Source organism: Streptomyces sp. NPDC040610, assembly GCF_055594065.1.
Map to the genome: position 1 here is coordinate 950,742 of NZ_JBVIXA010000001.1, position 113,486 is coordinate 1,064,227.

At 71.7% G+C, this 113,486-nt stretch carries 103 protein-coding genes, 1 tRNA gene and 1 pseudogene (2 of these 105 cut by a window edge); 52 read left to right on the forward strand and 53 right to left on the reverse strand.

From position 1 onward, the window contains the following. On the reverse strand, positions 1-129 hold the 5' end (the start) of the coding sequence (locus ACZ6AA_RS04255; protein WP_405660972.1) for a diacylglycerol/lipid kinase family protein. Its footprint begins 840 nt before the window's first position; 129 of the gene's 969 nt are visible here — the first part of the coding sequence; it begins with the start codon at positions 127-129; its stop codon lies off the left edge, out of view. 102 nt (positions 130-231) lie between these two features. Here ACZ6AA_RS04255 and ACZ6AA_RS04260 point away from each other — a divergent pair, with 102 nt between their 5' ends. Beyond that, positions 232-684: a hypothetical protein gene (locus tag ACZ6AA_RS04260; protein WP_468451650.1), complete on the forward strand. Its 453-nt coding sequence runs from the start codon at positions 232-234 to the stop codon at positions 682-684. 97 nt (positions 685-781) lie between these two features. Here ACZ6AA_RS04260 and ACZ6AA_RS04265 read toward each other — a convergent pair whose 3' ends face one another. From ACZ6AA_RS04265 to ACZ6AA_RS04275, 3 genes are all read right to left on the reverse strand, one after another. Continuing rightward, positions 782-1,945, reverse strand: a complete 1,164-nt coding sequence (locus ACZ6AA_RS04265) for an RNA polymerase sigma factor SigF (RefSeq protein WP_468451652.1) — start codon at positions 1,943-1,945, stop codon at positions 782-784. Next, entirely contained in the window at positions 1,942-2,355 is a 414-nt protein-coding gene (locus ACZ6AA_RS04270) for an ATP-binding protein (protein ID WP_030359877.1), read from the reverse strand. Before ACZ6AA_RS04270 ends, ACZ6AA_RS04265 begins: the two co-directional genes overlap by 4 nt. Positions 2,356-2,599: 244 nt before the next feature. Further along, entirely contained in the window at positions 2,600-2,860 is a 261-nt protein-coding gene (locus ACZ6AA_RS04275) for a UBP-type zinc finger domain-containing protein (protein WP_468451654.1), read from the reverse strand. 46 nt (positions 2,861-2,906) lie between these two features. On the opposite strand from ACZ6AA_RS04275, the gene ACZ6AA_RS04280 reads away from it, so the two are divergent. Beyond that, a complete protein-coding gene (locus ACZ6AA_RS04280; protein WP_471456164.1) occupies positions 2,907-4,505 on the forward strand; it encodes a Na+/H+ antiporter in 1,599 nt (532 codons plus the stop codon). Positions 4,506-4,553: 48 nt separating this feature from the next. On the opposite strand, the gene ACZ6AA_RS04285 is transcribed toward ACZ6AA_RS04280, so the two are convergent. From ACZ6AA_RS04285 to ACZ6AA_RS04295, 3 genes are all read right to left on the reverse strand, one after another. Then, a complete protein-coding gene (locus tag ACZ6AA_RS04285) occupies positions 4,554-5,465 on the reverse strand; it encodes a 1-aminocyclopropane-1-carboxylate deaminase/D-cysteine desulfhydrase (protein ID WP_468451658.1) in 912 nt (303 codons plus the stop codon). A gap of 97 nt (positions 5,466-5,562) precedes the next feature. Further along, entirely contained in the window at positions 5,563-6,153 is a 591-nt protein-coding gene (locus tag ACZ6AA_RS04290; protein ID WP_468451660.1) for an N-acetylmuramoyl-L-alanine amidase, read from the reverse strand. Between the two features lie 145 nt (positions 6,154-6,298). After that, entirely contained in the window at positions 6,299-6,532 is a 234-nt protein-coding gene (locus ACZ6AA_RS04295) for a hypothetical protein (RefSeq protein WP_385721078.1), read from the reverse strand. Between the two features lie 369 nt (positions 6,533-6,901). Between ACZ6AA_RS04295 and ACZ6AA_RS04300 the strand changes: the two genes are divergently transcribed. From ACZ6AA_RS04300 to ACZ6AA_RS04335, 8 genes are all read left to right on the forward strand, one after another. After that, positions 6,902-8,308 carry a family 2B encapsulin nanocompartment shell protein gene (locus ACZ6AA_RS04300; RefSeq protein WP_471456166.1) on the forward strand — a complete coding sequence of 469 codons (1,407 nt, stop codon included), beginning with the start codon at positions 6,902-6,904 and terminating at the stop codon, positions 8,306-8,308. 148 nt (positions 8,309-8,456) lie between these two features. Next, positions 8,457-9,548: a family 2 encapsulin nanocompartment cargo protein polyprenyl transferase gene (locus ACZ6AA_RS04305; RefSeq protein ID WP_468451747.1), complete on the forward strand. Its 1,092-nt coding sequence runs from the start codon at positions 8,457-8,459 to the stop codon at positions 9,546-9,548. A 405-nt stretch (positions 9,549-9,953) separates the two neighbouring features. Then, positions 9,954-10,553: a GNAT family N-acetyltransferase gene (locus ACZ6AA_RS04310; protein ID WP_471456168.1), complete on the forward strand. Its 600-nt coding sequence runs from the start codon at positions 9,954-9,956 to the stop codon at positions 10,551-10,553. A gap of 202 nt (positions 10,554-10,755) precedes the next feature. Next, entirely contained in the window at positions 10,756-11,355 is a 600-nt protein-coding gene (locus ACZ6AA_RS04315) for a dihydrofolate reductase family protein (protein WP_468452599.1), read from the forward strand. Between the two features lie 44 nt (positions 11,356-11,399). Next, on the forward strand, positions 11,400-11,777 hold the full coding sequence (locus ACZ6AA_RS04320; RefSeq protein ID WP_471456170.1) for a hypothetical protein: 378 nt from the start codon (positions 11,400-11,402) through the stop codon (positions 11,775-11,777). A 54-nt stretch (positions 11,778-11,831) separates the two neighbouring features. Further along, the gene (locus ACZ6AA_RS04325) at positions 11,832-12,767 is read left to right on the forward strand and encodes a hypothetical protein (RefSeq protein WP_468452595.1); all 936 of its coding nucleotides are present in this window, start codon (positions 11,832-11,834) and stop codon (positions 12,765-12,767) included. 14 nt (positions 12,768-12,781) lie between these two features. Next, positions 12,782-13,417 (forward strand): HAD-IA family hydrolase, encoded by a 636-nt coding sequence (locus tag ACZ6AA_RS04330; RefSeq protein WP_471456172.1) that lies wholly within the window; start codon positions 12,782-12,784, stop codon positions 13,415-13,417. A gap of 254 nt (positions 13,418-13,671) precedes the next feature. Further along, a complete protein-coding gene (locus ACZ6AA_RS04335) occupies positions 13,672-14,622 on the forward strand; it encodes a sigma-70 family RNA polymerase sigma factor (RefSeq protein ID WP_468452591.1) in 951 nt (316 codons plus the stop codon). A 3-nt stretch (positions 14,623-14,625) separates the two neighbouring features. On the opposite strand, the gene ACZ6AA_RS04340 is transcribed toward ACZ6AA_RS04335, so the two are convergent. After that, complete coding sequence (locus tag ACZ6AA_RS04340; RefSeq protein ID WP_471456175.1) at positions 14,626-16,683, reverse strand: GTP-binding protein; 2,058 nt, start codon at positions 16,681-16,683, stop codon at positions 14,626-14,628. A 281-nt stretch (positions 16,684-16,964) separates the two neighbouring features. Beyond that, a complete protein-coding gene (gene sodN / locus ACZ6AA_RS04345) occupies positions 16,965-17,360 on the reverse strand; it encodes a superoxide dismutase, Ni (RefSeq protein WP_468452587.1) in 396 nt (131 codons plus the stop codon). 166 nt (positions 17,361-17,526) lie between these two features. On the opposite strand from sodN, the gene sodX reads away from it, so the two are divergent. Then, positions 17,527-17,988 carry a nickel-type superoxide dismutase maturation protease gene (sodX, locus tag ACZ6AA_RS04350; protein ID WP_190114389.1) on the forward strand — a complete coding sequence of 154 codons (462 nt, stop codon included), beginning with the start codon at positions 17,527-17,529 and terminating at the stop codon, positions 17,986-17,988. Here the strand turns inward: sodX and ACZ6AA_RS04355 are convergent. Next, positions 17,892-18,521 (reverse strand): CGNR zinc finger domain-containing protein, encoded by a 630-nt coding sequence (locus ACZ6AA_RS04355; RefSeq protein WP_468452585.1) that lies wholly within the window; start codon positions 18,519-18,521, stop codon positions 17,892-17,894. The genes sodX and ACZ6AA_RS04355 overlap by 97 nt on opposite strands. Positions 18,522-18,638: 117 nt before the next feature. Here ACZ6AA_RS04355 and ACZ6AA_RS04360 point away from each other — a divergent pair, with 117 nt between their 5' ends. Further along, positions 18,639-19,412, forward strand: coding sequence for a class I SAM-dependent methyltransferase (locus ACZ6AA_RS04360; RefSeq protein WP_468483976.1), 774 nt, complete (start codon positions 18,639-18,641; stop codon positions 19,410-19,412). Positions 19,413-19,518: 106 nt separating this feature from the next. On the opposite strand, the gene ACZ6AA_RS04365 is transcribed toward ACZ6AA_RS04360, so the two are convergent. Genes ACZ6AA_RS04365 through ACZ6AA_RS04375 form a run of 3 tightly spaced genes read right to left on the reverse strand, consistent with a single transcriptional unit; the run spans position 19,519 to position 22,224 of the window. Next, the gene (locus tag ACZ6AA_RS04365; RefSeq protein ID WP_289945932.1) at positions 19,519-20,280 is read right to left on the reverse strand and encodes an amino acid ABC transporter ATP-binding protein; all 762 of its coding nucleotides are present in this window, start codon (positions 20,278-20,280) and stop codon (positions 19,519-19,521) included. Further along, positions 20,280-21,227, reverse strand: coding sequence for an amino acid ABC transporter permease (locus ACZ6AA_RS04370; RefSeq protein ID WP_471456180.1), 948 nt, complete (start codon positions 21,225-21,227; stop codon positions 20,280-20,282). The genes ACZ6AA_RS04365 and ACZ6AA_RS04370 overlap by 1 nt, the downstream gene beginning before the upstream one ends. A 37-nt stretch (positions 21,228-21,264) precedes the next feature. After that, entirely contained in the window at positions 21,265-22,224 is a 960-nt protein-coding gene (locus ACZ6AA_RS04375; protein WP_468452577.1) for an ABC transporter substrate-binding protein, read from the reverse strand. Positions 22,225-22,788: 564 nt separating this feature from the next. Here ACZ6AA_RS04375 and ACZ6AA_RS04380 point away from each other — a divergent pair. The 4 genes from ACZ6AA_RS04380 to ACZ6AA_RS04395 all read left to right on the forward strand — a co-directional run bounded on the left by ACZ6AA_RS04380 (position 22,789) and on the right by ACZ6AA_RS04395 (position 26,235). Further along, positions 22,789-24,003, forward strand: a complete 1,215-nt coding sequence (locus ACZ6AA_RS04380; RefSeq protein ID WP_380847990.1) for an NAD(P)-dependent malic enzyme — start codon at positions 22,789-22,791, stop codon at positions 24,001-24,003. 369 nt (positions 24,004-24,372) lie between these two features. After that, on the forward strand, positions 24,373-25,335 hold the full coding sequence (locus tag ACZ6AA_RS04385) for a zinc-binding dehydrogenase (protein WP_471456183.1): 963 nt from the start codon (positions 24,373-24,375) through the stop codon (positions 25,333-25,335). 130 nt (positions 25,336-25,465) lie between these two features. Continuing rightward, positions 25,466-25,675 carry a helix-turn-helix domain-containing protein gene (locus tag ACZ6AA_RS04390; protein ID WP_030687611.1) on the forward strand — a complete coding sequence of 70 codons (210 nt, stop codon included), beginning with the start codon at positions 25,466-25,468 and terminating at the stop codon, positions 25,673-25,675. Beyond that, positions 25,675-26,235, forward strand: a complete 561-nt coding sequence (locus ACZ6AA_RS04395; RefSeq protein ID WP_471456186.1) for a Clp protease N-terminal domain-containing protein — start codon at positions 25,675-25,677, stop codon at positions 26,233-26,235. The genes ACZ6AA_RS04390 and ACZ6AA_RS04395 overlap by 1 nt, the downstream gene beginning before the upstream one ends. 405 nt (positions 26,236-26,640) lie before the next feature. Here ACZ6AA_RS04395 and ACZ6AA_RS04400 read toward each other — a convergent pair whose 3' ends face one another. Together ACZ6AA_RS04400 and ACZ6AA_RS04405 are read right to left on the reverse strand one after the other, a co-directional pair. Next, entirely contained in the window at positions 26,641-27,744 is a 1,104-nt protein-coding gene (locus ACZ6AA_RS04400; RefSeq protein WP_468452571.1) for a PadR family transcriptional regulator, read from the reverse strand. 1 nt (position 27,745) lies between these two features. After that, entirely contained in the window at positions 27,746-28,744 is a 999-nt protein-coding gene (locus tag ACZ6AA_RS04405; RefSeq protein WP_468452569.1) for a DUF4097 family beta strand repeat-containing protein, read from the reverse strand. 161 nt (positions 28,745-28,905) lie between these two features. Between ACZ6AA_RS04405 and ACZ6AA_RS04410 the strand changes: the two genes are divergently transcribed. Then, the gene (locus ACZ6AA_RS04410; protein ID WP_468483974.1) at positions 28,906-29,781 is read left to right on the forward strand and encodes a hypothetical protein; all 876 of its coding nucleotides are present in this window, start codon (positions 28,906-28,908) and stop codon (positions 29,779-29,781) included. A 28-nt stretch (positions 29,782-29,809) separates the two neighbouring features. Here the strand turns inward: ACZ6AA_RS04410 and ACZ6AA_RS04415 are convergent, their stop codons facing one another. After that, positions 29,810-30,442, reverse strand: coding sequence for a TetR/AcrR family transcriptional regulator (locus ACZ6AA_RS04415; protein WP_468483973.1), 633 nt, complete (start codon positions 30,440-30,442; stop codon positions 29,810-29,812). Between the two features lie 191 nt (positions 30,443-30,633). On the opposite strand from ACZ6AA_RS04415, the gene ACZ6AA_RS04420 reads away from it, so the two are divergent. Further along, positions 30,634-31,590, forward strand: coding sequence for a TIGR03620 family F420-dependent LLM class oxidoreductase (locus ACZ6AA_RS04420; RefSeq protein WP_471456190.1), 957 nt, complete (start codon positions 30,634-30,636; stop codon positions 31,588-31,590). Positions 31,591-31,606: 16 nt separating this feature from the next. Here the strand turns inward: ACZ6AA_RS04420 and erm are convergent, their stop codons facing one another. From erm to ACZ6AA_RS04450, 6 genes are all read right to left on the reverse strand, one after another. Next, positions 31,607-32,377: a 23S ribosomal RNA methyltransferase Erm gene (gene erm / locus ACZ6AA_RS04425; RefSeq protein ID WP_471456192.1), complete on the reverse strand. Its 771-nt coding sequence runs from the start codon at positions 32,375-32,377 to the stop codon at positions 31,607-31,609. Positions 32,378-32,656: 279 nt separating this feature from the next. Then, positions 32,657-32,839 carry a DUF6104 family protein gene (locus tag ACZ6AA_RS04430; RefSeq protein ID WP_003961784.1) on the reverse strand — a complete coding sequence of 61 codons (183 nt, stop codon included), beginning with the start codon at positions 32,837-32,839 and terminating at the stop codon, positions 32,657-32,659. 153 nt (positions 32,840-32,992) lie between these two features. After that, complete coding sequence (locus ACZ6AA_RS04435; protein WP_468452559.1) at positions 32,993-36,802, reverse strand: multifunctional oxoglutarate decarboxylase/oxoglutarate dehydrogenase thiamine pyrophosphate-binding subunit/dihydrolipoyllysine-residue succinyltransferase subunit; 3,810 nt, start codon at positions 36,800-36,802, stop codon at positions 32,993-32,995. Between the two features lie 298 nt (positions 36,803-37,100). Continuing rightward, positions 37,101-38,150, reverse strand: a complete 1,050-nt coding sequence (locus tag ACZ6AA_RS04440; RefSeq protein ID WP_468452655.1) for a HAMP domain-containing sensor histidine kinase — start codon at positions 38,148-38,150, stop codon at positions 37,101-37,103. Between the two features lie 179 nt (positions 38,151-38,329). Next, the gene (locus ACZ6AA_RS04445; RefSeq protein WP_016641312.1) at positions 38,330-39,070 is read right to left on the reverse strand and encodes a response regulator transcription factor; all 741 of its coding nucleotides are present in this window, start codon (positions 39,068-39,070) and stop codon (positions 38,330-38,332) included. A gap of 66 nt (positions 39,071-39,136) precedes the next feature. Further along, on the reverse strand, positions 39,137-39,841 hold the full coding sequence (locus tag ACZ6AA_RS04450; RefSeq protein ID WP_471456195.1) for a spermidine synthase family protein: 705 nt from the start codon (positions 39,839-39,841) through the stop codon (positions 39,137-39,139). Positions 39,842-40,259: 418 nt separating this feature from the next. On the opposite strand from ACZ6AA_RS04450, the gene ACZ6AA_RS04455 reads away from it, so the two are divergent. The 3 genes from ACZ6AA_RS04455 to ACZ6AA_RS04465 all read left to right on the forward strand — a co-directional run bounded on the left by ACZ6AA_RS04455 (position 40,260) and on the right by ACZ6AA_RS04465 (position 42,310). After that, positions 40,260-41,042 carry a rhomboid-like protein gene (locus tag ACZ6AA_RS04455; RefSeq protein ID WP_471456618.1) on the forward strand — a complete coding sequence of 261 codons (783 nt, stop codon included), beginning with the start codon at positions 40,260-40,262 and terminating at the stop codon, positions 41,040-41,042. Positions 41,043-41,274: 232 nt separating this feature from the next. Continuing rightward, positions 41,275-41,691 carry a PadR family transcriptional regulator gene (locus tag ACZ6AA_RS04460; RefSeq protein WP_468452555.1) on the forward strand — a complete coding sequence of 139 codons (417 nt, stop codon included), beginning with the start codon at positions 41,275-41,277 and terminating at the stop codon, positions 41,689-41,691. Further along, complete coding sequence (locus ACZ6AA_RS04465) at positions 41,669-42,310, forward strand: hypothetical protein (protein ID WP_471456198.1); 642 nt, start codon at positions 41,669-41,671, stop codon at positions 42,308-42,310. The genes ACZ6AA_RS04460 and ACZ6AA_RS04465 overlap by 23 nt, the downstream gene beginning before the upstream one ends. Positions 42,311-42,421: 111 nt before the next feature. Here ACZ6AA_RS04465 and ACZ6AA_RS04470 read toward each other — a convergent pair whose 3' ends face one another. Next, entirely contained in the window at positions 42,422-43,120 is a 699-nt protein-coding gene (locus ACZ6AA_RS04470; protein WP_471456200.1) for a GNAT family N-acetyltransferase, read from the reverse strand. Between the two features lie 179 nt (positions 43,121-43,299). Between ACZ6AA_RS04470 and lon the strand changes: the two genes are divergently transcribed. Further along, a complete protein-coding gene (lon, locus tag ACZ6AA_RS04475; RefSeq protein WP_468452549.1) occupies positions 43,300-45,726 on the forward strand; it encodes an endopeptidase La in 2,427 nt (808 codons plus the stop codon). 178 nt (positions 45,727-45,904) lie between these two features. Here the strand turns inward: lon and ACZ6AA_RS04480 are convergent, their stop codons facing one another. Continuing rightward, entirely contained in the window at positions 45,905-46,744 is an 840-nt protein-coding gene (locus ACZ6AA_RS04480) for a lysozyme (protein ID WP_468452547.1), read from the reverse strand. A gap of 301 nt (positions 46,745-47,045) precedes the next feature. On the opposite strand from ACZ6AA_RS04480, the gene ACZ6AA_RS04485 reads away from it, so the two are divergent. After that, the gene (locus tag ACZ6AA_RS04485) at positions 47,046-47,540 is read left to right on the forward strand and encodes a MarR family winged helix-turn-helix transcriptional regulator (RefSeq protein ID WP_468452651.1); all 495 of its coding nucleotides are present in this window, start codon (positions 47,046-47,048) and stop codon (positions 47,538-47,540) included. 27 nt (positions 47,541-47,567) lie between these two features. Here ACZ6AA_RS04485 and ACZ6AA_RS04490 read toward each other — a convergent pair whose 3' ends face one another. Both ACZ6AA_RS04490 and ACZ6AA_RS04495 read right to left on the reverse strand, forming a co-directional pair. Further along, positions 47,568-48,923, reverse strand: a complete 1,356-nt coding sequence (locus tag ACZ6AA_RS04490; protein ID WP_468483970.1) for a hypothetical protein — start codon at positions 48,921-48,923, stop codon at positions 47,568-47,570. A 267-nt stretch (positions 48,924-49,190) separates the two neighbouring features. Beyond that, positions 49,191-50,036, reverse strand: a complete 846-nt coding sequence (locus ACZ6AA_RS04495; protein WP_471456204.1) for a protein phosphatase 2C domain-containing protein — start codon at positions 50,034-50,036, stop codon at positions 49,191-49,193. 385 nt (positions 50,037-50,421) lie between these two features. Here ACZ6AA_RS04495 and ACZ6AA_RS04500 point away from each other — a divergent pair, with 385 nt between their 5' ends. The 5 genes from ACZ6AA_RS04500 to ACZ6AA_RS04520 are packed head-to-tail and all read left to right on the forward strand — an operon-like array spanning position 50,422 to position 56,425. Then, positions 50,422-53,523: a sensor histidine kinase gene (locus tag ACZ6AA_RS04500; protein ID WP_471456206.1), complete on the forward strand. Its 3,102-nt coding sequence runs from the start codon at positions 50,422-50,424 to the stop codon at positions 53,521-53,523. Positions 53,524-53,531: 8 nt separating this feature from the next. After that, positions 53,532-54,077, forward strand: a complete 546-nt coding sequence (locus ACZ6AA_RS04505) for a roadblock/LC7 domain-containing protein (protein ID WP_468483967.1) — start codon at positions 53,532-53,534, stop codon at positions 54,075-54,077. After that, the gene (locus ACZ6AA_RS04510; RefSeq protein ID WP_468452537.1) at positions 54,077-54,490 is read left to right on the forward strand and encodes a DUF742 domain-containing protein; all 414 of its coding nucleotides are present in this window, start codon (positions 54,077-54,079) and stop codon (positions 54,488-54,490) included. Before ACZ6AA_RS04505 ends, ACZ6AA_RS04510 begins: the two co-directional genes overlap by 1 nt. 52 nt (positions 54,491-54,542) lie before the next feature. Then, on the forward strand, positions 54,543-55,163 hold the full coding sequence (locus tag ACZ6AA_RS04515) for a GTP-binding protein (RefSeq protein ID WP_468452649.1): 621 nt from the start codon (positions 54,543-54,545) through the stop codon (positions 55,161-55,163). A gap of 26 nt (positions 55,164-55,189) precedes the next feature. After that, positions 55,190-56,425, forward strand: a complete 1,236-nt coding sequence (locus tag ACZ6AA_RS04520) for a styrene monooxygenase/indole monooxygenase family protein (protein ID WP_468452535.1) — start codon at positions 55,190-55,192, stop codon at positions 56,423-56,425. Between the two features lie 197 nt (positions 56,426-56,622). Here the strand turns inward: ACZ6AA_RS04520 and ACZ6AA_RS04525 are convergent, their stop codons facing one another. The 4 genes from ACZ6AA_RS04525 to ACZ6AA_RS04540 form a co-directional block, all read right to left on the reverse strand. After that, the gene (locus ACZ6AA_RS04525) at positions 56,623-57,768 is read right to left on the reverse strand and encodes a C40 family peptidase (protein WP_468452533.1); all 1,146 of its coding nucleotides are present in this window, start codon (positions 57,766-57,768) and stop codon (positions 56,623-56,625) included. A 290-nt stretch (positions 57,769-58,058) separates the two neighbouring features. Continuing rightward, positions 58,059-58,379: a hypothetical protein gene (locus ACZ6AA_RS04530; protein ID WP_468452531.1), complete on the reverse strand. Its 321-nt coding sequence runs from the start codon at positions 58,377-58,379 to the stop codon at positions 58,059-58,061. Between the two features lie 95 nt (positions 58,380-58,474). Continuing rightward, positions 58,475-59,206, reverse strand: coding sequence for a TetR/AcrR family transcriptional regulator (locus tag ACZ6AA_RS04535; protein WP_468452529.1), 732 nt, complete (start codon positions 59,204-59,206; stop codon positions 58,475-58,477). A 95-nt stretch (positions 59,207-59,301) separates the two neighbouring features. Continuing rightward, positions 59,302-60,240 (reverse strand): AurF N-oxygenase family protein, encoded by a 939-nt coding sequence (locus tag ACZ6AA_RS04540; RefSeq protein WP_468452527.1) that lies wholly within the window; start codon positions 60,238-60,240, stop codon positions 59,302-59,304. 201 nt (positions 60,241-60,441) lie between these two features. On the opposite strand from ACZ6AA_RS04540, the gene ACZ6AA_RS04545 reads away from it, so the two are divergent. Continuing rightward, complete coding sequence (locus ACZ6AA_RS04545; protein ID WP_471456213.1) at positions 60,442-61,593, forward strand: ferritin-like domain-containing protein; 1,152 nt, start codon at positions 60,442-60,444, stop codon at positions 61,591-61,593. A gap of 37 nt (positions 61,594-61,630) precedes the next feature. Next, positions 61,631-62,125 carry a DinB family protein gene (locus ACZ6AA_RS04550; RefSeq protein ID WP_468452523.1) on the forward strand — a complete coding sequence of 165 codons (495 nt, stop codon included), beginning with the start codon at positions 61,631-61,633 and terminating at the stop codon, positions 62,123-62,125. Between the two features lie 18 nt (positions 62,126-62,143). Here ACZ6AA_RS04550 and ACZ6AA_RS04555 read toward each other — a convergent pair whose 3' ends face one another. The 7 genes from ACZ6AA_RS04555 to ACZ6AA_RS04585 all read right to left on the reverse strand — a co-directional run bounded on the left by ACZ6AA_RS04555 (position 62,144) and on the right by ACZ6AA_RS04585 (position 68,886). Then, positions 62,144-63,598 carry a penicillin-binding transpeptidase domain-containing protein gene (locus tag ACZ6AA_RS04555; protein WP_468452521.1) on the reverse strand — a complete coding sequence of 485 codons (1,455 nt, stop codon included), beginning with the start codon at positions 63,596-63,598 and terminating at the stop codon, positions 62,144-62,146. Next, positions 63,595-64,962, reverse strand: coding sequence for an FtsW/RodA/SpoVE family cell cycle protein (locus ACZ6AA_RS04560; protein ID WP_471456216.1), 1,368 nt, complete (start codon positions 64,960-64,962; stop codon positions 63,595-63,597). Before ACZ6AA_RS04560 ends, ACZ6AA_RS04555 begins: the two co-directional genes overlap by 4 nt. 56 nt (positions 64,963-65,018) lie before the next feature. After that, a complete protein-coding gene (locus ACZ6AA_RS04565) occupies positions 65,019-65,381 on the reverse strand; it encodes an SH3 domain-containing protein (RefSeq protein WP_468452518.1) in 363 nt (120 codons plus the stop codon). A gap of 173 nt (positions 65,382-65,554) precedes the next feature. After that, the gene (locus tag ACZ6AA_RS04570) at positions 65,555-66,763 is read right to left on the reverse strand and encodes an ATP-binding protein (protein WP_471456620.1); all 1,209 of its coding nucleotides are present in this window, start codon (positions 66,761-66,763) and stop codon (positions 65,555-65,557) included. A 131-nt stretch (positions 66,764-66,894) separates the two neighbouring features. Then, positions 66,895-67,758 carry a hypothetical protein gene (locus ACZ6AA_RS04575; protein ID WP_468452516.1) on the reverse strand — a complete coding sequence of 288 codons (864 nt, stop codon included), beginning with the start codon at positions 67,756-67,758 and terminating at the stop codon, positions 66,895-66,897. A 57-nt stretch (positions 67,759-67,815) separates the two neighbouring features. Beyond that, positions 67,816-68,379 carry a class F sortase gene (locus ACZ6AA_RS04580; protein ID WP_468452645.1) on the reverse strand — a complete coding sequence of 188 codons (564 nt, stop codon included), beginning with the start codon at positions 68,377-68,379 and terminating at the stop codon, positions 67,816-67,818. Between the two features lie 174 nt (positions 68,380-68,553). Continuing rightward, positions 68,554-68,886: a hypothetical protein gene (locus ACZ6AA_RS04585; RefSeq protein ID WP_471456219.1), complete on the reverse strand. Its 333-nt coding sequence runs from the start codon at positions 68,884-68,886 to the stop codon at positions 68,554-68,556. A 256-nt stretch (positions 68,887-69,142) separates the two neighbouring features. On the opposite strand from ACZ6AA_RS04585, the gene ACZ6AA_RS04590 reads away from it, so the two are divergent. Beyond that, positions 69,143-69,946, forward strand: coding sequence for a nuclease-related domain-containing protein (locus ACZ6AA_RS04590; protein ID WP_468452512.1), 804 nt, complete (start codon positions 69,143-69,145; stop codon positions 69,944-69,946). Between the two features lie 18 nt (positions 69,947-69,964). Here the strand turns inward: ACZ6AA_RS04590 and ligD are convergent, their stop codons facing one another. Further along, complete coding sequence (gene ligD, locus ACZ6AA_RS04595) at positions 69,965-70,864, reverse strand: non-homologous end-joining DNA ligase (protein ID WP_471456222.1); 900 nt, start codon at positions 70,862-70,864, stop codon at positions 69,965-69,967. Positions 70,865-70,935: 71 nt separating this feature from the next. On the opposite strand from ligD, the gene ku reads away from it, so the two are divergent. Beyond that, positions 70,936-72,027: a non-homologous end joining protein Ku gene (gene ku / locus ACZ6AA_RS04600; protein WP_471456224.1), complete on the forward strand. Its 1,092-nt coding sequence runs from the start codon at positions 70,936-70,938 to the stop codon at positions 72,025-72,027. Positions 72,028-72,108: 81 nt separating this feature from the next. Here the strand turns inward: ku and ACZ6AA_RS04605 are convergent, their stop codons facing one another. Next, on the reverse strand, positions 72,109-72,906 hold the full coding sequence (locus ACZ6AA_RS04605; protein WP_471456226.1) for a class I SAM-dependent methyltransferase family protein: 798 nt from the start codon (positions 72,904-72,906) through the stop codon (positions 72,109-72,111). 179 nt (positions 72,907-73,085) lie between these two features. Here ACZ6AA_RS04605 and ACZ6AA_RS04610 point away from each other — a divergent pair, with 179 nt between their 5' ends. Both ACZ6AA_RS04610 and ACZ6AA_RS04615 read left to right on the forward strand, forming a co-directional pair. Then, a complete protein-coding gene (locus tag ACZ6AA_RS04610) occupies positions 73,086-73,904 on the forward strand; it encodes an SAM-dependent methyltransferase (protein WP_468452505.1) in 819 nt (272 codons plus the stop codon). 160 nt (positions 73,905-74,064) lie between these two features. Beyond that, positions 74,065-74,136: transfer RNA gene (locus tag ACZ6AA_RS04615), tRNA-Arg, on the forward strand. 90 nt (positions 74,137-74,226) lie between these two features. On the opposite strand, the gene ACZ6AA_RS04620 is transcribed toward ACZ6AA_RS04615, so the two are convergent. Beyond that, positions 74,227-74,397: a hypothetical protein gene (locus ACZ6AA_RS04620; protein ID WP_468452503.1), complete on the reverse strand. Its 171-nt coding sequence runs from the start codon at positions 74,395-74,397 to the stop codon at positions 74,227-74,229. Positions 74,398-74,673: 276 nt separating this feature from the next. Here ACZ6AA_RS04620 and ACZ6AA_RS04625 point away from each other — a divergent pair. The 6 genes and pseudogenes from ACZ6AA_RS04625 to ACZ6AA_RS04650 form a co-directional block, all read left to right on the forward strand. Then, positions 74,674-74,781 (forward strand): annotated as a pseudogene (locus ACZ6AA_RS04625) (hypothetical protein); the annotation flags it as partial. Positions 74,782-74,908: 127 nt separating this feature from the next. Further along, positions 74,909-75,514: a DUF1152 domain-containing protein gene (locus tag ACZ6AA_RS04630; RefSeq protein ID WP_471456622.1), complete on the forward strand. Its 606-nt coding sequence runs from the start codon at positions 74,909-74,911 to the stop codon at positions 75,512-75,514. Positions 75,515-75,938: 424 nt separating this feature from the next. Beyond that, a complete protein-coding gene (locus ACZ6AA_RS04635; protein WP_471456229.1) occupies positions 75,939-76,739 on the forward strand; it encodes an HpcH/HpaI aldolase/citrate lyase family protein in 801 nt (266 codons plus the stop codon). Between the two features lie 582 nt (positions 76,740-77,321). After that, complete coding sequence (locus ACZ6AA_RS04640; protein ID WP_468452497.1) at positions 77,322-78,785, forward strand: aminopeptidase P family protein; 1,464 nt, start codon at positions 77,322-77,324, stop codon at positions 78,783-78,785. Between the two features lie 113 nt (positions 78,786-78,898). Beyond that, complete coding sequence (locus ACZ6AA_RS04645; RefSeq protein ID WP_468452495.1) at positions 78,899-80,341, forward strand: aminopeptidase P family protein; 1,443 nt, start codon at positions 78,899-78,901, stop codon at positions 80,339-80,341. Continuing rightward, on the forward strand, positions 80,338-83,034 hold the full coding sequence (locus tag ACZ6AA_RS04650; protein WP_471456232.1) for a LuxR C-terminal-related transcriptional regulator: 2,697 nt from the start codon (positions 80,338-80,340) through the stop codon (positions 83,032-83,034). The genes ACZ6AA_RS04645 and ACZ6AA_RS04650 overlap by 4 nt, the downstream gene beginning before the upstream one ends. A gap of 102 nt (positions 83,035-83,136) precedes the next feature. Here ACZ6AA_RS04650 and ACZ6AA_RS04655 read toward each other — a convergent pair whose 3' ends face one another. Genes ACZ6AA_RS04655 through ACZ6AA_RS04705 form a run of 11 tightly spaced genes read right to left on the reverse strand, consistent with a single transcriptional unit; the run spans position 83,137 to position 94,067 of the window. Continuing rightward, positions 83,137-84,489, reverse strand: coding sequence for a hypothetical protein (locus ACZ6AA_RS04655; protein ID WP_471456235.1), 1,353 nt, complete (start codon positions 84,487-84,489; stop codon positions 83,137-83,139). A 40-nt stretch (positions 84,490-84,529) separates the two neighbouring features. Beyond that, complete coding sequence (locus tag ACZ6AA_RS04660) at positions 84,530-85,996, reverse strand: amidase (protein ID WP_471456237.1); 1,467 nt, start codon at positions 85,994-85,996, stop codon at positions 84,530-84,532. Next, a complete protein-coding gene (locus ACZ6AA_RS04665; protein WP_468452487.1) occupies positions 85,989-86,195 on the reverse strand; it encodes a hypothetical protein in 207 nt (68 codons plus the stop codon). The genes ACZ6AA_RS04660 and ACZ6AA_RS04665 overlap by 8 nt, the downstream gene beginning before the upstream one ends. 32 nt (positions 86,196-86,227) lie before the next feature. Next, positions 86,228-87,121 carry an ornithine cyclodeaminase family protein gene (locus tag ACZ6AA_RS04670; protein WP_471456239.1) on the reverse strand — a complete coding sequence of 298 codons (894 nt, stop codon included), beginning with the start codon at positions 87,119-87,121 and terminating at the stop codon, positions 86,228-86,230. Beyond that, on the reverse strand, positions 87,118-88,344 hold the full coding sequence (locus tag ACZ6AA_RS04675) for an aminotransferase class I/II-fold pyridoxal phosphate-dependent enzyme (protein ID WP_468481194.1): 1,227 nt from the start codon (positions 88,342-88,344) through the stop codon (positions 87,118-87,120). Before ACZ6AA_RS04675 ends, ACZ6AA_RS04670 begins: the two co-directional genes overlap by 4 nt. Beyond that, complete coding sequence (locus ACZ6AA_RS04680) at positions 88,341-89,246, reverse strand: alpha/beta hydrolase (protein WP_471456241.1); 906 nt, start codon at positions 89,244-89,246, stop codon at positions 88,341-88,343. Before ACZ6AA_RS04680 ends, ACZ6AA_RS04675 begins: the two co-directional genes overlap by 4 nt. Before the next feature lie 8 nt (positions 89,247-89,254). Beyond that, on the reverse strand, positions 89,255-90,145 hold the full coding sequence (locus tag ACZ6AA_RS04685) for a hypothetical protein (RefSeq protein ID WP_468452479.1): 891 nt from the start codon (positions 90,143-90,145) through the stop codon (positions 89,255-89,257). Positions 90,146-90,158: 13 nt separating this feature from the next. After that, entirely contained in the window at positions 90,159-91,022 is an 864-nt protein-coding gene (locus ACZ6AA_RS04690; protein ID WP_468452477.1) for an HpcH/HpaI aldolase/citrate lyase family protein, read from the reverse strand. Next, positions 91,019-91,966 carry an isopenicillin N synthase family dioxygenase gene (locus ACZ6AA_RS04695; protein WP_468452475.1) on the reverse strand — a complete coding sequence of 316 codons (948 nt, stop codon included), beginning with the start codon at positions 91,964-91,966 and terminating at the stop codon, positions 91,019-91,021. Before ACZ6AA_RS04695 ends, ACZ6AA_RS04690 begins: the two co-directional genes overlap by 4 nt. Continuing rightward, positions 91,963-92,466 (reverse strand): MaoC family dehydratase, encoded by a 504-nt coding sequence (locus ACZ6AA_RS04700; protein WP_468452473.1) that lies wholly within the window; start codon positions 92,464-92,466, stop codon positions 91,963-91,965. Before ACZ6AA_RS04700 ends, ACZ6AA_RS04695 begins: the two co-directional genes overlap by 4 nt. Beyond that, complete coding sequence (locus ACZ6AA_RS04705) at positions 92,463-94,067, reverse strand: 2-isopropylmalate synthase (protein WP_471456624.1); 1,605 nt, start codon at positions 94,065-94,067, stop codon at positions 92,463-92,465. Before ACZ6AA_RS04705 ends, ACZ6AA_RS04700 begins: the two co-directional genes overlap by 4 nt. A 284-nt stretch (positions 94,068-94,351) precedes the next feature. On the opposite strand from ACZ6AA_RS04705, the gene ACZ6AA_RS04710 reads away from it, so the two are divergent. Next, on the forward strand, positions 94,352-95,743 hold the full coding sequence (locus tag ACZ6AA_RS04710; protein WP_468481192.1) for an MFS transporter: 1,392 nt from the start codon (positions 94,352-94,354) through the stop codon (positions 95,741-95,743). A gap of 140 nt (positions 95,744-95,883) precedes the next feature. Beyond that, positions 95,884-99,429: a carboxylic acid reductase gene (gene car, locus ACZ6AA_RS04715; protein WP_471456246.1), complete on the forward strand. Its 3,546-nt coding sequence runs from the start codon at positions 95,884-95,886 to the stop codon at positions 99,427-99,429. Between the two features lie 120 nt (positions 99,430-99,549). On the opposite strand, the gene ACZ6AA_RS04720 is transcribed toward car, so the two are convergent. Both ACZ6AA_RS04720 and ACZ6AA_RS04725 read right to left on the reverse strand, forming a co-directional pair. After that, on the reverse strand, positions 99,550-100,473 hold the full coding sequence (locus ACZ6AA_RS04720; protein ID WP_468481190.1) for an LLM class flavin-dependent oxidoreductase: 924 nt from the start codon (positions 100,471-100,473) through the stop codon (positions 99,550-99,552). Between the two features lie 162 nt (positions 100,474-100,635). Beyond that, positions 100,636-101,229, reverse strand: a complete 594-nt coding sequence (locus ACZ6AA_RS04725; RefSeq protein WP_471456248.1) for an exonuclease domain-containing protein — start codon at positions 101,227-101,229, stop codon at positions 100,636-100,638. Between the two features lie 220 nt (positions 101,230-101,449). Between ACZ6AA_RS04725 and ACZ6AA_RS04730 the strand changes: the two genes are divergently transcribed. The 10 genes from ACZ6AA_RS04730 to prfA all read left to right on the forward strand — a co-directional run. Further along, entirely contained in the window at positions 101,450-101,935 is a 486-nt protein-coding gene (locus tag ACZ6AA_RS04730; protein ID WP_468452464.1) for a response regulator, read from the forward strand. Positions 101,936-102,081: 146 nt separating this feature from the next. Then, positions 102,082-103,131, forward strand: a complete 1,050-nt coding sequence (gene nrtL / locus ACZ6AA_RS04735; protein ID WP_471456251.1) for an ArgS-related anticodon-binding protein NrtL — start codon at positions 102,082-102,084, stop codon at positions 103,129-103,131. A 22-nt stretch (positions 103,132-103,153) separates the two neighbouring features. After that, the gene (gene lysA / locus ACZ6AA_RS04740) at positions 103,154-104,554 is read left to right on the forward strand and encodes a diaminopimelate decarboxylase (RefSeq protein ID WP_468452460.1); all 1,401 of its coding nucleotides are present in this window, start codon (positions 103,154-103,156) and stop codon (positions 104,552-104,554) included. A gap of 171 nt (positions 104,555-104,725) precedes the next feature. Next, positions 104,726-106,015, forward strand: coding sequence for a homoserine dehydrogenase (locus ACZ6AA_RS04745; protein ID WP_468452639.1), 1,290 nt, complete (start codon positions 104,726-104,728; stop codon positions 106,013-106,015). A 6-nt stretch (positions 106,016-106,021) separates the two neighbouring features. Next, entirely contained in the window at positions 106,022-107,080 is a 1,059-nt protein-coding gene (gene thrC, locus ACZ6AA_RS04750; protein WP_468452458.1) for a threonine synthase, read from the forward strand. Positions 107,081-107,335: 255 nt separating this feature from the next. Continuing rightward, entirely contained in the window at positions 107,336-108,253 is a 918-nt protein-coding gene (thrB, locus tag ACZ6AA_RS04755) for a homoserine kinase (protein WP_468452456.1), read from the forward strand. A 388-nt stretch (positions 108,254-108,641) separates the two neighbouring features. Continuing rightward, a complete protein-coding gene (rho, locus tag ACZ6AA_RS04760; protein ID WP_471456257.1) occupies positions 108,642-110,672 on the forward strand; it encodes a transcription termination factor Rho in 2,031 nt (676 codons plus the stop codon). 330 nt (positions 110,673-111,002) lie between these two features. After that, entirely contained in the window at positions 111,003-112,127 is a 1,125-nt protein-coding gene (locus ACZ6AA_RS04765) for an LCP family protein (protein WP_468452452.1), read from the forward strand. 172 nt (positions 112,128-112,299) lie between these two features. Beyond that, positions 112,300-112,524, forward strand: a complete 225-nt coding sequence (rpmE, locus tag ACZ6AA_RS04770; protein WP_138961823.1) for a 50S ribosomal protein L31 — start codon at positions 112,300-112,302, stop codon at positions 112,522-112,524. A 100-nt stretch (positions 112,525-112,624) separates the two neighbouring features. Then, positions 112,625-113,486, forward strand: the 5' portion of a protein-coding gene (prfA, locus tag ACZ6AA_RS04775; RefSeq protein ID WP_030361198.1) for a peptide chain release factor 1. The gene runs 215 nt beyond the window's last position; the window shows 862 of its 1,077 coding nt (coding positions 1-862); its start codon is at positions 112,625-112,627; its stop codon lies beyond the right edge, outside the window.

Here is a 113,486-nt window from a genome sequence, read left to right on the forward strand (position 1 = left end):
GGCGTGACCGCGGTACTCCGTAGTGACCGCTTCCAGCTTCATCTCGCTCGCGAGCGCGTGGATCAGTACGTCACGTGTGCGCGCACTGGTGGTAGTAGCCGCCGGGTTGACCACGAGAAGTGCACGCATGCGCAGCAGACTACCTAGGGGTCTTTACCTGGCCCAGACCGAGGTCTGGCCCGAACCGCACCGACGTGCCGCTCCCCAGACGCCCGGGGCTACCCTCGATGCGTGAGCACTGAGCCGAAGACCACCCCCGAAGCCCCCGCGTCGGGCCCCCGCCCCGGGCGCCTCACGGCCGCCGCGGCGCTCGCCGCGCTGGAGGGCCTTGCCCTCGTCGTCGGCGGTGCCTACATGCTCGTCATGGGGCTCGCGGGCGACCCCGACAATCCGCGCCAGGCGACGACGGGCGGCGTCACGCTGATCGTCCTCGCGCTGCTGCCGCTGCTCGCCGCGCGCGGTCTGCTGCGGCTGCGCCGCTGGGCGCGCGGGCCCGCGATCATCACGCAGATCATGGCGCTGCCCGTGGCCTGGCAGCTGCTCCAGGCGGACAGCGCGATGATCCCCGGCGGTATCGCGCTCGCGGCGATCGCGGTGGCGACGCTGGTGCTTCTGATCCACCCCGCCACGACCGAGGCGCTCGGCATCGGCGGGCCCGGCAACGTACAAGAAGGCAGCAAGTAGCCGCACGGACCGGCACGCGGTCGCAGTGACGCCTCTGGGGGCGGCGAGGACATCCTCGCCGCCCCCAGAGGCGTCACTGTGGGGCTGTGCGGCCCGCTCACTCCTCCACGAGGAGCTTCTCGCGGAGTTGCGCCAGGGTGCGCGCGAGCAGCCGGGAGACGTGCATCTGGGAGATGCCGACCTCCTGGGCGATCTGCGACTGCGTCATGTTCCCGAAGAACCGCAGCAGCAGGATGCGCTTCTCGCGCGGCGGCAGGTCCTCCAGGAGCGGCTTGAGGGATTCGCGGTACTCGACGCCCTCCAGGGCCTCGTCCTCGGCGCCCAGGGTGTCCGCCACGGCCGGTGACTCGTCGTCCGTGTCCGGGACGTCCAGGGACAGCGTGGAGTAGGCGTTCGCCGACTCCAGGCCCTCCAGGACCTCCTCTTCGGAGATCGCCAGTTTCTCGGCCAGCTCGTGCACGGTCGGGGAGCGGCCGTGCAGCTGCGACAGCTCGGCCGTGGCTGTCGTCAGCGCGAGCCGCAGTTCCTGCAGGCGCCGCGGCACCCGCACCGCCCAGCCCTTGTCACGGAAGTGGCGCTTGATCTCGCCGACGACCGTCGGGGTGGCGTACGTGGAGAACTCGACGCCGCGGTCCGGGTCGAACCGGTCCACCGACTTGATGAGGCCGATCGTGGCGACCTGGGTCAGGTCGTCCAGGGGCTCGCCGCGGTTGCGGAAGCGGCGGGCCAGGTGCTCCACGAGCGGCAGGTGCATGCGGACCAGCTGATTGCGCAGCTCCGCGTACTCCGGGCTGCCGTTCTGCAGGGCGCGCAGCTCGATGAACTTCGCCCGCGCGCCGCTGCGGTCCTGTGGATCGTGCCGGCTGTGCTGCTCGTGCTCGCTCATCGTCCCGCCCGTCACCCGCCGCCGCCCTTCTGGGGACTGGCCCCCAGTGCTGGACGCCCGGGGGGACCCCCTGCGTGCGGCGCCTGCTTGGTCCTGTCGACCACCCGGGCCGGACAGCTCGTCGGTCCCGTCCCCGGCGGTCGGCTCTGCCTGCTCTCGCGCGGCGGCCGTCCCGGCCGCCGACTGACCCTGCTGCTCCGGGTCCTGTGGGTGCGGCCTGGCCTGCTGCTCGGGGATGCTGCCAGGGGCAGGCCCCGGCTCCACCGGACCGCGCCCGGAGGCCGGCCGTGTGCCGCCCCTGCCGCGGGCGGGCAGACCGTGTGTGCCACGTGTGCCGCGCTCTTCGTCCCGCACCGGCCCGTCCCCGTTCCTCACGCCGGCCCGGGTCCCGCGCCGCGCTGTTTGTAGAGGCTGATCGAAACGGTTTTGTCGTCGGCCACCGAGGAGTTGACCTTGCCCGCGAGGGCCGAGAGGACGGTCCACGCGAAGGTGTCGCGCTCCGGGGCGCGGCCGTCCGTGGTGGGCGCCGAGACGGTCACCTCCAGGGAGTCGTCGACGAGCCGGAAGACGCAGCTGAGCACGGAACCGGGCACGGCCTGCTGGAGCAGGATCGCGCACGCCTCGTCGACAGCGATGCGGAGGTCCTCGATCTCGTCCAGGGTGAAGTCCAAGCGTGCCGCGAGGCCGGCCGTGGCCGTACGCAGCACCGACAGGTAGGCACCCGCAGCCGGAAGGCGGACCTCCACGAAGTCCTGATTCCCGGGCTCGCCTGCGATCTGGGACACCCTCACCTCCAAGGTGGTACAAGCACTTTCGGGGCTCCGGCCGTCGCGCCGCGGCGGTCCGGACTGCGTCACACGGGTGACGCACCACGTTTTTCAGCGGTGACGCTACCGCGCTGCCCAGTTCCGTGTCCCGGGGCCCCACCCCGTTGCTGTCACTCATAGTAAGCCTACGGGTACGGACAGTGGCTAGGGGTTTCGCGGACCCAATTGGAAAGAACGAGCGTCGGGTTGACGTACCCAGGCCTCAGACGATCGAACCGTCGACAAAGCACCAACGCCAGTCCTCGCCCGGCTCGAAGGTCCGCATCACCGGATGGCCGGTCTCCTTGAAGTGCGCCGTCGCGTGCTGGAAGGGCGAGGAGTCGCAGCAGCCCACGTGCCCGCAGAGCAGACACAGCCGCAGCTGCACGGGGTGGCTGCCGGCCGCGAGGCATTCCAGACACGTTTCGCTCAGGGCGGCCGGTTCGGGGTGGGGCAGCGCGCTGACGTGCGAGCACTCGTTCATGATGGCCAGGTTACGACGGGAGAGCGGACCGCGGAGGGCCTTGCCGATGGACGTACTGCCCCTGGTGGCGCTGATCGCCGCGAGTGCCGCGGTCGCGGGTGCCGCCCGCAGGACCCCCGTCCCCGCGCCGCTGCTCCTGGTGGGCGTGGGCCTGATCGCGGCGTACGTCCCCGGGGTGCCGGAATACCACCTCGACCCGCACGTGGTGCTGCCGCTGATCCTGCCGCCGCTGCTCCACACGGCCGCCCTGGAGAGCTCGTATCTGGACCTGCGGGCCAACGTGCGACCCGTCGCGCTCCTCTCCGTTGGTTACGTTCTGTTCGCAACGCTGGTCGTCGGCTGGCTCGCGTATCTGCTGATCCCCGACCTCCCGCTGACCGCCGCGCTCGTCCTGGGGGCGGTGATCGCGCCGCCGGACGCCGTCGCGGCCACCGCCATCGCACGCCGTGTGGGACTGCCCTCGCGCATCACGACGATCCTCCAGGGCGAGTCCCTGGTGAACGACGCCACCGCGATCACCGCCTACAAGGTGGCGCTCGCGGCGGCCGTCGGCGAGGGCGCGAGCTGGGGCGGCGGCATCCGGGAGTTCCTGGTGGCCGCGGTCGGCGGGATCGGTGTGGGGCTGATCCTGATGGTGCCGATCCACTGGCTGCGCACCCACCTGAAGGAATCGCTGCTGCAGAACACGCTGTCGCTGCTCATCCCCTTCGTCGCGTACGCCGCCGCGGAGCAGTTCCACGCCTCCGGAGTGCTCGCCGTGGTCGTGGTGGCCCTCTACTTGGGGCACCGTTCCTGGCAGGTCGACTTCGAGACGCGACTCCAGGAGGCCGCGGTCTGGAAGGTCGTGGGCTTCCTCCTGGAGTCGGCGGTCTTCGCGCTCATCGGGCTGCAGCTGCCCGTGGTGCTCGGGGAACTCGGCGAGTACAGCGTCGGGCAGGCGATCTGGTACGCCGTCGCGGTGTTCGTGTGCGTCGTGGTGGTGCGCTTCGTGTGGTCGTATCCGGCGACGTATCTGCCGCGCGCGCTGTCGGCACGGATCCGCGAGCGCGAGGGGGACATGGACTGGCGGCGGCCGCTGATCGTCAGCTGGGCCGGGATGCGGGGTGTGGTGTCGCTGGCGATCGCGTTCTCCATTCCGTTGATGACGGACGACGACGAGCCGTTCCCGGGCCGCAACCTCGTGCTCTTCCTGACCTTCACGACGGTCATCGGGACGCTGGTCGTCCAGGGACTCTCGCTGCCGTGGCTGATCCGGGTCCTGAAGGTGCCCGGGCGGGACACGCAGGCGCAGACGCTGGCCGAGGCGCAGGCCCAGAACGCCGCCTCGCAGGCCGCGGAGGCCCGCCTGGGGGAGCTGATGGAGGACGAGCGCAACCGGCTGCCAGGGCCCCTTGAGGACCGTCTGCGCACCGTTCTCGAACGGCGCCGCAACTCGGTGTGGGAGCGGCTCGGCCAGTCCAACCCCGTCACGGGGGAGTCCGCGGACGACACCTACCGCAGGCTCACGCGCGAGGCGATCGCCGCGGAGCGCGAGGTGTTCGTACGGATGCGGGACGAGCGGCGCATCGACGACGAGCTGCTGCGGACCCTGCTGCGCAAGCTGGACCTGGAGGAGGCGGCGGCCCACCGGGAGATCGAGGAGTGAGCGGAGGCCGCCGCGCGAGGCCGGTGCGGGCCGGGCGAACCACGGGGGTCAGCCGGGCGGCGTGCCCGTGACGACGGCCGTGACCGTCGTCCCCGGGGCGAACGCGCCCTCTTCGGAGAGTGCGGTCAGCGCGTACAGGAGCTTGGCCACGTACACGCGCTCCACGGGGAGCCCGTGGCGCTGCTCGAAGTCGTCGGCGAAGGCGGTGAGTTCGCCGGTGGTGCGGGCGTAGCCGCCGCAGTGGAAGCGCTCGTCCAGGGTCCAGTTGGTGCCGGGGGCGCCGAAGGCGGCGCGCTGCAGGCCCGCTATCTCGGGCCCCAGGAAGCCGCCCTTGAGGACGGGTATGCCGAGCGCGCGCTGGCCGGGTGCGAGGCCCGCGGCGAGGCCCGCGAGGGTGCCGCCGGTGCCGCAGGCGACGGCCGCGACGTCGGTGCGGTCGCGCAGCTCCGCGCCCAGGGCCGTGCAGCCCTGGACGGCGAGGGAGTTGCTGCCCCCTTCAGGGATGACGTACGCGTCCTCGGTGGCCGTCCGCCGCTGGAGCGCGGCCAGGACCGCGGGATCCGCCTTCTGCCGGTACGTCGATCTGTCGGTGAAGTGCAGCCGCATGCCGTCCGCCGCGCACTGGGCGAGGGACGGGTTCAGCGGGCGGTCGGCCAGTTCGTCGCCGCGCACTACGCCGACGGTGGCGAAGCCCAGCAGGCGGCCCGCGGCGGCGGTGGCGCGCAGATGGTTGGAGTAGGCGCCGCCGAAGGTGAGCAGCGTCCGGTGGCCCGCCGCGCGCGCCCGCTCCAGGTTGAGGGCGAGCTTGCGGTACTTGTTGCCGGGCAGGTCCGGGTGTATTCGGTCGTCGCGCTTGAGGAGAAGGCGGACGTCGCGGGCCTCGAAACGAGGGTCTGAGACCGGCTGGAGCGGGGTGGGGAGCCGGGGCCGCAGGGCGGAGGCGGGCGGGGTGGGGCGCACCCCGCCATTCTCCCTCGTGGTGGGCGGGCCGGGTCCGGTGGAGCATGGAGAAGCGGAGGTGGGGGGTTGGGGGAGTGCTTGGCCGGGGCCTCGCGGGCTACTTCAGTCGCTCTCCGATCCGCTCCCGCATCGCGTCCATCGTGAACCCCTTGGGGTCGATCTTGCCGGGCTGCCACTCCAGGTGACCGATGACGGAGCGCTCGGTCCACCCGTGGTGGCGGCAGACGGCGGCCGAGACCTTCTCGATGGCGTCCAGCTGCTCATCGGTCCAGGGGTCCTCGCCGTCGCCCAGGTTCTCGCACTCGAAGCCGTAGAAGTGGCGGTTGCCGTCGGTGTTGGCCTCGTTGTCCGGAGGGAGGCGCTTCTCCGCGATGACGGCTCGCAGGACGTCGTCGTCGCCGAGTCCGGCGTGGTTGGAGCGGCCGTAGCCGACTAGGTGGACACGGCCGTCCTTGGTGATGACGCCGTGGCAGAGCGGGCCGGGCAGGGTGGAGTGGCCGTCGCGACAGATGCGCACGGTCTGCTCGGTGCCGGACGTGACCGTGTGGTGGATCATCACGCCGTGCACCGGGCCCCAGGGGCCCACATGGTTGCGGTTGTGCTCGCGCCAGTTGCCGACTTCGACGACCGTGACGCCTTCTTCTCTCAGTAGATCCAGGAACCTGTTCGCGGACATGGGTGGGGCCATGACCGCCTCCTTTGCGGGCGCGACGGTCGCCTGTCGCGCACCGCCTCGTACGCAGCTTGTACCGGAACCGCCGGTGCCCGAACCATTTGTTCGGGCACCGTGCGAGTCGATCCGGTCAGCCGGAGGGCTGGTCGGCGCGGGTCGGTCAGGCGCGCAGGAAGCCGTCGCCGTGCGTCGCGATGTGCGTCTCCAGGGCGGAGAGCGCCTGCTGGGTGGCGTCCGGAGTGCCGCTGCCGCGCCGCTCCGCGTAGTACGCCGCGCCGAGCTGCTTGAGCAGGTCGTTGCCCGCTCGCTGCGCCTGCACGTCGTCCAGCTTCTGCTTGCCCTGGGTGAGACCCTGCTGCACCTGTTCTCTGGCGCGGTCCAGGAAGCCTGCCATGTCGCTTCTCCCGATGGTTCGGTGCTGATGGTGCGTACGCTGCGCTCGCCCTTGTGAACGAACGCACGGATCTTGGAGTTCCCCTTCGTCCCGTCGCCGTACCCGGTGGGCGCCCGCGTCAGCCGGTCGGCCCGCACCTCAGGGGTTGGCCGGAATCATTCGGCTTGGCGGCTGATATTCCGCTTCTGGGCATGCGTGGAGCGCCGCCGTCGAGGGTCCTGGACGGACGTACGAGGGATCGGGCCTGGTTAGCGGCAACGTGCCCCGTCCGCCTCGATCCATTCCCGCTCTTTTGTGTAATGGCGCCCGTACTCACCGTGCTGGAAGGGTTGCGATCCAGGTCAGCGCATCATTGGGAGGGCATCGTCCATGTCGGTAGGCGAAGAGATCCGTTCGGAGCAGGACCAGCCGCAGCAGAGCCTCGGCACATCCGCCGCGCGGAATCTGGCCACCACCACCAAGTCCGCGCCGCAGATGCAGGAGATCAGCTCCCGCTGGCTGCTGCGGATGCTGCCCTGGGTGCAGGTGCAAGGCGGTACGTACCGCGTCAACCGCAGGACGAGCTACTCGGTCGGGGACGGCCGTGTCACGTTCGTCAAGACGGGGGACCGCGTCGAGGTCATCCCCGCCGAGCTCGGCGAACTGCCGGTGCTGCGGGACTTCGAGGACCAGGAGGTGCTCACCGAGCTGGCGCGCCGCTGCCAGCAGCGCGAGTTCGAGGCCGGCGGGGTGCTCACGTCGTTCGGCAGCCAGGCGGACGAGGTGTTCCTGCTGGCGCACGGCCGCGCCGAGAAGGTGGGCACGGGGCCCTACGGAGACGACACGGTCCTCGGCACGCTCGCCGACGGCGCGTACTTCGGCGAGCAGGCCCTCGTCGACCCGGAGACCATCTGGGAGTACACGGTCCGCGCGGTGACGGCCTGCACGGTCCTCACGCTCCCGCGCCAGGACCTGGAACAGGTCGCGGAGCGCTCCGAGTCCCTGCGCGCCCACCTCGACCGGCTGCGGTCCATTCCGGCCCAGCGGACCAACAACTACGGAGAGGCCCCCATCGACCTCTCCGCCGGCCACGTGGGCGAAGCGGTCCTGCCGGGCACCTACGTGGACTACGAGGCGCGGCCGCGTGAGTACGAACTGAGCGTCGCCCAGACCGTGCTGCGCATCCACACGCGCGTGGCCGACCTCTACAACCAGCCGATGAACCAGACCGAGCAGCAACTGCGGCTGACCGTGGAGGCCCTGAAGGAGCGCCAGGAGCACGAGCTCATCAACAACCGCGAGTTCGGACTGCTCAACAACTGCGAGTACGACCAGCGTCTGCAGCCGCACGACGGCGTGCCGAGCCCCGACGACATGGACGAACTGCTCACGCGCAGGCGCGGATCGAAGCTGTTCCTCGCGCATCCGCGCGCGATCGCCGCGTTCGGCCGCGAGTGCAACAAGCGCGGCCTCGTCCCCGAGACCATCGATGTGTCCGGCAACCGCATCCCCACCTGGCGCGGCGTGCCGATCTTCCCGTGCAACAAGATCCCGGTGACCGAGGAGCGCACCACCTCGATCATCTGCATGCGTACGGGCGAGGAGGAGCAGGGCGTCATCGGACTGCACCAGACGGGCATCCCGGACGAGATCGAGCCCAGCCTGTCCGTGCGCTTCATGGGCATCAGCGACCAGGCGATCATCTCCTACCTGGTGTCGACGTACTACTCCGCGGCGGTCCTCGTGCCGGACGCCCTCGGCATCCTGGAGAACGTCGAGATCGGCCGGTGGAGGTGAGACCACGCCCTGTCGGGACGGGCGGCGGGCCGCCGCCCGTGTCCACGGGGACGCCAGCGGGTACACCCCTGGCGTACGCGCCCGCAGGCCCAGGATCCGCCACCGTCCGCCGCCCCTCCGGAGTGAGTCCATGACGGACACCACGGACATGACGGAATGCGCGCCCCGCCCGCGCGGGCAGGTCCTCGGGGAGGGGTACGAGGCCGCGGACATCCTCACGTCGACGCGGCTGTGCGTCGACCCGGAGCTGCGCGCCGCGGTCGAGTCGCTGCCGGGTTCGCTGCGCCGCATCGCCCTGTACCACTTCGGGTGGGAACACGCCGACGGCACGCCCGCGGCAGGGAACGCGGGCAAGGCCATCAGGCCCGCCCTCGTCCTGGCCGCGGTGCGGGCCCTCGGCGGGGACCCGCAGAGCGCGGTCAGGGCGGCCGCGGCCGTGGAGCTGACCCACAACTTCACACTGCTCCACGACGACGTCATGGACCGCGACACGACCCGCAGGCACCGCCCCACCGCGTGGACCGTGTTCGGCGACTCCGACGCGATCCTCGCCGGGGACGCGCTGCAGGCCCTTGGACAGCGGCTGCTCGCCGAGGACCCCCACCCCGGGGCCCGGGAGGCGGCCGCCCGCCTGGCCGAGTGCGTCGTCGAACTGTGCGCCGGGCAGTACGCCGACTGCGCCCTGGAGAGCCGGGCCCCGGACGAGGTCTCGCTGGCGGAGTGCCTGGCCATGGTCGAGGCCAAGACCGGCGCGCTCCTCGGCTGCGCCTGCGCGATCGGCGCGGTGTACGCGGGCGCGGGGGCCGACACGGTGGAGGCGCTCGACGGGTTCGGGCGGCAGGCCGGGCTCGCCTTCCAGCTCATCGACGACGTGATCGGCATCTGGGGGGATCCCGCGCGCACCGGCAAGCCCGCGCGGGCGGACCTCGCCGCCCGCAAGAAGTCGCTGCCGGTGGTCGCCGCGCTGGCCTCCGGCACGCCCGAGGGGGCGGAGCTCGCCGGAGCGTACGGCCGGAAGCCGGACCAGGGCGACGGGGCGTGCGGCCGGAAGCCGGACCAGGGCGACCTGGAACGGATGGCCCGTGCCGTGGAGGGGGCCGGGGGCCGGGACTGGGCGCAGCTCCAGGCGGCGGACCGGATGTCGCGGGCGCTCGGGGAACTCGCCCGCGCGGTCCCCGACCCGGAGCGTGCGGGTGGCCTGCTGGCGCTCGCGGAGTTCGTCACACGCCGGTCGCACTGACCGTCCGGGGGCATCCCGGCGGGGCGTGAGAGGGGGCGCTCCGCCGGGAGTTCGACGGTCGTCCTGGGCAGCCGGTGATGCGGGAGGGGGTGGGGGCGGTGCCGGTCGGCGTGCGGTCAGGGGTCGTACGCCGACCGGCTCGCCGTGTGTTGCGGGGCGGGTGAGCCGAGAGGCGGGCAGCCCGGTGGCCGCCCCCGAAGCAGTGTCCGCGTGACCGTCGTCGTGCGTGAAATGAACACTTAGGCTGCAACCGGCGGCGCTAGGACTGGGGTTGGTGGGTCGGGAGTGGGCGTGGCCCTGGGCTGGCGGGTCTGGAGTGGGGGGTGGCCCGGGGCCGGTGGGGCTGGAGTGGACGGGCCCGGGGCGAGTTCGGCGAGGCGAGGACGAGGCGAAGGGGGAGACGTCGTGGGCGTGCCGATCCGGCGAGCCGAGGAGAGCGACCGGGCCGAGGTGGTCGGGCTGCTCGACGAGGCGTTCATGCGGGATCCGGTGAGCAGTTGGCTGTTCCCGGACGAGCGGTGGCGGCGGAAGCGGCACGGTGGGCTGATGGCGGCCTTCCTCGACATGGCCTTCGCCGAGGGGTACGTGGACATCGCCGAGGACGGCTCGGGCGTCGCCCTGTGGTGGTCGGTGCCCGCGGGTCCGGCACCCGAGGAAGCCGCCGACGGGCCCGCGCGACTGCGGCAGGCCGTCGACCCGGACAACGAGCGCGTCGAGACGATCGGCCGGCTGACGTCGGGCATCCACCCGTCCGACCGGCCGCACCAGTACCTGCACATGATCGGCGTGAAGCCGGAACGGCAGGGCGAGGGCATCGGTTCGGCGCTGGTCGCGCCGGTGCTCGCGCGATGCGACCGCGAGGGGCTGCACGCCTACCTGGAGGCGAGCAGCGCGCGAGGCCGGGAGCTGTATCTGCGGCTCGGCTTCACCGACCTCGGCGACGCACTCGACCTGCCGGACGGGCCGCGGATGTGGCCCATGTGGCGTGAGCCGCAGGTGGTGTGAACCGGCCCCGGTTCGGCCCCGGAGTCGGTCCTGGCGCAGGGCGTCAGGACCCCGGGGCCGATTTTTTGTGCCTGCTTCCAAGAGATTCCAAGAAACACTTGAAACCACTGCGGATGAAGCACTATAAATGCAGTTGTTCGAGTCGAGGTGGCCCCGGTCACCCCGCCTCACCCCTACTGTCATCTGCGGAAAGAGAATCAGCTTGCGAAAGCTCACCTACTTCGTCGCCGTCTCGATCGACGGGTTCATCGGTGACCCGAGTGGCGACGCCAACTCCTTCATGTCGTTCGTCGACGAGGAGTTTCTGGGGTTCCTCAAGTCCGAGTACCCGGAGACCGTCTCCGCCACCGGACGCAGGATCCTCGGCTTCGGCGACGACGTGCCGAACCAGAAGTTCGACACCGTCGTCCAGGGCATGGGCAGCTACCAGCTCGGCCTGGACGAGGGCGAGCCGAGCCCGTACGGCCACCTGCGCGAGTACGTCGCCTCGCGCAGCCTCGGGACGTCGCCCGCCGCGAACGTCGAGATCATCGCCGACGACCTGCTCGGCAAGGTCCGCGAGCTCAAGGCCGAGGACAGCGAACTCGGCATCTGGCTGTGCGGCGGCGCGCAGATCGCCGGTCAGCTGGTCGACGAGGTCGACGAGCTGGTGCTCAAGACCTATCCGGTGCTGCTCGGCTCGGGCATGCCCATGTTCGCGGGCGTGGAGTCCGCGGTCAGCGAGTTCGAGCTGACCTCCTCCCGGGTCTTCGGCAACGGCGTCGTCGTCCGTACGTACTCCCGCAAGCGCGGGAAGGACTGACCGCTGGACTGTCCGACCTCGGGGAATCGCCCTACCCTGAGGTCATGGGCAGCGATGGACGCCGGTCCGGCCCCCGTCCGCAGAGCGACCCCGTGTGCAAGCACTGCGGACGGCCCGTCGGTACGGCCATCAAGCGGCGCAAGGTTCTCGGGGCGTACGTCCCGGTGTGGGGCCCGGCTCCTTGCCGCAACCAGGAGTGCGACGCGTGCGTCGTCGACGAGCCGGACGCGAAGTCACGGGCGAGCCGCGGACACAAGAGCAAGCGCAAGTACGGACATCTGCCGAGGCATACCCCGGAGGCCGACACCAAGGCCGCTCCGGGGCCCGGCGAGAAGCCCGCGCCGACGATCGACCTGGAGGCAGGCGCGACCGCGGCCGACCCCCAGGCCGAACCACGAGCGGAGCCGCGGTCCGGCCCCTAGCCCGGCCCTCCGTGGCACCCCCGACTGTCAGTGGGCGCGGTTAGGGTTCTGCGCATGAAGGTGACGTGGGGGGTGCGAGGGTCGCGTCGTGTGGCCGTCGCGGTGGCCGTCGTGGCACTGGCGGCACTCGTGGGGTGCGGATCCGTGACGGGCGGCTCCGGCGGGGACGCCGCGCGTGACTCGGGAGTGCCCGAGGTCGACGACGAGAAGGACCTGTCCGGACTGCCCCTGGAGCGGTACGAGTTCAGCGCGCGTGACGACGAACTCCGGGAGCAGGCGACCGCCCGCTTCACCCAGCGGTGCATGCGCTCCCGCGGCTTCGCCGACTTCCCCCTGCACTGGCGCGAGCAGGACATCGAGATGTCCCACCGCCTGCTGGCGGTGGCCATCTCGACGACTCTGTACGGCTCCCTGGACCTCGACGCCGCACGCACCCGGGGCTATGGCATCGACCGCGACGCGCTCAAGAAGTTCCAGAAGAAGCGCGAGCCGAAGGGACGCCTGGTCACACGGGACGAGTACGGCGCGCTGAACGACGGCAAGGACGGCTGCGCCCAGGTCGGGGCGCGGCGCGTGCTGGCGGGCGTCAAGGACGAGACCCGCATGACGGCGTACGTCGTCGGCAGGCGCGAGGCGATAGACAAGGCCGTCGCCAAGGACCCGCGGATGCGCCGCGCCCTCGCCACCTGGGCGGACTGCGTCGTCGACAAGGGCTTCAGGCGGTACGCGAGCCCGGAAGCGGCCTTCCGCGACAAGGCATGGCATCGCGGCGACAACGGCGACACCCGGCACACCGGGCGCGAGCGGGACACGGCGGTCGCCGACATCGAGTGCAAGCGCGAGCACAACACCGCCGGGGTGTGGCGGACCGTCGCGGCCGAACGGCAGCGACGCGACATATCCCGGCACAGATCCGCGTACGAAGCCGTGCGCGCCGACCAGGAAAGGGTGCGGTCGACCGTGCGGAGCGTGCTCGGAGCCGGTGGATGAACGACCACAGGCGTATGTCCCCCCTTCCGTTCGACGCGGTCCTCACCGACCTCGACGGCGTCATCCGCTTCTACGACATGTCGGACGTCGCCGAGCTCGAACGCGCCGCCGGACTGCCCGAAGGCGCCACCGCGGAGGTCGCGTTCGCGCCGGAGACCGATCTGCCGCTGATGCTCGGGCGGATCGGCAAGGCGGAGTGGGCCGAGTCGATCGCCGCCGGACTCACGCGCGGGCACGGGCTCGCCCCGGCGCGCGGGCGCGAACTCGGCATCGCCCTGGCCGAATCCAAGTTCTGGGCCGACCAGACGGTCGTCGGCCTGCTGCGGCGGGCCCGCGCGCACGTACGGGTGTCGATCGTCACCAACGCCACCCCCTGGCTGGACGACGACCTGGCACTGCTCGGCCTCAACACCCTTGTGGACGACGTGGTTTCCAGCGCCGTCCTCGGCGTGGTCAAGCCCGACCGTCGCATCTACGAAGTCGCCGCCGAGCGCGTGGGCGCCGAGCTCACCCGCTGTCTGTTCGTGGACGACCGCCAGGAGAACGTGGACGCGGCCGTCGCACTGGGCATGACGGGCGTGCTGTACCGGGGACCGGACGACCTCAGGGCCGCCCTGGAGCCCGTGTTGGGCCGACAGCTGCTCCGGTAGCCGCTCCGGGGGTGTGCGCATCGCCGGGCGTGCGGGGACGGGGCGTTCCCGGCCCCGGGCCCCACCCGGTGTCGCCCGCCCGTACGGGGGCGTCGACGTCCTTCATGGCAATGTCCTCCATGTCACATCGGCGAGATCACTGCTGTCGCATCGCTTCATGGTCTGCTGGTCAGCACCCGCTGTGTCGACCCGCGGCGCACCGTCGTCGTCGGTACGTCACTGCTACGACGGATCACGGCAAAGGAATGTGACGGATGGACGGAAGAGATCTTCTGGCACAGCGCTTCGAGGAGCACAGGCCGCGCCTGAAGGCGGTCGCGTACCGCATGCTCGGCTCCCTGAGCGAGGCCGAGGACGCCGTCCAGGAGACCTGGTTGAAGCTCAGCCGCGCCGACGACGAACGCGTGGAGAACCTGGGCGGCTGGCTCACCACGGTGATCGGCCGCGTCTGCCTCGACCTGCTGCGGTCACGCAAGCAGCGCGGCGAGCAGCCCCTGGACGTCCCGGGGACCGAAACGCACGTGCCCGACCCGGAGGTCAGCCCGCTGCCGGGCGGCCGGGACGTCGTCGACCCCGAGCAGGAGGCCCTGCTCGCGGACTCGGTGGGGCTCGCGCTGCTGGTCGTCCTGGACACGCTGAGCCCCGCCGAGCGCCTCGCGTTCGTGCTGCACGACATGTTCGCCGTGCCGTTCGAGGACATCGCGCCCATCGTCGAGCGGGCCCCGGCCGCGACCCGGCAGCTCGCCAGCCGGGCCCGCCGCCGGGTGCGCGACGCGGACCGCAGGCCCGGCCCGGACTCGGACCGCACGCGCCAACGCCAGGTCGTCGAGGCCTTCCTCGCGGCCGCCCGCAAGGGCGACTTCGACGCGCTGCTCGAACTCCTCGATCCGGGCGTGGTGCTGCGGGCCGACGGCGGCGGGGCCGAGGGGCTCTCCCGGCTCGTGCGCGGTGCGACCGCGGTGGTCGCCGGGGCGCGCTCGTTCGCCACGCTGGCGCCGACCACGTATCTGGCGCTGGTCAACGGCAAGGTGGGGCAGATCGCCGTCCACAACGGAAAGCCGTTCTCCGTCGGGGAGTTCACCGTCAGGGACGGCCGGATCGTCGAGATCAACATCCTGGCGGACCAGGAACGGTTGCAGGACCTGGTGGACGAGCGGACGGTGGCAGCGGTCACGTCGGCGGGGCCCGCGGGCGGCGCCGACTGACCCTCACCCCACCCGGGTCCGCCGCGTGACCCGCTGCACGTACTCCTTCCGGTCCAGCGGATTGTGGTCCGTGCGCGGGCGCGCCGGCGGCGTCCCGGTCACCGGCGCGTAGTGGTCGAAGGCGGACTCCAACTCGCCCTCGCCGCGTGTCAGTCCGGGCAGCGCCTGCTCGAGCCCGTGCACGCGCGCGGCGGGGATCACGCCGTCGATGACGTACACCGACCCGTGCGCCGTCGGCGCGTGCGGCACCGCGCGCAGCCGCCCGAGCGCGGGCAGCAGCGTGCCGAACACATCGGCGGGCGCGGTGAGCCGGAACCGGTGCATCGGCTCGTGCACCCGTGTCCCCGCCCGCCGCAGCGCGTCCATCAGGACGAGCGGCGTGAGCTGGCGGAAGTCACCGGCCGTGCTCGACATGCTCTTGTCGAAGACGGCGTGGGCGTGGCTCTGCCGCGGCCAGTACCCGGAGTGCGTCATCGTGACGAGGCAGTCGGGCACCTCCCATCCGTGCAGGCCCTGCGTCAGCGTCTCCTCGACTGTCTCCTCCACCGCTTTGAAGAACGCGTAGGGCATGGAGCCGAGTTCCACCCCGAGCCGGAATTCCACACCCGTCCCGGCCGGGGCGGGCTCCACCCGCAGCCCCACCGTGGCGAGGAACGGATTGGGGTCGGTGTCGATGAACTCCGCGTGCGCGCCGGTGCCGACGACCCGCTCCACGCACAGGGTCGTACTCTCGCGGAAGTCGACGCCGATGCCGAACTCGTCGGCGAGCGTGGCCTCGATGACCTCCTTCTGCACCTCGCCGTACAGGGACACGGAGATCTCCTGCCGCAGCGCGTCCTGCCGCAGGTCGATCAGCGGGTCCTGCTCGGCGAGCTGGGTCAGCGCGGCGTGCAGGGCGCCCCGGTCGGCGGCGTGCCGGGGCGCGACGACGGTTTCGAGGGTCGGCGGGGCGAAGTGGTGCGCGGCGGTGTGCCGTTCGGGTACGTGGCGCGGGTCGCCGAGCACGTCCCCGATGCGTACACGGTGCAGCCCCCACAGCTTCGCGATCTGCCCGGCGGCCACGGCGTCGCGCCGCACGGCCGCGCCCCGCTCGAAGACGCTGACGGCGGTGACCTTGCCGTCGAGACCGGGAAGCGCCACCCGGTCGCGCACGCGCACCGTGCCCGAGAAGAGCCGCGCGTACGCGACCTTCTCGCCCGAGGGGCCGCGTTCGACCTTGAAGACGGTGCCCGCGACGGGCCCGTCCGCCGCCCCGGCCGCCGCGGGCAGCAGCTCCTTGACGGCGTCGGTCAGCGCGCCCAGGCCGGTGCCGGTCATGGCCGAGCCGAAGAACACCGGGTGGACCTGGGCCCGTCGGGTCTGGTCCGCGAGGGCCGCGCGCAGCCCGCCGGGCGTGAGGGTGGCGGCGTCTCCCTCGACGTACGCGGACAGCAGCGTGTCGTCGCGCTCGGCGAGGACTTCGGTCAGGCGGGCGGTGAAGAGGGGGTCGTCGGGGGCGTACGGGACGTAGTGCGCCGCGTGGGAGCCGGGGGCGCGCACCGTGCCCATAGGGATGACGACGGGCGTCAACTTCCGCGCCAGTTCGGCGAGTACGCGCTCGGGGTCCGCGCTGCGGCGGTCCACCTTGTTGACGAACACGAGCGTGGGGATGGCGAGTCTGCGCAGCGTACGCATCAGGACGCGGGTCTGCGCCTGGACGCCCTCGACGGCGGACACGACGAGCACGGCACCGTCGAGGACGCTCAGGACCCGCTCCACCTCGGCGATGAAGTCCGGGTGGCCGGGGGTGTCGATGAGGTTGACGGTGACGTCGTCGATCGCGAAGGACACGACCGCCGACTTGATGGTGATGCCGCGCTGCCGCTCCAGCGCGAGGGAGTCGGTCTGGGTGCTGCCGGCGTCGACGCTGCCGATCTCGTCGATGACTCCGGCGGAGTGCAGCAGCCGCTCGGTCAGGCTGGTCTTACCGGCGTCTACGTGCGCCAGAATGCCCAGGTTAAGGGTGTGTTGGTGCTTCTCGTGCTTCTCGTGCTTCTCGTGCTGATGCGTGTGCGATTGCACTAGGCGTCATGTCCTCGTATCGGGGGGTGATTCCTTCCTGGTGGGACATGGACGTCTGCCGCATCTGGGGGCTCCTGGTTCCTTCGGCCGGTGGTGTGGTGACGGGGTTACTGCAACAGGCGGGCCGGGGGGGCGGGCAACCGATTTACGTCCGCCGTGACGGCGACGGCGGAGAAGGCGGCGGCGGAGAAAACGACCGCACCCGGCCCGTCGGGCCCGCCGAAAACGGCGACCCCGGGGACCGGGTGCGGTCAGGTGGGCGCAAGGCCCGGGTGCCTGGATCAGGCCTTCTTGGTCTCCCAGAAGATGCGGTCGATCTCGGCGATCAGCTCAAGGGCCTTCTCACCGGTCTTCGGGTCCGCCGACCCCTTCGCGGCCGACAGGGCCTTGAGGGTGTCGTTGACCAGCGTGTGCAGCTCCGGGTACTTCTCGAAGTGCGGGGGCTTGAAGTAGTCGCTCCAGAGCACCGACACGTGGTGCTTGGCGAGCTCGGCGCGCTGCTCCTTGATGACGGTGGCGCGAGCCTGGTAGTGCGCGTCGTCGTTGGCGGCCATCTTCTCCTGCACGGCCTTGACCGACTCCGCCTCGATGCGGGCCTGGGCCGGGTCGTACACGCCGCAGGGCAGGTCGCAGTGTGCGCTGGCCTTCACCTTGGGGGCAAACAGGCGGGAGAGCATTGAGCTGTCCTTCCTCGTGATCGTCTTCTCAGGTGGGACATTACTCCGTGAGAGACCTGTTTTCGCGAGTGCCCCCATGGGCTTAGGACAAAAGTCCAGGGTCACACTGGAGACGGTGGAGGATGGGACCGGGAGGCCGGTGGAGGATGGGACCGGAGGTTGTCTGATGCCGGAGACGACGGCAGACGGGCGGGAGACACGCGTGCCGTTCCAGCTGATCGAGGTCGACGGGCCGTCCATGGTGCCCACGCTGAATCCGGGGGACTGGATGCTGGTGCGGCACGGCGCCCGGGTGCGCCCCGGTGACGTGGTGATCCTGCGTCATCCGCTGCAGCAGGATCTGCTGGTGGTCAAGCGTGCCGTCGAACGGCGCGACGGCGGCTGGTGGGTGCTCGGCGACAATCCGTACAACGCGGGGGGCGACAGCACGGTCTACGGAGTCGTGCCGGAGGAGCTGGTCCTCGCGCGCGTGCGGGCGCGGTTCCGGCCGCTGAGCAGGTTCCGCGAGGAGCGTGAGGCGCGCGGGCGGCGTCAGCTCTCGCTCGCCGCGCTGGTCTCCTGGACCTTCTTGGCAGTGCGTCCCGTGCTCGCCGACCGCTCGCTCTCCAGGCGCTTGCGCGCGCGGTAGGCCGCGACGTTCGCGCGCGTGGCGCAGCGGTCCGAGCAGTAGCGCCGGGAGCGGTTGGTCGAGGTGTCCAGGTAGGCGTTGCGGCACGGCGCCGCCTCGCACAGGCCGAGCCGGTCCACGCCGTACTCCGTGAGGTGGAAGGCGAGGCCCATCGCGGCGATCGCCGCGTACCCGGCGGTGACGTTCGACGGGTGGTCCGCCAGGTGCATGTGCCACAGGGGGCGGCCGTCGTCGTCCCTGTAGTCGTGGCCGGAGATCTGGGGGCTCACCGGGAACTCCAGGAGCAGTGAGTTCAGCAGGTCCACGGCCAGCGTCTCGTCCCCGCCGTCGGCCGCCTCGAAGACGCCCCGCAGCCGTGCCCGCACCGAGCGGAAGCGCGTCACGTCGGAGTCCGTGGCGCGCCGCGCGGCCTGCTGGTTCTCGCCGAACAGCTCGCGGATCGTGTCCACGGAGGTCAGCGAGTCCTTGTGACGAGCCGGTTCCTCGGTGTTGACCAGGCGCACGGCGTAGTCCGAGTAATAGGCCAGTTCCACTTGTAGTCCTTACGGGGGCGGGCTATCTTCGTTCTCGTGCGAGGTAACAGTCGCTTTTCGTTCGCGGGTGTTACTCGACGAGATTAGTCGAGCGTAGTACGGGACGGAGGTCTTCCGGTGACGGAAACGACTAGCGGTACGGGGTTCGGAACCGACTGGCGTGCCTGGCAGGAGAGTTGGGATCGGCAGCAGGAGTGGTACATGCCGGACCGCGAGGAGCGGTTCCGCGTCATGCTCGACATGGTCGAGGCCCTCGTCGGCCCGGAGCCGCGTGTCCTGGACCTCGCGTGCGGTACGGGAAGTATTACGGACAGACTCCTCCAAAGGTTCCCGAAGGCCACCAGCACGGGCGTCGACCTCGACCCGGCACTCCTCGCCATCGCCGAGGGCACCTTCGCGGACGATGACCGCGTCACCTTTGTGACCGCCGACCTGAAGGACCCGGGCTGGACGTCCCAGCTGCCCCACGACTCGTACGACGCCGTCCTCACCGCGACCGCCCTGCACTGGCTGTTCAGCGAACCGCTGGCCGCGCTCTACGAACAGCTCGGCGGGATCGTGGCCGACGGCGGCGTCTTCATGAACGCCGACCACATGCCCGACCCCACCACCCCGCGCATCAACGCCGCCGACCGCGAGCAGCGGCACGCCCGCCAGTCCGCCGCGAAGGCCGCCGGTGTCCTGGACTGGGCGGACTGGTGGGGGCTCGCCGCCAACGACCCGGTGCTCGCCGAGCCCACCGCCAAGCGGTTCGAGATCTACGGAGAGCACGCCGACGGCGACACCCCGCCCGCCGAGTGGCACATCCGCACCCTCCGGGAGGCGGGTTTCGCCGAGGCGCGCACGGTGTGGTCGTCGCCTTCGGACGCCCTGGTCCTAGGCCTCAAGTAGGGAATCCAACTCTCCTACGTAGAGGGGCGGTACGGGTCATCACCCGTACCGCCCCTCTACGTAGGCAACGATTTCCGTCCCTGAGGCCTCTGCCGGTGCTTACGCCCTACAGGACCTTCGACAGGAACGACTTCGTCCGGTCGTGCTGCGGGTTCGTCAGGACGTCCCGCGGGTTGCCGGACTCGACCACCACACCGCCGTCCATGAAGACCAGGCTGTCGCCGACCTCGCGGGCGAAGCCCATCTCGTGGGTGACGACGACCATCGTCATGCCGGACTCGGCGAGGTCGCGCATGACGTCGAGGACGTCGCCGACCAGCTCAGGGTCGAGCGCCGACGTCGGCTCGTCGAAGAGCATCAGCTTCGGGTCCATCGCGAGCGCGCGGGCGATGGCCACGCGCTGCTGCTGGCCGCCGGAGAGCTGCGAGGGGTAGTTCTTCGCCTTGTCGGCGAGCCCGACCCGCTCCAGGAGCTGCCCGGCCCGCTCCCGCGCGGCCGCCTTCGGCTGGCCCTTGACCTGGACCGGAGCCTCCATGACGTTCTCAAGGGCCGTCATGTGCGGGAACAGGTTGAAGCGCTGGAAGACCATGCCGATGTCCCGGCGCTTCATGGCGACTTCGCTGTCCTTGAGCTCGTACAGCTTGTCGCCCTTCTGCCGGTAGCCGACCAGTTCTCCGTCGACGTACAACCGCCCGGCGTTGACCTTCTCCAGGTGGTTGATGCAGCGCAGGAACGTCGACTTGCCGGAGCCCGACGGGCCGATGAGGCAGAAGACCTCGCCGGACTTCACCTCCAGGTCGATGCCCTTGAGGACCTCGACGTGGCCGAACGACTTGTGGACGCCCTCGGCCTTGACCATGGCGGTCATCAGCGGACACCTCCCGCGCGGTTACTCAAGGACAGCATGTTGGCCTTGATCTTCATCCAAGGGGTGTCGGGCAGGGCGCGCGAGGAGCCGCGCGCGTAGTACCGCTCCAGGTAGAACTGACCGACGCTGAGGATCGACGTCATGATCAGGTACCAGGTGGCGGCCAGGAGCAGGGTCTCCACCGTCGCGCCGGACGAGGTGCCGATGTCCTGGGCGTACCGGAGGAGCTCGTAGTACTGCACCGCCGCGACCAGCGATGTCGTCTTGAGCATGTTGATGACTTCGTTGCCCGTCGGCGGCACGATCACGCGCATCGCCTGCGGGATGACGACGCGGCGCAGCGTCTTGTTGTGGCTCATGCCGAGCGCCTGCGAGGCCTCCGTCTGGCCCTCGTCGACCGACAGCAGGCCCGCGCGGCAGATCTCCGCCATGTACGCGGCCTCGTTCAGACCGAGACCCAGGAGCGCCGTCAGGAACGGCGTCATGAAGTCCGACCACTCGTCCTTGTAGATCGGACCGAGGTTGATGTACTCGAAGACGAAGCCGAGGTTGAACCAGATGAAGAGCTGGACCAGGACCGGCGTACCGCGGAAGAACCAGATGTAGAACCACGCGATCGACGAGGTCACCGGGTTCTTCGACAGCCGCATCACCGAAAGGACGATGCCGCCGACGACGCCGATGAGCATCGAGAGGACCGTGAGGATCAGGGTCTCCCGGACGCCCTTCATGATGCGTTCGTCGAAGAAGTTGTCCGGGATCGCGTTCCAGTTGATGTCGCCATTGGCGAACGCCATGACGAGCGCGGCGAGGACGCCGATGGCGAGGACGGCGGCGACGTACCGGCCGTAGTGGCGCACCGGAATCGCCCGGATCGCCTCGGGGGCGGAGCGCGGTGGCTCATCCTTGGGCGCGGAATCGCCCGACTTGCTGATGTCCGTTGTCACGGGTGTGGCCTTTCAGCGACGAGATGACGAGACGCGGTCACTTGCCGCCGTTGATCTTGGCTTCCTTGACTGCGCCTGCGTCGACGCCCCACTTCTTGATGATCTTCTCGTACTGGCCGTTCGCGACGATCGCGTCCAGCGCCATCTTGATCGCGTCACGCAGCTTGGGGTTGTTCTTGGCGATCGCGATGCCGTACGGAGCGGCCTCGACCTGCTCGCCCACGAGCTGGAAGTCCTTGCCGCCGCCGGAGGTCTTGACCGCGTACGCCGCGACCGGGAAGTCCGAGGAGCCGGCGTCCGCGCCACCGGAGCGCAGCCGGGTCTGGGCCTGCTGGTCGTTGTCGAAGGACTCGATCGAGATCTTGCCGCTCTTGCACTTCTTCGACTCGGCCTTGGCCATGTCGTGCGAGACGGTGCCGCGCTGGACCACGATCTTCTTGCCGCAGAGGTCCCCCCAGGTCTTGATGCCCTGGTCGTCGCCCTTCTTGGTGTAGATCGAGACACCCGCCGTGAAGTAGTCGACGAAGTCGACACCGGTGCCGACCTTCTTGCCGGTCTCCTCGTCGATGCCTTCCTGGCGGTTCTTGGTGTCGGTCATGGCCGACATGGCGATGTCGTAGCGCTTGGAGCGCAGACCGCCGAGGAGCGTGTCGAAGGTGCCGTTGTCGAACTCGAACGTCACACCGAGCTGCTTGCCGAGCGCGTCGGCGATGTCCGGGTCGATACCGACCGTCTTGCCGTCCTTGTCCTTGAACTCGACCGGCGGGTAGGCGATGTCGGAGCCCACCTTGATGACGCCCTTGTTGCGGATGTTCGCGGGCAGCTCGTCGGAGAGCGGAGCGCTGACGACCTTCTTGCCGCCCTCGTCCTTCTTGTCCGTCTGGTCGCCGCAGCCGGTGAGCAGCAGCGTGCCGGCGACCGCGATCGCGCCGACAGCGACGATCCGGGACTTCGCGGACTTCGCGGCGGTCGTGCGACGAATGGTGCCTGCGGTCATAGGGGTTCCTCCGGCGGATGGGGGAGCAGCCATGCGGTCGTGCACACACCTTCGGGTGTCGCGACCTCGTGTGATGAGGCATCTTGCCATTCGGACAGCCCGATTCTGGGGGCTGGAGATGTCAAAATCGGATAACGGGCGATCGGCAAACCCCAACAGCCCGGTGCGTGACGGTCATTGCCGTGCGGGTGCGAACGGTCGCCAACCATTTGATAACCACCCAATCTCGCCATGCGGACTTCGGGGGTGGAGATTTCTTAACAATACGGACATTTTACCTCTGTGGTCCAGGGGATACCTGCCGTTCACATCGATCTGACACAGATATGGCTCGTCGGCGGTCGGAGGCATCCGGTAGAAAAGACGGTTACACCCCTCATCCGGGGCCCAGGGCACGTGTGCGGCGTGCCCGCGCGTTCGTACGTACCTCCCGTACCGCTCCGCCGACAGGCGGGGAGCCAACGGCCGCAAGGCCCGCGGGCTCAGCACGGACGCGGTTCCCGCCCCACTTCTCCACCAGGAAGTGGTTCACCCTCAACCTGAAGAATTAAGGGGTCAGACACAGTGGCAGCGGAGATCGTCAATCCTCGCAGCGACAGCACAGCCGGGCACGAAGGCGCGGAGGAGCCCTTCGATCCGGCCTTCGCGCTGCACCGCGGCGGCAAAATGGCCGTTCAGGCGACCGTGCCGGTGCGCGACAAGGACGACCTGTCCCTGGCGTACACGCCGGGCGTCGCGAAGGTGTGCAGCGCCATCGCCGAGAAGCCGGAGCTCGTCCACGACTACACGTGGAAGTCGAACGTCGTCGCCGTCGTCACCGACGGCACCGCCGTGCTCGGCCTCGGCGACATCGGCCCGGAGGCCTCGCTCCCCGTCATGGAGGGCAAGGCCATCCTCTTCAAGCAGTTCGGCGGGGTCGACGCGGTGCCCATCGCGCTCGCCACGACCGACGTCGACGAGATCATCGACACGGTGGTGCGGCTCGCGCCGTCCTTCGGCGGCGTCAACCTGGAGGACATCTCCGCGCCGCGCTGCTTCGAGATCGAGCGGCGGCTCCAGGAGCGGCTCGACATTCCCGTCTTCCACGACGACCAGCACGGCACGGCCGTCGTCACCCTGGCCGCGCTGCGCAACGCCGCGCGGCTGACCGGGCGCACCCTCGGCGACCTGCGGGCCGTCATCTCCGGCGCGGGCGCGGCCGGCGTGGCCATCGCGAAGTTCCTGCTCGAGGCGGGGCTCGGCGATGTCGCGGTCGCGGACCGCAAGGGTGTCGTGTCCCGGGACCGGGACGACCTCACCCCGGTCAAGCGGGAGCTCGCGGAGCTCACCAACAAGGCCGGGCTCAGCGGCTCGCTCGAATCCGCCCTGGCCGGCGCGGACGTCTTCATCGGCGTCTCCGGCGGTACGGTGCCGGAGCCCGCGGTGGCCTCCATGGCCCCGAACTCGTTCGTGTTCGCCATGGCCAACCCGAACCCCGAGGTGCACCCCGACATCGCCCACAAGTACGCCGCCGTGGTGGCGACCGGGCGCTCGGACTACCCGAACCAGATCAACAACGTGCTCGCGTTCCCGGGGATCTTCGCGGGCGCGCTGCAGGTGCGGGCGTCCCGGATCACCGAGGGCATGAAGATCGCGGCCGCCGACGCGCTGGCCGACGTCGTCGGCGACGAGTTGTCCGCCGACTACGTCATCCCCTCGCCGTTCGACGAGCGGGTGGCTCCCGCGGTCACCGCGGCTGTTGCGGCGGCCGCGAGGGCTGAGGGCGTGGCCCGCCGCTGAGCCTCTTCAGGGCCCCGCCGTGAATTCGTTTGATCTGGCGGGATGCCGGGGGCACCCGGCATCCCGCCCCCTCGCTGTGGGCAATCGTCCCGCTGGGCGGGACGGGTGGGCACAGCGGCGGTGCCATGGGTACGGCCGCAAACGGGACTGCCCGTGCTGTGCCGGGGGCATGGGGCTGCTGCCCGGGCGGGGCGGCCAGGGTCGTGGGGCGCTGTCCGTGCCCGAAGGCCGGTTGGCGGGGCCCGAGGGTCCGTCGACGGGCCGAGGCGTGGTGCGGGGCGGGCAGGGCCCCGGCGGTGTGGGGACGCGGTGTGGGTCACACCCGTGGGACGTTCCGAAGGCCCAGGGGCCAGGCATATCGTCGGCGCCATGTTCGCTGCCTACGCCGCCCGCATCAACCGCGATCACCCCCTCACCGGCCTGGAACTGGGGGAGCGCCCGGCCCCCACCCCACGCCCCGGCTGGTCGACCGTGAACGTCAAGGCCGCCTCCCTCAACCACCACGACCTGTGGTCCCTGCGCGGGGTCGGCCTGGACGAGGACAAGCTCCCGATGATCCTCGGCTGCGACGCGGCCGGCCTCGACGAGGACGGCAACGAAGTCGTCCTGCACTCCGTCATCGGCCAGTCCGGCCACGGCGTCGGCCCGCGCGAACGCCGCTCCATCCTCACGGAGAAGTACCAGGGCACCTTCGCCGAGCAAGTCGCCGTCCCCACCTGGAACGTCCTCCCCAAGCCCAAGGAACTCTCCTTCGCGGAGGCTGCCTGCCTCCCCACCGCCTGGCTCACCGCGTACCGCATGCTCTTCACCAACGCGGGCGTACGTCCCGGCGACGCGATCCTCGTCCAGGGCGCCGGCGGCGGCGTGGCGACCGCCGCCATCGTGCTCGCCAAGGCCGCGGGCCTGAAGGTCTTCGCCACCAGTCGCGACGAGGCCAAGCGCAAGCGTGCCCTCGAACTGGGCGCGGTGGAGGCCCTGCCGGCCGGCGCCCGGCTGCCCCAGCGGGTCGACGCGGTCATCGAGACGGTCGGCGCCGCCACCTGGTCGCACTCCATCAAGTCGCTCCGCCCCGGCGGCACACTGGTCATCTCCGGCGCCACCAGCGGCGACCGCCCCTCCCACGCCGAACTGACCCGCGTCTACTTCCTGGAACTGCGCGTCATCGGCTCCACCATGGGCTCCAAGGACGAACTGGAAGACCTCCTGTCCTTCTGCGCGACCACCGGCGTACGCCCCGTCATCGACGAAGTCCTGCCCCTCGACCGCGCCCGCGAGGGCTTCGAACGCCTGGAGGCGGGTGACCAGTTCGGCAAGATCGTGCTGACCGTCTGAGGTACGGACCATCCGGGGTGCTGGCTGTCTGGGCGCTGGCCGTCCGGAGGGGCCGACCGGCTGAGGTCGTCGAGTCCGCCCACTGTCAACCATGGTTGACAGTGCGGGCTTGTCAACCTAAGTTGACAACATGACCGAAGCAACGGATCTCGCCGAGCGCGCGGGCGACCGCGATCCACGAGTCGGGCTGCGAGCCGTCACCGCCCTGCGGCGCCTTGTGGAGCAGCTCGAGGCCGTGCAGGTGCGCAGCGCGCGCCAGCAGGGCTGGTCGTGGCAGGAGATCGCCGCGGAACTGGGCGTGAGCAGGCAGGCCGTGCACAAGAAGTACGGGAGGCAGTGATGTTCGAACGCTTCACCAAGGGTGCCCGGGACGTGGTCACGGGCGCGGTCGAGGAGTCCGAGCGGGAGGGCGCCGACTCCATCGACGACGGACACCTGCTCCTCGCCCTCCTGGACCGCGAGGGTACCCGCGCTTCCTTCGCCCTGGCCGCCCTCGGCGCCGACCGGCGCCGTGCGGACATCACCCGGGCCCTGGCCGAGGCGCGCCGCCGCGGCGGCCTCACCCAGGCGGACACCGACGCCCTCGCCGGGCTCGGCATCGACGTCGAGGAGATCGTCTCCCGCGTCGAACAGGCCCATGGCGCCGGAGCGTTGGCAGGCGTGGGTGCCCGCCGCGAACGCCGCGGCATCGGCTCCTGGATCGGCCACCGCGGCTTCACCCATGACGCCAAGGACACCCTGGAACGGGCCCTGCGCATCGCCACCGCCCGCCGCGACCGCAGCATCGGCGACGAACACATCCTCCTCGCCCTGACGACCCGCCCCGGCATCGTCGCCGAGGCCCTGGCGGACCACGGGGTGACGCGGGCCGCTGTGGAACGCGTGCTGTATCAGGCCTAGGGCCCTGGGGGACCGGGGTAGGGCGGGGGCGCCGTGAGTCCAGCCGCCCGCCCCGGGCCGACACTCCGCCCGCCTGCCGCCTGCCGCCTGCCGCCTGCCGCCTGCCGCCTGCCGACGGCAGACGTCCGCCCTCCGCCGTCCGCCCACGGTCCACGTGTCCCGGCCCGGTCCGGCCAGCTGCGCGTCCCACGCTGACGCCAGTGGCACATCCCAGGCGGACGCGGCGCGCGGGCGGGCGTCGGCGCCCCTCTCCCGTCGTGGGGTGTCAGCGCCTCGCTGCCGCCCCACGACCTCCGGGCCCCACGGCCTCCGGCTCCACGGTCTCCGGGCCCACGGCCGATGCGTCCCACGGCCCGGGCTCGCCCACGGCCGACGTGCCGCGGTCGGGCGCCGGTGTACGTCGAGTCAGGACTTGGGTGACTCCGGAGCCTGGGGAGCCCGCAGGGCCACGCTGATGTGGGCCGCCGCCTCCGACAGATGGCGGCGGGCCTCGCGGAGCTGGTCCTCGGACACCCCGTGGTCGCGGGCCGCGTCGCGGATGTCGTCGCGGAAGCGGTCCAGGAGTCGCTCCAGGTCGCGCGCGGGCTCGCCGCTGGACTCCTCGTGCGCCCAGTCCGGGACGTACTCCACGGGCACCTCGTCCCGCTCGACCGTGAACACGGGCCCCGGCTCGGACGTCTTGCCGCCCGACGCCTTCTCCGACGTCCCGAAGCCGAAGTCCTTGCCGAAGTCGACCCCGAAGTCCTTGCCGAACTCCTTCCCGAAGTCGCCGAACTCCTTGGCCAGCTCGGACAGGCCCTCGCGGACGCCCGTCGGCCAGTCGCCCCGCGCGAAGTGGTCCTGCACCTGCTCCTGCACCCGCCTGGCCATGCGCTGCAGCTCCTCCTGGGCCTCCGCCCGCACCCGCTCCTGGGCGTCCTTCGCCTGTCGACGGGCCCGCTGGGCCTCCTCGCGAGCCCGGCGGCTCTCGTCCTTCGCCCGCCGCGCCTGCTCCTTCCACTCCTGCCGGGCGCGCCGGAACTCCTCCTTCGCCTGCCGCCAGCCGTCGCTGTCCGCCCAGGAGCTGTCGAAGAAGTCCGAGGGGTTCGGAAAGCCCGTGCCCGTGCCGGACGTGCTGCCGGCCCGCGCTTCCTGGGCGGCCGCCCGCATCTCCCGCCGCAACTCGCCCGCCGCCCCCTGCGCGCCGTCGCGGATCTCGGCGGCGAGCCCCGCCACCGACTCGCGGATCTCCAGCTCCAGGTCGGCCAGCTCGCCGCTGCGGTCGGCCAGCTCGGCGCGGCCCGCGTCGGTGATCGCGTACACCTTCCGGCCGCCCTCGGTGGTGTGGGTGACCAGACCCTCCGCCTCGAGCTTGGCCAGGCGGGGGTACACGGTGCCCGCCGAGGGGGCGTACAGCCCCTGGAAGCGCTCCTCGAGGAGACGGATCACCTCATAGCCGTGGCGCGGGGCCTCGTCCAGGAGCTTGAGCAGATACAGGCGCAGGCGGCCGTGGGCGAACACGGGAGGCATCTCAGAGCACCTTCTTGTCGGTCGGGCCGTCGGCGGCGTCCGTCTTCGGGGCATCGGCGGGGGTGTCCGCGTCCGGGCCGCCGGTCGGGGTGGCGGCCGGAGGGGGCGGGGTCGGGAGCGGGGAGTCCGAGGGGGGTGCGTCCCGCGAGGGCTCATCCGCCTTGTGCAGATCGTGCTGGTACAGATCTTCCTCCACCGAGGGTTTGCGCAGAAGCGCGATCGAGCCCGAGACCGTCTTCGCCCGCAGCTGGCCGCTGCCCGACCCGAGCCTGCCGCTGAGCTTCTTCGCGCCCCACTGGCCGCTGACCCGGAGGTCGTCGAAGTCGCTGGACACCGAGCCGCTCGCCGTATTGGCGCGCACCTCCGCGTGGGCCGGATGCGGGAGGCGGACCGCTATCTCGCCGGAGATACTCGTGAGCCCCACATCGGCCGAGCCGGTGGCCGGGTCCAGGTCCACGATCATCGAGCCGCTCACGGATTCGGCCCGAACGGAGGACCCGGAGCCGTCGAAGACGGTCAGGTCGCCGGAGATCGAGTCGAACCGCAGGTCACCGGTGACGCCCTGCGCCGCGACGTTGCCGGAGAACGTCTCGGCCCGGACCGGGCCGGTGAGACCCACGAGTGTTGTGTCGCCCGTGATGCCCCGCACCTCGGTGCGGCCCTCGATTCCGGTGACCACGGCGCCCGCACCGATCGCGCCCACCTCGACGCGGATCCCGGCCGGCACCGTCAGCGAGATCACCGTGTGGCGGCGGGTGCCCTGGGGGTCGAGCCACTCCAGGAAGCCCTTCCACGGCAGGTCGTCGTATGCGACGGACAAGGTGCCGTCGTGCTGCGTCACGGTGAGCGGAGGGCCCGATATCTCGGAGACCTCCAGCCTGGCCGAGTCCTCGTCTGTGCCGACGACATTCACCGTGCCGTTCACCACGCGCACGCGCAGTGTCCTCACGGGCTCGTCGAACGTCAGCTTCCTGGGCTCGGCGACGGACCACTCTGGCATGGTGGCGGACCTCCTTGAGCGGGACGGACGCGACGCGCCATATCGCGTCTCTAGTACACACGATATATCGCGGATACGGAAAGTCAAGACCTATCTCTTCTCCGCGGTCACCCGCCGTCGGCCCTGGGGCCGGAAATCATGAAATGTCCTAGCGTGGTGCCATGCCATCCGAGCCGTGGCCTCCCTCTCGGCCCTCTGACCCCGCCACCCCCTCTGACCCCGCCACTCCCGCCATCCCTGCCACCCCCGCTGATCCGACCGGTTCCGCAGGCGCGCTGCTGCTCTGTCGGGCCGGAGTGGACGCCGTCGAGACGGCCGCGCAACTGCTGCGGGAGCGGATGCTGCTCGCGCCCGCGGGGGACGACTGGAGCGTTCTCGTGCCCGAGGGCAAGCCGTGGCTGCACGGGGACGAGCAGGTCGACCGGGTGCTCACCGGCTGGGCCACCGCACTCGCCGTCGCCTCGCCGGGTCCGGTGCTCGCGCTGTGGTGGGACGCCGACCGCTCCGGCTATACGCTCGCGGCGGGCTTCCGGCGGACGGTCGGGTACGTGTGGCTGGCCAACGGCACGCCGGTCGGCGAGGACGAGGCGATGCGGTCGTTCGCCGCGCGCCTGGGCCTGGACCCGGTGCTCGACATGCAGGCCCTGGACGCGCTGTCCCGGCCGGACTCGGCGGCCGACGCGCGCGCCCGGATGCGAGGACTGCTGGCCGTCCTCACCCGGGCGGGCGTCGACCTGCCGCCCGGCCTGGGCCCCGGCGAGCCCGCCGACCGCCTCCGGGAAGTGGCCCGGGTGCTGGACGGCGTCCGCCACGTCGAGTGGTCCGGCTGGCGCGATGCCGTACGGGCGGAACTCGACGCCGTCGAGAGCGGGCCGCTGTCCCGCGCCCTGGCCGGGGCCCAGCTCGCGGTCGGCATCCTCCTCCTGCTCTGGTCCCCGCGCCGCCGCGGCGGCTGGGCGGTGGCCGGAGCGGTCCTGGTGGTGCACGGCGTACTGGGGCTCGTCCGCGAGCGGAGGAAGGCCCGGGACGGGGAGTGACGTGCGGGGTCGTCCGGACGGGAGCGGCTCAGCGAGGCTTCGTCGCGTCGAGGATCAGGGCGAGCAGTCGCTCCGGCTGCTCCGGATCGCCCGCCGGTGACGTCTGCTTGTGCGTGGTGGAGAGGGCGACCCCGACGACCAGTTGAAGCAGGTCGGCCGGGGACAGGTCGTGGCGGGCGGCGCCGGAGTCCTGGGCCCGGGTGAGCAGTGCGCCCGCCGCGTCGTGGATGCGCTGATGGCAGTCGGAGCCCAGCGCGCCGGTCGCTTCCAGTTCTTCCAGCATCAGCGCGCCGCCAAGGCCCTGGTTCACGCGCGCGTGGTCGAGGAACGCGCGCAGCCACTCCGCCAGCGCGGCGCCCGCCGAGTCGGCAGCCAGCAGCTCCTGCGCACGGGTGCACAGCGTGTCGATGCGTTCCTTCAGGACGGCTGCGAGCAGTTCGGCGCGACCGGAGAAATGCCGGTAGAGCGTGCCGGGGCCCACGCCCGCGCGGCGGGCGATCTCGTTCAGCGACGCCTCCGGGCCCGCCTCGGCGAAGGCCTCCCGCGCGGCGGTGACGATGCGTTCGCGGTTGCGGACGGCATCGGCGCGGGCGGGGCGGCCGGTCGCTATCGGGCCGGTCGCGAGGGTGGTCGACGGCGCTTGGGGCTGGGGCTGGTTCATCTCTGCGTCCCGTGGGCGTGAGTTTCCCGAGAGCGGGGCGGGATCCGGGAATCCGGGATCACGGCCGAGGGTCGGGATGGTCGAGGGGAAGGGTGAGGAGGGAGGGGGGGCTGGTCTTGCGGAGAGGTTCTCCGTATCGTACTCCGCAAGTATCCGGAGAAGTTCTCCGGTAATGGATCAGGGGTGCCGGAATGAGTGACCTCCAAGGAGACGGCGGGTTCGGCCAGGGAGCCGACGGGCGCGGCCACGTCGGCGACGGGCCCGGGCGCGCGGGCATCTGGACCTTCGCCTTCGAGGGACAGCCCGCGGGGCGGGTGCGCGAAGCGGCCGCGGAGATCGAGGAGCTGGGGTACGGGGCGATCTGGTACGGGGAGGCGTTCGGGCGCGACACGGTCGGGCAGGCCTGGCTGCTGCTGTCCGCCACCCGGCGGATCGCCGTCGCGTCCGGCATCGCCAACATCGCCTACCGAGAACCACTCGCGATGGCCAACGCCGAGCGGACCCTCGGCGAGGCGTTCCCCGGCCGCTACGTCCTGGGCCTCGGCGGGCACCGGGTCGACGACACCGCCATGGACGTGGACGGCTACAAGGTGCCCGCGCGCGGGAGGGCGGTCACGACGATGCGGGGCTACCTGGACGCCATGGACGCGGCGCCCGCGTACGGCCCCGTGCCGGACTCCGCCCCGCGTCGCCTCCTGGCGGCGCTCGGGCCGAAGATGCTGGCTCTCGCGGCCGAGCGCACCTGGGGCGCGCACCCGTACTTCGTGCCGGTGGAGCACACCGCACGGGCGCGGGACATCCTGGGGCCCGAGTCGTTCCTCGGGGTCGAGCAGGCCGTCGTCCTCGACACGGACCGCGCACGGGCCCGCGAGGTGGCCAGGGAGCACGTCGTCGGGTACCTGCGAGCGCCCCACCAGCTCGCGAGTCTGCGCCGGCTCGGCTTCCAGGAAGAGGCCGACAGCGGTGAGCCGAGCCGACGCCTGGTGGACGCGATCGTCGCCTACGGAGACGTCGACGACGTCCACGCGCGCGTGGCGGAGCATTTCGCGGCCGGGGCGGACCACGTCTGCGTACAGGTGCTGACGGCCGACCCCGGCGAACTGCCCCTGCGGCAGTGGCGGGAGCTGGCACCGGCGCTCACCCGCTGACCGGTGCCGCACCCGACTACCGCACCCGCATCCCGAACAGCTCCGCCCACTCCTCCACGCCGAGGTCCTTGGGCAGCCGTACGGCGCTGTGGCCGCCTCGCCGCGCCCACTCCTGGATCCTGTGCCGGGGCAGGTCGGGAGCCGCTGAGGCGAGGATCTGGGGCAGTCCTCGGCCCCGTCCTGTGAACACCCGGCGTACGAACTCCTGGTACTCCTGCCGCCGTGCGGACGCGACCAGCGGCCGGTCCCGACGGGTGATCGTCATCAGCCCGCCGTCGACGTTGGGGCGCGGCCGGAACGCCGCCGCGGGAACGCGGCCCTCGAGACCGAACGCGTACCAGGGCCACCACTGGGCCGTCATCAGGGTCGCCCCGCCGACCCCGGCGCGACGGCGTGCGACCTCCCACTGCACGAGCAGGACGGCGTCGGTCCAGCCCGTCGAGCGCAGGATGCGGCGCAGCATGGGAGTCGTCTCGTGGAAGGGGAGGTTGCCGACCAGGACGTGCGGCTCCGATGGGGTCCGGTAGCGCAGGAAGTCGGCGGTGACGATCGTCGTCGAGGGGGCGGTGCGCCGCCGCAGCCGTTCGGCCCGGCGGCGGTCGATCTCGATGCCCGTGAGGCGTCGGCCCAGGCGTTGCAGGGGGAGGGTCAAGGCCCCGTCCCCGGTGCCGATTTCGACGATCGGCCCATGGGTGCGGCCCACGAGGTCGACGAACGTGCTGATGGTGGAGCGGTCGGTGAGGAAGTTCTGGCCGAACTCGTGACGGCCATGGTGGTGCGTGCGCACAGGGGTCTCCGCGGCTTCGAGGTAAGCCGGGCAGCACGAAGTGCCGCTCGGCGATTACGCGTTGAAGCGGCGGGGCGTTCCAGAGTGGGATGAGGTCGGCCCGCCGCTAGGCGCGGCGGATCCTCGTGATGGCAGCGGCTGCGAATGCGCACATGGGAGGCAGCGTACGGGGCTGCCGGGTCCCCCAGGCAAGTGATTTTCGCCCAGGAGCCGTACCGACATCTCCGTAGGAGGCGCCTACTCGTCCACAGGAGGCGCCTGCTCGTCCGAACGACGCGGTTACTCGTCCTCGTCCTCGTCGTCCAGGCGCGCCAGCCACGTGGCGAGGCGCTCCACCGGGACCTCGAAGTCCGGGTTGAGGTCCACGAAGGTGCGGAGCTGCTCGGCGAGCCACTCGAAGGTGACCTCCTCCTCGCCGCGCCGCTTCTCCAGCTCCTCGATGCCACGGTCGGTGAAGTACAACGCTTGCTCCTGGTGCGGGCCGGGCCCGGGCCGGTGGCCGGGCTTCGTTCCGATTCATCGTACGGCCGTACGCCGGTGGGCCCGGCCCCCAGTCCCGTACAGGACTCGGAGCCGGGCCCACCCGACGTACCGAACGGCGGTGACCGCCGCGGACTAGGCCTCGAAGACCTCGTTCAGGAGCTGCTCCTGCTCCTGCTCGTGGCGCTTCTTGGAGCCGACCGCCGGGGACGAGCCGTGCGGCCGCGAGATGCGGCGCAGACGCTCGTCGTGCGGGATGTCGGCGCCGACCGCCAGGTCCAGGTGGTCGATCAGGTTGAGGGCGATGAAGGGCCACGCGCCCTGGTTCGCCGGCTCCTCCTGGGCCCACAGGTACTTCTCGGCGTTCGGGAACTTGGCGATCTCGGCCTGGAGCTCGGCACCCGGCAGCGGGTACAGCCGCTCGATGCGGATGATCGCCGTGTCCGTGACCCCGCGCTTCTTCCGCTCGGCCTCCAGCTCGTAGTAGAGCTTGCCGGCGCAGAAGACGACCTTGCGGACCGCGTTCACGTCCACCGAGTCGTCGCCGATGACCGGGCGGAAGCCGCCCGTCGTGAACTCCTCCGTCTTGGAGGCCGCGGCCTTGAGGCGCAGCATCCACTTCGGGGTGAAGACCACCAGCGGCTTGTGGTGCGGGTTGTGCACCTGCCACCGCAGGAGGTGGAAGTAGTTCGACGGGAGGGTCGGCATCGCGACCGTCATGTTGTTCTGGGCGCAGAGCTGCAGGAAGCGCTCCGGGCGGGCCGACGAGTGGTCGGGGCCCTGGCCTTCGTAGCCGTGCGGCAGCAGCAGGGTGACGCCGGACGTCTGGCCCCACTTCTGCTCGGCCGACGAGATGAACTCGTCGACGACCGTCTGCGCGCCGTTGACGAAGTCGCCGAACTGCGCCTCCCACATCACGAGGGACTCGGGACGCGCGAGGGAGTAGCCGTACTCGAAGCCCATGGCCGCGTACTCGGAGAGCAGCGAGTCGTAGGCGTTGAAGCGGGCCTGGTCCTCGGAGAGGTACAGCAGCGGCGTGTAGTCGTCGCCCGTGTTGCGGTCGATGAGGACCGCGTGGCGCTGACCGAACGTGCCGCGGCGGGAGTCCTGGCCCGCCAGGCGCACCGGGGTGCCCTCCAGGAGGAGGGAGCCGATGGCCAGGGTCTCGCCCATGCCCCAGTCGATCGTGCCGTCCTCGACCATGGCCGCGCGGCGCTGCAGCTGGGGCAGCAGACGCGGGTGAACGGTGACGTGGTCGGGGATGTTGACCTGGGACTCGGCGATGCGCTTGACGACCTCCTGGGAGATCGCCGTGTTGACCGCCACCGGGAACTCGGCCTGCGGCTCGGGGACCTCCGCCGGGGTGGGCTGCGAGGTGGCCTCACGGACCTCCGTGAAGACCTTCTCCAGCTGGCCCTGGTAGTCCTGGAGGGCCTGCTCGGCCTCTTCCAGGGTGATGTCGCCGCGGCCGATCAGGGACTCGGTGTACAGCTTGCGGACCGAGCGCTTCTTGTCGATCAGGTCGTACATCAGCGGCTGCGTGAACGCCGGGTTGTCGGACTCGTTGTGTCCGCGGCGGCGGTAGCAGATCAGGTCGATGACGACGTCCTTGTTGAACGCCTGGCGGAACTCGAAGGCGAGCCGCGCGACGCGGACGACGGCCTCCGGGTCGTCGCCGTTCACGTGGAAGATCGGCGCTTCGATCATCCGGGCCACGTCCGTGGAGTACATCGACGAACGCGATGACTCCGGAGCGGCCGTGAAGCCGACCTGGTTGTTGATGACGACGTGGACCGTGCCGCCGGTGCGGTAGCCCCGCAGCTGCGACATGTTCAGGGTCTCCGCGACGACGCCCTGGCCCGCGAAGGCCGCGTCTCCGTGGAGGGCGACCGGCAGAACCGTGAAGTCCGTGCCGCCCTTGTTGATGATGTCCTGCTTGGCGCGGGCGATCCCCTCAAGGACCGGGTCGACCGCCTCCAGGTGGGAGGGGTTGGCGGCCAGGGAGACCTTGATCTGCTCGCCGTCGAGGCCCGTGAAGGTGCCCTCGGCGCCCAGGTGGTACTTGACGTCTCCGGAGCCGTGCATCGACTTCGGGTCGAGGTTGCCCTCGAACTCGCGGAAGATCTGGGCGTACGACTTGCCCACGATGTTGGCGAGGACGTTCAGGCGGCCGCGGTGGGCCATGCCGATGACGACCTCGTCCAGGCGGGACTCGGCCGCGCTGTCGATGACCGCGTCCAGGAGCGGGATGACGGACTCGCCGCCCTCCAGGGAGAAGCGCTTCTGGCCGACGTACTTCGTCTGCAGGAAGGTCTCGAAGGCCTCGGCGGCGTTCAGCCGGCGCAGGATGCGCAGCTGCTCCTCGCGCTCCGGCTTGGACGCGTGCTGGCGCTCGATGCGGTCCTGCAGCCACTTGCGCTGCTTGGGGTCCTGGATGTGCATGAACTCGACGCCGGTGGTGCGGCAGTACGAGTCGCGCAGGACGCCGAGGACGTCGCGCAGCTTCATCATCGACTTGCCGGCGAAGCCGCCGACGGCGAACTCGCGCTCCAGGTCCCAGAGCGTCAGGCCGTGCTCGGTGATGTCCAGGTCGGGGTGCTTGCGCTGCTTGTACTCCAGCGGGTCCGTGTCGGCCATGACATGGCCGCGGACGCGGTAGGAGTGGATCAGCTCGAAGACCCGGGCGGCCTTGGTGACGTCGTCGTCGTGGCTGGCGTCGATGTCCTTGAGCCAGCGGACCGGCTCGTAGGGGATGCGCAGCGCCTCGAAGATCTCGTCGAAGAAGCCGTTCTCCCCGAGGAGGAGGTTCGCGACGATGCGCAGGAACTCGCCGGACGCCGCACCTTGGATCACGCGGTGGTCGTACGTCGAGGTCAGCGTCATGACCTTGGAGATGCCCAGCTTGTTCAGGGTGTCCTGGGACGTGCCCTGGAACTCCGCCGGGTAGTCCATCGAGCCGACGCCCATGATGACCGACTGGCCGGGCATCAGACGCGGCACGGAGTGGACGGTGCCGAGGCCACCGGGGTTGGTCAGGGAGACCGTGACGCCGGTGAAGTCGTCCATGCCGAGCTTGCCGTCGCGGGCGCGCCGGACGATGTCCTCGTAGGCCTGCCAGAACTCGAAGAAGTTCAGGGTCTCGGCCTTCTTGATGCCCGCTACAACCAGTTGGCGGTCGCCGTTGGGCTTCACCAGGTCGATGGCGAGGCCGAAGTTGATGTGCTCCGGCTTGACCAGCGTCGGCTTGCCGTCCTTCTCCACGAAGGAGTAGTTCATCGACGGCATGGCCTTGATGGCCTGCACCATCGCGTACCCGATGAGGTGCGTGAAGGAGATCTTCCCGCCGCGGGCACGCTTCAGGTGGTTGTTGATGACGATGCGGTTGTCGAACAGCAGCTTCACCGGGACCGCGCGCACGGACGTGGCCGTGGGCACCTCCAGGGAGGCGTTCATGTTCTTCGCCACGGCCGCGGACGGGCCGCGCAGCGGGACGTACTCGGGACCCGCCTTCTCCTTGGCGTCCGCGGCGCCCTTGGCGGGCTCCGCCTTCGCGGGCGCGGCCTTGGCGGCTGCGGGCTTCGCGGGGGCGGGAGCCGGGGCCTGCGCCGCGGGAGCGGCTGCGGGCTGCGCTGCGGGAGCGGCCGGGGCTGCGGGCTTCGCGGCGGCCGGGGCCGGGGCCGGGGCGGGGGACGTGGTGGACGCGGCCCCCGCGGCCGCGTCACCCGCCGGCTTGGCCGGTGTGGCGGCGACGGAGGCGCCCACGCCCGGCTTGTAGTCGGCGAAGAAGTCCCACCAGGCACGGTCGACCGAATTCGGGTCCTGGAGGTACTGCTGATAGATCTCGTCGACGAGCCACTCATTGGGACCGAACGCGGCAGCAGGGTTCTTGCCCTGCGCTTCTTGGTCGGTCGAAGTGCTCGAGTTACTGGGGGACTGTGGCGACACGGCGGCAACCGCCCTCTTCCGCTTCACAAGGTGATGGACAGCGGAAATAAAGGCTACGCCTCCAACGACGCGCAGTGCAGACCGGGCCGGTCATCCGTCGCGTAAGTCACACCGGGAAGCTGGTTTCGGGGCTGTAAATGGCGGGAAACAAGCGAAGTTCGGCTACGGCGAGGCGCCGCGTGGAGCCCTTGTGGGGACGTCTGTGCACGTCCTGGGTACGTCGACACGCGGCTGCGACCCGTTCTGCGCACCGTGCGCGCGCCCAGAGGTCGCTTCCGCTTCGAACCTTACGTCAACTTCAGTCTTCGGGCAGGCCCGGAAGGGTGACCTGAATTCGGCAACCCCGAGCGGATTCGGCCACGCCGATGTGCCCGCCGTGCAGATCGACCGCCCAGCGCGCGATCGCGAGCCCGAGGCCGGTGCCGCCGTCGCTGCCCGGCGGGACACCGACGTGCGCGCCCCGGTTGAAGCGCTCGAAGACGCGGTGCCACTCCGACTCGGGGATGCCAGGACCCTCGTCGAGGACCTCCAGGTCCAGGGACTCCGGGTGGCGCCCGCGCCGGGCGAGCACCGTCACCCGGCCGTGCGGCGGGCTGTGCTTGACCGCGTTGTCGATGAGGTTGGCGACGACCTGGTGAAGCCGCTCGGCGTCCGCGTGGGCGGTCAGCTCCGGAGGCGACACGTCCAGGTGCAGATGCACGTCCGTACGGGTGTGACTGCCGGAGCCCGACGTCATCCCTTTGCGCGCGGAGGCCACCATGTTGGCCTCCTTCAGGACACCCGACAGATAGGGCCACACTTCGAAGCGCCGCGCCTTGAGCGGTACGACGCCGTTGTCCAGGCGCGACAGGTCGAGCAGGGTCTCCACCAGGCGGCCCAGGCGCTCGGTCTGCTTCAGGGCCGTACGCATCGTCTCCGGGTCGGCCGCAGAGACGCCGTCGACGACGTTCTCCAGGACGGCGCGCAACGCGGCGATGGGGGTGCGCAGCTCGTGCGAGACGTTGGCGACGAGCTCCTTGCGCTGCTGGTCCTGCGCCTCCAGATCGTCCGCCATGCGGTTGATCGTCATCGCCACGTCGCCCAGCTCGTCGCGGCGGTCGGCCCCCTGCACGCGGCGCGTGTAGTCGCCGTGCGAGACCGCGCGGGCCACCGAGTTCATCTCGTCGAGGGGCGCGGTGAGGCTGTGGGCGACGAACTGCGTGATCAGCAGGGTCGCGATCACGGAGAAGACCGTGATGAAGCGGAGCTCGGTCTCCGTCTCCATGGCCACCATCAGCAGCCCGGTGGTGATGAAGACCGAGACGACCACCAGAGTGCCGAGCTTGGTCTTGATGGAGAACGGCCGCACACCCGCGAACGGGCCGTTCAGGCCGATGCTCCCGCCCCGGTCGCAGCGCCACTTCCGGACCGTGCCCCGCTCGGCGTCCGCCGTACCGCCGGGGGTGCCGCCCGGGGTGCCGTGCGCACTGCCCGGGGTACCGCTCAGGGCGCCGCGAGCCGTGCCGCCGGCGGCGCCCGGGTCCGCCGTCATGGCGTCGGGGTCTCCAGGGCGTACCCGACCCCGTGCACCGTACGGATGCGTTCCGCCCCGATCTTGCGGCGCAGGGCCTTGATGTGGCTGTCGACGGTGCGGGTGCCGGACGCGTCGGCCCAGTCCCACACCTCGGCGAGCAGTTGCTCGCGGGAAAGCACCGCGCGCGGGGTGTTGGCGAGGCACACCAGGAGGTCGAACTCCGTGGGCGTCAGATGGACGTCCTCGCTGCGCACTCGCACACGCCGCTGCGCGTGGTCGATCTCCAGCTCGCCCAGGCGCAGGATGCCGCTGCGCGGCGTCGTGGCGGCCAGCGCGGCCCGCTCGACCCGGCGCAGCAGCACGTGCACGCGCGCGGCGAGCTCGCGCATCGAGAACGGCTTGGTCATGTAGTCGTCGGCGCCGACGCCGAGCCCGACCAGCATGTCCGTCTCGTCGTCCCGCGCGGTGAGCATCAGCACCGGCACGGGCCGCTGGGCCTGCACGCGTCGGCAGACCTCCAGACCGTCGAATCCCGGCAGCATGATGTCGAGGATCAGTAGATCCGGCTGCCAGGCCTGCGCGGTGTCCACCGCTGCCGGGCCGTCCGCCGCCGTTTGCACGACGAAACCCTCGGCGCGCAGCCGGGCGGCGATGGCGTCGACGATCGTCGGGTCGTCCTCGACCACCAGAACCCGGCGCTGGGCGCCGGGCATCGCTGCCGTGGCGCTGTTGTGGGAGGTGTGTGTCTGCTCCATCGCCCCGCCCCTGACGTGATCGCTTGGTGTCCGGTCAGCAGAGTACGGGGCGTAACGGCACCTCGGCTACGCAGCCCTTGTCGCGAGATGAACCACGTCCGGTACGCCCCGGGCAACGGGGATCTCTTCCGTACGTACGTGTTGGAACCCGGCATTCCGTAGAGCGGAGTCGAAAGCGGGTGAGGGCTGCGCGGACCACACGGCGAGAACTCCGCCGGGGTTCAGACGGGCCTGGCAGGCGGCGAGGCCGGCGGGGGAGTAGAGGCTCTCGTTGCCCTCGGTGACGGTCCAGTCGGGGCCGTTGTCGATGTCGAGGCACAGGGCGTCGTATGCGCCGGAAGGGGTGTTGGCGCCTGCGAATGAGCCGTTGACATATGCGATCAGGTCGGTGTGCAGGATCTCCGTGCGCGGGTCGGCGAGCGCCTCCCTGGACAGCTCCGACAGCGGTCCTTCGAGGTGCCAGTCGATGATGGCCCGCTCGCGCTCGACCACGGAAATACGGCCCCAGCGCGGGTCCTTGGCGGCGTGGGAGAGGGAGAAGCCGACGCCCAGACCGCCGATGAGAACGCTCGGCCGGGGCCGTCCGTCCAGGGCGTCGTACGCCGCGTCGACGAGGAGCCGCTCGGAGCGGCCGTCCGAGGTGTCCATCAGGAACATGCCGTTGGCAATGATCTGCAACAGGCCTCCGTGGCGGCGCAGCACGACTTCGCCGTAGGGGCCTTCGTGCCGGTCGAGAACCACGGGGGGATCGGGTCGGTACGGGGTGTGCATCGGCCCATTTTGCTGCTGTCCCGCAGGCGTGTGCTGCGGGACGCCGGGGAATGGTGTGAGGTTGCTGTGAGTTCCTGTGAGTCGCGTCTCACGTGGCGTCGGTCATAGACAGCAGGGGAAAGATCGGTGAAGCGTGATCCCGTGATCTTTCTGTGATGGAAGATCAGTGAAGCCGTGATGGAAGGAGCGCCTCAGCGTGGACCGGTCTGTGCGGGTTTCGGGCGGGGGCGCCGCCGTGGGTGAGGGTGGCGGCGGCGGAACGGCGGCCGAGGTTTCTGCGGGTGCTGCGGGTGCTGCGGGTGCTGCGGGTGCTGCGGGTGCCGGGGGCGCCGGGGGTGCCGGGGGCGCCGGGGGCGCCGCGGGTCTGCCGGGGGTCGTGGGTGCGGAGGCGCTGCTCGGGGCCGCGGGGCTCGTGACGCTGGACGCGGTGCCGAGCCAGGCCGGCGGGTCGAGCCGTGCGGGCGCGGCGGGGCTTGTCGCTGGGCCGGTGTCGGGGGTGCCCGAGGAGGCGGCCCACGGTGCGGGTGCCGGGGCGAGAGCCGGGGCCTGCCGGGCGCGGGCGGGGCTTCGGGGGCTGCGCGGGCTGCGGCCGTGGCGGCTGCTGCCGTCGCCGACCGGTACGCCCTTCACCTTCGGATACGCCGCCGTCCTCCTCCTGACCTCACTCTTCGCCGAATACGGCGACCCCTCCCTCGTCTCCTCCCTGCATCAGGGTTCGAGCACGGACGTGGCGCACCTCGCGGACCGGCCGATGTTCGTCCTCGTCGCCAGCGCGCTGTGGATCGCGGGCGGAATCACTTCGCCGTACGCCATCGTGTTCCTGCTGGTCCTCACCGCGCTGGAGCGCCGCGTCGGCGGACTGCGCACCGCGGGCGTCTTCCTGCTCGGGCACGCCGTCGCCACGCTGGCCACCGAGGTCCCGGTCGGGCTCTCGGTCCTGGCCGGCCATCTGCCCGGCAGCTCCGCGTACCGCCTCGACTACGGCATCAGCTTCGGCGTCGCCGCCAGCGTCGGCGCGCTCGCCGGGCTCCTCACGCCGTGGCTTCGCTGGGCCCTCCTAGCGGGGTTCGGCTGGATGCTGATCCAGGACCTCATCGCCTTCACGGACCCGATGACCAACTGGGGCCATCTGCTCGCGCTGGTCGTGGGGGTCGCGACGTGGCCGCTGCTGCGGGGGCATGGACGGAGCGCTTCCGCGTAGGTCGTCCGGCCTGCGGTCGCGGCTGGGGCTGGGGCTGAACGGTCCCTGAGTCCCGTGCGTTCCGCCGCGAGTCCTGTGAGCCCTGTGAGTCCTGTGAGGCCCATGAGGTCCGGGGGCTTGATGTCACTCATGTGGCCGATGGGGCCGATTTCTCTGCCGCGATGTACGTGGAGTGACGCCCTCCGGATAAATGTCTTGCGGTGCAAGGTACTTCGCGACTATCTTGTACCGCATGACAAAGGAACTGTCCGCGATGCACGACCAGCGTCGCAGTCAGTTGCTGCGCGGGGTGCTCGACCTGTGCCTGCTCGCGCTCATCGGCGAACGACCCCGGTATGGGTACGAGTTCGTGGAGGCCCTCACCGAGAGCGGCCTCGACCTGGTGAGTGAGGGCAGCATCTACCCCCTGCTCGCCCGGATGGAGCGGGCGGGGCTGGTCGACTCCTATCGCGCTCCGTCCGCCGCGGGCGGGGCGCCGCGCAAGTACTACCGCCTCACCGACGCGGGCGCGGCCGAGCTGGCCGCGGGCCGCGCCACTTGGAGCACCTTCACGGTGGCCGTCTCCAGGACCTTGGGGGACCAGGGGGATGCAGGGAACAGCGACACGGGGGATACAGGGGCACGGCATGACACATCAGACGACCAGTGAGACGACGATCGGCGGCGACGTGACCGCGGACGACCGCGCGCCGGAGGGCGTGCCCGGTGAGGTGGGGCGCGCCCGGGTGCTGGCGGTCTGCCGAAGCAACTGGGAGTACAGAGGCATCGACGACGCCTCCGTGCGCGAGATGCTGGCCGAGCTCTCCGAGCACCTGGAGGAGGCCGCGGCGGCGGGCCGCTCCCCGGAGGACGTGGTGGGCGCGGACGTGCCGGGCTTCGCCGCCTCCTGGGCCCGGGCGCGCACACCCCTGCATCTGCGGGTGCTGCGGATGGCCGCGCTGATCCCGTTCGTCCTCGGCGGGCTGCTGCTCTTCACGCATCTGCTCGACCGGACGCTCACGCTGTCCGTCGAGGCCCCGCGCATAGCGTTCTACGCAGTGATAATCGCGGGCAGCGTCGCCCTGGAGCTGCGGCGGGGAACCCTCGGTTTCGTGCGATGGCTGCTGGTCGGGTTGATAGGCATCGGGTTCGCCCAACTCACCACCTGGCTCGCGGGCGACGACACGCTTTTCCGGCTGCCCGTGTGGGCGACGCTGCTCCTGATGCTGCCCGGGGTGCCCTACGCCTACGTGGACATCCGCGCGAGAAAGGCGGCGGTGGCCGAGTAGTCGGGGCGCTCAAGGCGGCCGGGGTGGCTGGGGCGCTCAAGGGGTGCTCGGGGCAGCCTGGGCGGCCGGGGTACCCCAGGGGTGCTCGGGTGGCCTGTGCGGTCGAGGGGGTCAGGCCTCTTCCGGCCCCTTCCTGCGCGCACTCGTCAGGCCGGCGACCACCTGCCACCCCAGCGACTCGTAGAGGGCGCGTCCTTCCGGAGTCCCGGCCAGTACGCCGATCTCCGCGCCTTCGTCGACGGCGGCGGCCGCGAGGGTGCGCATCACCAGGCTTCCCAGGCCCCTGCGGCGGTGCTGCGGGGAGGTCTCGATCTGGTCGGCGACGGCGGTGCGGCCGGTCGGCGCGATCTGACCGCGAGCTGCCCAGTGGCCGTCCGTGGTGGTGACCATCGCGCGGAAGACGCCGCCCCGCGACCAGGTGCGGAGCCGATAGCCGTCCGGGACGACGAGGTGGTTCGGGGGGACCGGGGCGAGCGGCACGGTCATCAGGTAGCCGTCCTCCGGGTCGATCCACCACTCGGGGCCGAGCCAGGGGGCGACGCGGTCCGGGAAGTCGAAGACCTTCAGCCAGACGTCGGCGCCGGTCACCGATGAGGCGACCTTGCGTACGTCCGACTCCTGGACGTACGCGCCGGTGGCGCCGAGGACGTGCCGGTAAGGGTGCTTGATGTGGCCGACGTCGATCGTGAAGCCCCAGGGCTCCACGGCCGGTGGGGCGGTGCCGCGGGAGACGCCCCAGCCGTCGATCCAGGCCCGTACGGCGTCGCGGCCCGCAAGGGGGGATCCCGCTGCTCCCTCTGTCGCATGCATGGGGCAACCCTTCAGATGACGACTGGCGTGTAATGGCTGCAACTGCTGAGAGAACCTTACGTAGAGGGATTTCGGCGGCGACAGAGGTGATCGCTGACAGCGAACAAGTCCGGGGGAACATTCAGAGGCTCATAAGCATTGAGTCGGTATAGCTCAACTTGAATGCCGAAGGGGAGATCATGGCTGCTGAGTCCACGTCGTACACACCGCTCGCTCTGCCCGTGCTGCCGCTCGATGACGAGATCGTGCTGCCCGGCATGGTGGTGCCGTTCGACCTGTCCGATGCCGAAGTACGAGCCGCGGTGGAGGCCGCGCAGGCCGCCGCGCGGTCCAGTGGAAGCAGTAGCAAGCCGAAGGTGCTGCTTGTTCCGCGGATCGACGGGACGTATGCGGGCATGGGCGTGCTCGGGACGGTCGAGCAGGTCGGTCGGCTCGCGGACGGGGATCCGGGGGCGCTGATCCGCGCTCGCGGGCGGGTGCGCATCGGTGCGGGTACGACCGGGCCGGGCGCGGCCCTGTGGGTGGAGGGCGCGCGGGTCGAGGAGACCGTGCCCGACCCGCTGCCCGGTGCCACCGCCGAGCTGGTCAAGGAGTACAAGGCGCTGGCCACGAGCTGGCTGAAGAAGCGCGGGGCCTGGCAGGTGGTCGACCGCGTGCAGCAGATCGACGACGTGTCGGCGCTCGCGGACAACTCCGGGTACTCGCCGTTCCTCACCACGGAGCAGAAGGTCCAGCTCCTGGAGACCGAGGACCCGACGGCGCGCCTGAGGCTGGCCACCGAGCAGCTGCGGGAGCACCTGGCCGAGCAGGACGTGGCCGAGTCCATCGCCAAGGACGTGCAGGAGGGTGTCGACAAGCAGCAGCGCGAGTTCCTGCTGCGGCGCCAGCTGGAGGCGGTGCGCAAGGAGCTGCGCGAGCTGGACGGCAAGGAGGGCGAGGAGGAGTCCGACGACTACCGCGCCCGGGTCGAGGCCGCCGACCTGCCGGAGAACGTGCGGGAAGCGGCGCTGAAGGAAGTCGAGAAGCTGGAGCGCGCGAGCGACCAGTCGCCCGAGGGCTCCTGGATCCGCACGTGGCTCGACACGGTGCTCGAACTGCCGTGGAACGAGCGAACCGACGACAGCGCCTCCGGGTACGACATCAAGGGCGCCCAGGAGATCCTCGACGCGGAGCACGCGGGCCTGCAGGACGTGAAGGAGCGCATCACCGAGTACCTGGCGGTGCGCAAGCGGCGCGCGGACCGGGGCATGGGAGTCGTGGGCGGACGGCGCGGTGGCGCGGTCCTGGCCCTGGTCGGCCCGCCCGGAGTCGGCAAGACATCGCTCGGGGAGTCCGTGGCGCACGCCATGGGGCGCAAGTTCGTGCGGGTCGCGCTCGGTGGTGTGCGGGACGAGGCGGAGATCCGCGGGCACCGGCGTACGTACGTGGGCGCGCTGCCCGGGCGGATCGTGCGGGCCATCAAGGAGGCCGGGTCCATGAACCCGGTGGTGCTGCTCGACGAGATCGACAAGGTCGGCTCCGACTTCCGGGGCGACCCGGCGGCCGCGCTCCTCGAAGTGCTCGACCCGGCGCAGAACCACACCTTCCGCGACCACTACCTGGAGGTCGAACTCGACCTGAGCGACGTGGTGTTCCTGGCGACGGCCAATGTGCTCGAGGCCATCCCGGAGGCGCTGCTCGACCGCATGGAGCTGGTCAGGCTCGACGGGTACACGGAGGACGAGAAGGTCGTCATCGCCCGGGACCACCTGCTGCCGCGACAGTTGGAGCGGGCCGGGCTCGGCGACGGCGAGGTGACGATCGACGAGGGCGCGCTGCGCAAGCTGGCGGGGGAGTACACCCGCGAGGCGGGCGTGCGCAATCTGGAGCGGTCCGTCGCCCGGCTGCTCCGCAAGGTCGCGGCGCAGCACGAACTGGGCGAGCGGGAGCTGCCGTTCACGGTCGGCGCGGACGAGCTGCGCGGGCTGATCGGGCGGCCGCACCATGTGCCGGAGTCCGCGCAGGACCCGTCCGAGCGGCGGACCGCGGTGCCCGGTGTGGCCACGGGGCTCGCGGTCACCGGGGCCGGTGGCGACGTGCTGTTCGTGGAGGCGTCGCTGGCCGACCCGGAGACGGGTGCGGCGGGTCTGACGCTCACCGGACAGCTCGGTGACGTGATGAAGGAGTCCGCGCAGATCGCGCTGTCGTTCCTGCGCTCGCGCGGCGCCGAACTGGAGCTGCCCGTGGGCGACTTGAAGGAGCGGGGCGTGCACATCCACTTCCCCGCGGGCGCCGTGCCGAAGGACGGGCCGAGCGCGGGCGTCACGATGACGACGGCGCTGGCGTCGCTGCTCAGCGGCCGCCTGGTCCGTACGGATGTGGCGATGACCGGTGAGGTGTCGCTGACCGGACGGGTGCTGCCCATCGGCGGTGTGAAGCAGAAGCTGCTCGCCGCGCACCGGGCGGGGATCACCACGGTTGTGATCCCCAAGCGGAACGAGCCGGACTTGGACGACGTCCCGGCCGAGGTCCTGGAGAAGCTGGACGTGCACGCGGTGACGGACGTCCGCCAGGTCCTGGAGCTGGCCCTGGCACCGGCCGAGGTGCGGGTTCCGGCGGCGGCGTGACACAGCCACCCGTCGCGGCGTGACGGGCGCGGCGGGGAAGGGCGAGGCCCGGACCCCCAGGAGGGTCCGGGCCTCACCGCTCACCCGTGCGGCGTCGACTGCCCGGTGGGCGGGAGCGGGCACACGGGAGGCGTGGCTGAAGGGTGGTGATGGTGTGGGTGGGCGGGAGAGGGCGCGGTCAGCCGTTGGCCAGGGCCTGCACCCTGTCGTAGGCGCCGTTGAACTTGTTGTGGTCACCGACGATGGGGCCGGTCGACGTGTACTGCCACATGGTGTGGAAGCCCCAGCCGGCCGGGAGTTCGCCGGGGCTGGTGTTGTAGCGGGCGATCCACAGGGGGTTGGTGTTGCCGAAGCCGCCGTAGTTGCCGGTGCACTGCTTCCACCAGCTGGTTGCGGTGTAGATGACGGCGTCACGGCCGGTGCGGGCCTTGTAGGTGGTGAGGAAGTCGCGGATCCAGTCGACCATCGCGCCCTGGGACTTGCCGAAGCAGGCCGCGCCGTAGGGGTTCCACTCGATGTCGAGGGCGCCCGGCAGGGTCTTGCCGTCGCGGGACCAGCCGCCACCGTTGCTCGCGAAGTAGTTGGCCTGGGCGGCGCCGCTTGAGGTGTCGGGGGTGGCGAAGTGGTAGGCGCCGCGGATCATGCCGATGTTGTACGAGCCGTTGTACTGCTGGGCGAAGTACGGGTTCTTGTAGGAGGTGGACTCGGTCGCCTTGACGTAGGCCCACCGCACGCCGCTGTTCCACAGGGCGGACCAGTTGACGTTGCCCTGGTGGCTGCTGACGTCGACGCCCTCGGTCTGGACGGCGTCGCCGCCGCTGGGACGGCCGCCCTGGCCGTCGTGTTCGAGGACGCCCATGCCCATGCGGGCGGAGCCGCGCGGCGGGACGTCGTCACCGTCGGCGGCCGATGCGGCGCCGGGCAGGGTGATGAGGAGGGTCAGGGCGGAGAGGACGGCGAGGAGAATGCCGGCCGCGGGGTGGGCGCGACGGGCGGTACCAGGTCTGTGCACGGGCATGGCGTGCCTCCGAATGGCCTCGTGGAGTCGCGTGCGCAGGCGCGCCTTTTCCCTACGTGGGGTTCACGGTTCCCGCGTCGTACGGAGGGCGTGCGGTGGGTACGGGACTCGGTGGGGGGACCTGTCGACATGTCGCTGGTGTGAACATGTCATCAATGACGCTACGCACGTAGACCCCGAAAGGGGAAGAGGTACTCGCGCCCGCCGTTGGTCTACGCCTGCGAAATACTGGTCGAGCTGCGGCGATGGCCGTGGGCGGCGGAAACTTTCAGGATCGGAAAAGTGTGGCATGGGTGCTGACATGCGCGAGGACGCGGGCCGCGGCGAGGGTGCCGGGGCGGGCGAGGCCGGGTCCGGCGGTGGTGTGGACCACGAATTCCTGTCCCTGGAACGGGAGCTGACGCTGCTGCTGCGCCGGGCGCGGGCCTCGTCCGGGGAGATGGCCCGGCAGGTGCATCCGGATCTGGAACCGGCCGCGTACGGGCTGCTGGCGTTCCTGGACGAGTCGGGGCCGCGGCGGGCCACCGATCTCGCCGCGTTCATCGGGGTCGGCAAGGCGACGATGAGCAGGCAGCTGCGGGGGCTGGAGCAGCTGGGGCTGGTCGTGCGCGAGCCAGACCCCGCCGACGGCAGGGCCTGGCTCGTGCGGCTCACGGAGGAAGGGCGTGAGCGGTTCTGGACGGTCCGGGGGGCCCGGCGGGAGCGGTACGTCCGGCAGCTCGCCGGGTGGGACCGGGGGGAGGTGGCCGAGCTGGCCCGGCTGCTGGGGAAGCTGAACGCCGGGGCCGAGTCCTAGGCCTCTGCTTCTCCCCGGACGCCGTCCCTACTTCTCCCCGAACACCACCGCCAGCGGCTGCGCCGTCTTGTACACCGTCGACGGCTCCGTCACATGGTCCGCGCCCAGGTAGAGGCGGCCGCCCGTGTAGAGGGCGCGGCGGTCCGACTCGAAGCGGGACTCCATCTCGTAGCTGTCCGCCGGGTGCTGGAGGACCTGCTCGGCCTTGAGGGTGCCCGGGTCGGCCCGCCAGACGCCGCCGCCCTCCTCGCGAGCCACGTTCGCCTCCTGGTACGCGATGACCTTGCCGGAGTCGTCGAGGCCGATCGGCACCAGACGGCCCGAGTCCGAGCCGGGCGTCCGGCGCAGCTGCTTGCCGGTCTTCAGATCGAAGGACACCAGGTCGTTCCTGGCCTCGGACGAACTGCTCGCGGGCTCCGAAGTGCCCAGGTACAGCGCGTTCTTCTCCTTGCTGACCGCGAGCTGGGCGCAGCCCGTGACCTCGGTGGCCGGGCACTCGGCCTCGTACTTGCCGTGCTTGCCGCCGCCCGCGGGGATCGTGCTCAGCTCCTTGCCGCGCGCGGCGCTGTCGTCGACGGTGATGAACCGCGAGATCCCGGACCCGCCCTGCGACTTGCCGTCGTCGGCGGCGAGCACCAGCGGGTCGACGGCGACCACGTGGACGTACTCCGTGCCCTGCGGCAGCTTGTACGTGGACTTCGCCGCGCGGGTCGCCGGGTCGACCGTCTCCACCTGGAGCTTGGGGTTGTCGGTGTCGCCGCAGTCGCGGACCGCGACCAGCTTGGTGTCGTCGCCCGCGTGGCCGACCGTGTCGCAGGTCTCGTCGGACGGCTTCCACAGGGGCGTGCCGTCGAGCTTCCAGCCCGCGCTCGCGCTGGTGCCCGCCGCGGCGACCGTGCCGCCGCCGACCGTGATCTCGTCGAACATCTCCGCGTTGCCGTCGGCGTTCACGCCCTGCTTGTGCCAGAGCATTTTGCCGCGCCGGATGTCGACCACGCCGACTTCCGTGCACACCGACGGGTCGTCCTTGTCGTTCTGGAAGACGACGGCGACCTTTCCGTCCTTGGTAGGTGTCTGGGACGACCAGCAGATCTCACCGGTGAGCGGGACCTCCCACTCGGCCTTTCCGCCTGCCAATGGATAGCCGGATATCTTCTTGAGCCCGGCCTTGACGAAATTCTTGTCCGTCGTCCACATGCCCATGGCCCCGGCCATCTCGCTGACCTTCGGCTGCGCCACCTCGGCGAGCACCTTCGCCTCGGCCCCGGCCGAACCCGAACCGCCCTCCTCGCTGTCGCCGCTGTCGTCGTCCGAACCACAGCCGCTGAGCACCAGCGCGGCCGCGAGTACCGAACCCGCGATGGCCGCCATGCGCCGGGACATTCAATTCTCCTTCGTGCGCGGGCACATGACCGGATGTGGTCATGCGTTCCCCATGCCCGCTGATCCTTCCCTGTCGCGGAATGGAATTTCAACAGGCAATTCCTGATCTCTGCTTCAGTTGAAATGTTCCCGAGATCAGTTCGCCGCGATTGCGGGAATGGATGAATTGAATTGTTTTTGTTTGTGTCCCGGTCGGCGGGGGGCGAAACGTCCGCGGGGCCGCAACTCCCCGCGCCCGCGGGGTCGTAACTCCCCGCGCCCGCGGAGCTACAGCTCCACGATCACCACCGCCGCGTCGTCATGCCGCTTCCCACGCGGGAACACCGCGCCCTGAGGGTCGGCCCGCTCCAGCTCCCGCACCCGGTCCACCAGCGCCTGCGGCCCGCTCTTGCGCAGCAGCGCGAAGCAGTCCGCCCAGTTGCCCTCGCGGAACGTCTCGACCCAGCGCCCGGCGCCGTCCGTCAGGGCGGCGAGCGCGGTGACGGCCGCGCGGGGGCGGGTGCCGGTGACCGCGAGCGCGGCCACCGCCGGATCCGCCGCCGCCGTGAAGAAGCCGCCCTCGGCGTTTCGCAGGGCCTCGACCGCCGCCGCGTACCTGCGCCCCTCCGCCTGCCGCTCCGCCGAGCCGCGCGGCAGCGCCCGAACGGCGTCGCGCTGCTCACGGACCGCGTCCGGGAGCTGGTCGAGCCGCGGGTCGAGGACCGCCTCCACCTCGCCGTCGGCGCCCGCCACGAGCAGCGCGGAGTCCGACAGGACCAGGTGCTCGACGCGCTCCGCGTCCCACCGCGCGAGGACCACCGTCGCCTGCGGGGTGCGCGGGTGAGAAAGGTCACAGGTGTCACGGTGGGTGTCCGCGGTGCGCGCGATGGCCGCCGCGAGGATCTCGGGCAGCGTCATATCCCGCCGTGAAACGGACAGTTCGCCCAGGGCGCCGCCGAGGCGGGCGGTGAACCACGGGACGGTGTGCGAGCAGCCGGCGTCGCCGGACGGAGGCGTCACCCCGTCCAGGAGCACCAGTGATCCGCCCTGTCCGGACGCGGGGAGCGCCACCGACGCGTAGTCCTCGTTGGGGCGGTCCGGGTCGCCGGGTTCGGTGGTCAGTTCGATGCGCATTCCGCCAGTCTGCCCGAGGCGCGCGTCAACGCCCGGGACGGGCGTGGTGGGCGGCGGAGCGGGGGAGTCGGCAGGTCAGGCGCCGGATTTCGGCCGGAATGATCAACTCCGACGTCGGTGTGGCGGCGCATCCTGCCAAAGCCGCCCACAGACGTCCAACTGGCACACCGCGCGCGGCCCGCACGACACGCAGGGTGACTTGCTCACCAACTCCCTGCCGATGTTCACTCCTTCAGGTGGCCAGGCAGACGATGCTCGACTGCCGCGCTCCGGCACTGGAATCGTCTGCGAAGGTCGGGAACCGTGCCGGGAGCGCTCGCGTTGACGGATCGTCACCTGGGCCCTAGGGCAGACGAAAACAGGAATGCGAGCACCGGTGCAAGAGATGCGGCCTCGGCGCGAAGGCAGGCAGCAGGCCCCGGCAGGGGACTCGCCGGGCGCGACCCCTCCCGCCGAGCGGGGGCCCGACGCCGCGGAGGGCACGCCGGAGCCCGGCGCGGGTAGGGCCGCGGCCACGAACAAGACTGCGCCTACGAACAAGACGGCGGCTCCGAACAAGGCCGCGGCCACGAACACGGCTTCGTCCGCGACGGACGCCACCTCCAGCACGGCGACGCACACCCGGCCCGGCGCCGAGCCGACCACACCCGCCCCCACGCCAGCCGCCCCCGTGCCCCCCGCACCTCCCACCCCACCCAAAGCCCGCGTCCGCAACCGCCTCGTAGTGGCCGTCGCGGTCGTCGCCGCCGCCGTGGCCGGAGCCGGCGCGCCCGTCATCGTCACCGCGTCCAGCCAACTCAACGAATCCCAGAGCCTGGTGACGCTCGCCGAGCTGACCCAGCAGTCGATCACGCTCAGTCACTCCCTGGCCGACGAGCGCGACGAGGTCACCGCGTACATCGCCGCGGGACGCCCCGACGGCAAGGGCCTCTCGGAGAGCCACAGCGCGCGCGTGGACCGGAGCATCGAGGAGCTCCGCGAGGCCGCCGCCGACGCGAACACCAACACCTCCGTCACCGCCGAGCTGCGCCGCGACCTCGCCGGGCTCGCGTCCGTGCGCAGGGCCGCGCTCACCGGCAAGGCCAGCGCCCTCGACGCCCACAAGGCGTACGCGAAGGCCATCACCGAACTGCACGGCCTCACCCGTGAACTCGCCGAGAGACTCCCGCCGCGCGCGGGCTCCGGGGCCCACGCCCTCGCCGACCTCGACCACGCGGTCGACCAGGCGGGATCCGCGCGCGGCCTGCTGCTCGCCGCGCTCGCCGTGCCCCGCCCCGCGTCGACCGGCTCCACCGTCGACCCGGTCACCGGCCTGCCCACCAACTCCGGCACCGGCGACAGCGAGGAGGACGGGCGCCGCGACGGCCTCAGCGCCGCCGCCCAGCAGGCCCATGTACGGGAGCTGGCCGCGCTCGCCGACTTCCTGGACACCGCGCCCGCCAAGGCCCGCGCCACCTACGAGTCCACCGTCACCGGCAACGGCGTCACGACCGCCGAGCAGTATCTGACGCGCCTCACCGACCGGCCCCGGCTCTCCGCCGCCGACCAGCGCCTGGACCGCGAGAAGCTCGACAGCGCGCTGTCCGCCCGTATCGAAGCCATGCGCGGCGCCGAGAACGCGCTCGCGGACGCCCGCACCCAGAGCCTCGGCGACCTGCGCGACGACGACGTCACCGCGCTGGAGATCCGCATCGCGCTCGTCGGCGTGCTGCTGCTCGTCGCCGTCGGCGTGTGCATGGGCACGGCCCGCTCGCTGACCCGGCCGCTCGCCGCGCTGCGCCGGGGTTCGGAGCGGGTCGCGACCGCGCCCGCGACCGAGGAGCCGGTGCGCTTCACCGGCCGCGACGACGAGTTCGCCGCGGTCGTACGCTCCGTCAACGCGCTGCACGGCCACGCCGTCGCCCTCCAGGACCGGCTCACCACCCTGGAGGCCGACCGCAAGCACCTCATCGGCCAGCGGCAGACGATGGCCGACGCCCGGCAGGAGATGGCCGACGAGCGCGACGCGCTGCGCGCCGAACTCGCCGAGGCCGCCGTCCATCTGGAGCGGGTGCGCCGCAGCATCCACGGCACGTTCGTGAACCTCGCGCTGCGCACGCTCGGCCTGGTCGAGCGGCAGCTCGCCGTCATCGAGAGCCTGGAGGAGCGCGAGCAGGACCCCGACCGGCTCGCCACCCTCTTCAAGCTCGACCACTTCGCCACCGTCACCCGCCGCCACAGCGAGAACCTCCTGGTCCTCGCGGGCGCCGAGCACGGCCACCAGCACGCGGGCCCGGTGCCGCTCGTCGACGTCGTACGCGCCGCCGTCAGCGAGATCGAGCGGTACGAACGCGTCCGCATCGCCACGCTGCCGCCGCACGCGCACATCGCCGGGTTCGCCGCCGACGACATCAGCCACCTGGTCGCCGAACTCCTGGAGAACGCCACCTCGTTCTCGCCGCCCGACGCCGCCGTCGAGGTGTCCGGCTGGCTCCTGGAGAACGGAGAGGTGATGCTCTCCGTGCAGGACGAGGGCATCGGCGTCGCCGCGGAGCGCCTGGAGGGACTCAACGCGCGGCTCGCGGAGTTCTCCCCCGACGACGTGTACGACCAGGAGAGCGGCGACGGCCTCGGGCTCGGCCTGTACGTGGTGGCGCGGCTCGCCGCCCGGCACGGGGCGCGGGTGCGGCTGCGCGAGCAGAAGCAGGGCGGGGTCGCGGCGGTCGTCGTCCTGCCCGACGGCATCCTCGCCGCCCCGCCCGCGCTGGGCGCGCCCGGAGCGGTGCCCGCCGCGCGCGCCGATGCGCCGCTGGTGCAGTTGCCCGGCTCCGAAGCAGAGGCGAACTCCAATGTCCTGCCGCCCCGTTCGGGCGAGCGGGACCCCTTGATCGCCGCCGCGGAGACGACCCTCGAACTCCTGGCGCCGCCCGTCCCGGCCGACCACCCGGACGACGCGGAGCCGCACGCGCGGCCGGACGACGAGGTCCGGCCGGAGCAGGAGGCGCGCCCGAAGCCGGACGCGCAGTCGCCGTCGGAGCGGGACGCGGCGGTGGCGGCGGAAGAGCTGCCGGAAGAGCTGCGGGAAGGGCTGCTGGGGGAACTCCCGGACGAGCTCCTGGAAGAGCTTCCGGACGAGCTCCCGGAGGGCGGAGGCCTTCCGGAAGCCGAGTCCGTACGGGAGGCCGAGGCGCTGTCGGGGGACACCGACGCCCCCGTCTTCACAGCCAAGGGCCTCCCCAAGCGGACCCCGAGGATCACCGCCACCGCCGGGAGCTCCACACCGCAGCCGCGGCCCGCCGTCGACGCCGAGGAACTGCGGCGCAGGCTCGGCGGGTTCCAGCAGGGGGCCAACAGCGGCCGCCGGGACGTGGCGGCGGAACTGGCCCGTACGCAAGCCCGTACGGAATCCCGCACCGGGGCCCGTACAGAAGCCCGTACAGAAGAGAGTGCCGAAGGCCACCGTGCCGCAGATGTTCCGGGGGACCCAGTCGAGGAGGCAAGCAGTTGACTGCGCCCATGCGCACACCCGGTTCTTCCGCCAAACCAGTGAAACCCGACCCGGGCACCGACCCCGCGTCGGCGTCCGGCGAGCCCATCGCCTACGGGCTCAGCAGTGAGGCCAAGAACCTCCACTGGCTCCTGACCAACCTGGTCGAGGAGGTCCCCGGAATCCTCTCGGTCGCCGTCGTCTCGTCCGACGGACTCCTGCTGCTCTCCTCCGACCCCGTGCGCAACGCCGAGCGCCGCCCCGCCACCAGGCCCACCGGCCCCAGGGGTTCGAGCGCCGACCTGGCCACCATCGTGTCCGGGCTCGGCAGCCTCACCCTCGGCGCGGCCCGGCTGATGGACGGCGGCTCGGTCAAGCAGACCGTCGTCGCCATGGCGGAGGGCAGCCTCTTCGTGATGGCGATCAGCGACGGCTCGCTGCTCGGCGTGCACGCGACACCCGACTGCGACATGACGGTCGTCGCGTACCACATGGCGCTGTTCGTCGGCCGCGCCGGACACGTCCTGACGCCCGAACTCCGCAGCGAGCTGCGCCAGTCGATGGAGAGCGTGTGATGAGCGCCGTGCCCGAGCTTCCCCGGCGCGGCGGCGCGCGGAAGCCGGCGCGCGTGCGCCCGTACTCGCTGACCGGCGGCCGCACCCGCTTCGGGCACGTCCTGCTCGTCGAGACGTTCGTGGCCGCGAACCCCGCCATCGAAGCCCCCGAGGAGCGCCGGGAGCTGGGCAAGGGCGACCCGCTGAGCACCCGCGTCATGCCGGAGATGCGGGCCATCGTCGAGATCTGCCGCCGGATGCGTACGGTCGCCGAGATCTCCGCGCTCCTGAAGATGCCCCTCGGTGTGGTCCGCGTCCTGCTCAGCGACCTCGCCGACCAGGGAAAGATCCGCGTGTACGGAACGGGCCACGGCCCCGGGCAGCCGAACCGCGCACTGCTCGAAAGGGTGCTGAGTGGACTCCGCCGTCTCTGACTCCACCGTCTCCGACCCCACCATCTCGGGCCCCGCGATCTCCGACCCCGCGATCTCAGGTTCCGCCGTCTCCGAACTCCTCGCCCGCGAAGAGGGCGTGCAGGCCTGGCAGAACGACCACACCCGCGCGCCGATCGCCACGAAGATCGTCGTCGCGGGCGGCTTCGGCGTGGGCAAGACCACGCTCGTCACCGCCGTCTCCGAGATCACGCCCCTCCAGACGGAGGCGCTGATGACGCAGGCCAGCGCGGACACCGACGACCTGAGCGCCACCCCCGAGAAGACCACGACCACCGTCGCCATGGACTTCGGCCGCATCACGCTGGACGACGACCTGGTGCTCTACCTCTTCGGCACACCGGGCCAGCAGCGCTTCTGGTTCATGTGGGACGACCTGGTGCGCGGCGCGATCGGCGCCGTGGTGCTCGCCGACACCCGCCGCCTCACCGACTGCTTCCCCGCGCTCGACTACTTCGAGAGCTGCGGACTGCCGTACGTCGTGGCCGTCAACCACTTCGAGGGCACCGAGCGGTACGAGGCCGAGGACGTCCGAGAGGCGCTGACGGTGCCCGCGCACATCCCCGTCCTGATCATGGACGCGCGGCAGCGGATCTCGGCGATCGAGTCGCTGCTCGCCCTGGTGGGGCACGCGCTCGACCGCACCCCCGAGTAGCCCTGAACAGAAGGATCCCTATCAGCATGCGGAAGATACTCATCGTCGGAGCCGGTCAGTCCGGTCTCCAGATCGCCCTCGGACTCCAGTCGCAGGGGTACGAGGTCACCCTCATGTCCAACCGCACGGCGGACGAGATCCGGGCCGGCCGGGTCATGTCGACGCAGTGCATGTTCCACACGGCCCTCCAGCACGAGCGGGAACTGGGCCTGAACTTCTGGGAGTCCCAGGCCCCCGACATCGAGGGCGTGGGCGTCTCCGTCGCCGGTCCCGACTCGGCCCGCGTCATCGACTGGGTCGGCAAGCTCGACGGGTACGCGCAGTCGGTCGACCAGCGCGTGAAGATGGCCGGGTGGATGGAGACGTTCGCGCAGCGCGGCGGGCAGCTCGTCATCCATGGCGCGGCGGTCTCCGACCTGGACTACTTCTCCCGTACGTACGACCTGGTGCTCGTGTCCGCGGGCAAGGGCGAGCTGGTGTCCATGTTCGAGCGGGACGCCTCGCGTTCGCCGTACGACGCGCCGCAGCGGGCCCTCGCCGTCGCCTACGTCCACGGCCTCGGGCCGCGGCCCGAGCACCCCGAGTTCGACGCCGTACGCTGCAACCTCGTGCCCGGCGTCGGTGAACTCTTCGTCATGCCGACGCTCACCACGTCCGGGCGCGCCGACATCCTCTTCTGGGAGGGCGTTCCCGGCGGTCCGCTCGACGTCTTCCAAGGCGTCAAGGACCCCGGTGAGCACCTCTCCCTCACCCTTGAACTCCTGGAGAAGTTCCTGCCCTGGGAGTACGCCCGCGCCACCAAGGTCGAACTCACCGACGCCGGTGGCACGTTGGCCGGGCGGTACGCCCCGACCGTGCGCAAGCCCGTCGGGCGGCTGCCCAGTGGTGGGCTCGTCCTCGGCGTCGCCGACGTCGTCGTCGCCAACGACCCCATCACCGGGCAGGGGTCCAACTCCGCGTCCAAGTGCGCCGCTTCCTATCTCTCGTCGATCGTCTCCCATGGGGAGCGGCCGTTCGACGAGGCGTGGATGCAGGGGACCTTCGACCGGTACTGGGCCACCGCGCGGCACGTCACCAAGTGGACCAACGCCATGCTGGGTGTGCCGCCCGAGCACGTCCTCAACCTCCTCGGCGCCGCCGGCGACCTCCAGCCGGTCGCCGACCGCTTCGCCAACGGCTTCAACGATCCGGCGGACTTCGAGAACTACTTCTATGAGGCGGAGCTGGCGGAGGGGTATGTGGCGGGGGTCGCGGCTGCGTAGCCCCCAACCCCGCCCCTTCCCGATCCTGGGGCTCCGCCCCAGACCCCGCTCCTCAATCGCCGGAGGGGCTGCCCCCCACCCACCCTTCCAGCCCGTCCGGCGTTTGAGGACGAGGCGCGGAGCGCCGATCAGCGGGGGTCCGGGGGCGCAGCCCCCGGTTTCGGTGAAGGGGTGGGACTGGGGCGCCCCAGCGAGGCCTAGCCCGCCCACCCCCGGTCCGCCCCCTTCGTCGCCCCCGCGGGCAGGCGGGGCGGGCGGTAGTCGGAGACCGGGGTGGCCCGGGGGTCGGGGCGGACGGCACCGAGGACGGGGTTCGCGGCGAGGGGGGAGACCTTGACGCGGGCCCCGGGCCGGGGTGCGTGGACGACCTTGCCGCGGCCCAGGTAGAGGGCGACGTGCGTGGCGCGGGGGAAGTAGACGACGAGGTCGCCGGGCCGCAGGTCCCGGAGGGGGACCCGGGGCAGCCGGGCCCACTGCTGCTGGCTGGTCCGGGGGATGCCGTGGCCCGCCACCCCCCAGGCCCGCTGGGTGAGCCCGGAACAGTCGAAGGCGGCAGGCCCCTCCGCCCCCCACTCGTACGGCTTCCCGATCTGCGCCACGGCGTACCGCAGCGCCCGCTCCCCCCGGACGGAAGGCGCCCGCCCGACCCCGGCCGGCGCCCCGAGCGCCCCGGACGCGACGAGCCGCCGCTGGGCCCGCGCGGCCCCGTCCTCCTCGGCCCGCCCCAGCGCGGCCAACTCCTCGGCGGAGAGCGAGGCGAGCAGCTCCTCGACCTCCTTGAGCCGGGTCCGCACCGCGTCCCGGGCGGTCCGCTGCCGCTGCGCGAGGGACTCCTGGGTGGCGAGGGCGCGGCGGGCCGCGCGGGCGAGGCCGTCGGCCTTCCTCTCGCCGTCGACGAGCCGGGTGACGGTGGCGGCCCGCTCGGCGGACGCGCGGCGCAGGACGTGTCGCTGGTCCAGGGCGCCCTGCGGATCGCGGGCGAGGAGGAGGCGTACGTAGGAGGAGATCTCGATGGTGCCGTGCTGGTACTGCTGGCGGGCGAGGCGGCCGGCCGCGCCTCTGCCGTCGTGCGCGGAGGCGCGGGCCGCAGCGAGGCTGCGGTTGAGGCCGGTGACCTCGCGGCGCTGGTCGGTGAGCTTCTCCTCGGTCGCGTTGTACGTCTCCGTGGACTCCTCGGCCTTGCGGTACAGGCGCTGAAGGTCCGTCAGGAGTTCGGCGACGGGGCGCTTGTCGGGGGCGGGGGCCGCGTGTGCGGGTGCGGCGTGGGGGGTCAGGGGGGTGGCGGTGAGCAGCGCGGAGAGTGCGGATCCGGTGCACGCCCAGCGCAGCAGCCTTCCTGACATGTCATCACCTCCCGGTGTGGGGCGGGGGGTCCGCCCGTGCACCGTGAGCATGGGATGGCGGGGGGTGGGGCGCGCGGTGGCGGTGGGCGGTTGGCGCAATGAGGTCACCCGTCCAGGGGTTCGCGGCGCGGCGGGTTGCACCTGGGGTCGGCGGGGGTGGGCCCTGCGGGGCTTTCCCCAATCCCGCCCCTTCCCGATCCTGGGGCTCCGCCCCAGACCCCGCTCCTCAAGCGCCGGAGGGGCTGGAAGATGCCGGGCAGGGGCTGAGAGTTACCCGGCAGGGGCTGGAGCTACGCTCGGGGGCCGTCCGCGTCCGTCCCGGCCGTCCGCCCAGGACCTGGCTTCGACCACGGCCAACGCAGGTTCCGCAAGCCCCCTTCGCCCCCGCCGCCCCCGTCGTCGTACTCGTACTTCCAGCCGGGGTGGAGGCCGAAGCGGCGGGCGGTGCCCGCTGCTACGCGGCGGTAGACGAGGATCGTGGGCTCGCCGCCCGCGTCGTCGGGGACGGGGACGCGGTAGACCTTCGGGGGGTGGCCGGTCGGGCCGAGGAGGACGGGCAGGACGCGGCCGTCCAGGGGGCCGCCCACGAAGGGGGTCTCTTCACTCTTCACGGCACCAGTGTCTCCCCGGCGACCCGACCGCGCGGCCCCACGGCCCCGTGGCTCCATGGCCCTGTGGCTCCACGACCCCGCAGCCCCCGCGTCCCCTAGAGCAGGTGGCCCGCCCCCGCCACCACCGGAAGCACCCGGCGTGCCAGCTCGCCCACCGCGCCCTCCGGTGTCTCCAGGGAGAGGGCGTGGCGGACCATGACGGCGGTCTGGGGGTCGCGGCCCGCCGTGGCCGTGATGTGGGCGACGAACTGTTCGACGAGCCATGCGCGCAGCTCGTCCAGGGGCGGCTGCTTGTCCTCGTCGAGCCAGATGAGGGAGGCGGCCTCGACGGCGGTGATCCACATGCGGACGGTCATGCGCAGCCGGGGGCTCGGCGGCTCGGGGAGTTCCATGTGGGCGAGGATGTGCTCGGCGGCGGCGCGGCGGACGCCGTCGACGATGGCGGTGGTGCGGGAGGTCTCGATGACGCTGCCGCCCTGGAGCAGCGCGCTGAACCCGGTGTCGTGCTCGTCGACGAAGGCGAGGTACCGGTCGAGGGCGCGGCCGAGGCGCCGGGTGAGCGGGCCGTCCTGCGGTTCGGCGAAGCACTGTTCCAGCGCGTCGGCGGCCGTGCGCAGCGCCGCTTCGTACAACTGCTGCTTGCCGCCGGGAAAGTAGCGGTAGACCAGGGGCCGCGAGACCCCGGCGGCCTCCGCGACGTCGTCGAGGGAGACCTCTTCGGGCGCGCGGTGCGCGAAGAGGTTGAGGGCGGCGTCGAGGAGCTGGCTCTTGCGCTCCTCGACGCTGAGGCGCCGGTACGCGCGGGTGGGGCCGACGGCTTGGGTCATGTCCCGCAGCGTAACCGTGTTTTCGTACGAAGAGTCGGGTGCGGGGCCACCCCGGGGCCCGGGGTGGCCGGGAGCGGCCGGGAGCGCGCGGCGGGCTACGCGAGCAGACCCGAGGACTTCCACAGCCGCCTGCCCGCCCCGCGCAGCACGCCGATGTCGTCCAGGAAGTCCGTCAGCCGCTTCGCGCCGGACTGCATGACCTCGCGCCGGTGACCGCTCGCCTTGACCTGGGCGACGGCCTCGCGGCGGTCCAGGCCGACGTTCGTGTACACCTGCGGGTTGACGAAGGCGATGGAGAAGACGCGGGCCGCCTCGCCGCTGCTGACGCGGGTCAGTTCGCGCTCCCAGCGGGGCGCGGTCACCATCTGGCGGCGCAGCTCCTCGCGGGCGTAGCGGACATGGCGGGCCTCCTCCACGACGTGGATGCGGGTGACGCCGCGCACGAGGGTCTGCACGCGCTCGTCGGGGAACGTCAGGCGCTGCATCCAGTCCAGGATCTCCTCGCCGAGGAGGGTGCAGGCGAAGGATCCCGGGGTGGTGGAGACGGTCTTGAGGACGCGGGCGAGGTTGTGGTTGAGCTTGGTGACGGGGTACGTCGGCGCCCCGCCCTTCTCGATCATGCGGGCGAACATCATCGAGTGGCGGCACTCGTCGGCGATCTCCGTGAGCGCGTACCGGACATGTGCGCTGGTCACGGACTTGTCGTAGATGTGCCGCACGAGCAGCTGCATGAGGATGATCTCGAACCAGATGCCGAGCGAGGCCAGTGAGGCCGCCTCGTGGCGGGCCAGGTCGTGGCGCTGCTCCTCGGACATCCGCTTCCACAGCGGGGTGTCGTACAGCGAGACGAGCTCCGGCGGCCAGAACCACTTGCCGTCCTCGACGGGCGCGTCCCAGTCCAGCTCCTTGTCGGGGTCGAAGGAGTGCTTGGCCGAGGACTCAAGGAGTCGCTGAGCCACCTGTTCGCGGTCCTTGAGCAGGCCGAGCGCGTCCCGCAGACCCGCGAGTTCGCTGTCTTCGGTCACGGTCGTCATGAGATCTCCTGCTCCTCGTGTGCTCTCGCAAGCGGGTTACCGGGGGTCACGACTTATGAGACTGCTTGTCAGCAAGGCCGTCAATCCCTTGCGCACGACTTGTTGACCCCGCGTCTACCACCGTGTGAGCCTGCCAAGGAGCCACCCCTGTGCGGCGGTCGCGCGGCAGCGGGGGCCGCCGAGACCCGCGAGGAGCCGTCAGTGTCCACACGCGATCTGTACGTCAACGCAGGCCGGGAGAGCGGTACCAGCCAGGGAACGGGCGGCGGGGGAGACCTCACCTGGGCGGTGCCCGCGACCGGAGCGGCCCGCTTCAGCTGGGAGTACGGCGAGGGCCGCGAACGCCTCCTGAACCTCTACCAAAAGGGCAAGGACAAGCAGTGGGACGGCGCCAAGCGCATCGCCTGGGACCTTGAGGTCGACCCGCTGGACCCGCTCGGCACCCCCGACGAGGCCATGTCGCTCTACGGCACCCGGTACTGGGACCTGATGTCCCCCGCCGAGCGCGGCGAACTGCGCAAGCACTACGCCTCCTGGCAGTTCAGCCAGTTCCTGCACGGCGAGCAGGGCGCGATGGTGTGCGCGGCCCGCATCGTGGAGTCCGTCCCCGACCTCGACGCGAAGTTCTACTCCGCCACCCAGACCATGGACGAGGCCCGGCACGCCGAGATCTACAGCCGCTTCCTGCACGAGAAGATCGGCATGCTCTACCCGATCAACGACAACCTGCGGGCGCTGCTCGGCGACACGCTGCGCGACTCCCGCTGGGACATGCCCTACCTCGGCATGCAGGTCCTCATCGAAGGCCTCGCCCTGGCCGCCTTCGGCATGATCCGTGACACCACCGACAAGCCGCTGCCCAAGCAGATCCTCGCGTACGTCATGCAGGACGAGGCCCGGCACGTGGCCTTCGGGCGGATGGCGCTGCGCGACTACTACAAGCAGCTCACCGACGCCGAACTGCGCGAACGCGAGGAGTTCGTCATCGAGGGCTGCTATCTGATGCGCGACCGGCTGCGCGGCGTCGAGGTCCTGGAGAACTTCGGCATCCCGCTCAAGGACGCCGAGGAGTGCAGCGAGCGCTCCGAATACCTCCAGCTCTTCCGGCAGTTGCTGTTCAGCCGCATCGTGCCGTGCGTCAAGGACATCGGCCTGTGGGGCAAGCGGCTCCAGCAGGCGTACGTCGACATGGGCGTGTTCGAGATGGGCGACTCCAACCTCGACCAGCTGATGGCGCAGGACGAGGAGATCGCGGAGAAGCTGGACGCCGAGCGCTTCGCCGCGGAGGAGGGGGAGCGGGTGGCCGAGGTCGAGGCGGCCGTCGCGGCCGGCGCGGCCACGGATCCCGACTAGGCCACGATCTGTCCTACTTGAACCCTAGCGTGTCCACATGACCGAGACCCAGGAACTCCTCGACGCCCTGCGCGAGCAGCGCCGCACCCTCCTCATCACGGCGCGCGGACTCACCGACGAGCAGGCCGCCACCCGGTCCACCGTCAGCGAGCTGACACTCGGCGGCATCGTGAACCACCTCACGCACGGCGAGCGCAACTGGACGCTCATCCTGAGCAGCGGCACCGGCGAGACCCCGCCCGGCATGTTCGACATGGAGCAGTACAAGATGCCGCCGGGCGCCGGCCTGGCCGCACTCGTGGCCACGTACGAGGCCGCCGCGCGCGCCACCGACGAGGCCGTGGAGCGCGTGGGGCTCGACACCGTCGTGCCGCTGCCCGAAGCGCCCTGGGAGCCGGGCGTCGTACCGCGGTGGTCCGTGCGCCGGATCGTGCTGCACCTGCTGCGCGAGACGGCACAGCACTCCGGGCACGCGGACTTCCTCCGCGAGGCGATCGACGGCGCGAACACCACGGCCCAGCTGGGCGACTAGGCACCCGACGGCGCGGCCTCAGCGCAGCGCCGCCTCCATCACCGCCTTCGCGACCGGCGCCGCGCTGCCCCCGCCGCTGATGTCCGAGCGGTCCGCCGACGCGTCCTCGACGACGACCGCGACCGCCACGGACGGCTCCGCGTCGCCCGGCTTCTGGGCCCAGGCGATGAACCAGGCGTACGGGGTGCCGGTGTTGCCGATGCCGTGCTGGGCCGTGCCCGTCTTGCCGCCCACGGTCACGCCCTCGATCGCCGCGTTGCGGCCCGTACCCTTCTCGACCACGTCCGTCATCAGCTCGCGCAACTGCACGGCCGTGCCCGGGTTCATCGCCTGCCGGAGCGTCCGGGTGCCGTTCGCCGCCACGGTGTCGCCGTCGTCGGTCGTCGTCCGGTCCACCAGGTACGGCGCCTTGACCGAGCCGCCGCCCGCCACGGCCGCCGAGACCATCGCCATCTGCAAGGGCGTGGCACGCGTGTCGTACTGGCCGATGGCGGACAGGGCGAGCTGCGCGTCGTCCATCGCGGTGTCGAAGGTGCTGGTGGCGACCGGCGACGGGATCCGCAGGCCGGAGGTGTCGAAGCCGAACTTCTTCGCCGTGCCCGCCATGGCGTCCTGGCCGGTGTCGACGCCGAGCTTGGCGAAGACGGTGTTGCAGGACCACTGGAAGGCGTACCGCAGGCTGGCGTTCGCGCACCCCTCGACCTCGTTGGCCAGGCTCGTCGTGGTGCCCGGCAGGGTGTACGGGTCGGGCGACTTCGTGTCCGCGTCCAGGTCCGTGACCTCGCCCGCGTCGAGCGCGGCCGCCGCCGTCACCACCTTGAACGTCGAGCCCGGCGGATAGGTCCGGCTGAGCGCCCGGTTGAGCATCGGCTTGTCCGGGTCGGCGTTGAGCCCCGCCCAGGCCCCGGTCACGGCGCTGCCCGTGCCCGCCAGGCGCTCGGGGTCGTACGACGGCGTGGACACCAGCGCGAGGACCTCGCCGGTGGCCGGGTCGAGGGCGGCCACGGCGCCCTTCTTGCCACCGAGCCCGGCGTACGCGGCGCGCTGCACGGCCGCCTTGATGGTGGTGACGACCTCGCCGCCCGGGTTCTGGGCGCGGGTGATGTCGTTCCACAGGGGCAGCGGGGCGAGCATGGGGTCGGTGCCGGAGAGGATGTCGTCCTCGGCGTGCTCCAGGAACGTGGTGCCGTACACCTGCGATGCGAAGCCGGTCACCGGGGCGTACAACGGGCCGTTGCGGTACGTCCGTTCGTAGCGGAGCTGCTCGCCGGTGTCCTTGGAGCCGGTCACGGGCTCTCCGTCCACCAGGATGTCGCCGCGCGGCTGGTCGAAGCGGGTGATGGCGGTACGGCGGTTGGCGGGGTTGTCGTCGTACGTCCGGGAGTCGACGACCTGCACCCGGGTCGCGTTCACGAGCAGGGCCACGAGCAGCAGCGCGCAGAACGCGGCGGCGTGGCGGATGTGTCGGGTCACGCCCGGACCTCCTCGGACACCGGCACCGGCTGGGCGCGCGCCGAGTCGCTGACCCGGATCAGGAGCGCCACGATGATCCAGTTCGTGACGACCGACGAACCGCCCTGCGCCAGGAACGGCATGGCCATCCCGGTCAGCGGGATCAGCCCCGTCACCCCGCCCGCGATCACGAACACCTGGAGCGCCACGATCGACGCGAGCCCGATCGCGAGCAGCCGCCCGAACGGGTCACGCAGTGCGAGCCCCGCCCGGAAGCCGCGCTCCACGAGCAGGGCGTACAGCAGGAAGATCGCCGCGAGCCCGGTCAGGCCCAGCTCCTCGCCGGCCGTAGCCAGGATGAAGTCCGACTTCGCGGCGAAGCCGATGAGGATGGAGTGCCCGAGCCCGAGGCCGCTGCCGAGCAGGCCCCCGGCCGCGAACGCGAAGAGCGACTGGGCGAGCTGGTTCGGCCCCTGGCCCGCCTCGATCGACGCGAACGGGTGCAGCCAGTCCTCGACGCGGCCGTGCACATGCGGTTCGAGGGAGCCCACCGCGAACGCCCCGACCGCCGCGAGCAGCAGGCCGACGGCGATCCAGCCGGTGCGGCCGGTGGCGACGTACAGGAGGATCACGAACAGCCCGAAGAACAGCAGTGATGTGCCGAGGTCGCGCTCCAGGACGAGCACGCCGACGCTCAGCAGCCAGATCGCCACGATCGGCCCGAGCACCCGCCCGGTGGGCAGTTGCAGCCGCTTGAACCTCCACACGGTGCGGCCCGCGTAGGCCAGGGCGGTGCGGTTGGCCGCGAGGTAGCTGGCGAAGAACACCGCGAGCAGGATCTTCGCGAACTCGCCGGGCTGGATGGAGAATCCGCCGACCCGGATCCAGATGCGGGCGCCGTTCACCGCCGGGAAGAAGATCGGCACGATCATGAGGACGAGCGCGGTGACCACGGACAGATAGGCGTAGCGCTGGAGCACGCGGTAGTCGCGCAGGGCCAGCACGGCGACGATGAACAGGCCGACGCCGATCGTCGACCAGACGAGCTGCGTGGGCGCCGCCCGGTCGCCGGGCGTCTCCAGGTCCAGCCGGTAGATGAGCACCAGGCCGAGGCCGTTGAGCAGCACCGCGATCGGGAGCAGCAGCGGATCGGCGTACGGGGCCCGCAGCCGCACCGCCCCGTGGGCGAGGAGCGCGAGCACCCCGAGCCCGGCGCCGTAACCGGCGGCGCCGGGCGGGACGGAACCGTCGTGGGCGAGCCCCACGGCGCAGTAGCCGTAGACCGGGAGCAGCACGGCCACGACGATCAGCGCCAGCTCGGTGCCGCGGCGCCGCGGGACGCGGACAGCGGCGACGGTGGCGGGCTCCGCCGCTGTTCCGGTCATGCCCGGAACGTAGCAAGCTGCGGGCCTAATGTCCGGTTATGTCGCCGGTGTCCTGGTCAGCACCAGCGCGGCGCGGGCCCGATGTTGGCGATGTAGTGCGCGGCGCCCCAGGCCCAGGTGCCGTCCGTGAGCAGGTACCAGCGGTCGTTGTGGTGCACGTACTCGCCGCGCGCCTTGCAGAAGATGTGCACGACCTTGCCGTACGGCTCGCTCCGGATGACCTTGCTGCCGCGCGTCGGGGCGTCCCGCAGGAGCAGCCCGGTCTTGGCGGTGACCCGGCCCTTGTAGACCGGCGGATTGTTGTTCGCGTCGTCGGCGGCGGCGCCGGGAGCGGCGGTGAGCACGGTCGCGGCGGCGAGGGCGCCGCCGGCCACGAGTATGGAGAGACGGGTGGCGGCGGAGCGGGAACGAAGGGCCATGAGGCCTCCTCAGCAGAGCGGAACGGAAGACGCGACCGGTCAAAGGCCGCGATTTCACGCTATGAGCGACACGAGGAGTCCGCAAACGATCACAGGAGGTGAAGAGGGGCCGTCCGGCGTTCGAGGACGAGCAAGGCCGAAGGCCGCGACTCAGGGGTGCGCCGACGCCGGGGTCAACCGACGTCCTCCACGCCGCCCGCGGTGACTTCGTGCGGGAGGGTGAGCACGGCCACCGCCCCGTCCGGCTCGGCCGCGTTGGAGAACACCAGCCGCGCCCCCAGCACCTCCGCCTGCCCAAGAGCGATGGTGAGCCCGAGCCCGTGCCCCTTGGTGGTCCCCTCCGTACGGAACCGCTGAGGCCCGTGCTCGACGAGGTAGTCCGGGAACCCGGGCCCGTGATCCCGAACGGTGATCACCGGCCCGTCGACGGTCAGGGAAACCGGCGGAGCCCCGTGCTTCAGGGCGTTCCCGACCAGATTCCCCAGCACCCGTTCGAGCCGCCGCCCGTCGGTCTCCGCCACGATGTCCCGTACGACCAGCAGCTCCACCTCGGCCCCGGAAGCCCGCACGACACGTTCGGCCAGGGGAGCGAGGCGGACCGCGTCCAGGTCGACGCGTTCGTTGCGCGAGTCGAGGCGGGAGATCTCCAGGAGGTCCTCGGTGAGCGTGCGCAGCGTCGCCACCCGGTCCTGGACCAGCTCGGTGGGACGGCCCGGCGGCAGCAGCTCGGCGGCGGCGTGCAGCCCGGTCAGCGGCGTCCGCAGCTCGTGCGCGACATCCGCGGTGAACCGCTGCTCGCTCAGGAGCTTGCCCTGGAGCGACGACGCCATCGTGTCCAGGGCGCCCGAGACGGTGGCCACCTCGTCCTGGTGGCGCCCTTCGTCGTGGGTGCGGGGGTCGTTGACGCGCGCGTCCAGGTCGCCCGCGCTGATGCGGCGCGCGACCCGGGCCGTCTGGTGCAGCCGCCGGGTCACCCGCGTCACCGCGAACGAGCCGACGAGCAGCGTCGCCCCGATGGCGAGCACCGACGAGCCGACGATGGCCCGGTCGAGCCCGTCGATGGTGCGGGCGCCCTGCGCGTAGTCGACCTGCACGGCGATGGCCCGCCCGCCGTCCGCGGGACCCGCCGCCCACACGGTCGGCCGCTCGTCGTGGTCGCCGACCATCGTGCCGCGCTCCCCGCCCACCGCGAGGTCGCGCAGCCGCCGCGGCAGGCCGGGCGGGTCGACGCCCGCACCCGGGCCGAGCCGCCCGCCCGCCTCGTACTGCTTGGTGGCGTCGTCGAGCCGGGTCAGGGCGCGCTCACGGGCCTGGCCGACGGTCTGGTTGGTCACCGCGACATGGACGAGCACGCCGAGCAGCGCCGCGAGCGCGCAGCACATCACGGCGATGAACACCGCGGCCTTCCACGTCAGCGTCGCGGTCCAGGCGGGCAGCCGGAACGGAAGCCGGGGCGGGCGCGGCAGCCGGGACCCGCGGGCGCGGGGCCGGGCACCGGCCTCGCCGCGGCCGGTCACGAACCCTCGCCCGGACGGGCGTCGGCGCTCGGACCGGCGGTCGGCGTGGGGGTCTCACCCGGGCCCGACGTCTCGCCCGGCCCAGAGGTCTCACCCGGGCCGGGGCCCGCGCCCGGGTCGGCCTCGGTCAGGGCGGGTACCTGGCTGCGGGCGCCCTTGGGGCGGGGCGCGTCGGACGAGCGCAGGATCTCGTCGCGGGTGGGCAGCATCGCGCGCTGGTGCCGGTCCCAGGACCAGGCCGTGCGGTACTCGTAGCCCGGGATGCCGGAGACCGCGCGCACCACCAGGTCGCGCCCGGCGAGCTCCACGCCGAGCACCGCGTCGGAGGTGCCCATGATCTGGGTGAGGTGCCCCTTCTCCATCGCGTAGACGCGGACGGCGAGCTGCTCCTCGGGCATGCGGATGCCGACGACGAGGTCGTCCTTCCCGTCGCCGGTGAAGTCGCGGTAGTACGCCTTGAGGACCGGGCAGTCCTTGGGCTCGCTGCCGCAGTCCTTGAGGGCCTCGACGGTTTCCTTGTAGAGCCCGTCGGGCCCGCTGTAGACGTCGGGGTTCGCGGCCACCTCCGCCCTGACGATGGCGACGGGGTTCACCTTGTGCAGATCGCCGCCGGGCACCTTGACGCCCTCGACCTCCTCGGTGTCCGCCTCGCCGTAGTCACCGACCGGCGAGGACGCGGGCGGGAGGTCCGGCCACAGCCGGGTGGGGCCGACGGCCGTCGGAGTGGCGCCCGCGCCCCGCAGGTCGCCGGGGTCGCCGCAGCCCGCCGCCAGCGCGGTCGCGGCCAGCGCGAGGGCGCCCGCGGCGAGCGCGCGTCGGCGGGCGGGCCTGGGGCGGCGCGGCCTGCGGCTGCGGTTCAACTGGCACTCCTGCTCGCGGGGGCCGGGTGCGGGGCTTCGGCACGGGGCCGGGCGCCCTCACCGCACGAGGTCGGCGTAGAGAATGATGTTGTCGGTCCGGTGACCGTCCTTGATCGGGCCGCCGCAGGTCAGCAGGCGCAGCTCCGGGCGGTCGGTCGCCCCGTACACCTTATGGGTTGGAAAGTCTTCCTTGCCGACCTGCTGAATCTCGCGCACCTTGAACGTCGCCGTGGAGCCGTCCGCCCGCGGCACCATGATGCGGTCGCCGGCCCGCACCTTCGCGACGTTCCGCAGCAGCGCGGGACCGCCCGCCGTGTCGTAGTGCGCGACCACGACCGCCGCACCCTTCTGACCAGGGGTGACACCCCCCGTCCACCAGCCGGGCAGCTCCGCCTTCGAGGCCGGAGGCACCTGCAGCGCCCCGTCCTCGCCGATACCGAGGTCCAGCATCCCCTTGGCGTCCACGCCCGCCGCCGGGATCCGCAGACCCGTCGGCCTGGACTCCGCCATCGGGGGCGGTGCCTGCTTGGCCCGGGTGGCGGTGACGTTCTTGACGTTCACGTCGGGGGCGGGGTCGCCGGAGCCGCCGCCCTGCCCGCAGGCGATGAGGCCGACGCCGATGGCGGCGGTGAGGGCCGCGGCGGCGGCGAGACGGCGGGTGCTGGGGCGGGTGCTGCGGCGGGGCGGGTGCGGGTGGTTCGAAGGGCTCGGGTGACTCGGACGGCTCGGGTGGGCTTCCTGCGCGGCCTCGCCGGGAGTGGGGGTGTGCACGGGGGCTCCTTGGGGGTGTGCCGGTCAGGCGTCCGTGCGCCCGCGGCGCATCATCGCGAAGCCGAGCCCCGCCGCGCCCGCGGCCGCCATGGCCCCGCCCGCCACGACGAACGCGGGATCCCCGGCGTCCCGCACCCCGGTGGCACCCGCCTTGACGCCGCCCTCGGGGGTGGCGGCCACGTCGTCGGCGAGGCGGGCCGGGGCGACCGTGGCGGGGGAGTGCGCGGTGGGGGAGTGCGCGGCGGCGGGGGACGGGGAGTCGGCGAAGGCGGCCGTGGCCGGGAGCAGCAGCGCGCCGCCGACGAGCGCGGTGACGGCGGCGGTACGGAGGGCCGGGGTGCGGCGACGATTGCTCACGGTACGTTCCTTGCGCTCTGCGGCGGGCAGTGACAAGGACGACGCTAGGTGTCCGCCGTTGCGGCGGTTCGGCGACTTTGTAACAGGGGGCCATAGCTGTGCGAGCGGTGCCGTTACGGGATGGGCGGGGACATGGCGGATGGACCCGCCCGGGGTGGCGAACACAGGGCGAATTGCCCTCGACTTCCGCGAAGCGCCGTCAGCTCCTTGCCGGAGCGGTGCCCGGGCTGCTCCCATGGTCATGGGGTGATGGGGCATGAGCGGACTGCGTGTCGTACCGGCCTGGAGGCACGGTCAGGAGCGGCTCTACGTATGCAGGCCGGACGGCGGGAGCGTCGCCTGGTACGACAGGGACACCGCCCGTGTGAACCTGCTGAGCGCCGACCGCGAGGCCGATGTCCTCGACGCCCTCGGCCCGTTCCTGACGGGCAACGTCACGGTCGGACCACCTCCCGTCCCCACCCCCGCTGAGCTGGCCCGGCTCACCCTCCACCCGGACGACGACCTCGCCCCGAACCGGCCCGGCGAGGCCCTGCGCGTCGACCTGGACCGCGACCCGCCGCCCGCGCGCAAGCTGCGGTCCGACCCCCGGCACCGGGCGCTCGCGGCGCAGACCGCGGTCGGCGACGCCCTCGACCGCCTGGACGCGGTCGGCTGGCACACCCTGCACTCGGTCGGCCTCCCCGGCGGCCGTCGCGTGGACCATCTCCTGATCGGCCCCGGCGGCCTGTTCTGCGTCCGGGCGTTACCGGCCCGCAGGCAGCGCGTGCGGGTGGCCGACCCGATGGTGGCCGTGGGGCGCGGCCAGGCGGGGCCCCTGCTGCGGGAGCTGCGGGCGGACGCCGGGCGGGCGTCGTTCGCGCTGACGGCGGAGGTGCGGGCGGTCCTCGTGCCCGTGGGGGCGGTGGACGTGGAGGTCGCGGCGCCGCCCCGGGAGGTGCGGGTGCTGCTCGAAGAGGACCTGCCTGCGCTGGCCCGCACGGGCGGGGTCCTCAAACCGGCGGACGTCGAGGCACTGCACGCGCTGGCCCGCGACCGCCGGACGTGGAACCGGGTCTGACCGGGCGCGGCCCCCGGCTCACCCCGGCGGCGGCAGCACCCCGCCCCCCTCCGGGTCGAGCAACGGCCCGAGCAGGTCCCCGTACCGCTCCAGGCGCCCCCCGACATCGGTCGCCAGGAAGACCAGCAGCCCCGGATCCCGCCGCTCCCGGCACGCCTCCACCTCGTCCCAGGTCACCGGCGTGGACACGGTCGGCTCGGCCCGCGCCCGCAGGGTGTAGGGCGTCGCCGTGGTCTTCGCCGCGGCGTTCTGGCTGAAGTCGACGAACACCTTCCCCGGCCGCAGGCTGCGCGTCATCCGGTGCACCACAAGGCGCGGCAGCGCCTGCTCGGCGGCCACGGCAAGACCCTTCGCGTACGCCGTGACGTCCCCGCTGGGCGTCGGCCGCAGCGGCGCGAGCAGATGCAGCCCCTTGCTGCCGGACGTCTTGACGTACACCGGGAACCCGTCGGCCACCAGCCGCTCCCGCATCCACAGCGCCGCCTCGCAGGCCTCCACGACGCTCGCGGGCGGCCCGGGGTCGAGGTCGAGCACGAGCCGGTCGGCGAGCCCGGGCGCGTCCGTCCGCCACTGCGGGGTGTGGAACTCGGTGACCAGGTTCGCCGCCCACATCAGCGTCGCCAGGTCCTGTACGAGGATCTGCCGCGAGACCCCGTCCGACCGCCGCACCTCGGCCGTCCGCACCCAGGTGGGCGTACCCGGCGGCACGTTCTTGGCGAAGAACCGCTGCCCGTCGGGCCCGTCCGGGAAGCGCAGGAAGGACACGGGCCGGTCGCGCAGGTGAGGAAGCAGGGCGCCCGCGGCGGTGGCGTAGTAGTGCAGCACCTCGCCCTTGGTGAAGCCGCTCTCCGCGTACAGGACCTTGTCGAGATTGCTGAGCGCGAGCCTTCGCCCCTCCACCTCGGTGATGGGCGTCATACGATGAGAATCCCATGAAACCGTGACGAAAGCCCCACTGCCGCTTTCCCGGCTGCCGAAAGGTGCTCCACATGCGGTCCATATGGAACGGCGCCATCTCCTTCGGCCTGGTCAGCATCCCGATCAAGCTCGTGAACGCCACGGAGAACCACTCGATCTCCTTCCGCCAGATCCACACGGAGGACGGCGGCCGCATCCGCTACCGCAAGGTGTGCGAGCTGGAGGACCGCGAGGTCACGGCCGCGGAGATCGGCAAGGGGTACGAGGACGCGGACGGCTCGATCATCCCGATCACGGAGGACGACCTGGCCGCCCTGCCCATCCCGACCGCGAAGACCATCGAGATCGTCGCGTTCGTCCCTGCCGACCGCATCGACCCCCTCCAGATGGACACGGCCTACTACCTGTCGGCCAACGGAGTCCCCGCCGCCAAGCCGTACACCCTCCTGCGCGAGGCGCTGAAGCGCAGCAGGAAGGTGGCCATCGCCAAGTTCGCCCTGCGCGGCCGTGAACGGCTCGGCATGCTGCGGGTCGTGGACGACGTGATCGCGATGCACGGCCTGCTCTGGCCGGACGAGATCCGCGCCACCGACTCCGTCGCACCGGACACCGAGGTCAAGGTCCGCGACGCCGAACTGGACCTGGCCGACGCCCTGATGGACACCCTCGGCGAGGTCGACCTCGACTCCCTGCACGACGACTACCGCACGGCCGTGGAGGAGATGATCGCCGCGAAGGTCGAGGGCGGTGGGACCTACACTCCCGCCCCGGCGGCCGAGCCGGGCGGCGGCAAGGTCATCGACCTGATGGCGGCCCTGGAGAACAGTGTCCGGGCGGCGCGGACGGCCCGCGGTGAGAAGTCCGGGGCGGAGCCGGACCAGGAGGCCGAGGTGACCTCCCTGCGCTCCCGTACCTCCCGCACCACGAAGTCCGCGGCCGGGAAGACGACCGCCGCCCGCAAGTCGTCCCCGGCGGCCCCCAAGCAGGTGGGCGGCAAGAAGTCGACGGCCAAGACCGCGTCGAAGTCCAAGGCCGCGGCTCCGAAGAAGAGCACCGCGAAGAAGACGGCGTCGGGCACGGCGGCCACCAAGTCCACGGCGAAGAAGGCCGCGTCGAAGAAGTCGGCGACGCCGAAGAAGACGACGAAGAGGGCGTCGGCGTAGGAGGGCGTCGGCGTAGGAGGGACGGCTGTCACCGCGAACACGCGGCTGCCCCCTGAACAAGCCGTCACCCTGAACAAGCCGTCACCCTGAACACACCGTCACCGTGAACAACCCCACCCCCTCCCGCCGACTGGCCACCGCACCGAACCCGGCGGCGCGGGCCCACCCCTCCGTCTCGGCGACGTCCCGGCACTTCATCACCCACAACTGCCCGTCCCTGTTGGGCAGGACGTTGGCGATGAAGTCGAGCTGGGGATGGCGGGTCTGGGTGGTGAAGACGAGGGTGCCGCCCGGCGCGAGCAGCCCGCGGAGGCGCTCGATGGAGGCGCGGATGACGTCGTCGTCGAGCAGCAGCTCGTAGAGCCCGGACACCACGATGACGTCCGGAGCGCCCGCGTCCGGCTCCTTGGGGTCCAGCGCGTCCCCCCTCTCGTACGAGATGTTGGTGATCCCGCGCTCCTGGGCGAGCCGCTCGCCCTGCCGCAGCCCCGCCACGGCGAGGTCCCGGCACAGCACGCGCACCCGCCGGGGCCCGTGCGCGGCGGCCAGGTCCTGGAGGTAGCGCCCGGGCCCGGCGGCGACGTCGAGGACGAGGACCTCGCGGTCGGGCCGCGCGTCGAGCTGCTCCCGCAGCACGTCCTGGAGCAGCTCGCGCCGGGCGCGGATGGCGCGCCAGCCGACGGCGTTCAGATAGACGCGGTCGACGAGACGTCCGAGCCCCAGGACGCCGTGCGCACGGTTCACGTACACGTAGTCCAGCATGGTGCCGCTGTCGAAGCCGTGCCGATAGCCGATGCGGACACCGCGCGAGGACCGCCCGACGGTGCTCAACAGGCCTCGCATCACTGCCCACTTGAGGTTGCGCAGAGGTTTCGTCATGCCCGCAAGGGTCGCGCCGCGGGTCGGCGGCGGACATCCGCGGGAGTACTCGGAGCGACCTGAGTACGAACGCCACCGCCCGGGATCGGCATCCTCCTGACATCCGCGACACGCCGCCCACTTGCTAGGTTGCGAGTTGATCGCACGGCCGAACGGCCCAAGCACCGCAGGAGGTCCCCGTGTCAGGCTCCGACCCCAGACTCGAATCGTCCGCCGAGATACGCGCACGGATCGACACGAGCAAGCCGCACTCGGCCCGCTTCTGGAACTACTTCGTGGGCGGCAAGGACAACTACGAGAAGGACCGCGAGCTGGGCGACCAGATCAAGGAGATCTTCCCGGGCCTGGTGGACGTGGCCCGCACCAGCCGCCACTTCCTCGGCCGGGCCGTCCGCCACCTGGCGGGGGAGCAGGGGATCCGCCAGTTCCTGGACATCGGCACGGGCCTGCCGACCGCGGACAACACGCACGACGTGGCCCAGCGCGTCGCCCCCGACGCCCGCATCGTGTACGTGGACAACGACCCGCTGGTCCTGGCCCACGCCCGCGCGCTCCTGACGAGCACGCCGGAGGGCGTCACGTCGTACATCGACGCGAACATGTACGAGCCGGAGGCGATCCTGGCGGCCGCGGGGGAGACCCTGGACCTGTCCCAGCCGGTGGCTCTGATGATCCTGAACACCCTCGGCCACGTGTCCTCGTACGAGGAGGCGCGCGACCTGGTGAACCGCCTGATGGCGGGACTCCCGTCCGGCAGCTACCTGGTGATCAGCGACTCGACGTCCACGAGCGAGGGCATGATCGCGGCGTCGGACGCGTACAACAAGAGCGGTGCGATCCCCTACTACGTCCGCAGCGTCGAGGAGATCACCGGCTTCTTCGACGGCCTCACCCTCACCGACCCCGGCGTGACCCAGGTCACCCACTGGCGCCCGGACCCCACCACGGACACCACGGTCGCGGCCGACGCCTACGCCGGCGTGGCCCGCAAGCCCTGACCCCCGCCTTTCACCCCACCCGCACCCCACCCCGGGGTGCCCCGGACGGCCCTCCCCCAACCCGTCCGAGGCACCCCGGACGCTGCACAAATACCCGTTCATGCCGACCCCCACGAAGCTGGTAGGGTTCTACCCGTCGCCGCCACACAGCGGCCGACACGCCCCCGTAGCTCAGGGGATAGAGCAACGGCCTCCGGAGCCGTGTGCGCAGGTTCGAATCCTGCCGGGGGCACTCGTCGAGGATCAGCAGGAATCAAGTGCTGACCAGGGCGGATGCCGACATGAGAGAGCGGGAACCAGTCTCACTGGGTCCCGCTCTTTCTCATTGTTTCGCGTTGATCGCGATAGAGCTGCGCCAGACGTTCAGGGTGTCTTCTCCGCCCCAGCCCATCGTCTTCTCGATCTTCTTGTTGTCCTCCGCTTCGCTGTTGTCGATGAGCCCGGCGTAGTGGCGGTCGATGACCTCCGGGGACGTGCCCGCGCGGCGGGCCACCTTCGCGGTCGGGAGGCCGGGGGCCGGGCGTCCTGCCAGACGCGCCAGTAGCTGGAGGTGCCCACCAGGCCGCCCCGCTCGTTCTGGAACAGCCGACCGTCCGCCGCGGTGCCGAACTCCTTCACGTGCGCTCGGAGCATCGCCACGGGCGCGGGTGGGATCGGCACGGGGTGGTCGGCTTCGGGGTCCCGCATCTTCAGCTCCCGCTTGTCGTGCCGCTCGCAGTCCTCCAGGCGTAGCCCCACGACTTCCGCCGGGTGCATCGCGGCGTACAGGATGCAGCCGAAGAAGGCGACAGCCGTCAGGCTGTCACCGAAGCCCTCGCGAGGCGGCGGCGACATCCTGGCCCACGGCGACGAACCCACCCTGAGCAGCCCCCTGGTCGACGCCCTGACCCTCGCCGCCTGTACCCGCACCGAGGCGGCCGCCCACATCCGCCTGCTGGTCGCACGCAGGCCTCGACGGCGAGCTCCCCGTAGACACCCTCCGTCCCCGCCTCGGCCCCCCCCTGATCACGACCTTCGCGCCCGAGCACACCCAGGCCGTCATGTCGGTACTCGGCTGGCACCCCTCCGAGGTGACGGCCCTCCTCGCCGCCACGGCCCTGGGTGCCCGGGGCCTGTGCGAGGTCCGGGACGCCGGGCTCTCCGTCCCCTTGACCGGAGAAGGCCCCACGGTCCACCAGGTCGACCTGGGAGCAGCGTTCTCCGCCAACCGCCTGGCCCAGGACGTCGCCGACACGACCACGCTCGACAACGCCGAGGAACGCTGTCGCACCAACTGCGGCACGTCCGAGATCGACTACGAGCGGACCGAGGCGCAACGACTGAGCCGGCAACAGACGGGCCACGTCGTGCCGCGCGACCTTCTGGCCCGCATCAGGGACTTCGAGCAAGCTGCCCTCACCCGAGGAGTCACGCACACAACCGTCCGTCGGCTCACCGAGGGGCTGGGGCTCACCGGTGCGGCACTCCAGCACCTCACCCGACTCAACGCCGCGCGCGCCGACCGCCTCCCTGTACCTGTGTGGAAGCTTCAAGCCGGCAGCCGGCGGGGCTGCCTGACGCCCGTGCAAGCGATGAGTGACTGCGCGTCTTCCGAGAGGAAGAGCATGTAGACCCAATCGCCGTCTGACGACGTCACTCGTCCAAGCCTGACCGGCGGGCCGTACGCACTCAGCAGCTCTACGGCTTGCTCAAGGCCTCGTGTCTCCTGGCCCGTTCGCCTCGTGAGCCCAAGTCGGCGCCGGTAGATCTTGGCGAGCGACTCGGAGGGCATTGTCCCGTCCCAGACGATCCCCACGCCACCACTGAGCAAGGCGGCACGGGCCGAGGCCGTCACTTCGGAGCCGTCGCGCAGGAGGGCGGCTATCTGGTTTCTTTCCATGTCGGCGCTCCTGGATGAGACTGTGTTTCCTGCCGGGTGCTGATCATGGTTCCTGCCGGGTATTGATCATGTCCGCCCCTCAGGGAACAGTGCGTTCGGCTTGTGTGGGGTTGTGTGTTTCGTGATGGTGGGGTGATGTCTGCGTGAGTTTGTGCGTGGGGCGGGTTGAGGCGGCTCGGAGTTTTTTGTTTGTGCCTGGGGATCGGGCGGATCGGTTTGGCAAGGCCGTTGGCAGTGGTGCGGACGTGGTCATCCTTGACCTGGAGGACGCGGTCGCGGCGCCGGACAAGCTGCGCGCGCGGGACCATGTCGCCGCCTGGCTCGGTGCGGGCAACAGCGCCCTGGTCCGGATCAACGCGCCCGGTACGCCCTGGTGCGACGACGATCTCGCGATGGCGGCCGGGTGCGGCATGCCCGTGATGGTGCCCAAGGCCGAGGACCCCTCCGTACTCGCGGAACTGGCCTCCCGTACGGCCGGGGCCTCGCCCCTGATCCCGCTGGTCGAGACCGCGGCCGGGATCGAGCGCGCCGTCGAGGTGTGCGCCGCCCCGGGCGTGGTGCGTGTCGCCTTCGGCAACGCCGACCTCGCCGGGCAGCTCGGGGTCGCCCACGACGACCACCTGGCGCTCGCCTACTCCCGTTCCCGGCTCGTCTCGGCGTCGGCCGCGACGGGGCTGTGCTCTCCGGTCGACGGTGTGACGACCAGCGTGAAGGATCTCGACGCCCTCGCCGCCGACATCGACCACGGGCGTCGGCTCGGTTTCACCGGGAAGCTCTGCATCCACCCGGCGCAGGTGCCCGTCGTGGCCGAGCGGTTCGCGCCGACCGCGCGCGAACGGGAGTGGGCGCGGGCCGTCCTCGCCGCGGGCGACTCCGTCACCGTGGTGGACGGGCACATGGTCGACAAGCCCCTGCTGGAGCGCGCCCGTCGGATTCTCGACTCGGTAGAGGGCTGAGCGGCTTCGGCTCGGAGGAGCGGGGGAGGGGGCCGGGCCAGGCCTCCCTGGTGCTCCGGGGTGGTGGCGGCAGCCGTGCGGCGGTGATCCGGCGCGATCCGGCGCCGGGCGCATGAGGCCGACGCGAAGCCGGTGCGTACGCACTTCGTTGGCTCCGGACGGTTGCCGGGCGGCTACCGGGTGGTTGTGGGCAGCGGGGGAAAAACTATGCCGGATGGCCGCTTCGGCCCATCGACAGATGGCGTAAAAGCATTCGTCATACTTCATACATATGTATGAAGTAGGGGTGCAGGGGGTCTGCGAGAGTGCCACTCGCGGCAAGAAGCCGTATCGCCTTGGGGCCTGAGGGGGGCTTGGCAGGCGCTGTCCGGCCCGAGCGGGGCCTGCGCGGAAGCCGCGCGGGTGCCCACGCTCGTCGTGCGCGCCGCGCCGCTGCTGTCGAATCGGCTCAAGGCGTGTGCCCGGAAAGGCGGTTGCCCGGGATGCCCGACAAGGCGGTTGCCCGGGCGGGGGCATCTCTCGAGGTTTTCCGGTCGGCTGCCCGCGTGGACGCCGACCGTCTGCGAATGAGGAGGAACGTGCGTGACGGATTCGCTTCAGGAGGCCGGTGTGGTTGAGGAGTCGGATGAGAACAGGACACGGAAGAACGGCCTGTACGGGGACGTGAGCACCGAGCTCGCCGAGAACATGAAGCAGGGCTGGGCGGACACCGAGCGCAGCGGCCTGGAGCCCATCGCGCAGGCGGCGCACACCGCGCGCCGCCGGGCGGCGCTCTCCGCCCAGTTCCCCGGCGAGCTCCTGGTGATCCCCGCCGGCAACCCGAAGGTCCGCTCCAACGACACGGACTACCCGTTCCGGCCGTCCTCCGACTACGTCTACCTGACGGGTGACCAGTCGCAGGACGCCGTGCTGGTCCTGGAGCCCGGTCAGGACGGCGCGCACCAGGCGATCGCCTACCTGCTCCCGCGCTCCGACCGGGAGTCCGGCGAGTTCTGGCTCGACTACCACGGTGAGCTCTGGGACGGCCGTCGCAACAGCCTCACCGAGAACGAGCAGCTCCTCGGCCTGCCCTGCCGCGACGTCCGCACGCTGACCGAGCGCCTCGCCGCGGCCACCGGCCCGATCCGGCTGCTGCGCGGCTACGACGCGGACGTCGACGCCGCCCTGCACGACAAGGTGACCGCCGAGCGCGACATCGAGTTCCGTGTCGCGCTGTCCGAGATGCGGCTGGTCAAGGACGAGTGGGAGATCGCCGACCTGCGCCACGCCTGCCAGGCCACCGCGCGCGGCTTCGAGGACGTGGTGCGCGTCCTCGGCACGGACACGCCGACCCTGGAGCGGGCCATCGAGGGCACGTTCTGGATGCGCGCGCGGATCGAGGGCAACGACGTCGGCTACGCGTCGGTCTGCGCCGCCGGACCGCACGCCACCACCCTGCACTGGGTCCGCAACGACGGCGAGACCAGGCCGGGCGACCTGCTCCTGCTCGACGCCGGAGTGGAGAGCCGCAACCTCTACACCGCCGACGTCACCCGCACCCTGCCGGTCGACGGCCGCTTCACGCCGGTCCAGCGCAAGGTGTACGACGCGGTGTACGCGGCGCAGTCCGCCGGTATCGCCGCGGTCAAGCCCGGCGCCAACTACCGGGACTTCCACGACGCGGCCCAGCGGGTGCTGACCGAGCACCTGGCCGCCTGGGGCCTGTTCGGCGACCGGTCGGCGGACGAGGCGTACGAGCTCGGGCTCTTCCGCCGCTGGACGCTGGCCGGCACGGGCCACATGATCGGCCTGGACGTCCACGACTGCGCGAAGGCCCGCACCGAGCTGTACGTGGACGGCACGCTGGAGGCGGGCATGGTGCTCACCGTCGAGCCCGGCCTGTACTTCCAGTCGGACGATCTGACCGTGCCCGAGGAGTTCCGCGGCATCGGCATCCGGATCGAGGACGACATCCTGGTCACCGAGGAGGGCAACGAGAACCTCTCGGCCGACCTTCCCCGGGCCGCCGACGAGGTGGAGACCTGGATGGCCCGGCTGCGCGGCTGACGGCTGACGGCTGCCGCCGCGGCCGACGGGGCCGCGGCGGACAGGCGAGTGCTCAGTGGGCAGGGCACCACACGACCAGTGGAGCAGAGCACCACACAACGGGGAGGCATGCGATGGAACGGCAGGACGGCTCGCGCGGGACGCGGAGTCACGATCGTCGAGTACCGGCCGCGGTGGCCGAGGTCTTCAGGCACGGGTGGGCGGACACGGACCGGAGGCTTTTGCCCGTCTCCGGAGCCGCGTGCGCGGCCAAGCGGCGCGCGGCGGTGTCCGAGCGGTTCCCCGGGGAGCGGATCGTCGTCCCGTCGGGCGGACTCAAGGTGCGCAGCAACGACTTCGACTACGCCTTCCGGCCGCACTCCGCGTTCATCCATCTCACCGCCGAGCAGGGGACGCAGGCGGTGCCGGACAGCGTGCTCGTCTTCGAGCCCACCGGCACCGGCCACGAGGTCACCCTGTTCACCCGCCCGCGGTCCCCGCGTGACGCCGGTCCGTACGGGGCGGAGTTCTACAGCGACCGGCAGCACGGCGAGTTCTGGGTCGGCCGCCGTCGGACCCTGTCCGAGACCGCCGACGCCCTCGGCGTCGAGGCGGCCGCCCGGGACGACCTGGAGCGGGCACTCGGCGGCGACGTCCCGACCCGGGTGGTGCGCGGCGAGGACGCCCTCGTCGACTCGCTGATACCGCCGACCGCACCGGCCGACGCCGAACTGCTCGCCTTCCTCTCGGAGCTGCGGCTCGTCAAGGACGCGTGGGAGGTCGAGCAACTGCGCGCCGCCGTGGGGCACACGGTCGCCGGTTTCCACGACGTCGCCGGGGAGCTGCCCCACGCCACCCGCCTCGCGCGGGGCGAGCGCTGGATCGAGGGCACCTTCAACCGGCGTGCCCGCCTGGAGGGTTACGGCCTGGGGTTCGAGACCATCGCGGCGGCCGGAGCGCACGCGTGCGTGCTGCACTGGATGCACAACGACGGCCCGGTGCGGGAGGGCGAGCTGCTCCTGCTGGACGCGGGCGTCGAGGCCGACTCGTTCTACACCGGGGACGTCACCCGCACGCTGCCGATCGGCGGCCGCTTCACCGATGTCCAGCGCCGCGTCTACGACCTGGTGTTCGCCGCCCAGTCGGCGGGCATCGCCGCGCTGCGGCCCGGCGCACCGTACGGCGCCTTCCACGACGCCGCGACCCGCGTCATCGCCGAGGGGCTCGATGCCTGGGGCCTTCGGCCCGGCGGCACGGCGGTCCCGCACGAGTCCGCCCTGTACCGCAGGTACACCGTCTGCGGTACGGGCCACATGCTCGGCCTCGACTGCCACGACTGCGCCGCCGCCCGCAGCGAGACGTACGCGGGCGGCGTCCTCGAGGAGGGCCATGTGCTCACCGTCGAGCCCGGCCTCTACTTCCAGCCCGACGACCTGACGATCCCCGAGGAACTGCGCGGCATCGGCGTGCGGATCGAGGACGACTTCGTCATCACGGCCGACGGCGCCCTGTGCCTGTCCTCCGGTCTGCCGCGCGCCGCGGACGAGGTCGAGGCGTGGCTGGACGCGGTGCGGTGAGGACACCGGTGAGGGCGCGCCGCCCCCTGGTCGACCAGGTCTCCGGCGAGCTGCGGCAGGCCGGTGCGGTGGCGGTCGTCGGGCCCACCGGGTTCGGCAAGTCCGCGGTCCTTGACGCGGTGTGCACGGGGTGGCGGTCCTCCGGGGACCCCGTGGTCAGGCTCAGCTCGGCGCCCGCCGACGCCCACCTGCCGTACGTACCCCTGGTGGACCTGTTCACCGTGTGCCCGCCGGACGTCAGCCGCGAACTGTCGGACGTCCAGCGGTCCACGATCGACTGGGTGCTGCGCCGCGTCACCGGGCCCGAGCCCGACCCCGCGATCCTGCGCGTCACCGTCCTGTCGTGCCTGCAGAGGTGGGGGAGCAGGGCCAGACTGCTGCTGGCCGCCGACGACATGCACTGGTGGGGCCCGGACAGCCTGGACGTCTTCGGCTTCGCGGCCCGCCGCAGCCGAGGCAGCGTGTCGCTGCTCGCGGCGCTGCGGCCCGACGGCCCGCTGCCGCACGACGTCCTCGGCGGCGACGCGGTGGAGATCGCCGTCCCCACGCTCAGCCCGCAGGAGTCGGCGGCCGTCGTACGGTCCTACGGCATCCCCCTGCGGACCGCCGGGCGCATCCACACCGCGACGGGCGGCAACCCCCGCCTGGTCTCGGACATCGCCGCCGGACTGGCCCGTGCCGGAGCCACGGCCGTCCTGGACGCCCAGCCGCTGGCCCTGCACGTGCGCAAGGCACTGAGGGCCTGGCTCGCGGGCCTTGCCGCCCCCGTGCACTGGGTGCTGCTCCTCGCGGCGCTGGCAGCCGATCCGTCGGTCGACGCCGTCCGCCGCGCCGCGGGCCCGTCCGCCGACGCGGCCCTCGCCGACGCCGAGGCCGTGGGCCTGATCCGGGTGGCGGGCACGGTGCGCTTCCCCGCCCCGGTCGTACGGGAGGGCATCCTCGCCGAGGCCAGCGGCGAGGCGGTGCGCCAGGCACATCTCGCCCTGGCCGCCGCCGCGTCCGAGGACGACGACCGGGTCTGGCACGAGGCGTCCGCCCTGACCCCGGCCGAACTCCCGGCACGGCTGGTCCCCGCCCTCGCCGACGCCGCCACCGCCGCGCGGGCGAGCGGCGACCACACCCGGGCCGCCGAGTTCGGCCTCCTCGCGGGCGGCCGACCCGACAGCTCCCGGCACGACCTGCTGGTCGCGGCCGCCCGGGACGCCGAGACGGCCGGACGCCTCGACCTCGCCTGCACCGCGCTGGAGCAACTGGACCGCGGCCGGGCCGCGCCCGCGGCCCGCGCCCAGGCGCGGCTCGCCGTCGTCGACGCCGCAAGCCGGGGCGCCGCCCTGGTCGAGCACGTGGCGGCGCAGGCCCTGGCCGACGCCACGGCCGCCGACGAGCCGACGCTGGTCTCGGCGGCGCATCTGCGGCTCGCCCGGGGCCTGCAGCTCCACCGGGGCTGCCATGCCGAGGCGCTGGCGCACGCCCGGTCGGCCGCCGAACGGGCCGGTGACGTCGCGACCCACGCCTCGGCGCTGGCCCTGATCGCCCAGATCGAGCAGGGCCGCGGCGCTCCGGGCCACGCCGCGACGCTCCGGCGTGCCCTGGCCGCGGGCACGGCGGCCGGGTCCGGCCGGATCCCCGCGGAGCCGCGCCGCATCGCCGTCGGATTCGCCCTGCTGGAGGACCGGCTGGACGAGGCCGGGCGGCTCCTCGACGAGATGCGCCCGCCGGACTGCCCCGCCGACCGGCTGTGGCTGCTCGGCAGCGCCGTCCGGATCCACGCGCACCGCGGCGAGGGCCCGATCGCCCGCGATGAGGCCCACCGGCTCCTCGCGCTCACCCGTGACCTGGGCGCCTCGCCCGGCCCGCCGTGGTACGCGGCGGCGGTCGCCGAACTCGCGGGCGGCACCCTGGAGCAGGCGCTCGCCTACGCCGACCTCGGCCTGACCGCTTCGCAGGAGGACCGGGACACCGTCTTCGCGGCGCACTGCCTGCACCTGTCCGGCATGACGCGGCTGCTGCTGCGGGAGACCGACGGAGCCCTCGCGGATCTGCTCAGGGTCCGGGACCTGGTGCAGGACCTGGGCATAGCGGACCCCGCGGAGGTCCGCTACGAAGCCGACCTCGCCGAGGCGCTGGTCGCCGCCGGTGACCTGCCGGCCGCCCTGCGGACCATCACCGACGCCCGGCGCCGGGCCGAGGAGCTAGGCCGACGCGGGGTGCTCGCCTCGCTCGACCGGGCCGAGGCGCTGTACCGCACGGCGAAGGGCGAGTTCGGTCCGGCCGAGGACCTGCTCGACCGCGCCCTGTGCACCTTCGACCGGCTCGGATACCCCTTGCAGTGCGGCCGGGTGCTCCTCGCGCACGCGTCCGTGGAGCAGCGCCGCAGGCGCCCGGCCCGGGCCAGGGAACTGCAGGCGGCGGCCGACGCGGTGTTCCTCAGGGCCGGCGCGCCCCTGTGGGAGCCCGCCCGGCCGGAGCGGACGCGGGCACGTGCCTGGCCCGCCGGTCTGACGGACGCCGAGCGGCGGATCGCCGAACTGGTCACCGAAGGGCACGGCAACCGCGACATCGCGGCCGCCCTCTACGTCAGCGTCAAGACCGTGGAGGCGGCCCTCACCCGGATCTACCGCAAGCTGGAGGTGCGGTCACGGGTCCAGCTGATGGCGCTCGTCCAGAAGGACGCCCACCCCGCGCACCGGTGAAAGGACGCTTGCCCCCGCGCCGGTGAAGGGACGCTCGGCCGCACGCCGGTGAAGGGACGCTCGGCCGCGCGCCGATGAGCGTCCCTTCACCGGCGCGCGGACTCAGTCGGCGCTCCAGCCGACGGAGCTCAGGATGCTGGAGCCCGCCGTCCCCGGTGCCGCGCCGCCCGGGGCGGGTACGTCGTGGCGCACCACGCACCCGGTCATGCGTCCGCCCATGAACAGGGGGCCGAACACCGCGCGCGTGCCGATGCCGAGGGGCTCGCCCCGGTCGCAGTCGAGGACGTTGGCGTGGACCTCGGTGCTGTGGACGGCCTCCTGGGCTATCCAGGTACCGGCCTCGCGGCCCTTGGCGATGACGTCCTCCCAGACGGCCGCGTCGGTCACGGAGCCGATGTGGACGTCGAAGTTCTGGTCCCCGTCGGAGCGCTTCAGGACGAAGTCCGCCCGCCGCTCCCGCAGCAGGTCCGCCAACTTCCAGGTCGCGCCCCGGAATTCGACGGTCTCCTCCCGGATCGAGCGCGACCAGGGGATGTAGCGCTCCACGAACGCGCGGTCCCGGTCGGTCATCCAGTCCTGCCCCGCGGACAGCAGGGCGAAGAGCTGCTTGTTGGCCGCCAGGTAGGAACTCTGCGGCGTCAGCACCGCGGAGCCGCACTTCCTGATCGTGAGCAGCGGGTCGATCTCCCGGCCCGCGTCGATCCACTCCTGCGGCACGGTCCGCTCCAGGACCAGCGGGAACGCGTCCGCGCGGGAGCCGAGAGCCTCGATGAACTCGTCCGTTTCGAAGTACTCCGCCCGGATGCCCGCCTTCCGCAGGGCGTCGGCCTCGATCTCGTAGTACCTCCGGCTGCCCCCGGAGTCGGAGAGGAAGACGTCGGGGAGATAGCCGACGAGCGCCACGTACGGGTCGAGGCCGAGGTCGTCGATGACGGTGCGCAGCAGGTCGCTGCGGGTCTTGAGGGGGTCGGCGAGCGTCAGGGCGCTCAGGGTGTCCTCGGGCAGCAGCTGCCGCCACAGCTCGTTGAGGAGGTGGGCGTAGACCTGACCGCCGGTGGAGGAGCAGAAGTTGAACTCGATGAACTTCCATCCGGAGTCGGTGAGGATCACGTCCGGTCGGCCCATGACCGTCGCGTAGGCGTTCTCGAACTCCTCGTCCCCGTAGAACTCCGTCAGCCGCTCGTCGAGGCCGAGGGCCCGGTGCCGGGACACGCAGTCGTCGCCGAGGCCGCGCACCGCCCGCCGCAGCAGGTCGGCCAAGTGCGTGGTCGCGCGCTCCAGTTCGGCGCCCCGGGCCGCGGGCAGGACGACGGGCCCCGCCGGGGCGATCCGGTCGAACCAGAAGGTCCTGAAGCCCCGGAACTGGTGGTCGAAGGCGTTGAGGAGCCGACGGGGGTCCGTCACATGAGGCCCCCGCGCGGCCGTCACCCGCGTGGTCGTCGAGGTGTCTTCCATGTCTTTCCACTCCTGCTAGAGGGCTGGTGCGGCGGCCGACTCATGCCAGTACGGGGCGGACGTCCCGTCGGCCGAACTCGGCCTCCAGGGCGAGGCCGGCCCGGAACAGGCTCGCCTCGCCGAACGCGGGCCCCACGAGCTGCACACCGATGGGCAGGCCGTTTCCGGCGAAGCCGAGAGGCAGCGACATGGCCGGGTGCCCGGTGACACCGAACGGGATGGTCTGCATGTCGTTGGCCAGCTTCGGCGGCGGCCAGTCGGTGCCGAAGGCGTCGAACCGGGCCGCGGTGGTCTGGCCGCACGCCGTGATCAGCAGGTCGTGGGAGGCGAAGACCCGCCGGTCGAGCGCCGCCCCGAGGCGTTGGCGCATCCGGCGCGCCCGCTGGAGGTCGTCCGCGCCGACTCCCGCGCCGGGCATGAGCTTCTGGTAGGTGAAGCGGCCGAAGGACCGCGGCGCGCGGCGCAGGTTCTCCTCGTGCGCGGCGAACCCCTCCGCCATCAGGATGACCCGGCCGCAGGCGTCGAACAGCTCGTACGGCGGCAGTTCGCACTCCTCGACGATCGCGCCGAGCCGGTCGAGATGGGCCAGGGCCCGGTCGATGCTCTCGGTGATCTCCGGCAGGGTCCCCGGGTCCGAGGCGTACCAGGCCTTCGAGTACGCCACCCGCAGCCCGCGGACGTCCCCGGTCAGCGAGGTGAGGAAGTCGGGCGCCGGTGCCCCGTGGGTGCGGGGGTCCCGGGGGTCGGGGCCCGCGACCACCTGGAGCGCGGCGGCGGCGTCGGCCACCGTCCAGGCCAGGGGACCGAAGTGGTCCATGGTGGGCGCCAGCGGGGTGGCCCCGTGGCCGGAGACGCTGCCGTAGGTCGGCTTGAGGCCGACGGCCCCGCAGTGGAACGCGGGACCGCGCAGCGATCCGGCGGTGTCGGAGCCGAGGGCGACGCGCAGGAAACCGGCCGCCACCGCGGCGCCCGCTCCTGACGAGGAGCCGCTGGGGATGTGCTCGCGGTGCCAGGGGTTGCCCGCCGGCGGGAAGGGCAGGTCCGTGCTCGGACCGCCGAACGCGAACTCGTAGGTGGCCAGTTTGCCGAGGAGCACCGCGCCGCCGGCCCGCAGCCGGGCCTCCACGGCGCTGTCCTCTGCGGCGACGTCGGTGAGGGTCAGCCGCGAGTGGTTGGTGGTGGGCAGCCCCTCCGCGTCGAGGATGTCCTTCAGGGCGTACGGGATGCCGTGCAGCGGGCCGCGGTCGACGCCGTCGCGCAGCTCCCGGTCCGCCTGCGCCGCGCGCCGCAGCGCGAGGTCACGGGTGACCAGGACGAACGAGTGCAGCTCGGCGTCGTGCGCGTCGATCAGGCCCAGGGCGTGCTCCGTCAGCTCCACCGAGGTGAGGGTGCCGGCGCGCAGCCGCGCACCGGCCTCCGCGACGGACAGCCCCGACAGCCCCGACAGCTCGGGCGGTTCGGGTCGTTCGGACGGGGCGCCCGGCCGGGCGAGGCCGAAGTCAGACATCGGTGATCTCCACTTCCCGCAGCAGTCGGCTCATCGCGCGCAGCGAGCGGTGTCCGGCCAGGACCCCGGGCGCCAGGTCCGGCGGCATCTCGATGCCGCGGCGGGCGAGGGCCGCGGCGAACTCCCGGTCGACGGCCGCGGTCTCGGGGTCCCCACCGCCGTGCGAGCCGGTGGTCTCCTCCGTGCCGACGTGTGTCACGTACGGTCTTCCCTTCGATCCGGTCGATCCGGTCAGTGGTGCGGCTGTGCCACCAGATGGGCACAGGTGATGAGGTCCAGTGAGGCGTGCCCGGTGGAGCTGAAGACGGTCGGGCGGCCGTCGAGTCCGGGGTGCGAACCGGTCTCCAGGGCTTCCAGGTCGATCGCGGTGCGATGGATCTCGCCCGCCTCGGCGACGGCGATCTCGATGTCCTCGACGACGAGCGTGGCGGCGGCCAGGAGCGGGCGGGACAGCTCCCGCGACTCGGTGGTGTGCGCGCCCATGCAGTTGATGTGCACGTGCTCCGGCAGGTCGGCGGCGATCGGCAGCGGCCGTACGGAGGCCGTCGCCGTCGAGATGATGTCCGCGCCCGCCGTGGCCTCCGCGGCCGACGCGCGGACCAGGGCGCGCACGCCCGGGTCCGCGCGCCGGATGCGCTCGCACAGGATCTCGGCGTGCTCGGGGGTGCGGGAGTGGACCCGCACCTCCGTGATCGGGCGCACCGCCGTCACACCGAGGTACTGCTGCCAGGCCTGCACCCCCGACCCGACGATCCCGAGCACGGCGGCGTCCCGGGCCGCGCACCGGTCGGTGACCAGCGCCGTCACGGCCGCGCACTTGAGGTTGGTGACGGCCGCGCCGTCCAGGACCCCGAGGAGTTCCCCGGTCGTGGTGGAGAACACCGGGACCACGGACGTCACGGTCGGGCCCGGGCCGTCGGTGATGGTCGCGGTCTTGTTGACGCACAGCCCGTGATCGGCGCTGACGGCGGGCATGGACAGGAACCTGGCGCCGTGACCGCCGTCGACGACCTGCCGCAGCGGTACGGTCATCCGCCGCACCGCGCCGCTGCGCAGGCTCTCGCGCATCAGCGCGGCGACGGCCGCGACGTCGGACACGCCGTGCTCGGCGCAGGCGCGGATCATGCGAGGTCCGCCAGTACGTCGAGGAGGTCCGCCGCGAAACGCTCGGTCAGCTCCGTCGACATGTCGCCGCGCAGCATCATCCGTACGCCCGCCTGGCCCTGCGCCACGATCGGGAAGAACATGGCGGAGCAGTAGTAGCCGCGCCGGTAGAGCTCGGTCGAAAGGCGCACCGCCCGGTCGTTGTCGCCGACGGTGACGAACTTGATGTGCGATCCGGCGCCCCGCAGGCCGTGGTCGCGCAGCCGCTCGTCGAAGACGGCGATGTTCGAGGCCAATTGCCGCTGCCGCAGGCCGAGTTCCGGACTCCGGTGGACCTCGAGGGCCCCCAGGGTGGTGCCGACCGCGGCGGTCCGCAGCCCCTGGGACCAGGCCAGCGGCCCGGACCGGTAGAGGAACTCGAACACGTCGCGGTCGCCGACCATCGCGATGCCGCCGGTGCTGCCGAACGCCTTGGCGATCGAGGCGACGACGATCGTACGGGCGCCGAGGGTGTCGAAGACGGTGCGCGCGTACCCCTCGCCGCGCTCGCCCACGGCCGACAGCGCGTGCGAGTCGTCGAGGTAGACGAACATGCCGTAACGGTCCTGGAGGTCCTTGATGCCCTTCAGGTCCGCCTGCCCGCCGGTCGAGTAGACGCCTTCGGCGACGTAGGCCACCCGCGGGTACCGCTTGCAGATGTCCTCCAGGTACTGCATGTCGTTGTGCGGACAGGTCAGCACCAGCGTCTCGTCGGCGAGGACGGGCTTGAGGAAGTTCATGGAGAAGTGCGCGAACCGGTCGAAGACCACGACGAGGGGCTCGCCGTCGGTCAGGTGCCCGGAGGCGAGCAGCGGCAGGATCGCCGAGCTGAGCACTCCGCAGGACACCGACGGCAGCACATGGGCGCCGAAGTGCGCGGAGAGCTCCTCCTCCAGCCGCTCCATGATGCCGAGCCGGATCCGGAACTCGCCCATGGAGAGACCGGTGATCCGCTCCTGCTCCAGTGCCGCGCGCCCGGCCTCGACCACCGTGGGGTGGCTGTTGAGACCCAGGTACGAGCAGGACGAGAGGTTGGCGAACTCGTGCCCGGTGCGGATGTCGCGCAGCCGGTTCTGGCCGTCGACGGCCTCGACCACGAGGCCGAGCATCCCGTGCTCGCGGGACAGGCCCCACGCGGCCTCGCTCGCGGGCACCATCTTGCGGTTGTTGCGGTACCGGTGGGGCCCGGTGATGTCCTCGGTCATCCCGTACCCGCCGCCTGGGCGTGGAGCCAGCCGCCGAGCCTGCTCACGGCCTCGCGGGCCTTGGCGAGGCGCGAGTGGTGCAGGTGCCAGACGTGCACCATGCCGGGCCAGACCTCCAGCACACCGGTGCCGCCCGCCTCGCGCAGACCGGCCGCGAACCGCTCCGCGTCGCTGCGCAGGATCTCCCGGCTGCCCACCTGGAGCAGCACCGGGGGCAGCCCCGCGAGGTCCCCGAACAGCGGGGAGACGTACGGGAGCGTGGGCGCGGTGCCCGCCAGGTACGACGCCGACACCAGGTCCACGACCGACTTGCTGACCATGGGGTCCTCGTGTTCCAGGGTGCGGTAGCTCTCCCCGCTGCCCGTGAGGTCGGTCCACGGCGAGACGCAGGCCGCGGCGGCCGGTAGCGGCAGCCCCGAGTCCCGCAGCTTCAGGAGCGTCGTGAGCACGAGCCCGCCGCCCGCCGAGTCGCCCGCGAGGACCACGTCGGAGGCCGCGGTCCCGTCGGCGAGCAGGCTCCGGTACGCGGCCACGGCGTCGTCGAGCGCCGCCGGGTAGGGGTGCTCGGGGGCGCGCCGGTAGTCCACGAAGAACATCCGGCAGCGGGCCGCGCGGGCGATCTCCCCGACCATGTGGCCGTGGCTGCGCAGCGAGCCGTACACGTATCCGCCGCCGTGCAGATAGATCCCGGTCAGGGAGCCGTCCGTGTCCGGCGGGGTCAGCAGGTGGCCGCCCTCGCGCTGTTCGACCTTGATGTCGTCGGCGATCGGCACGCCCCATGCGTCGTAGAACAGCCGGGCGTCGTCGATGTCCTGCGGCCACTCGTCGGCGGCGAGGGTCACAAGGAGCGTGTCGAGCTCCTCGTGGTCGCTCCCTGACATGGCCGGGACGCGGTATTCCATGGGCGCCGTCACTGGTTCGTCCCGGCGGCGGCGACCCCGCGGTGGTAGCGCTGGCGCGCGGCCTCGTCCGGCACCTGGAGGCTGGGCTGCGGTATCTCCAGGCGGTAGTGCCGGTACCACTTGGCCAGCTCGACACCCTCGGCGAACTGGTACTCCAGGTGCCGGATCGGGCGGCGCGAGGGCAGGTTCGGGTCGGCGGGGCGGGGCTCGGAGCCGGCGTGCGCGTGGCCGCCGTCCACCTCGTTGAGCAGGACGACCATGACCAGGTCGGCGGACAGGTCGGCGTCCACGGCGGCGGCGTACCCGGCGAGGACCGGCTCGGTGTGCTCCTCCTTGACCGCGACGTTGTAGCTGTGCGGCATCAGTTCGAGCAGATCGGCGGGGGCCACCCCCGTGTCCTTGCAGTAGGCGCGGGTGTCGCAGACCATCGGGGTGCCGCCCGCGATGTTGGTGTTGGGGCCGTAGATGTTCCCGATGAACGGGGTGGCGGCGTCGAAGTGCACGCACTTGGTCGTCAGGAACTCGCGCTCGGTGGTGTGGTCGCCGTTGGGCGTGAAGTGCGTGTTCTTGTTGTAGCCGTCGACGTCCATGCCGGCGATGCGGTCGTAGTCCATCGCGACGGGGCTGAACCGGGAGACGTCGACGCGCTCGCCGAAGCCGCGGAACAGCGACTCCAGGTAGTCGCGGCCGACCGCGGCGTCCTGCTCCTTGTGGACGTCGAGGCCGTGGTGCGCCAGCGTCTTGGCGACGCCGTGGCAGACGGCGACGCCGTCGCCCTCGGCGACGAGCCGCACCAGTTCGAGGACGAGTTCGTCCCCGACGGCCTGGAGCCGTCCTTCGGTCAGCTCGGTGCGGTAGGCGGAGACGTCGATGACCGTGTGCTGCGGAAGCTTCTTCACTGGGATCCCCCGGTTACTTGGCGCTGGTGTGCTGCGCGGATTCGGTTGTGGGTGCGTGGAGTTGGAGCATGCGCTGGGCCCGCAGCACGAACGGCGGGGCGAGCACGCGGTCCTCCTCGACCGCGAAGCCGTAGGGCGTGGAGTGGTAGTCCTCGACCACGCTGCGGTACTCGGCGAGCTCGTCCGGGCCGACGGTGAACGTCTCGGCGACGACGTCGACCTGCCGGGGGTGGATGACCGCCTTGCCGGTGAATCCGGCGTCCCGGGCCGCCCGGCACTGCGCCGCGACGACGTCGAGGTCGTGCAGCTCGAACGAGTTGGTGTCGATGGCGGGCACGCGGTACTTGGCCGCCGCGGTGCAGAGCCGGGCCCGCGCGTGGTCGAGGTAGAACGCGTTCTCGGCGTACAGCTCGGCCGTCAGGTCCGCCTGGCCGAAGCACAGGCCGTCGCTGACCGCGGCGATGTCGGTGGCGTTCTCGACGGCGTCGACGGTTTCGATGAAGCTGCAGATCTGCGGCGGCTTCGAGGTGTGCGAGAGCAGCGACCGGTAGATGGCCACGTCGCCGGGGCCGGAGATCTTGGGGATGAAGACCACGTCGATCGGTACGCCGCCGATGGTGGCGTCCATCTCGATCAGCGCCCGCAGGTCCTCCAGGCCGTCGGGCGTCGCGATGGTGTTCACCCGCAGGCCGAGCGCGGGCAGACCGGCGCCGGTGAGATCCGCCTGCGCCAGCAGGGCGCGGGCCTCGGCCTTCCTGGCCGGGTGGACGGAGTCCTCCAGGTCGAGGACCAGCATGTCGGCGCGGACCCGGCCGGGCCGGGCGACCGAGGCGAGGAGCAGCGCCGGGGTGTAGAGCAGGCTCGCGTACGACTTCATCGCGCGTCGTCCCTTCCGAACAGCAGGTTCATCTTCTGGAGGGAGAAGTCCTCGTAGCGGATCGGCTCGTACTTCACGGGGCGGTCCGCCGCGAACTTGGGGAAGCACTCGATGACGGTGTCGTCGTTGGCCAGCTTGAAGAACACGATGGACTGCCGCTGCCGGTCGGCGAGCCGGACCCGGTGCGGCGTCGAGACGTACTCGTCGTTCGACCAACGGGCCATCAGGTCGCCGATGTTGACGATGAAGCTGTCGCGTTCCTGGACGTCGATGTCCAGCCAGCGGCCGGAGCGGTCCTGGAGCTGGAGGCCCGGGCCGTCCTGGGTGAGCAGCGTGATCAGGGTGCCGTCCGTGTGCTGTCCCATGCCCTGGTCGTTCAGGAACTCGGGGGCGACGCCGGGGTAGAGGTGCGAGCGCAGCGAGTCGTTGGAGGTGTTCGTGCGGGTGGCGAAGAAGTCCCGGGGCAGGTCGAGGGCGAGGGCCAGCAGCTCGGCGATCCGGCCCGCCACGGTCTCGCAGGCGGCGAAGTACCGCTTCAGGGCCGTGCGCAGCTGGGTGCCCAACTCGTCCTCGGGGAAAGGGAGTTCCTCGTCGTCGCGCAGGATGAGGCGTCCGGCGCTGAACTTCTCGACGTAGTCCGACGGCATCCCCGGCTTGCCGGTGTAGGCGTAGGCGTTCTCCGACAGCAGGGCGCTGTAGCCGTACGGGCTGTAGTCGTTGTCGCCACGTGCGGTGGAGGTGCGCATCGGGAACTCGCGCTTGTGCTCGAGCGGCAGGCGGAAGAAGCGCAGTGAGGTGTCGTAGGCGTCGTCGAAGACCTCGGGGGCGATGCCGTGGCCGCGTACGACGAAGAACCCGGTCTGGCGGCAGGCGTCGGAGATCTCCTCCGCGGTCTTGTGCTCGAGGTCGGGACGCTCCGGGTCCAGGTCGATGACCGGAATCATTGGTCTGCTTCCTGCTTGGGGACGAGGATCGTCCGCTCGAATTCGATCACCGTCACGTCGTCCTGGTTCCGGCCGATGGTGTGGACGGTCACGATGCCCTGGTCGGGCCGGGTGGCGGAGGGGCGCCGCGAGACGATGCGGGTCTGCGCGTAGAGCGTGTCGCCCACGAACACCGGGGCGGTCAGGCGCACTTTGTCCCAGCCGAGGTTGGCGACGCACTTGGCGCTGATGGTGGAGACGGTCATCCCGTTGACGATCCCGAAGGTGACCAGACTGGAGACGACGATCTTGCCGAACTGGGTCTGCTCGGCGTAGGCGGCGTCGATGTGCAGCGGGTGCTGGTTGAGGCAGAGCAGGGAGCTCCACACGTTGTCGGTCATGGTGATCGTCCGGCCCGGCCGGTGTTCGACGACCACGTCGGGGACGTAGTCCTCGTAGACCATTCCGTTGTCTTCCCGGTAGATACCGGGACTGATCGTGCGGAAAGAGTTGCTCTTCACTGGTCTCCTTCGTGCATGCCGGCCCGGCGCAGGGCCGAGCGGGCCGATCTGTGTGCCGCGTCGGCGGCGGTGGCTGCCCGGCCGAGTCCCCAGACGGTGCGGCCGTCCGCGTCCAGTGCCACGCAGCAGGTCACCGGTGCGCCGGACGTCGCCGCCCCGCTGAACTGGGGCTCGGTGAACGCGACACCGTGCGCGGCGGCGAGCCGGGCGACGACCTCGGTGCCGTCGGTGCCGTCGGTGCCGTCGGGCAGGGCGGGCGAGTCGTCGAGGCAGTAGGTCTCCTGGAGCAGCTGCCAGATCTCCGGCGGCTCCAGTTCGCGCCCCATGGTGTCGGCGGCGGACTGGACCACGGCCGCGAAGTCCCGGCGCAGTTCCGTCGGCAGGTCGACGCCCCAGCCCGCCTTCAGCACATAGGCGATGCCGCCCTTGCCCGACTGGCCGTTGACACGGATGATCGCCTGGTAGTCGCGGCCGACGTCCTTCGGGTCGATGGGCAGGTAGGGGACCTGCCAGGGCATGTCGCCGACGTCCTTGCCCTCCCGCTCGGCCTGCTCGGCCAGCGCGGCCAGGCCCTTGGCGATGGCGTCCTGGTGGGTGCCGGAGAAGGCGGTGTACACCAGGTCGCCCGCGTAGGGGTGGCGGGGGTGCACCGGCAGCCGGTTGCACTCCTCGACGATCCGGCGGACGGAGTCGATGTCGGAGATGTCCAGCTGGGGGTCGACTCCGCTGCTGAACAGGTTGAGCGCGAGCGTCACCAGGCAGACGTTCCCGGTGCGTTCGCCGTTGCCGAACAGGGTGCCCTCGACGCGGTCGGCCCCGGCGAGCACGGCCAGTTCCGCCGACGCGACGGCGGTGCCCCGGTCGTTGTGCGGGTGGACGGACAGGATGATCGAGTCGCGCCGGTCGAGGTTGCGGTGCATCCACTCCACCTGGTCGGCGAAGACGTGGGGGGAGTGGGTCTCCACGGTGGTCGGGAGGTTCAGGACGAGCGGCCGGTCGGGCGTGGCGTCGACGACCTCCGCGACCCGGTTCGCGATCTCCAGGGCGAGCTCGGGCTCGGTCAGGTTGAAGGTCTCCGGCGAGTACTCGAACCGGATGTCGGTCCCGGGCTCGCGCTCCGCCAGACGCACCAGGTCCTTGGCGCCGTCGACGGCCATGCGCAGGACCTCGCCGGGCGACATGCCGAACACGACCTCGCGCCACAGGCAGGCCGTCGCGTGGCACAAATGCACCACGGCGCGCTCGGCTCCGCGAATCGCCTCGAAGGTCCGCTCTATGAGTTCCGTACGTGCCGGTGTGAAAACCGATACCGTCACGTCGTCCGGGATTTCTTGCTTGACGACGAGTTCGCGGACGAAATCAAAATCGTGCGCGCTTGCCGCCGGGTATCCGATTTCTATGTCCTTGAAACCGGTCGCCACCAGCAGGTCGAACATCCGCCGCTTGCGGTGGGTGTCCATGGGGTCGGCAAGGGCCTGGTTCCCGTCCCGGAGATCAACCGAGGCCCAGATCGGCGCCCGCTCGAGCGTACCGTCCGGCCACCGCCGTGACCAGCCCGAAGTGGGCGCGATGGCGTCCCGTGCATAGCGCTGGAACGGCATGGTCGACGGGCGTTGCTGAATTCCCCGGAACTCTCGGGAAATGGACAATGGTGATCCCCCTTGCGCTTCCATCCTGCGCTGTCTCGCGTTTCTCAGCGCTCTGAGACTACGAAGCTCCGGGCTCGCCGGGGAAGTAGACCGTCCTCTATCCCTGACCCTGGAATCGGGCTATTCGGACATTGGGTCCCGTTCTGTGAAGTTCATGGTTGACGCCCCGGGTTTCATCGTTAGGGTTTCGCAGTATTGCCCGGCACCAATTCACCGCTCACGCGAAATGGCAGGCGATGGCCGAATCCACCAGTTTCGACAACCGCACGTCGGACAGAGGAGGTGCGACCCCGCGGCCCGGCCGTGTCCTCGCGGTGGCCTGCCTGGCGCACGGCATGATCGTCGTCGACACCAGCATCGTCCACGTCGCGATCCCGGCGATCCGCGACAGCCTCCACGCGAGCCTGCCGACGATGCAGTTCGTCGTCACCTCGTACGTGGTCGTCATCGCGGGCCTGATGCTGGCCGGAGCCGCGGCGGTGGCACGCTACGGCGCACTGCGGATGTTCCGGCTCGGGGTCGTGCTGTTCGGGGTGACGTCCGCGCTGTGCGGCCTCGCTCCCAACGGCGCCGCGCTGGTCGCCCTGCGGGCGTCCCAGGGGTTGGGGGCGGTGCTCGTCATGCCCGCCACCCTGGTGATGCTCACCGACACCTACCGGGAGCCCTCCCAGCGCGCCAAGGCCGTCTCCATATGGTCGATGGTCGCCGGGAGTCCGGTCGCCTTCGGCCCCACCCTCGGCGGCGCCCTGGTCGAGACGGTGGGCTGGCGGAGCATCTTCTGGATCAACGTGCCCATCGTCCTGGTCGTCCTGTGGCTCTCGGCACGGCACATGCCGTCGGTCGAGAAGGGCGCGTCCAGGGAACCGCAGGACGTGCCGGGCCAGTTGCTGTCCATCGTCTTCCTCGGCGGCCTCGCGCTGGCGCTCGCCGAAGGCCAGGAGCTGGGCTGGACCCGGCCGTTGCCCGTGGTGGCGGCGGTGACGGCCCTGGTCGCGTTCGCCGCCTTCGTGGTCCGGCAGCGGAGCTACGCGTACCCCATGATCCCGGCCGACCTGTTCCGGGCGCCCGGGTTCCGCAGCTACGTCGCGGTCGGCCTGCTGCTCTTCGTCGGCTACAACGGGATGATGTTCACGCTCAGCGTGTTCCTCCAACAGGTGCGCGGCTACGACCCGATCACCGTCGGCCTCTGCTTCCTGGCGTCCGCCCTGCCGATCACCTTCATGCCCCTGGTCGCGGGGCGCTTCGACGCCAAGTACGGGGCCCGGGCGGTGCTGGCCGCCGGTGTCCTGCTGTCCCTGGTCGGCGGGGTGGTGCTGGCCGTCGTCGGCAGCGAGGCCCCGGTCGGCACCTGCGCCGGGCTCGCGTTCATCGGGCTCGGCTTCGGCCTGGTGACCGTCCCGCAGATCACGCTCACCATGGCCGCCGCCCCGGAGCACCGCTCCGCCATCGCCTCCGGGCTGATGTCGGCGGGCCGGTCGACCGGATCCCTGGTCGGCGTCGCCCTGCTCGCCGGCCTCCAGTCCGGAGGCGGCATCGGCGCACCGGCGCTCGCCCTCGTCGCCGTCTACGCCCTGATGGGCCTGGCGGCCGGTCTCGGCGGCCGGACGCCGTCCGGCGACGCCGCCTAGCGGGCGCACCGCCCAACGGGCGCACGGCTGGTGCACATCGGCCGCCGGGACGCCGCCCACCGGGACATCGGCCCCCGGGACGCCTGCCGCCAGGCCACCACCCACCGGCCCCCTCCCCCTCCCCACACACCGGAGCACTCATGTCGGAGCATCAGGCAGGTCACGACGTCGCGTCCAGGATCGCGGCACTGCACGCGGGCGACCCCGAGTTCGCCAGGGCCGTTCCGTCGGCCGACGTCGCCGACGCCATCGGCCGCGAGGACGGTCTCGTGGGTGTCATCGCGGCCGCCATGCACGGGTACGCGGACCGCCCGGCCCTCGCCCACCGGGCGGTCCGCGTCGCCCCCGACCCCGCCACCGGCCGCCACACCCGCGAACTCCTGCCCGCCTTCGAGACGTTGACCTACGCGGAGCTGTGGCAGCGGGTCGGCCGACTCGCGGCGGCCTGGGCCGACGGCACGGACGGTCTGCGCGCCAAGGACTTCGTCGCGACCCTGGGGTTCACCGGTGTCGACTACGCCGTCATCGACCTGGCCTGCATGTATCTGGGAGCGGTCTCGGTGCCGCTGCCCACTGGTTCGTCCGCCGCACGGCTCGCCCCGGTCGTCGCCGAGACGCGGCCGCGGATCCTCGCGGCCGACATCGGTTCGCTCGACGCCGCGGTCGGCGCCGTCCTGGCGTCCGACTCCATCGAGCGCCTGGTGGTCTTCGACCACGACCCCCGGGTGGACGACGACCGGGAGGCGTTGGCGGCGGCCGTCGGCAAGCTGAGCGGGCGGGCCGAAGTGGTCGCGCTGCGGGACGAGCTGGACCGGGGCGCCCGGCTGCCGGCCGTGGAACCGTACGAGGACGGGGATCCGGACCGGCCGGTCGGCCTGATCTACACCTCCGGGAGCACGGGCACGCCCAAGGGCGCGATCTACACCGCCGCCATGATCACGAGGATGTGGCAGAACGCCCGCGGCGGGCTGAACGCCGGGGGCGGCAGCGGCACCCCGGTGCTCGTGCTGCACTACATGCCCATGAGCCACGTCAACGGCCGCGCCTGGCTGGTCAACGGCCTCTCCGCCGGAGGCACCGGCTACTTCGCGGCCCGCGGCGACATGTCCACGCTGTTCGACGACATCCGCCTGTCGCGTCCCACGGTGCTCAGCCTGGTGCCGAGGATCTGCGACATGGTGTACCAGCGACACCAGTTGGAGGCCGACCGCCTCACCCGCACCGGCACACCCCGCCCGGAGGCCGAGGCGGCCGCGTCCGCCCTGGTCCGCGACGGCATGCTCGGCGGCCGGATCGTCATCGCCCTGTGCGGCAGCGCACCCCTGTCGGAGGCGATGCACACCTTCACGGCCGCGCTCCTCGGCACACCCATCATCGACTGCTACGGCTCGACGGAGACGACCCGGGCCATCGTCGTCGACCAACTGGTGCGCCGCCCCCCGGTGACCGACTACCGCCTCGCCGACGTCCCCGAACTCGGGTACTTCGCCACCGACAAGCCGCACCCCCGCGGCGAGCTGCGGGTGAAGTCGGTCGGCCTGTTCCCCGGGTACTACAAGCAACCCGAGGTCACCGCCCGCGCCTTCGACGAGGACGGCTACTACCGCACCGGCGACGTCTTCGCCGAGACCGAGCCCGGCCGCCTGGTCTACGTCGACCGGATCAACAACGTGGTGAAGCTGTCCCAGGGCGAGTTCGTCGCGGTGTCCGGCCTGGAGGCGCTGTACGCGACCAGCCCGGACATCGCGCAGATCTACGTGTACGGCAGCAGCGAGCAGGCGTTCCTGCTGGCGGTGGTGGTCCCCGAAGCCGAGCGCCTGGGACAGTCCGACGACACCGCCGTACGGGCCGCGATACTCGACTCCATGCGCGAGCTCGCCCACGGCGCGGGCCTGCACGCGTACGAGATCCCGCACGACGTCCTCGTGGAGCGGCAGCCGTTCACGGTCGGCAACGGGCTCCTGTCGGGGGTCGGCAAGCATCTGCGGCCCGCCCTGAAGGAGCACTACGGGCCGCGGCTCGAGCGGCTGTACGCGGACATCGCGACCGGCCGGGCGGGCCAGATCGCGGCGCTGCGGGCCGCGGGCCGTGAGGTCGCTCCGCTGGAGGCGGTCCTCACCGCCGCGCAGATCACCCTCGGCTGCCCCTCGTCGCTGGTGCGGGCGGACGCCGTCTTCACGGAACTGGGCGGCGACTCCCTGTCGGCGCACACCTTCTCCACCGTCCTCGAGCAGATCGTCGACGAGGAGGTGCCCATCCAGGTCATCCTCCAGCCCTCCTCGACGCTGGCCCGCATAGCCGACCGGCTCGGCTCGGCGCGCGGCGCCCAGGACCCCCGCCCCACCTTCGCCTCCGTGCACGGCGGCGACGCACACGAGGTCCGGGCCGCCGATCTGGCGCTCGACCGCTTCCTCGACGAGCGGCTCCTGGACGGGCGGCTCCTGGACGGGCGGCTCCTGGCCGGTGCGCGACGCGCGCAGGACGCCACGGACCCCGTCCACAACGTCCTGCTCACCGGGGCGACCGGGTATCTCGGACGGTTCCTGGCGGTCGAGTGGCTGCGGCGCGCCGCGGCGACGGGCGGGCAGCTGACCTGCCTCGCCCGGGCCGTCGACGACGGGGCCGCACGGCAGCGCGTGCTCGGGTGCCTGCGCGCCGCGACGGCCGACGGCGCCGACTGGTTCGAGGCCGCCGCGGCGCGGCACTTGAAGGTCCTGGCCGCGGACGTGTCGGCGCCGCGCCTCGGCCTGGAGGCGGCGGCCTGGGAGGCCCTCGCCGAGGAGACCGACCAGATCGTGCACGCGGCGGCGCTGGTCAACCACGTCCTGCCGTACCAACGCCTGTTCGCGCCGAACGTCGGCGCGACGGCGGAGCTGATCGCGCTGGCGCTCACCGGCCGGGCGAAGCGGTTCGCCTATGTGTCGACGGTGGCGGCCGCGATGCTGCCCGGCGGCGCGTTCCTCGACGAGACGGCCGACGTCCGCTCGGCGTCCCCGGTGCGCCGCCTCGACGGCTCCGACGCGAACGGGTACGCCACGAGCAAGTGGGCCGGTGAGGTCCTGCTGCGCGAGGCGCACGAGCGGACGGGCCTGCCGGTCACCGTGTTCCGGCCGGACATGATCCTGGCCCACAGCAGCCTGCCCGGCCGCCTGAACCTGACCGACCGCTTCACCCGGCTGCTCCTGAGCGTCCTCACCACCGGGATGGCGCCGCGCTCCTTCTACCGCCTCGACCCGGACGGCGGCCGTCGCCGTGCGCACTACAGCGGCCTGCCGGTCGACTTCACCGCCGCGGCGATCACCGCGCTCAGCGCCGGGAACGAGGACGGGTACGTCACCTACAACACGGTCAACGCCCACGACGACGGGATCTCGCTCGACGAGTTCGTGGACTGGCTGATCGACGCGGGCCACCCGATCACCCGGTTCGACGACCACCGGCAGTGGCACATGCGCACCGAGGCGGCCCTGCGCGGTCTGCCCGACCACCAGCGCGCGCAGTCGCTGCTGCCGCTGATGCAGGCCTACGCCAGGCCGGGTGAGCCGAGGGCGGGCTCCGCCGTGCCCGCCGCGCGGTTCACCGAGGCGGTCGGCGCCCTCGGGGTGGGCGAGGGGACCGTTCCGTCACTGTCTCCCGCGTTCCTCGCCAAGTGCGTGGCCGACCTGAGGCTGCACGGCCTGCTCTGAGGGGCGTCCGCTCGGCCTGCTCCGAGCGGCGTCCGCGCGGCCCGGTGCCGGGCCGACAGCGAACGGCCCCGTCCACGAACTGCCGTGGACGGGGCCGGTGGGGCCGTGGGGACAAGGCGCTCAGCGGTTCACGGGCGCGATCTCCTCGATGACGTGCGGGGGAGTGGCGAAGAACCCGGACTCGCGCGGGTAGTGGACCACGATGTCGGTGAAGCCCAGCTCCGCACTCCGTCCCGCGACGTCCGCGAACGCCTGCGCGGACTCCATCGTCGGCAGCAGGGAGAACCCGGTAAGGAGCGTCCGGTCCAGGGACTTCGGGTCGCGGCCCTCCCGCTCGCACGCCGCGTCGAGCTGCTCCATGCGACGCGCGAGCACGGACCAGGTCCAGGACTCGGTCCGCTCGTGCCTCGGCACGTCCCCCTGGTCGGTGACGACCCACGACGCGCCGTACCGCGCGACGGTCCGCATCCCCAGCGGACCGTTCGCCGCCAGCACGAAGGGCGCCCTGGGCTGCTGCACGCAGCCCGGCTCCAGGCGGGCGTCGATCGCCTCGTAGTAGCGGCCGAGGAAGGTGGTCTGCTTGCGGCCCTCCGGCGTCCCGGTCAGCAGCCGGTCGAGCAGTTCCACGGACTCGCGGAACCGGCCGCCGCGCTCCGCCACCGACCAGCCCTTGCCGCGCTCGCCCTGGCCGAGCACATAGGCGTCGGCGTCGGGCGAGCCCGCGCCGAAGCCGAGGACGAAGCGGCCCTCGCTGAGGGAGTCCAGCGTGACGACGTCGTGGGCGAGGGGCACCGGGTGCCGGTAGTTCGGCGAGGTCACCAGCGTGCCGAGCCTGATCCGCGAGGTGACCCCGGCGGCGGCCGCCAGCGTCGGCACCGCTCCGTACCAGGCGCTGTCCGGCAGTCCGGCCCAGGTGATGTGGTCGTAGCTGTAGGCGGCGTGGAAGCCGAGGTCCTCGGCGCGCCGCCAGGTCGCGGCCGCCTCCCGGAACGGACGGTCGGGCAGGATACAGACGCTGATGCGCACAACAGACTCCAGATTCATTGCTTCTGCTTCGACCCCGGTGTCCACCGCGCGTACGGCTGCGTTCCCCTCCCGCAGGTCCCGGCGCTCCGACAGTACTGAGCCCCCGCCTCGGAGCCGAGCCAGGAAATCTCTAGACCGCACCCTCGAATCCGGCCAATGCGACACGCCTCCGCTCGGGTGTCAGCGAAAGGCCTCGGGCAGCGCGGCACCCGTGGCATGCAGGTGCTTCAGCGCCACCGCGAAGGAATAGCAGTCGAAAAGGGCGGAATGCTCCCTTCCTGCGGCCGGTTCGGGGAGGTCGAACACCCGCCACAGGCGGCCCACATTGGAGGATGCCGTCGCCGGAGCGACGGTATTCAGCCAGGGACGGACGTTGAGGAAACCCGCCGTCAGGAAGGAGCTCTTGATGTGCTCGCCACGGGCCCGGGCCCAGGCGACGTTCTCGCCGAGGACGACCATGTCGTTTCCGTACGAGAGCACGGACTGGCCCCGGCAGAAGGACAGGAAGTCGCCGAGGGCCTCGGCCGCCGGGAGGCCTTCGCGGTCCACCGACTCCTGGTCGATGCCGGTGAGTTCGGTGAAGTACGAGGACAGGAGCGGATTCATCACCGGGCGGACCAGGGCCTCGTACTCCTCGACCACGGAGAAGTCGGGGCGCAGGCGCAGCGCGCCGATCTGGACGATCTCGCGGTACTGGCCCGGCGCCGACCAGTCCTGCTCAAGTGCTTCCGGCCATGTCGTGAATTCCAGGTCGAAGACAACGAAGGTGGACACGACGCTCCTTGTGCGTGGGGGCGGTTGCGGAGCGTACCGCCCGGTCGGGCGCGGGAGGGGCGCCCTCGCCCCGTGGCGGATTCCCGTGTGGTGCGTGTGCCGGGTGGGGCGCCGCCAGCGGGCGTCCGCGTGTTCGGCAACACCGTGTCGTGCTCGGTTCCCGGGGTCGGCGCGTCGGCGCTGGTCCGGACCCCGGCGCTCCGCTGCGGCTCCCCCGCAAGTGGCAGAAGTAGGCAAAACCCGGACGCGACGGCGGCCGCCGACCTACTCTCGAGTTGTGCCAGGCGTGTCCGGCCGTGTGCTTGTTGTGGACGACAACAAGGTCATCCGGCAACTGATCAGGGTCAATCTCGAGCTGGAGGGCTTCGAGGTCGTGACCGCGGCCGATGGTGCCGAATGTCTGGATGTCGTCCATCAGGTGCGCCCCGATGTGGTGACCCTTGATGTGGTGATGCCGCGGCTCGACGGACTGCGGACGGCCGCGCGACTGCGGTCCGACCCCCGGACGCGCGGGCTTCCGCTTGTGGTCGTCAGCGCCTGTACGCAGTACGAGGTCGAGGCGGGGATGGAGGTCGGCGTCGACGCGTTCCTGGCGAAGCCCTTCGAGCCGACCGAGCTGCTCGCGATCGTGCGGCAACTGGCCGACCGGGGCCGGGGCCCCCGGGACTGGACCCCGGACCCCTCCGCGGTCCCGGGCTGCCCCTAGGGCCTGCCCGCGCCCTCGGCAGCCCCGGGCCAGGCGTCCCGCCCCCGGGCCAGGCACGCCCCCCGGACCAGGCACACACCCCCGGACCAGGCGCCCCGCCGGAAACCCCAGCGCACCCCACCCCCCACCTCCCCTACCCTTGTCCCGTGACCCCGGCACAGCTCTCCCGTACCGTCCTGCGCGCCATGCGCCGCGCAGTGGACGCCGGGGAGCTCAGCGCCGCCGTCCCCGAGGACGCGCACGTGGAGCGGCCCAGGCCGGGCGGCACGGGGGACTACGCGACGAACCTGGCGCTGAGGATCGCCGGTGAGGCGGGCGCGCCCCCGCGCCGCGTCGCCGAGGTCCTCTCCGCCCGCCTCACCGCCGAGCCGGGCATCGCCCGCGCCGACGTCACCGGACCGGGCTTCGTCAGCATCACCCTGGACCCCCACGGCGCCCCCGCCCTCGTGGCGGACATCCGCGAGCAAGGGGAGCGCTACGGCCACGTCGTCCCGGACACCGGCGCCGTCGTCCAGCTGCACACCCCGCACGACCTGCGCGCACTCGTCGTGGCCGACGCGGCACGAAGGATTCTGCGCTCGCAGGGCGCCCTCGTGCGCGTGACGAGCGACGCGGCGCCGGACGAGCGGTGGGTGGAGGTCGCGGGGGTGCGCGTGGACGCGTACGGACGGCCCCCGACGCCCCTGACCACCCTCCGCCCCGTCCCCCCGGCCCCGACCGCCCCGGACCCCCTCGACCTCGGCCGCGACGCCGCCCGCTGGGCCCTGCTGCACCCCGCCCCGCACGACCGCCCCCACACCGGCCCCGAACACCTCGCCCAGCACGAGTCGAACCCCCTGTTCCGGGTCCGGTACGCGTACGCGCGGACCCGCGCGCTCACGCGCAACGCGGCCGACCTAGGCTTCACGGCGGCTCCCGGCGAGACCGACGCGTCCGCGCACGACCTCCTGGGGGCCCTGGGCGACCACCCCACCGTCCTGGCGACCGCAGCCCGCCGCCACGCCCCGGACCGCCTCACCCGGCACCTCGTCCGGACCGCCGACGCCTTCCTCGCGCAGGCCCACACGGTGCTGCCGCTCGGCGACGAGAAACCCTCGGCCGCCCACCGCTCCCGGCTGGCGCTCGCCGAGGCCACCGGGACGGTGCTCGCCGGCGGCCTGTCCCTGCTCGGTATCAGCGCGCCCGAACACCTGTGAGACGAGAAGAGCCAGAAGAGCCATGAGTCGTTCCGCACACCCCGCAGGCCCCCGCCACGGAGACGTCCTGCCCGAGGGGCGCTCCGCAGCGAACACAGCCCCGCCCACCGATCTGAACGCCCTGGACCCGAAGGTCTGGTCCCGGACGGTCACCCGCACCGCCGACGGCACGGTCACCGTCGGCGGTGTCGAAGTGAAGCGGCTCGCCGAGGAGTTCGGCACGCCCGCGTACTTCCTCGACGAGGCCGACTTCCGCGCCCGCTGCCAGTCCTGGCGCGACGCCTTCGGCCCGGACGCCGACGTCTTCTACGCGGGCAAGGCGTTCCTGTCGCGCGCCGTCGTGCGGTGGCTGCACGAGGAGGGCCTGAACCTCGACGTGTGCTCGGGCGGGGAGCTGACCACGGCGCTCGACGCCGGCATGCCTGCCGAGCGCATCGCGTTCCACGGCAACAACAAGACGGTGGAGGAGATCGAGCGCGCCGTCGCGGCGGGAGTCGGCCGCATCGTGCTCGACTCGTTCCAGGAGATCGTGCGGGTCGCGCACATCGCCGACCGGCTCGGCACCCGCCAGCGGGTGCAGATCCGGGTGACGGTCGGCGTCGAGGCGCACACGCACGAGTTCATCGCCACCGCGCACGAGGACCAGAAGTTCGGCCTCGCGCTCGCCGGGGGACAGGCCGCCGAGGCCGTGCGGCGCGCGCTGAAGCTGGACGGCCTGGACGTCATCGGCATCCACAGCCACATCGGCTCGCAGATCTTCGACACCGCGGGCTTCGAGGTGGCCGCCCGCCGCGTGGTGTCGCTGCTCGCCGAGATCCGCGACGAGCACGGCGTCGAACTGCCCGAGATCGACCTCGGCGGCGGCCTCGGCATCGCGTACACCTCGGACGACGACCCCCGGGAGCCGCACGAGATCGCCACCGCGCTGCGCGAGATCGTGACGCGCGAGTGCGCGGCGGCGAAGCTGCGCACGCCCCGCATCTCCGTCGAGCCGGGCCGCGCCATCGTCGGCCCGACGGCCTTCACGCTGTACGAGGTCGGCACCATCAAGCCGCTGGACGGGCTGCGGACGTACGTCTCCGTCGACGGCGGGATGTCGGACAACATCCGTACGGCGCTGTACGACGCGGAGTACAGCGTCGCGCTCGTGTCGCGGTCGTCGGACGCCGAGCCGATGCTCGTGCGGGTCGTCGGCAAGCACTGCGAGAGCGGCGACATCGTCGTACGCGACGCGTTCCTGCCCGCCGACCTCGCGCCCGGCGACCTGATCGCCGTGCCCGCGACCGGCGCCTACTGCCGCTCGATGGCGAGCAACTACAACCACGCGCTGCGACCGCCGGTCGTGGCGGTGAACGACGGCGCGGGGCGCCTCATCGTGCGCCGCGAGACGGAGGAGGACCTGCTCCGTCTCGACGTGGGGTGACATCGCCCCTCGACGCGGGGTGACACGCGGCGCGCGACACAAGGCGCCGCCACCCCGAAATGCTCCCGGTTCGTGAAATACGTGTCTCACGATCCGGACTATGGTCAGAAACACCGTACCGGTGGGTGAGACTGGTCCCACCGCAGTTGGAGAAGGAAACGAGGTCGGATGATGCGTACGCGTCCGCTGAAGGTGGCGCTGCTGGGCTGTGGGGTTGTCGGCTCAGAGGTGGCGCGCATCATGACGACGCACGCCGACGACCTCACAGCGAGGATCGGCGCCCCGGTCGAGCTGGCCGGGGTGGCCGTCCGCCGCCCCTCCAAGGTGCGCGCGGGCATCGACCCCGCGCTGGTGACGACGGACGCGACGGCGCTGGTCAAACGCGGTGACATCGACGTGGTCGTCGAGGTCATCGGCGGCATCGAGCCCGCCCGCGCGCTCATCACCACCGCCTTCGAGCACGGCGCGTCCGTGGTCTCCGCGAACAAGGCGCTGATCGCCCAGGACGGCGCGGCCCTGCACGCGGCGGCCGAGCAGCACGGCCGCGACCTGTACTACGAGGCGGCCGTCGCCGGTGCGATCCCGCTGATCAGGCCGCTGCGCGAGTCGCTGGCCGGGGACAAGGTCAACCGCGTGCTCGGCATCGTGAACGGCACCACGAACTTCATCCTCGACAAGATGGACTCGACGGGCGCCGGGTACCAGGAGGCCCTCGACGAGGCCACCGCCCTCGGGTACGCCGAGGCCGACCCGACCGCCGACGTCGAGGGCTTCGACGCCGCCGCCAAGGCCGCGATCCTCGCCGGCATCGCCTTCCACACCCGGGTGCGGCTCGACGACGTCTACCGCGAGGGCATGGCCGAGGTCACCGCCGCCGACTTCGCCTCCGCCAAGCGCATGGGCTGCACCATCAAGCTCCTCGCCATCTGCGAGCGGGCCGCCGACGGCGGCTCCGTCACCGCGCGCGTGCACCCCGCGATGATCCCGCTCAGCCACCCGCTCGCGAGCGTCCGCGAGGCCTACAACGCCGTCTTCGTGGAGGCCGAGGCCGCCGGTCAGCTGATGTTCTACGGCCCCGGCGCGGGCGGCGCGCCCACCGCGTCCGCCGTCCTCGGCGACCTGGTCGCGGTCTGCCGCAACAAGCTCGGCGAGTCCACCGGACCCGGCGATTCCGCGTATACGCAGCTGCCCGTGAGCCCCATGGGCGAGGTCGTCACGCGATACCACATCAGCCTCGACGTGGCCGACAAGCCGGGCGTGCTCGCCCAGGTCGCGACGGTCTTCGCCGAGCACGGCGTATCGATCGATACGGTCCGTCAGACGGGCAAGGACGGCGAGGCGTCCCTCGTCGTCGTCACCCACCGCGCGCCCGACGCCGCCCTCAGCGGCACCGTCGAGGCGCTGCGCCGACTCGACACCGTGCGCGGTGTCGCCAGCATCATGCGGGTTGAAGGGGAGTAAGCAGCAATGACCCACCAGTGGCGCGGAATCATCGAGGAGTACCGGGACCGCCTTCCGGTCTCCGCCACCACGCCGGTCGTGACGCTCCGCGAGGGCGGCACGCCGCTCGTGCCCGCGACGGTGCTCTCCGAGCGCACGGGCTGCGAGGTCCACCTCAAGGTCGAGGGCGCCAACCCGACGGGGTCCTTCAAGGACCGCGGCATGACCATGGCGATCACCAAGGCCAAGGAGGAGGGCGCGAAGGCCGTCATCTGCGCCTCCACCGGCAACACCTCCGCCTCGGCGGCCGCCTACGCCGTGCGCGCGGGCATGGTCTGCGCCGTCCTGGTGCCGCAGGGCAAGATCGCCCTCGGCAAGATGGGCCAGGCGCTCGTCTACGGCTCGAAGATCCTCCAGGTGGCCGGAAACTTCGACGACTGCCTGAACCTCGCCCGCGGGCTCTCCGAGAACTACCCGGTGGCGCTGGTCAATTCGGTCAACCCGTTCCGCATCGAGGGCCAGAAGACGGCGTCCTTCGAGATCGTCGACGCCCTCGGCGACGCGCCCGACATCCACGTCCTCCCCGTCGGCAACGCGGGCAACATCACGGCCTACTGGAAGGGCTACAAGGAGTACGCCGCCGACTCCGTGTCGACGCGTACCCCGCGCATGTGGGGCTTCCAGGCCTCCGGCTCCGCGCCGATCGTGCGCGGCGAGGTCGTCAAGGACCCCTCGACGATCGCCACCGCGATCCGCATCGGCAACCCGGCCTCGTGGCAGCACGCGCTCGCCGCGCGCGACGAGTCGGGCGGCTTCATCGACGAGGTGACGGACCGTGAGATCCTGCGCGCCTACAAGCTGTTGGCGTCCCAGGAGGGTGTCTTCGTCGAGCCCGCGTCCGCCGCGTCCGTCGCCGGTCTGCTGAAGGCCGCCGAGCAGGGCAAGGTGGACAAGGGCCAGCGCATCGTGTGTACGGTGACGGGCAACGGCCTCAAGGACCCGGACTGGGCCGTCGCGGGCGCCCCGCAGCCGGTCACGGTCCCGGTCGACGCGGCCGCCGCGGCCGAGCGGCTGGGCCTGGCGTAACGCCCAAACCTCTCAACTCCCCACAGGGGGTGCACAGGGGGCTCGCGACACGCATCGTGCGCCTCCTGTGCGCCCTATGTCGCCGCAGAACCTTCCTTCGATAGGCTGTAGCCAACCCACCCCGCATATGCCGCCGCATATGCCGTGGTGCCGTCCGCAGAGACGGCTTCCGGGTGCTGCCGTCCCATGCCGGACGCGTGCTGGTCCAGGCGGCAAGTCCTCCACAAAACAGAGCTCAAGGAGAGTCATCGAGCGATGGCCGGTCCTGCCTTCCGCGCCGCCGCCGTCAGGGTGCGCGTGCCTGCCACCAGCGCAAACCTCGGTCCGGGCTTCGACGCCCTGGGCCTCTCGCTGGGGCTCTACGACGACGTGGTGGTCCGCGTCGCGGACTCCGGCCTGGGCATCGACATCGCGGGCGAGGGCAGCGAGACCCTGCCCCGCGACGAGTCGCACCTGCTCGTACGGTCCCTGCGGACCGCCTTCGACCTGCTCGGCGGACAGCCGCGCGGCCTGGAGATCGTCTGCGCCAACCGCATCCCGCACGGCCGCGGCCTCGGCTCCTCCTCCGCCGCCATCTGCGCCGGCATCGTCGCCGCCCGCGCGGTGACCATAGGCGGCGACAGCAAGCTCGACGACGCCGCGCTCCTGGAGCTGGCCACCGAGATCGAGGGCCACCCCGACAACGTCGCGGCCTGCCTGCTCGGCGGCTTCACGCTGTCCTGGATGGACGGCTCCGCGGCCCGCGCGATCAGGATGGATCCCGCCGATTCCATCGTTCCGGTGGTTTTCGTCCCCGGAAAGCCCGTGCTCACCGAAACCGCCCGCGGACTGCTGCCGCGCACCGTCCCGCACGTGGACGCGGCCGCCAACGCGGGCCGGGCGGCCCTGCTCGTCGAGGCCCTGACCAGGCGCCCCGAGCTGCTGCTGCCCGCCACCGAGGACCGCCTGCACCAGGACTACCGCGCCCCGGCCATGCCCGAGAGCGCCGCCCTGGTGGAGCGCCTGCGCGCCGACGGCGTGCCCGCGGTGATCTCCGGCGCGGGGCCCACGGTCCTCGCGCTGGCCGAGGACAGTGCGGCCGACAAGGTCGCACGACTGGCGGGGGAGGGCTGGGCGGCGAACCGCCTCGCGCTCGACGCCACCGGAGCGAGCGTGCTGCCGCTTGCGCCCTGACACGGTGACAGCGGCAAACCCGCGGAGTCCGGATTTGGAGAGGGGGAATGTTTGTTGGATCCGGTAGTGTTAACCTCAAGTCTGCACCCGACCCCACCATGGCGAGGTGCTTTGTGTCCCCGTCCGGGACATCCATCCTTCCGGGAGCCTCCCAAACTGCTCTGTGCCCCGCACTGAGCGGTGCCGAGCACGCTCCGGAACCGGCGTGACCGAGCCGAGTGACCACCGCACCTCAGTGGCCCGGCATCGGGAATCGCCACATCTGTGAACTCTTCCGCCGCGTTGGCGGACAACCGCCCCGGCACGGTCCACACACCAGGGACCGCCGGACAGCACAACCGGTCGCCGAGCCAGACAGGCCGACGTCCGCTCCAGGGAAGGACCCTTCGTGAGCGACACCACCGATCTGATGGGCGTGACTGCCGACACGCCCGCCACGGACGCCTCCGCGGCGCCTGCCACCGGTGCTTCGGCCGGCCGGCGGCGCCGTGGCACCGGCCTCGAGGGCATGGTGCTGGCCGAACTGCAGCAGGTCGCATCGGGCCTCGGAATCAAGGGCACCGCGCGGATGCGCAAGAGCCAGCTGATCGAGGTCATCAAGGAGGCGCAGGCCGCAGGCGGAGCCCCGGCGAAGAGCGCCCCGGCCGCCGCGTCCACCGCGTCCACCGCGGATGCCGAGACCAAGCCGAAGCGCCGCGCCACCTCCAGGGCGCGCACCGGCGAGGCCGCCGAGAAGGCCGCCGCGACCAAGGCCGCCAAGGCCGACGAGGCCCCGGCCGAGCAGCCGAAGGCCGCCCAGCAGCAGATCGACATCCCCGGCCAGCCGGCGAGCGAGGACAAGTCCGCAGGTGGGCGCGGCCGTCGTCGTGTCACCGCCGAGGCCGGAAGCCCCGAGACCGTGACCGCCGAGGCCAAGGCCGAGCCGAAGGCCGAGGCCCGCGCGGAGCAGTCCGAGGCCAGGGGCGACAAGGGCGAGTCCGACGGCGAGGGCCGCCAGGGCCGCCGCGACCGCCAGGGCCGCGGCCGCGACCGCGACCGCCGCGGCAACAAGGGCGACGACCAGCAGGGCGGCGGCAACCGCAAGGAGCAGGGCGGCCGCCAGGACCGGCAGGACCGTCAGGACCGGCAGGACCGCCAGCAGCGCGACAACGGCCCGCAGGACGACGGCTTCGACGACGACGGCGGTGGCCGTCGCGGTCGCCGCGGCCGTTACCGCGACCGCCGTGGCCGTCGCGGCCGCGAGGACTTCGCGGGCGAGCCGCAGGTGTCCGACGACGACGTCCTGATCCCGGTCGCGGGCATCCTGGACATCCTCGACAACTACGCCTTCATCCGTACGTCGGGCTACCTCCCCGGCCCGAACGATGTGTACGTCTCGCTGGCCCAGGTCCGCAAGAACGGCCTGCGCAAGGGCGACCACGTCACGGGCGCGGTGCGCCAGCCCAAGGACGGCGAGCGCCGCGAGAAGTTCAACGCGCTCGTCCGCCTGGACTCCGTGAACGGCATGGCGCCCGAATCCGGGCGCGGGCGACCGGAGTTCAACAAGCTGACGCCCCTTTACCCGCAGGACCGGCTCCGCCTGGAGACCGACCCGGGCGTTCTGACGACCCGCATCATCGACCTCGTCGCGCCCATCGGCAAGGGCCAGCGCGGTCTGATCGTGGCCCCGCCGAAGACCGGCAAGACCATGATCATGCAGGCGATCGCCAACGCGATCACGCACAACAACCCCGAGTGCCACCTGATGGTCGTCCTGGTCGACGAGCGTCCGGAAGAGGTCACCGACATGCAGCGGTCGGTCAAGGGCGAGGTCATCTCCTCGACCTTCGACCGTCCGGCCGAGGACCACACCACGGTCGCCGAGCTGGCCATCGAGCGCGCCAAGCGCCTGGTGGAGCTGGGTCACGACGTGGTCGTCCTGCTCGACTCGATCACGCGTCTGGGCCGTGCGTACAACCTCGCAGCCCCGGCCTCCGGCCGCATCCTGTCCGGTGGTGTCGACTCGACCGCCCTCTACCCGCCGAAGCGCTTCTTCGGTGCGGCCCGCAACATCGAGGACGGCGGCTCGCTGACCATCATGGCCACCGCGCTGGTCGACACCGGCTCGCGCATGGACGAGGTGATCTTCGAGGAGTTCAAGGGCACCGGCAACCTCGAGCTCAAGCTGGACCGCAAGCTCTCCGACAAGCGGATCTTCCCGGCGGTGGACGTGGACTCGTCCAGCACCCGCAAGGAAGAGATCCTGCTCGGCAGCGACGAGCTCGCCATCACCTGGAAGCTGCGTCGCGTGCTGCACGCGCTCGACCAGCAGCAGGCGATCGAGCTGCTCCTGGACAAGATGAAGCAGACGAAGTCGAACGCCGAGTTCCTGCTCCAGATCCAGAAGACGACCCCGGCGCCGGGCAACGGCAACGACTGAGAAGCCGCAGGCGTCAAGCACTGACCGAAAGGGTCGGCCCGTCATCCGACGGGACCGGCCCTTTCGGCCGTCCAAGATCCCGCACAAGAGACCTTGGCCACACGTCTAAGAGATTCTTACGGTCACGGGCGGTAGCTTCGACGTCTGCGAAACCGCAGGTGGGGGGCCAAAAGTACTAGACGGGGCGCACGCTGCGTAACGGTCGGACCCCAGGGCGCACACAGGGTGCTATGCAACCCTTCTTTCGGTTTTCACGTCTGACAATTGACGAAAAGCCAATGCCTGGCCCTGAAAGCAGGGGGTACCCGACCGACGAGGACTGAGGAGCGCATGACCGACGAGAGCAGCCCCGCCGACGCGAAGCCGAAGCACCGCGGCAAGGGCGGTCGGCGACGCAAGCCGCGCAGCAAGCGCAAGAAGGCGCTCGTCATCACGGCGTGGTCCGCCGCGGCCGTGGTCGTCCTCGGGGGCACCGGCCTCGGCTACGTGTACTTCAAGCTCAACGGCAACATCAAGGGCGTCGACATCAACGCCGCGCTCGGCACCGACCGCCCCGAGAACATCGACAACGGCTCCCAGGACATCCTCGTCCTCGGCTCCGACTCGCGCTCCGGCAAGAACGGCAAGTACGGCAAGGACGAGGGCGCCGCCCGTTCCGACACGGCGATGATCGTGCACGTCTACAAGGGCCACAAGAAGGCGAGCGTGGTCTCCATACCCCGCGACACCCTCATCACCCGGCCCGAGTGCGCGGTCAAGGACGGCGACGGCAAGGTGGACCCGGGCGGTCAGCGCCAGATGTTCAACACGGCGTACGAGGTCGGCGGCCCGGCCTGCGCCGTGAAGACGGTCGAGAAGATGTCCGGCATCCGCATGGACCACTACGTCGAGGTCGACTTCACGGGCTTCAAGAAGCTCATCGACACCCTCGGCGGCGTGGACATCGCCACCAAGCAGCCGATCAAGGACAAGGACAGCCACCTCGACCTCCCTGCGGGCTCCCACACCCTCAACGGCGAGCAGGCCCTCGGCCTGGTCCGCACCCGGCACGGCGTCGGAGACGGCAGCGACCTCGGCCGCATCCAGCTCCAGCAGGCCTTCATCAAGGCCCTGATGAACCAGGTCAAGGACATCAACCTCTTCGGCAACCCGAAGAAGCTCTACGACCTCGCGGACTCCGCCACCAGCGCCATCACCACCGACTCCGACCTGGACACGGTCAAGGACCTCGCGGGCTTCGCAGGCGGCCTCAAGGGCATCGGCTCCGGCGACATGAAGATGGTCACGCTGCCCGTCCAGTACGACCCGGCCGACCGCAACCGCGTCATTCCCCTCGAAGAGGCCGACCGGCAGGTCTGGGACGCCCTCAAGGCGGACAGGCCCATCCCGAAGTCCGCCACCGACAAGTCCGCGGGCGACAAGGGCGCCGCGGGCAAGGTCGTCACCAGCGACTGACCCCCGCGGGGGCACGCCCACATACCCCTCCGGGGTCGGTCCGGGAATACTTCGGGACCGACCCCGGTTTGGGCAGATGCGGCCAGTCCTGGCAGACTGGTACGTCGGCCCCGGTTCACGCATCCGCATCCCGCGTCTGCGACCCGGTGCCCTCCCGAAACTAGGAGACACCTTGAAGCGCGACATCCACCCCGAGTACGTCGAGACGCAGGTCAGCTGCACCTGTGGCGCGTCGTTCACCACCCGCAGCACGATCTCCGGCGGCGCCATCCGCGCCGAGGTCTGCTCCGAGTGCCACCCGTTCTACACGGGCAAGCAGAAGATCCTCGACACCGGTGGCCGTGTGGCCCGCTTCGAGGCCCGCTTCGGCAAGGCTGCCGGCTCCGCCAAGAAGTAGCGAGCCACCTGCGCCGGTCTTCGGCCGCCCTCACCAGGGGGCGGCCGGGACCGGCGTTTGCCGTCCCGCAGCCCCTTCACGCAGAAACCAGGAGCCCCCGATGTTCGAGGCGGTCGAGGATTTGGTCGGCGAGCACGCCGACCTGGAGAAGAAGCTCGCCGACCCGTCGGTCCACGCCGATCAGGCCAACGCTCGCAAGCTGAACAAGCGCTACGCCGAGCTGACCCCGATCGTCTCGACGTACCGCACCTGGAAGCAGCTCGGTGACGACATCGAGACCGCGCGCGAGTTCGCCGCCGACGACCCGGACTTCGCGGCCGAGGTCAAGGAGCTGGACAAGGAGCGCGACGACGTCACCGAGAAGCTGCGGCTGCTGCTCGTGCCGCGCGACCCGAGCGACGACAAGGACGTCATCCTGGAGGTCAAGGCGGGCGCGGGCGGCGACGAGTCGGCGCTGTTCGCCGGTGACCTCCTGCGCATGTATCTGCGGTACGCCGAGCGCGTCGGCTGGAAGACCGAGATCATCGACGCCACCGAGTCCGAGCTGGGCGGCTACAAGGACGTCCAGGTCGCCGTGAAGACCAAGGGCGGCCAGGGTGCCACCGAGCCCGGCCAGGGCGTCTGGGCGCGGCTGAAGTACGAGGGCGGGGTGCACCGCGTGCAGCGCGTGCCCTCGACCGAGTCGCAGGGCCGCATCCACACCTCCGCGGCCGGTGTGCTCGTCACGCCCGAGGCCGAGGAGGTCGACGTCGAGATCCACGCGAACGACCTGCGCATCGACGTCTACCGCTCCTCCGGGCCCGGCGGGCAGTCCGTCAACACCACGGACTCCGCCGTGCGCATCACGCACATCCCCACCGGAGTGGTCGCTTCCTGCCAGAACGAGAAGAGCCAGCTCCAGAACAAGGAGCAGGCGATGCGTATCCTGCGCTCCAGGCTGCTCGCCGCGGCGCAGGAGGAGG

Bases quoted from the DNA above. Each gene is read 5' to 3' on its own strand.
- ACZ6AA_RS04275 (WP_468451654.1), bottom strand. From the start codon at position 2,860: ATGAACGAGTGCTCGCACGTCAGCGCGCTGCCCCACCCCGAACCGGCC.
- ACZ6AA_RS04280 (WP_471456164.1), top strand. From the start codon at position 2,907: ATGGACGTACTGCCCCTGGTGGCGCTGATCGCCGCGAGTGCCGCGGTC.
- ACZ6AA_RS04290 (WP_468451660.1), bottom strand. From the start codon at position 6,153: ATGGCCCCACCCATGTCCGCGAACAGGTTCCTGGATCTACTGAGAGAA.
- ACZ6AA_RS04295 (WP_385721078.1), bottom strand. From the start codon at position 6,532: ATGGCAGGCTTCCTGGACCGCGCCAGAGAACAGGTGCAGCAGGGTCTC.
- ACZ6AA_RS04300 (WP_471456166.1), top strand. From the start codon at position 6,902: ATGTCGGTAGGCGAAGAGATCCGTTCGGAGCAGGACCAGCCGCAGCAG.
- ACZ6AA_RS04305 (WP_468451747.1), top strand. From the start codon at position 8,457: ATGACGGAATGCGCGCCCCGCCCGCGCGGGCAGGTCCTCGGGGAGGGG.
- ACZ6AA_RS04320 (WP_471456170.1), top strand. From the start codon at position 11,400: ATGGGCAGCGATGGACGCCGGTCCGGCCCCCGTCCGCAGAGCGACCCC.
- ACZ6AA_RS04325 (WP_468452595.1), top strand. From the start codon at position 11,832: ATGAAGGTGACGTGGGGGGTGCGAGGGTCGCGTCGTGTGGCCGTCGCG.
- ACZ6AA_RS04330 (WP_471456172.1), top strand. From the start codon at position 12,782: ATGTCCCCCCTTCCGTTCGACGCGGTCCTCACCGACCTCGACGGCGTC.
- ACZ6AA_RS04335 (WP_468452591.1), top strand. From the start codon at position 13,672: ATGGACGGAAGAGATCTTCTGGCACAGCGCTTCGAGGAGCACAGGCCG.
- sodN (WP_468452587.1), bottom strand. From the start codon at position 17,360: ATGCTCTCCCGCCTGTTTGCCCCCAAGGTGAAGGCCAGCGCACACTGC.
- sodX (WP_190114389.1), top strand. From the start codon at position 17,527: ATGCCGGAGACGACGGCAGACGGGCGGGAGACACGCGTGCCGTTCCAG.
- ACZ6AA_RS04365 (WP_289945932.1), bottom strand. From the start codon at position 20,280: ATGACCGCCATGGTCAAGGCCGAGGGCGTCCACAAGTCGTTCGGCCAC.
- ACZ6AA_RS04375 (WP_468452577.1), bottom strand. From the start codon at position 22,224: ATGACCGCAGGCACCATTCGTCGCACGACCGCCGCGAAGTCCGCGAAG.
- ACZ6AA_RS04385 (WP_471456183.1), top strand. From the start codon at position 24,373: ATGTTCGCTGCCTACGCCGCCCGCATCAACCGCGATCACCCCCTCACC.
- ACZ6AA_RS04390 (WP_030687611.1), top strand. From the start codon at position 25,466: ATGACCGAAGCAACGGATCTCGCCGAGCGCGCGGGCGACCGCGATCCA.
- ACZ6AA_RS04395 (WP_471456186.1), top strand. From the start codon at position 25,675: ATGTTCGAACGCTTCACCAAGGGTGCCCGGGACGTGGTCACGGGCGCG.
- ACZ6AA_RS04400 (WP_468452571.1), bottom strand. From the start codon at position 27,744: ATGCCTCCCGTGTTCGCCCACGGCCGCCTGCGCCTGTATCTGCTCAAG.
- ACZ6AA_RS04405 (WP_468452569.1), bottom strand. From the start codon at position 28,744: ATGCCAGAGTGGTCCGTCGCCGAGCCCAGGAAGCTGACGTTCGACGAG.
- ACZ6AA_RS04410 (WP_468483974.1), top strand. From the start codon at position 28,906: ATGCCATCCGAGCCGTGGCCTCCCTCTCGGCCCTCTGACCCCGCCACC.
- ACZ6AA_RS04415 (WP_468483973.1), bottom strand. From the start codon at position 30,442: ATGAACCAGCCCCAGCCCCAAGCGCCGTCGACCACCCTCGCGACCGGC.
- ACZ6AA_RS04420 (WP_471456190.1), top strand. From the start codon at position 30,634: ATGAGTGACCTCCAAGGAGACGGCGGGTTCGGCCAGGGAGCCGACGGG.
- ACZ6AA_RS04445 (WP_016641312.1), bottom strand. From the start codon at position 39,070: ATGGAGCAGACACACACCTCCCACAACAGCGCCACGGCAGCGATGCCC.
- ACZ6AA_RS04450 (WP_471456195.1), bottom strand. From the start codon at position 39,841: ATGCACACCCCGTACCGACCCGATCCCCCCGTGGTTCTCGACCGGCAC.
- ACZ6AA_RS04460 (WP_468452555.1), top strand. From the start codon at position 41,275: ATGACAAAGGAACTGTCCGCGATGCACGACCAGCGTCGCAGTCAGTTG.
- ACZ6AA_RS04465 (WP_471456198.1), top strand. From the start codon at position 41,669: ATGACACATCAGACGACCAGTGAGACGACGATCGGCGGCGACGTGACC.
- ACZ6AA_RS04470 (WP_471456200.1), bottom strand. From the start codon at position 43,120: ATGCATGCGACAGAGGGAGCAGCGGGATCCCCCCTTGCGGGCCGCGAC.
- lon (WP_468452549.1), top strand. From the start codon at position 43,300: ATGGCTGCTGAGTCCACGTCGTACACACCGCTCGCTCTGCCCGTGCTG.
- ACZ6AA_RS04480 (WP_468452547.1), bottom strand. From the start codon at position 46,744: ATGCCCGTGCACAGACCTGGTACCGCCCGTCGCGCCCACCCCGCGGCC.
- ACZ6AA_RS04485 (WP_468452651.1), top strand. From the start codon at position 47,046: ATGCGCGAGGACGCGGGCCGCGGCGAGGGTGCCGGGGCGGGCGAGGCC.
- ACZ6AA_RS04490 (WP_468483970.1), bottom strand. From the start codon at position 48,923: ATGTCCCGGCGCATGGCGGCCATCGCGGGTTCGGTACTCGCGGCCGCG.
- ACZ6AA_RS04495 (WP_471456204.1), bottom strand. From the start codon at position 50,036: ATGCGCATCGAACTGACCACCGAACCCGGCGACCCGGACCGCCCCAAC.
- ACZ6AA_RS04500 (WP_471456206.1), top strand. From the start codon at position 50,422: ATGCGGCCTCGGCGCGAAGGCAGGCAGCAGGCCCCGGCAGGGGACTCG.
- ACZ6AA_RS04505 (WP_468483967.1), top strand. From the start codon at position 53,532: ATGCGCACACCCGGTTCTTCCGCCAAACCAGTGAAACCCGACCCGGGC.
- ACZ6AA_RS04510 (WP_468452537.1), top strand. From the start codon at position 54,077: ATGAGCGCCGTGCCCGAGCTTCCCCGGCGCGGCGGCGCGCGGAAGCCG.
- ACZ6AA_RS04520 (WP_468452535.1), top strand. From the start codon at position 55,190: ATGCGGAAGATACTCATCGTCGGAGCCGGTCAGTCCGGTCTCCAGATC.
- ACZ6AA_RS04525 (WP_468452533.1), bottom strand. From the start codon at position 57,768: ATGTCAGGAAGGCTGCTGCGCTGGGCGTGCACCGGATCCGCACTCTCC.
- ACZ6AA_RS04535 (WP_468452529.1), bottom strand. From the start codon at position 59,206: ATGACCCAAGCCGTCGGCCCCACCCGCGCGTACCGGCGCCTCAGCGTC.
- ACZ6AA_RS04540 (WP_468452527.1), bottom strand. From the start codon at position 60,240: ATGACGACCGTGACCGAAGACAGCGAACTCGCGGGTCTGCGGGACGCG.
- ACZ6AA_RS04550 (WP_468452523.1), top strand. From the start codon at position 61,631: ATGACCGAGACCCAGGAACTCCTCGACGCCCTGCGCGAGCAGCGCCGC.
- ACZ6AA_RS04560 (WP_471456216.1), bottom strand. From the start codon at position 64,962: ATGACCGGAACAGCGGCGGAGCCCGCCACCGTCGCCGCTGTCCGCGTC.
- ACZ6AA_RS04565 (WP_468452518.1), bottom strand. From the start codon at position 65,381: ATGGCCCTTCGTTCCCGCTCCGCCGCCACCCGTCTCTCCATACTCGTG.
- ACZ6AA_RS04570 (WP_471456620.1), bottom strand. From the start codon at position 66,763: ATGTGCTGCGCGCTCGCGGCGCTGCTCGGCGTGCTCGTCCATGTCGCG.
- ACZ6AA_RS04590 (WP_468452512.1), top strand. From the start codon at position 69,143: ATGAGCGGACTGCGTGTCGTACCGGCCTGGAGGCACGGTCAGGAGCGG.
- ligD (WP_471456222.1), bottom strand. From the start codon at position 70,864: ATGACGCCCATCACCGAGGTGGAGGGGCGAAGGCTCGCGCTCAGCAAT.
- ku (WP_471456224.1), top strand. From the start codon at position 70,936: ATGCGGTCCATATGGAACGGCGCCATCTCCTTCGGCCTGGTCAGCATC.
- ACZ6AA_RS04605 (WP_471456226.1), bottom strand. From the start codon at position 72,906: ATGACGAAACCTCTGCGCAACCTCAAGTGGGCAGTGATGCGAGGCCTG.
- ACZ6AA_RS04645 (WP_468452495.1), top strand. From the start codon at position 78,899: ATGGAACGGCAGGACGGCTCGCGCGGGACGCGGAGTCACGATCGTCGA.
- ACZ6AA_RS04655 (WP_471456235.1), bottom strand. From the start codon at position 84,489: ATGGAAGACACCTCGACGACCACGCGGGTGACGGCCGCGCGGGGGCCT.
- ACZ6AA_RS04660 (WP_471456237.1), bottom strand. From the start codon at position 85,996: ATGTCTGACTTCGGCCTCGCCCGGCCGGGCGCCCCGTCCGAACGACCC.
- ACZ6AA_RS04670 (WP_471456239.1), bottom strand. From the start codon at position 87,121: ATGATCCGCGCCTGCGCCGAGCACGGCGTGTCCGACGTCGCGGCCGTC.
- ACZ6AA_RS04675 (WP_468481194.1), bottom strand. From the start codon at position 88,344: ATGACCGAGGACATCACCGGGCCCCACCGGTACCGCAACAACCGCAAG.
- ACZ6AA_RS04680 (WP_471456241.1), bottom strand. From the start codon at position 89,246: ATGGAATACCGCGTCCCGGCCATGTCAGGGAGCGACCACGAGGAGCTC.
- ACZ6AA_RS04690 (WP_468452477.1), bottom strand. From the start codon at position 91,022: ATGAAGTCGTACGCGAGCCTGCTCTACACCCCGGCGCTGCTCCTCGCC.
- ACZ6AA_RS04695 (WP_468452475.1), bottom strand. From the start codon at position 91,966: ATGATTCCGGTCATCGACCTGGACCCGGAGCGTCCCGACCTCGAGCAC.
- ACZ6AA_RS04705 (WP_471456624.1), bottom strand. From the start codon at position 94,067: ATGCCGTTCCAGCGCTATGCACGGGACGCCATCGCGCCCACTTCGGGC.
- ACZ6AA_RS04710 (WP_468481192.1), top strand. From the start codon at position 94,352: ATGGCCGAATCCACCAGTTTCGACAACCGCACGTCGGACAGAGGAGGT.
- car (WP_471456246.1), top strand. From the start codon at position 95,884: ATGTCGGAGCATCAGGCAGGTCACGACGTCGCGTCCAGGATCGCGGCA.
- ACZ6AA_RS04720 (WP_468481190.1), bottom strand. From the start codon at position 100,473: ATGAATCTGGAGTCTGTTGTGCGCATCAGCGTCTGTATCCTGCCCGAC.
- lysA (WP_468452460.1), top strand. From the start codon at position 103,154: ATGAGTCGTTCCGCACACCCCGCAGGCCCCCGCCACGGAGACGTCCTG.
- ACZ6AA_RS04745 (WP_468452639.1), top strand. From the start codon at position 104,726: ATGCGTACGCGTCCGCTGAAGGTGGCGCTGCTGGGCTGTGGGGTTGTC.
- thrC (WP_468452458.1), top strand. From the start codon at position 106,022: ATGACCCACCAGTGGCGCGGAATCATCGAGGAGTACCGGGACCGCCTT.
- thrB (WP_468452456.1), top strand. From the start codon at position 107,336: ATGGCCGGTCCTGCCTTCCGCGCCGCCGCCGTCAGGGTGCGCGTGCCT.
- ACZ6AA_RS04765 (WP_468452452.1), top strand. From the start codon at position 111,003: ATGACCGACGAGAGCAGCCCCGCCGACGCGAAGCCGAAGCACCGCGGC.